The following is a 109,192-nucleotide window of genomic DNA, read 5'->3' as shown; positions in this document are numbered from 1 at the left end:
GCGTTCGTCCACCTCGACGCCGAGGCCGGGGGCGTCCGGGACGCGGGCCGTGCCGTCGGAGACCTCGACCGTCGGGCCCGCGTACGGCGACTCGATGAACTGGCGGCCGTTGAGGTCGACCGGGGTGTCGACGCCGTAGGCCGAGAAGAGGTGCAGGGACGCGGCGAGGCCGAGGTCGGAGTCGGTGAGTCCGGAGCCCATCAGCGCGACGCCGCAGTCCTCGGCGAGGGAGCACAGGCGGCGCGACAGGGTCAGGCCGCCGGTGCGCTGGACCTTCGCGATGGCGACGTCGACCGCGTCGAGGCGGACGAACGTCGCCAGGTCGGACGGGTGCCGGAGGCTCTCGTCGAGGGCGACGGGGATCGGGCAGGCGTCGCGGAGGCGGCGCAGGCCCGCGATGTCGTTGGCCGGGAGGGGCTGCTCGAACGCGGTCACGCCGAGGTCCTCCAGGCGGCGGGCCATCGCGAGGGCCGAGCGGACGGTATAGCCCTGGTTCGCGTCCACCCAGAGGGCCGCGTCGTCGCCCGCGTGGAGGCGGACGGCCTCCACCACCTCCGCGTCCGCTGGCCCCAGGCCCACCTTGACCTTGAAGGCGCGGTAGCCCAGGTCGCGGCCCTCGGCGACGCTGTCGGCCACCTCCTCGGGGGACCGGCCCGACACGATCCAGCCGAGGTCGATCGTCTCGCGGCGGCGCTGCCCCCACATGACCCCCAGCGGGACGCCGGCGGCGCGGCCGAGGAGGTCGTGGAGGGCGACGTCCACGGCCGACTTGGCCAGCGGCGCGCCGATGCTGAAGCCCCGGTTGACCGCGCGGTCGAAGGCGGTCGTCACGCCGTCGAGGTCCCAGGCGGGACGGCCGGTGATCGCCGGCGCGAGGTACCGGTCGACGGTGGTGACGATGGACTCGGCGGTCTCGTACGTCCAGGCCGGGATGGGGGTCGCCTCGCCCCAGCCGTGCGCGCCCTCCGCGCTGACCTTCACCAGGACGCGCAGGCTGGGCCGTCCGGCGACGGCGACCGCGCCGCCCGACACGCCGAACGAGCGCCGGGTGGGCAGGGCCACGCAGAACGTCTCGATCCGTTCGATCTTCATTCACGCCTCCGGATGCGGGGCGGCGCGCCCGCGGCGCCCCGGACGGTGGGACGGCGGGCGCGCCGCGGGTCAGGCGGGCACCGCCAGGCAGGCAGGCGCCGCGGGTCAGGCGGGCGGGGCCGTGCTGGCGCGCAGCACCACCTCGCCCGCGACCCGCTCGATGCGGCTGCGGCGCGCGGCGGGCTCGCGCAGGGCCAGGCCCATGACGCGCTCCCCCATCGCGTCCAGCGGCAGCGCGACGGTGGTGAGCGCCGGGGTCACGTCGCGGACCATCGAGATGTCGTCGAAACCGGCGAGCGACATCTCCCCCGGCACTAACACGCCGTTGTCGCGCAGCGCGGCGAGCGCGCCGATCGCCATGACGTCCGTGACGGCGAAGACGCAGGTCGGACGGTTCTCGCGGCGCAGCAGCTCGGTCGCCGCCCGGTAGCCGCCGTCGCGGGTGAAGGGAGCCTCGACGATGTGCTCGGGCGCGAGGCGCACGCCCGCGTCGGCGAGCGCGTCGGTGAACCCGCCGAGCCGGTCGTGGACGGTCGTCAGGGCCCGGGGGCCGGTCAGCACGCCGAAGCGGCGGTGGCCGAGGTCGAGCAGGGCGCGGGCCAGGGCGGCGGCGCCCTCCCGGTTCTGCGGCAGGACGGCGTCGACCTTGAGGCTGCGGTGCCGGCTGAGGACGGCGACGCGGCCGCCGGTGCGCTGGTAGGGGTCGAGCTCGGCGGCCATCGCGCGCTCCCAGTCGCGGTCCTCGAAGCCGGAGCCGATGAGCAGGATCGCGCGGGCCCGCTGGGCGCGCAGCATCGCCACGTACTCGATCTCGCGGGCCGGGTCGCGGAACGTGCTGGCGAGCATCACCAGCATTCCGTGCTCGGCCGCCGTGCGCATGACGCCCCGGGCCACGGCGGCGAAGTACGGGTCGCTGACGTCGTGGCAGATCACCCCGACGGACTTGCTGGAGGAACTGGCCAGGGCCTGCGCGTGCGCGTTCGGGGTGTAGCTCAGCTCGGCCGCCGCGGCGAGCACGCGTTCCCGCAGGTCGGCACGCACCTGCGCGGTCCCGTTCAGGACGCGGGACGCGGTGGCGAGCGAGACGCCGGCCTCCCGCGCGACGTCCTGCAGGGTCACGTACGCCCGGTCGCCGGTGCGCTCCTCCTCGGCCGCCTCCGTCATCACCGCTCCCTCGGCCGGCGCGGGGCCCTCGCGGCGGGTTCCTGGCGAAGACCCTCTTGACCGCGGCGCGCGCCGCTTCTTACGGTACATCAGAAAGCGCTTTCTGAACGCGCTTTCCGAACCACCCCGTCCGGAGGAACCCCATGGTGAGTCAGGGTACGACGGCCGCGCCGCCCTCGGCGGACGCGGCGGGCGTCGTGGAACGCGCCAGGCCCGGCGCCGGCGAACGGATCCGCGACGGCCTGGAACGGTCGTGGCGGCCGGTCGCCCTGCTGGTGGCCTGCTTCGCCGCATGGTGGGCGGTCAGCGCCTTCAAGCTGGTCGAGGCCTACCTCGTCCCGTCGCCCGGCGCGACGCTGCGGCTAATGAGCGACAAGTGGGGCTATATCTGGCAACACACGTGGGTCACCACGTACGAGACCCTGATCGGCTTCGCGCTCGCGGTGCTGATCGGCGTCGCGTCCGCGGTGGTCATGGTGTACTCGGCGACGGTCGAGCGCACCCTCTACCCGATCCTGCTGTTCGCGCAGGTCATCCCGAAGATCGCGATCGCCCCGCTGTTCGTGGTCTGGCTCGGCTTCGGCATCGGTCCCAAGATCGTCGTGGCGGTGCTGATCGCCTTCTTCCCGGTGGTGATCTCGATGGTCGCCGGGCTCAAGGCGGTGGACCCGGAGATGCTGCAACTGTCGGCCACGATGGGCGCGAGCCCGATGGCCACCTTCACCAAGATCCGGCTGCCGGCCTCGCTCCCGCACCTGTTCTCCGGCCTGAAGGTCGCGGTCACCCTCGCCGTCACCGGCGCCGTCGTCGGCGAGTTCGTCGGCGCGAACGAGGGCCTCGGCTACGTGATCCTGCAGGCCAACGGCAACCTCGACACCCCGATGCTGTTCGCCGGGCTGCTGGTCATGTCGGCCATCGGCGTCGTGCTGTTCGTCGTCGTCGAGGTCGCGGAGAAGCTGCTGCTGCCGTGGCACGCCAGCCGCCGCGGCGAGGCCGTCACCACCACGTACTGACGGCGCCGCCGTCCCCGACGGCGCCCCACGGGCCCCCCGCCACCCGAAACCGCCCGCCCGGAACCACCGGACGGGACGTCCCGACACCAACGGCCGAGACAACCCACCCCCCTACGGAGGGCCGTCCTATGAAACTCCGCAACCTCGCCATCGCCGTCCTGGCTCCGGCCGTGGCGCTCGCCGCCACCGCCTGCGGCGGTGACTCCGGAGAGACCACCAGCGCCTCGGGCAAGAAGCTGACCAAGGTCACGCTGACCCTGAACTGGTACCCCTACGGCGAGCACGCGCCGTTCTACTACGGCAAGAAGAAAGGCATCTTCGAAAAGCACGGCATCGACCTGGAGATCAAGGCGGGCCAGGGCTCGCAGAAGACCGTCCAGGCCACCGGCGCCGGGCAGACCGACTTCGGCTGGGCCGACACGCCCGCGCTGCTCGCCGCCGTCGACAAGGGGATGCCGGTCAAGAGCATCGGCGTCTTCCTGCAGACGACGCCCGCGTCCGTGCAGTCGTTCACCTCGGCCGGGATCAAGAAGCCCGCCGACCTGAAGGGCAAGAAGATCGCCGGGACGGCCGGGGACGCGCTGGCGCGCACCTTCCCGGTGTTCCTGCAGAAGAACGGGATGAGCGCGAGCGACGTCCCCGTCCAGAACACCGACCCGGCCGGGAAGATGGCCGCGGTGCTGTCCGGGAAGACCGCCGGGCTGATGGGCTTCGCCAACGACCAGGGCCCGACGATGGCCGCCAAGTCCGGCAAGGAGGTCTCGATCCTGCGGTACTCCGACTTCGGGCTGAACTTCTACTCCAACGGCCTGCTGGCCGGCGAGCGGAAGCTGAAGAGCGACGCCGAACTCGTCAAGGAGATGGTCGCGGCCACGAGCGAGTCGTGGACGGCCGCGGAGGCCGACCAGGCGGGCGCCATCGCGAGCATGGCGGGCGCGTCCGAGCAGCTCCCGCCGGAGAAGGTCCTCACCGAGCAGTTCAAGACCACGCTGACGCTGCTGCACACCCCCGCGACGCAGGGCAAGGCGCCCGGCGTGAACACCGAGGACGACTGGAAGCAGACGATCAGCACCTTCCAGCAGGCCGGGGTCATCGGGAAGGCGCAGGCGCCCTCGGAGTACTGGCAGTCGTCGGCCGCGCCGCAGACCTGACGGGACGAGCGATGAGGATCATGAGCAAGCAATCCACCGGCACTCCGGGCGCGGAGCGGAGCGCGGACCGGGAGACGGCCGTCAGCCTCGACGAGGTCGCCGTCCGGTTCCGCAGCCGCAAGCGCGACGTCACCGCCCTGCGCGAGGTCTCGCTGGACGTCCCCATGGGGGAGTTCGTCGCGATCGTCGGCCCGTCCGGCTGCGGCAAGTCCACGATGCTGAAGCTGGTCGCGGGGCTGCTGAAGCCCTCGACCGGGGACGTGCGGCTGCGCGGCGAGAAGGTCGCGGGCCCGCGCCACGACATCGGCTACGTGTTCCAGCGGGCCGCGCTGCTGGAGTGGCGCAGCGCCCGCAAGAACATCCTGCTCCAGGCGGAGATGCGCAAGATGCCGGCCGAGCAGGCGCGCAGGCGGACCGCCGAGCTGATCGAGATGACCGGCCTGAAGGGCTTCGAGGACGCGCTGCCGCACGAGCTGTCCGGCGGAATGCAGCAGCGGGTCGCGCTGTGCCGCGCCCTGCTGCACGAGCCGCGCGTCCTGCTGATGGACGAGCCGTTCGGCGCCCTCGACGCCCTCACCCGCGAGCAGCTCAACATCGAGATGAACCGGATCTGGCGGGAGACGGGCACGACCGTCCTGCTGGTCACGCACTCGATCGCGGAGGCGGCCTACCTGGCCAACCGCGTCGTGGTGATGACCGACCGGCCCGGCTCGATCGCCGAGATCATCGATGTCGACCTGCCCCCGGAGCGCGACTACGCCGCCACCATGGCCCGCCCGGAGTTCGCCCGCGTCACCAACCGCGTCCGGGGCCTCCTCGGCGCGGGCGCCGCGGCCGACTGACCGGGCCGGGCGCGGCGGACGGCCGACCGGGGCGGAGCCGCGGCCGGCCGACCGGGCGCGCGCCGAGCAAGGCGCACAGCACACGACACACGACAGGCTAGGAAGGAACGGGATGGCACGCAGGTCCATCGGGATCGTCATGAACGGCGTCACCGGCCGGATGGGGTACCGCCAGCATCTCCTCCGCTCGATCCTCGCGATCAGGGAGCAGGGCGGGGTGCGCACGGCCGAGGGCACCGTGCTGTGGCCCGAGCCCGTGCTGGTGGGACGCAGCGAAGCGAAGCTGCGCGAGCTGGCGGAGCGGCACGGGTTGACGGCGTGGACGACCGACCTGGCCGAGGCGCTGGCGCGTCCGGACACCGACGTCTACTTCGACGCCCAGGTCACCAGCGCGCGGGTCGACGCGATCCGCGCGGCGGTGGCGGCGGGCAAGCACATCTACACCGAGAAGCCCCTCGCCGAGGACCTGGAGACCGCGGTCGCGCTGGCCCGGCTCGCCGACGAGGCTGGGGTCAAGCACGGCGTCGTCCAGGACAAGCTGTTCCTGCCGGGGCTGCTCAAGCTCAAGCGGCTGGTGGACGGCGGGTTCTTCGGGCGGATTCTGTCGGTCCGCGGCGAGTTCGGCTACTGGGTCTTCGAGGGCGACTGGCAGGAGGCGCAGCGGCCGAGCTGGAACTACCGCGTCGAGGACGGCGGCGGGATCATCCTGGACATGTTCTGCCACTGGCGGTACGTGCTGGACGGGGTGATCGCGCCGGTGCGCTCGGTGCAGGCGCTCGGGGCCACCCACATCCCCGAGCGGGTGGACGAGCACGGCAAGCCCTACGAGGCCACCGCCGACGACGCCGCCTACGGGATCTTCGAGCTGGACGGCGGGATCGTCGCGCAGATCAACTCCTCCTGGGCGACGCGGGTGTTCCGCGACGAGCTGGTGGAGTTCCAGGTCGACGGCACCGAGGGCTCGGCGGTCGCGGGGCTGCGGCGCTGCCGCGTCCAGCACCGCTCGATGACGCCCAAGCCGGTGTGGAACCCCGACCTGCCCGCCACCGAGGACTTCCGCTCCCAGTGGCAGGAGATCCCCGACAACACCGAGTTCGACAACGGCTTCAAGGCCCAGTGGGAGATGTTCCTGCGGCACGTCGCCGACGACGGCCCCTTCCCCTGGGACTTCTACGCCGGGGCGCGCGGCGTCCAGCTCGCCGAACTCGGCCTCCGGGCGTGGCGGGAAGGCCGCCGGCTGGACGTCCCGGAGCTGACGCCATGAAGATCGATCTGCCCGGGGCGCCCGGCCACGCGATGAGCGAGCCGCGCACCTACAAGCCGCCCGCCGGGCCCAGCACGTCGCGCGTCGCGTACGCGGCCGCGCACGTGGTCGCGGGCGGCGAGTCGCTGGACTGGGACGCGACGCTCGCGTTCCGGCGGCACCTGTGGTCCTACGGGCTGGGCGTCGCCGAGGCGATGGACACCGCCCAGCGCGGCATGGGCCTGGACTGGACGACGACCCGCGAGCTCATCGTGCGGAGCGGTGAGGAAGCGCTTTCAGAAGGGGGCCGGATCGTCTGCGGCGCGGGCACCGACCAGCTGCCGCCGGGGCCCGCGTCCCTGGCGGAGATCGCCGCCGCCTACGAGGAGCAACTGGCCGTCATCGAGTCCGTGGCCGCGGTGCCGGTGCTGATGGCGAGCCGCCACCTGGCCGCCGCGGCGAACGGCCCGGAGGACTACGCCTCGGTGTACGGGCGGCTGCTCGCGCAGGTCGAGCGGCCGGTCGTGCTGCACTGGCTGGGCCCGATGTTCGACCCGGCGCTGGAGGGCTACTGGGGCTCGGACGACCTCGACGTCGCGGCCGGGGCGCTGCTCGCCCTGATCGGCGAGCACGCGTCCCGGATCGACGGCGTCAAGATCTCGCTGCTGGACGCGGGGCGCGAGGTCGACCTCCGCCGCCGGCTGCCGTCCGGCGTCCGGCTCTACACCGGGGACGACTTCAACTATCCGGAGCTGATCCGGGGCGATGCCGAGGGGCACAGCGACGCGCTGCTCGGAATCTTCGACCCGATCGCGCCCGCCGCCGCTGCGGCACTGCACGCGCTCGACGACGGCGACACCGCGTCCTACGAGGAGATCTTCGAGCCGACGGTGCCGCTGGCCCGGCACCTCTTCGAGACCCCCACCTACTACTACAAGACGGGGGTGGTGTTCCTGGCCTGGCTGACCGGCCACCAGCGGCACTTCCGGATGGTCGGCGGGCTGGAGACCGCGCGTTCCGTGCCGCACATGGTCCGCCTCTTCCAGCTCGCCGACGCCGCCGGCCTCTTCCCCGACCCCGGCCTCGCGGCGCACCGGATGCGCGCGTGGCTGACCGTCCAGGGAGCCGCGTGATGAGGGGAGGCGCCTGATGAGGTTCAGCCTCAACCAGTGGACGACCCGGTACTGGGCCCTGCCGGAGCTGGCCGCCGGCTGCGCGTCCGCCGGGGTGACGGGCGTCGGGCTCTGGCGGGAGCCCGTCGCCGAGTACGGCCTGGCCCGCACCGGCAAGCTCATGCGCGACCACGGGCTGGCGGTCACGTCCCTGTGCCGGGGCGGGTTCTTCCAGGAGCCGGACGCGCTGGAGAGCAACCGCCGCGCCGTCGAGGAGGCCGCCGAGCTGGGCGCGCCCGCCCTGTGCCTGGTCAGCGGCGGCCTGCCGGAGGGCTCCCGCGATCTGGACGGGGCGCGCTCGCGCGTCGCCGACGTCCTGGCCGAGCTCGCGCCCTTCGCGGGCGAGCACGGCGTCCAGCTCGCGATCGAGCCGCTGCACCCGATGTTCTGCTCGGACCGGTGCGTCGTCTCCACCCTCGGCCAGGCGCTCGACCTGGCGGCGCCCTTCCCGTCCGCCCAGGTCGGCGTCATGGTCGACACCTACCACCTGTGGTGGGACCCGGCTGCGTGGGACGGCATCGCCCGCGCGGGCGCCGAGGGCCGGATCTCGCTGTTCCAGGTCGCCGACTGGGTCACGCCGCTGCCCGAGGGCGCCCTCACCGGACGCGGCATGCTCGGTGACGGATGCGTCGAGCTGCGCCGGTTCCGCGAGGCCGTGGACGCCACCGGCTACACCGGCCCGATCGAGGTGGAGATCTTCAACGACGCGCTGTGGGCGATGCCGGGCCCCGAGGCCCTCGCCCTCACGCTGGCCCGCTTCGGGGAGCACGTCCTGAAGGAACCCGCCTTGAAGGAACACGGGGCGTGACGTCCGCTCCGGCGCGCCCGCGCACGTCCGGGGCCGGCGGCGGCCGGACGTGGCGGGCGGCGGCCGGGGCGTGGCTCGGCATCGGGACGGCGCCCGGCGCGCTCGTCCTCGGGGCGCAGATCGGCGGGCGGCACGGCGGTGCGCTGCCCGTCCCGGTCCTGGTGGTGGGCGGCGCCGTGATGGCGGCGCTGCTCGCCGCGCAGGGACGGCTCGGCCTGCGGGAGCCCGCCGGGGAGAACGCCGGGATGGCGGAGCTCGCGCCCCGCTACCTGCCCCCGGTCGCCGAGCGCGCCTTCACCGCGCTGCTCGCGGTCGCGATGGCCGGCTGGTTCGGCTTCAACGTCGGCCTCGGCGGGGCGGCCGCCGCGGCGCTCGGCGGCGTCCCGGACGCGGTGGGCGTCGCCGCGCTGACCGTCCCCACGGTCGCGGTGCTGGTCGCCGGCGGCGGCCGGTGGAACGCGGTCGCGGTCGTCACCACCCTGACCGCCGTCGCGCTGATCGGCATCGTCGCGGTGAAGCTCGCGCCGCCCGCGTCGCCGGTGTCGCTCGCCCGGGACGGACCGCCCGGCCTCCTCGCCGCGGACCTCGCCGGATACATCGGGTACGTGTCGGTGTTCGCCGTGCGGGCCCCCGACTTCACCGTGGGCCTGCGCGGCCGCGGCGACCTCGCGGCCTGCGTCGCGCTCCTCGTCGTCCCCGCGCTCGGGGCCTCCGTCGTCGGCGCCGGGGTCGCGGCGGCCAGCGGATCCACCGACGTGGTCGCCGTGCTCGCCGGACCGGACGGCCTGCCCGCGGCGAACCTGTTCGTCGCCGCGTCGGTCATCGCCCCGACGCTCGCCGCCGTCCACTCCGGCGCCCTCGCCGTCACCCGCTTCCTCCCCCACCCACCCGATCCCGCCCCGGCGCGGCGGGTGGAGGGGCGGCGGGTCGTGGCGGTGCTGGCGATCGCGGTGCCCGGGGCGGTGCTCGCGGCGCTCCGGGTCGACCGGATGCTGCTCGAATGGCTGACGGTGCTGGCGGCGGCGCTGCCGGCGCTCGTCCCGCCGATGGCGGCGGAGTTCGCGCGGCGGCGCGGGCGCGCGGGACGGCCCGTGGCGACGTGGATCTGGGCCCCCGGAGCCGCGGCGGCCGTGGCGCTGACCCTGGCGGGCCATGCGGCCGCCGCCCCGGTCGGTCTCGTCGTCTCCGCGGCCGCGACGGCGGTCCACGCGTGGTTCCACCGGGCTTCCCGCGGACGCGGTCATGACGCGATGTCCACATCCGGCTGGCCCGAAATTCGTCCTTGACGTGCGGGCGAGACCGGTCGTACGTTCTGGAAAGCGCTTCCAGAAAGCGCTTTCCTGCCACCGATCCCCACCCTAGGACGGCCGGAATGCGAAGAAAACTCAGCTGGTGTCTCCTCACGATCGCGGCGCTGCTGCTGCCGCTGCTCACCGTCCCCCCGGCGGCGCAGGCGCGCGACGACGCGCCGATCCTCGACCCGATCCCCGAAGACCCCGCCCCGTCCGGCCTCGGCCTCGTCCTCCAGGAGGTCGCGCAGCTGCCGAAGTCGACGCCGACGGGCACCCCCACCGACCCGCGGCTGCTGCGGTGGAACCGCATCAACTACGTCGGTGAGGTCCCCGACCACTCGGGCCGCCTGTACGTGCCCGACCTGAACGGCAACCTGTACCTGCTCGACAAGAAGACCCGCACCCCGCACGTCTACCTGGACGTCGCCGCCACGTTCGCGCCCGACTTCTTCTCCCAGGCCGGACTCGGACAGGGCTTCGGATTCGTCGCGTTCCACCCCGACTTCCGGAAGAACGGGAAGTTCTACACCGCGCACGTCGAGGCGGGCAACGCGCTCAAGACCAAGACGCCCGACCTCACCCCGCAGCCGAAGACCGGCTACCACGGCGTCATCGACGAGTGGACGGCGGACGACCCGAAGGCGGACACGTTCTCCGGGACGCACCGCGAACTCCTGCGCATCGGGTTCGCCGGCCGCATCCACAACCTCCAGCAGATCGACTTCAACCCCAACGCCCGTCCGGGCGACGCCGACTACGGCAAGCTCTACCTGTCGGTCGGCGACGGCGGCAACGGCAACGTCGGCGACAACGGCGGCGACCCGCAGAACCTCGCCGTCCCCCAGGGCAAGGTCCTGCGGATCGACCCGGCCGGGAACGACAGCGCGAACGGCAAGTACGGCATCCCCGCCGACAACCCCTACGCCGGGCAGCCCGGCAAGGTCGGCGAGATCTACGCCTACGGCATGCGCGACCCGCACCGGTTCAGCTGGGACACCGGCGGCACGCACCGGATGTTCCTCGCGCACATCGGCGAGCACGAGATCGAGTCGATCCACGAGCTCTACCCCGGCGCGAACATCGGGTGGAGCGAGCGGGAGGGCGCGTTCACGTTCCGCAAGGACGACCGCTGCCACCTGTACCCGCTGCCGGCCGACGACGACAAGTACGACTACGAGTACCCGCTCGCGGCCTACGACCACGACCCGCCCGCCGACTGGAACTGCAGCAGCGACGTGGGCCACGCCATCTCCGGCGGCTACGTGTACCGGGGCGCGCGACTGCCCGCGCTGCGCGGCAAGTACCTGTTCACCGACATCGTGGACGGCCGGCTCATGTACACCGAAGAGTCGGAGATGAAGCACGACGCGACCGGCAGGAACCGCGCGCAGATCTACGAGCTGGCGGCCTACGACACCTCCGGCAAGCCCGTCACGATGCGGGAGCTGGCCGGTGACCAGCGCGTCGACCTGCGGTACGGGTCGGACGCGCAGGGCGAGCCCTACCTGCTCGCCAAGGCCAACGGCAAGATCTGGAAGGTGGTCGGGACGAAGCGGGTCGCGGCCGGCGCGGCGGGCCCGGTCCGCATCGGGAACGCGATGGACGCCGAGAACTGGGCGCCCGTCACGCCGTCCAAGTGGGAGTTCCCCGGCGACCAGGTCATCCTCGCCGAGGAGGGCCAGCAGCGCCCCGGGCCGCGCCGCCCGTTCGAGTACGCGGTGCTCGACAAGGGGCCGGTGCTGACCTCGGCGCGGATCGACGCGAAGGTGCGGCTCGACACCCCGGTGTCGGTCAGCAACCGGGACGTGATCGTCGTCTTCGGCTACCAGGACGACACGCACTTCTACTACGCGCACCTGTCCAGCGACAACACCATCTACCCGCACAACGGGATCTTCCTGGTGAACGGCGCCGACCGGCTGCGCATCGACCAGCAGTGGAACGCCAACCGGTCGCACGGCGCCCCGCCGGCCATCACCGACGAGGCGTGGCACCGCGTCCGGGTGGACCGCCGGGCGGACACCGGTGAGATCGCCGTCTACGTGGACGGGTCGTCCAAGCCGGTCTTCACCGCCCTCGACAGGACCCTCGGCTCCGGCCGGGTGGGCTTCGGCTCGTTCGACAACATCGGCCGGCTCCGCGACCTGACGGTCCGCGGAACCCAGGCGAAGTAACGGCCTCCTCCGGGCGGGCGCCGGCTCGCGGCGCCCGCCCGGAGGACTCCAAGGAGTCGACATGATGATCCGCCGCGGCACCGCCGCACTCACCACCGCGCTGCTGGGCGCCTCGCTCTGCGTCGCAGCACCGGCCAGCGCCTCGACCGGCGGCGTCTTCCCGCCCCTGAAGAAGAACCTCGTCTCCTACTACGACTTCGAGCACCCCGTCCCGGGCGACCCGTCCCGCGAGGCCGACAGCGGACGGTCCGGCACCACGATCAACCTCATCAACGGCGGCGCGGACATGCGGGTCCGGGACGGCGCGCGGCGGCACGCCATCCAGCTCGGGCAGGTGAACCCGGCCGCGAAGGGCAACGACGACTGGAAGGCCGGGATCTACTCGGCGACCGGCGTCCCGTCCCTGCACGCGTTCAGCTCCGCCAAGGGCGCGACCCTCGCGGGCTGGTTCAAGATGACCGGCACGAACCCGAGCCCCAACACCGAGACGTCGAACCCGAGCGACGTCTACAACGCGGTCGGCCTGTCCGGCCTGCTCACAGGCGACTCCGACGGGCACGCCGTGCGCGCGCTGCTGGAGATCATCGAGGTCTCCGGCACCCTGCACGTCGTCGCGCTCGGCCGCCGCGTGGACGGTTCGAAGTCGCAGACGTTCGCCGCGAGCGAGGACTGGCGGAGCATCCTCCCGCAGAACACCTGGGTGCACCTCGCCGCGACGTTCGACTACGACACCGGCGAAATGGCGCTCTACAAGGACGGCAGGCCGCTGGAAGGCTTCTACACCACGGCCGGCGACCCGTGGGGCCTCGAAGGCGAGCCCGAGCCCGACGTCACGTCCGCCACGGACCCGCGCGGCATCAAGATCGGCGGCAGCTTCCCGCAGAACACCGCGGAGAAGAACCCCTGCAACTGCCGCATGGACGGCCTGATGTTCCTCGACCGCGCCATCACCGCGAAGGAGGCGGCCATCCAGTACAGGTTCGCGAAGCAGTGACAAGCCGCCGCCGGCGCCCTGCGCGCCGGCGGCTACCACTCGCCGACAGGGCCGGGCCCACCCCCCCGGCCCTGTTTCGTGTGCTCAGCGATTCCCGTGGGGGCGGGCGGTGTAGAGGGCGGTGTCGGTGGCCGCGAGGAGAGTGCCGTCCGGGGCCAGGGCCAGGTCGTTCGCGGGGGCCGGAAGCTTGACGCGGTGGGACGGGGCCGGCGCGGCGGTGTTCCAGGCGAAGAGGGTGTCGGGGGCGTCCCGGAGGACGGCGGCCACCAGGAGGTGACCGTCGACCAGGGCCGCGGCCGTCTGGTCGACGGGGGCGGGGACGGACAGGGACGCGATGCGGGCACCGTCCAGGCCGTGCACGCCCAGGTCATCCGGGGTCGGGCAGACGAGGACGAGGCCGTCCGGAGACGGGACGAGGGTCCCGGCGGCGGTCGGCACGGCGGCGATCTCCTCGCCGCGTTCCAGGTCGAGGAGGGTGGTCGCGGAGTCGCCGGTCAGGGCTACGAGGGGGCCCGTCGCGGGCGTCGCGTGCAGGAGGCGGCGGTCGACGGCGCTGCCGTGGCCGAGCCAGAGGTGGAAGCCGGCGAGCCGGTCGCCGGTGAGGGCGTCCCACACCGCCACCTCGGCGTCGCTGGCCGGGCCGAAGACCGCGACGACGGCGGCGCGGCCGTGGTGGACGGCGAGGCCGAGCAGGTCGGGGTGGGCGTCCAGGGTGACGTCGCGGCCCGTGCCGAGGTCGTGGACGTGGAGGCGGTCACGGTGCGTCCAGGCGACGGTCGGCGACCCGGCGGGGACGCCGAACGCCCAGTCGGCCCGGTCTGCGGGGAAGTCGGGGATGGGCGGCCCGAGCGGCGCGCCGGCCGCGAGGTCCCACGCCTGGCCGGTGTTCACGCCCTGCCCGACGCGGGACGTGAAGGCCAGCGGCGGTCGCTCCGCGGTGGCGGCGACGCCGTCGAAGGACCCGCGCGCCAACGGGCCCGCCAGCACGCTTTCCGGCATGCGTGGGAGCGTAGGCCACCCGGCGCAGATCGTTCCACGCAGTCGCGAAAACGGGCGGGTGAGGCCCGTGTTACCCGTCGGCCGCGCGTGTCACCCGATGGTGACGCCCGTCATCCGCCGGCGGCGCGCAGGCGGGCGGCGACGTCCTCCGGGGGGACGTCGTTGATCCAGGCGGCCATGCCCGACTCCGAGCCCGCCAGGTACTTGACCTTGTCGGCGGCACGGCGGATCGAGAACAGCTCCAGGTGCAGGCGGAGCAGGTCGCGGCCCTCGCCGACCGGCGCCTGGTGCCAGCCCGCGACGTACGGCAGCGGCGTGTCGTAGAGGGCGTCGCAGCGGCGCAGCAGGTCCCGGTAGAGGACGGCCAGCTCGTCGCGCTCCCCCGGGTCGAGGGCGGCCAGGTCGGGGACGTGGCGGTGCGGCGTCAGGTGCACCTCGACCGGCCAGCGGGCGGCGGCGGGGACGTAGGCCGTCCAGTGCTCGCCGGACAGCACGACGCGGCTGCCGGCGCGCTCGGCCTTCAGCAGGTCGCCGAACAGGTCCGGGTTCGCGGCGGCCGACGCCAGCATCCGCTCGGTGCGCGGGGTCACGAACGGGTAGGCGTAGATCTGGCCGTGCGGGTGGTGCAGGGTCACGCCGATCTCGACGCCGCGGTTCTCGAACGCGAAGACCTGCGCGACGCCGGGGATCGCCGACAGCTCGGCGGTGCGGTCGGCCCACGCGTCGATCACCGTCCGGACGCGGGAGACGGGCAGCAGCGACATCGACGCGGAGTGGTCGTCGGTGAAGCACACGACCTCGCAGCGCCCGGCGCCGCGGGACCGCTCCACCCCGTCGATCGAGGGCGGCACCGGCGGGGTGCGGACGTCGAAGGACGGGAAGCGGTTCTCGAACACGGCGACGTCGTAGGACGGGTCGGGGATCTCCGAGGCCGGGCCGCCGGGGCACAGGGGGCACTGGTCTGCGGGCGGCAGGAACGTCCGCGTGTTGCGGTGCGCGGTGATCGTGACGTGGTCGCCGGTCAGCGGGTCGCGGCGGACCTCGCACACCGGCTCGACCGGCGGGAGGCCGCGCGGGTCGGCGACGGGCACCCGGCCGGGCGACTCGTCGTAGTAGACGATCTCGCGGCCGTCCGAGAGCCGCGCCTTTGTCCGGTTCATCTCGACCGGCAGCCTACAGCGCCGGGGCGCCTGCGCGCGTCTCCTCCTCGTGCACCGACAGCAGGTACCTGACCAGCGTCGTCAGCACCTCCTTGCCGGACGTGCGCTCCCGGACGTCGCACAGCACGACCGGAGTGTTCTCATTGAGGTCGAGCGCCTCGCGGATCTCCGCGGGCGTGTAGTCGTAGCCGTCGTCGAAGCAGTTCACCGCGATGACGAACGGCAGGCCCCGGTTCTCGAAGTAGTCGACGGCGGGGAAGCAGTCGGCGAGGCGGCGGGTGTCGGCGAGCACGACGGCGCCGAGCGCCCCGAAGGACAGCTCGTCCCACATGAACCAGAACCGGTCCTGGCCGGGCGTGCCGAACAGGTACAGCACGAGGCCGTCGCGGATCGTGATGCGGCCGAAGTCCATGGCGACCGTGGTGGTCGTCTTCTGCTCGACGCCCTCGGTGTCGTCGACGCCGACGCCCCGGTCGGTGAGCAGCTCCTCGGTCTGGAGGGGGCGGATCTCGCTGACGGAGCCGACGAGCGTGGTCTTGCCGACGCCGAAGCCCCCGGCGACGAGGATCTTCACCGCGACGGGGGTCGCCGGGGCGGACCCCTCGTGGGGGGACGGCCCCGCGCTCCCTCCGGCGGCCGCGCCGGCGTTCTCAGAGGGCTTGGAGACCATGGAGCACTTCCCTCAGCAGACGTTCCTTGGAGAGCGTGCTCTCCTGTTGGGGACGGGTGGCGGTGATGAGCCGGTGGTGGAGCAGGTCGCCGAGCAGCACCCGCACGACGACCAGCGGCAGCCGCATCCGCGCCGCGATCTCCGCCACCGGCTGCGGTTGCAGGCACATCTCCAGGATGTCGAGATGCTCGGGGCCGATGCCGGGCGAGCCGGAGCGGGGCCGCGCCGCGGTCGAGACTATCGTGATCATGTCGAAGGCCTCACCGGTCGCGGGCCTGGCCCGCCCGCGGGTGAGCGCGTACGACCGGACGATCGGGCCGGCCTCGTCATCGAGCCATTCGTTGCCAGGACCGGTCATGGTCCGTCACGATTCCTCGGTGTCGAGGGACTCGGCGCGGCCGCGCCGGGTGCCCTGCTGGATGGACGACATCATCGACCGCAGCTGCTCGGGCGTCCGGTCGGCGCGGGCGGCCGGCGCCGGCTCGGCGGGCGCGGAGCGGTCCTCGCGCAGCTGGGAGGCCATGTTCTCCTGCCGGACGCGCTTCGGCAGCGAGGGCTTCTCGCCGGGCGACGCGCCGGGGGGACGGCGCCGGACCTCGCGGGGCGAGCGCGGCACGCTCGGCGGGGGCGGAGGCGGCGGCGACGCGGGTTCGGACGGCGGGTCGCCCCACGGCGAGGGCGCCGACCGGGGCGACGGCGCCGGGCCCTGCATCGGCTCCTCGAACACCGGGATGGGCCCGGTCAGCGCGTCCGGTTCCCCGTTCGACGCGGAGGACTGCATGGAGGACTGGATCGGCGACGGCGCCGAGTGCGGGGGCGCGGGGGCGGCCGGGGGGATGAAGGGGCGCGCGGGCTGGGCGAGCGGCTCCTGCGGCGGAGACTGCGGAGACGGCGCGGCGTGCCGCCCGGACGGCAGGTGCAGCACGGACCCGCCCTCGCCGCCGTCCAGCGCCGCCTGCGGGCCGCCGCGGCCGCCGCCCACGACCGTGCCGACGGGGACGAGCGCGTCCTCCGCGCGGCGGGTGGTGAGCGCGGGCGCGCCGCTCACCGTGTCGCCCTCGTCGGGGACGACGAGTTCCTCGGGCAGCAGCACGATCGCGGTCATGCCGCCGTAGGGGGACGTCCGCAGGGTGACCTTGATGCCGTGCCGGCGGGCCAGCCGCCCGACGACGAACAGGCCGAGCTGCGCGCTGTCGGACAGGTCGAACTCGGCGGCGGTGGCGAGCCGCTCGTTGGCGGCGGCGAGGCTGGGCTCGTCCATGCTGAGGCCGCGGTCCTCGACCTCCAGCGTGAAGCCGTGCGAGACGGCCTGCCCGTGCACCTGGACGGTCGTGTGCGGCGGCGAGAACGTGGCGGCGTTCTCGATCAGCTCGGCGAGCAGGTGGATGACGTCGGCGACGGCCGGGCCGACGATCGCGGCGCGGGTCATCGGGGCGACGTTGACCCGGGTGTAGTCCTCGACCTCGGAGGCGGCGGCGCGGGCGACGTCCACGATCGCGACGGGGCTGCGCCAGCCGCGGCCGGGCGCCTGCCCGGACAGGATGATCAGGCCTTCGGCGTGCCGGCGCATGCGAGTGGCGAGGTGGTCGACCCGGAACAGGTCCTCCAGGTCGTCGGGGGTCTCGATGCGCCGCTCCATCGAGTCCAGCAGCTTGAGCTGGCGGTGCAGCAGCGTCTGGCTGCGGCGGGCGAGGTTGACGAACACGTCGCTGACGTTGCGGCGGAGCGTCGCCTCCTCGACCGCGCTCTGGATCGCGGTGCGGCGCGCGGCGTTGAACGCGTCGCCCACCTGGTCGATCTCGCGGGTGCCGAACGACAGCGGCGGCGCCTCGGCGGCCACGTCGACCTCCTCGCCGCGGCGCAGCCGGCGGATCACGCCGGGCAGCCGGACGTCGGCCAGGTCGATCGCCTCGCGGCGCAGCCGGGCCAGCTCGCGGATGACCGACCGGGCGACCCAGATCGCGAGGACGAGGGTCGCGATGACCGCGACCACGCCGAGCGCGCCCGCGAGGACGACGCGGGTGATGATGCCCTCGGAGATCGGCTGGGCGCGCTCCTCGGCGCCCGCGGAGACCGCCAGTTCGAGGCCGCGCAGCCGGGTGAGGTTGGAGTCGGCGGTGGTCTTCCACAGCACGCCGGCCGTGCCGGCGGAGTTGACCAGCCGGGGCGAGGCGACGAAGTGGTCCTCCAGCGTCCGCAGCCGGCCGTACTCGGGCATCCCGACGATGCGCTGGTAGTAGGACTGGTCGGGCGAGCGCAGCTCGGCCGCGGTGTAGGTGTAGAGGGTGCGCTGCGTCCCGACGAGCTTGGTGTACTGGGCGTGCTCGTCGGGGGTGATCCTGCCGGCGGCGATCGCGCCCGCCAGCAGCGCGTCCTCCTGCGCGAGGGCCTCGCGGGCCCGGGTCAGCGACGCCTCGTTGCGGGCGTCCTTGGCGACCTCGGAGTTGTTCAGAGTGGCGAGTGAGCCCTGCAGGGCGCCGACGTCGCCGAGCAGGGTCGTGTAGTCGGCGAAGGCGCGCGCCCGGTTCAGGCGCCCGGCGTCGATGGCGCGGCGCCGGTCGTCCAGCCCGTCCAGCTCGGTGAGGATCTTGTTCGCGATGCGCCGGGCGTCCTGCGAGGCGGCGCCCTGGACGGCCTCGGATCTGGCGAGCCGGCGGAACAGCTCGGCCTGCCGGTCGGTGACCAGGCGGCCGGACTCCATGGCGGCGCGGTCGCCCTCCGCGCGGCCGCCGAGGTACACCATCGACAGGCGCCGCTCGGCCTGCAGGGCGCTGCCGAGCGCGCCCGACGGGTAGCCGTAGTGGTCCTGGACGGTCTTGACGTGGCGGAGGTTGAGCCCCTCGCCGAGGGCGATGCTCGCGGCGAACGCCCACAGCACGCCGAGGGAGACCACCGACACGGTGACCATCAGGACGACCTTGAAGCGGATGGACCGGAAACGCGCGGCCTTGGGAGCCCGCCGGTGACCGGCGGACGAGTCCGTGGTGCGGCCTCGATTTGGCACTGCGGCTGAACCTTCACTCGGGGCGGACGGGACGGGCAGGTGGCGGGTGGCGGGCGGGCGTCGACTGCGCGGAGCGGCTCGCGCGGAACGCAGGAGAGCCTAGGACGGTCAGCCGCTATGTGTCGACAGTTTCCAGATCATCACGTTTTGTGGCGACGGATGGCCCAAAATACCCCTACGATGCCTCAGCGTGATGGCTCGTACCCCAGAAGCGACGACGACCGTGCGCTCTCCGGCCCGTCCCCGCCGGGCCCTCCTCGCCGCGGGGGCACTGGTCGCGGCGGCGCTGACCGGCGCCTGCAGCGGCGACTCCGGCGGGACCGCCGCGCCGCCCGACGTCCCGATGCTGCAGGAACTCGGCACCCCGGAGGGCCGGCTCGACCTGGTCGCCTGGGCGGGGTACGCCGAGAACGGCACGAACGACCCGAAGGTCGACTGGGTCAAGCCGTTCACGAAGGCGACCGGCTGCAAGGTCTACACGAAGGTCGCCGACACCTCCGACTCGATGGTCGCGCTGATGAAGACCGGGCAGTACGACGGCGTGTCGGCGTCCGGCGACGCGAGCCTCCGGCTCATCTACGGCGGGACGGTCGCGCCCGTCAACACCGGCCTGGTCGCGAACTGGGAGGACGTCGCCAAGTACCTGAAGAACCAGCCGTACAACTCCGTCCGCGGGCAGATGTACGGCATTCCGCACGGCTACGGCGCCAACATGCTGATGTACCGGACGGACAAGATCACGCAGCGTCCGACGTCGTGGAACGTGGTGTGGGACAAGAACTCCCCCGCGGCCGGGCACGTCGTCGCCTACGACTCCCCCATCTACATCGCGGACGCGGCGCTCTACCTCAAGACGCACCGCCCCGACCTGAAGATCACCGACGTGTACGAGCTGGACGAGAAGCAGTTCGACGCGGCGGTCGACCTGCTGAAGCAGCAGCGTCCGAACGTCAACCAGTACTGGGCGAACTACCTGGACGAACTCCAGTCGTTCAAGAGCGGCTACAACTACGCCGGCACCGCCTGGCAGGTGACCGCGAACCTGGCCATGACGGACAAGGCACCGGTCGCCACGACGATCCCGACCGAGGGCGCGACCGGCTGGTCCGACACCTGGATGATCTCCTCGAAGGCCCAGCACCCGACCTGCATGTACAAGTGGATGAGCTGGATCACCACGCCGAAGGTGCAGGCGGAGGTGGCCCAGTGGTTCGGCGAGGCGCCCGCCAACCCCAAGGCGTGCGGGTACACCGCCAAGGGCTTCTGCTCGACCTACCACGTCGGCGACCCGGAGTTCTACAAGCGCCTGGCGTTCTGGAAGACCCCGGTGAAGGACTGCGGCGACGACCGCGGCAGCAAGTGCGTGGACTACTCCCGCTGGGCCCAGGCCTGGACCCAGATCAAGGGCTGAGCCGCTCCGCTCCGGCACCGGCCCGCGGGTCGGGTCGCGGACGTCAGGGCCAGCGGTACTCCGCGCCCTCCGACGGGACGTGGTGGGGCAGGTAGCACTTCGTCGTGACGTGCTCGTCCTTGCAGTCGAGGCACAGGTAGGTGCGGTGGCCGCGCAGCCCGCGGCCCCGCCTGTCGCAGGGCGGGCAGACGCACGGCGACCAGCCGACGATGACCCGGCCCGGGTGGAGCCTGTGCCCCGCCGGACACAGGAACGGGACGTGTTCGAGAGCCTGCACGCCTCGACCCTACTCGAACAAACGATCGATCGAGAAGCGGCCTTCCGCACGTGGCGGGAGTCAGTGGTCGCGGGTGGCGGTGTGGTGGGCGAGGGCGCGCAGTTCGGCGGCGGCGCAGGGGGCGGCGTCGGCGGCGTCCAGCTCGGCGAGGGCCTCGGCCAGGAGCTCGTCGGCGCGGGCGGCGGCCCAGGAGCGGCCGCCCGCCGCGTCGGCGAGGCCGGCGGCGCGGACCACCTCCTCGTCGGTGAGCGGCGTGTCGCGCAGGTAGAGCGCGGCGAGCTCGTCGCCGGCGGCGCCGCCCGAGGTGAGGGCCGCGACGAGGGGCAGCGACTTCTTGCGGCGGCGCAGGTCGGCGTGGACGGGCTTGCCGGTGACCGCCGGGTCGCCCCAGATGCCGAGCAGGTCGTCGGCGAGCTGGAAGGCGAGCCCGAGGCGCTCACCGAAGGCGCGCAGGCGCGCCACCTGCCCGGCGGTGCCGCCCCCGTACACGGCGCCGAGCGCGCAGGAGGCGCCGAGCAGCGCGCCGGTCTTGCCCGCGGCCATGGCCAGGCACTCGTCGAGCGTGACGTCCGCGCGCTCCTCGAACGCCAGGTCGGCGCGCTGGCCCTCGACCAGGTCGAGGACGGCGCGGGCGAGGATGCGGACGCCGCGCGCGACCACCGCGGACGGCTCCTCGGCGAGGAGCTCGTAGGCGGCGGCGAGGAGGGCGTCCCCGGTGAGGATCGCGGCGTTGGCGCCGAAGACGGCCCAGGCGGTGGGGCGGTGCCGGCGGGTGAGGTCGCCGTCCATCACGTCGTCGTGCATGAGGGAGAAGTTGTGCGCGAGCTCGACCGCCACGGCGGCCGGCAGGGCGGCCTGGACCGTCCCGCCGACCGCCTCCGCGGCCAGCAGCGTGAGCGCGGGCCGGATCGCCTTGCCGCCCGCCCCGGCGGCCGGGCGGCCGCGCTCGTCGCGCCAGCCGAAGTGGAAGCCCGCGGTGGAGCGCGACGCGTCCGGCATGGCCTCGACCACGTGCCGCAGCGCGGGGTCGAGCAGGCGGCGGCTCCAGGTCAGCACCTCCGCCGCGGCCCGGGGGCGGTGCCGCGGCTCCGTGCGGTGGTCGCAGCCGACCACGGCCGGGTCGTCTCTCCAGGCGGGCATGGCGTGTCCCCTCTCCTCAGCGGGCGATCTCGACGTTCTCCAGGACGCCGAGGGCGTCGGGGACCAGCACGGCGGCCGAGTGGTAGGCGCTGACCAGGTAGGTCAGCAGCCCCCGGTCGTCGATGCCGGTGAACCGGACCGACAGGCCCGGCCGGACCTCGCCCTCCAGCCCGGTGCGGTGCAGGCCGATGACGCCCTCGTCGTCCTCGCCGGTGCGCAGCGCGAGGATCGAGCTGGTCCCGGTCGGGGAGATGGGGATCTTGTCGGACGGGAGGATCGGGACGCCGCGCCAGGCGTGCGCGCGGCGTCCCTCGACCTCGACGGGTTCGGGGTACACGCCGCGGCGGGTGCACTCCCGGCCGATCGCGGCGATCGTCTTCGGGTGGGCGAGGAAGAACCGGGTCTTGCGGCGCCGCGCGAGCAGCTCGTCCATGTCGGCGGGGGTCGGGGGGCCGCCGAGGGTCTGGATGCGCTGGCGCAGGTCGGCGTTGTGCAGCAGGCCGAAGTCGGGGTTGTTGATCAGTTCGTGCTCCTGGCGCTCCCTGATCTCCTCGATGGTCAGCCTGAGCTGCTGCTCGACCTGGTCCATCGGCTCGCCGTAGAGGTCGGCGACCCGGGAGTGGACGCGCAGGACCGTCTGGGCGACGGCCAGCCCGTACTCGCGGGGCGAGGCCTCGTAGTCGACGAACGTGCCGGGCAGGACGGGTTCGCCGCCGTGCCCGGACGCCACCTCGATCGCCGCCTCGCCGTGCCTGGTCTGCGGCGGGACGGGCGCGGCCCGGTACTCCTCCAGGTGCGCGCGCAGCGGCGCGGACCGCTCGGTCAGCTCGTCGATCGCCCCGCGCGGCAGCGTCAGGACGATGACGGGGGTGAGCGCGCGGAACGTGTGCGCCCACTCCCCCGGCTCGCCGAGCAGCGCGTCGGCGCCGAAGAACCGGCCGTCGGCGAGGACCCCGACCCGGCTCTCGGCGTCGTAGGCGCCGGGCGCGGTCTCCTCGACCTTGCCGTGCGCGACGAGGTGGACCGCGTCGAGGGGCCCGCCCGACTCCGCGATCACCTCGCCGGGCCGGTACTCGCGCTGCTCGAAGCGCGCGGCGAGACCGTCCAGGACCGCGGGGTCGGGCAGGCCGCGCAGCGGCGGCAGCTCGGCCAGTTCGGGCGGGACGACGCGGACCGCCGCGCCGTCGTTGACGAACGTCACGAGGCCGTCGCCGAGCCGGTAGGTGAGCCGGCGGTTCACCCGGTAGGACCCGGCGTCCGCGCGCACCCACGGCAGCTGCGACAGCAGCCACCGCGGGGTGGTGCCCTGCGTCTGCGGGACGGACTTGGTCGTCGTGGCGAGGTTGCGCGCGGCCCGGGTGGAGAGGGCCGGCCGTTCCCGCGTCACGCGCCGGCACCGCCGTGCGCGACCTCGACCGACTCCAGCATGCCGAGCGCGTCGGGCACCAGGACGGCCGCCGAGTAGTACGTGCTGACCAGGTAGTTGATGAGCGCCCTCTCGTCGACGCCCATGTAGCGGACCGACAGGCCCGGCTGGTACTCGTCGGGCAGGCCGACCTGGTGCAGCCCGACGACGCCCTGCGCCGCCTCGCCGGTCCGCATCAGCAGGATCGAGCTGGTGAGCGTGCGGCTGATGGGGATCTTGTTGCACGGGAAGATGGGCACGCCGCGCCAGCCGGGCACCTTGTGGCCGCCGACGTCGACGCTGTCGGGGTAGACGCCGCGGGCGCTGCACTCGCGGCCGAACGCGGCGATCGCCTTCGGGTGGGCGAGGAAGAACGCCGGGTCCTTCCAGACGAGGGTGAGCAGCTCGTCCATGTCGTCGGGCGTGGGCGGGCCGGAGCGGGTGTGGACGCGCTGGGAGAGGTCGGTGTTGTACAGCAGGCCGAAGTCGCGGTTGTTGACGATCTCGTGCTCCTGCCGCTCGCGCAGCGCCTCTATGGTCAGCCTGAGCTGCTGCTCGATCTGGTCCATCGGCTGGTTGTAGAGGTCGGCGACGCGGGTGTGGACGCGCAGCACGGTCTGCGCGACGCTCAGCTCGTACTCGCGGGGCGAGGCCTCGTAGTCGACGAACGTGCTCGGCAGGACGGGCTCGCCGTCGTGCCCGGAGGCCACCTCGATCTCCGCCTCGCCGTGCGCGTTGTGGGCGCGCGGGGGGCTCGTCCGGTACTCCTCCAGGTGCGCCTGGAGGGAGGCGGACTGGCCGAGCGTCTCCTGGAAGTCGGCCCGGCTCATGCTGAGGATCGTGCAGGTGGTCACGGCCTTGACGGTGTGCTCCCAGGTCGGGGGCTCCTCGCCCGCCTGCGTCGCGACGAGGGCCTGCTCGCCGAAGAAGTCGCCGTCGGCGAGCGTGCCGAGGACCGCGTCGGAGCCGTACTCGCCGGCGCCGATCTTGCTGAGCTTGCCGTGCGCGACGAGGACGACGCGGTCGACGGGATGCCCGCGCTCGACGACGACGTCGCCGGGCGCGTACTCCTGCTGGGCGAAGCGCCCCGCGATGGCGCCCAGGGTCACCTCGTCGTCGTAGCCGCGCAGCGGGGCCAGTTCGCCGAGCTCGCGCGGGATCACGCGGATGTCGGCGCCGGTGGTGACGAACGTGACCCGGCCGTCGCCCAGCGTGTAGGTGAGCCGCCGGTTGACGCGGTAGGTGCCGCCGGAGGCCTGCACCCAGGGCAGCAGCTTCAGCAGCCACCGCGACGTGATGCCCTGCATCTGCGGGACGGACTTGGTCGTGGTCGCGAGGTTCCGCGCGGCGTCGGTGCCGAGGCTCAGCCGGTGGTCCTGTTGCTGCTGGTCCTGGAGCTGCTGTTCCGTCACGTCACACACCACCGATTCGTCGTGGGTCCGAGGGGATGGCGGCCTTTGGCCACCGGTGACGCTACAGACGGTAATGAGACGGTTGCAAGCAGCCATGGGCTCCACCTCTGATTCGCCCTCGGGCCACACAAGTCGCACCGGTACGCGACTTCCCCTGCAATATGCATTCTTAGGCATATACGCAGGCGGTTATGATGACGCCATGACATCCGCGTTCGCCGTGCTCGCCGAGCCGGCCCGCCGCCGCATCCTGGACCTGCTGCTGGAACGTCCGCGCCCGGTGGGCGAGCTCGTCGAGCGGCTGGGGCTCACGCAGCCGGGGACGTCCAAGCACCTGCGCGTGCTTCGCGACGCGGGTCTCGTCCAGGCGCGCCAGGACGCGCAGCGCCGCGTCTACGAGGTCCGCCTGGAACCCCTCGCCGAGGTGGACGCGTGGCTGGCCCCCTACAGGCGCGCCTGGGCGTCGCGCCTGGACGCCCTCGAAGAGCACCTCGACGCGGCGGAATGACATGGGACGCCGCCGTTACCGCAGGCTCCTGGTAGGCGCCGACACCTACCGGTGGGTGGTGGGGCACCAGCATGAGAGGGACGAGGAGGGCATCCACGGCTGCCGTGAGGTCCTGCTTCTCAGCAAGGACGGGCGTCCGGGGAACATCAACGTCGTCTTCCGTGAAGGGCCCGGCAGGATCGTCCCGGACGGCGGCCCCTACACGCACAGCGGAAGCGTGTGCCGCGCGGAGGACGAGTCCATGCTCAACCTGCACAAGCCGAGCGTCGTCCGCGCGCTGGTCGACGTCGTGGTGGAGCGCGGCGAGGACTTCGGCTCCCGCGTCGAGCTCGACGGCTGGACCGTCATCGACGCCGTCTACGCGCGCCTGCGGGCGGCGGAGCGCTGACCACCGGTCCCCACCTCACCCTCGCCGCGCCCCGGCGCCCACCGGTTCCGGGGCGTTCTCCTCCCCGGCCTGGTCGATCGGCACCCGGGCCGTCTCGGGGATCCTGAGGATCGGCAGCAGCGCGACCAGCGCGACGATCATCAGGTAGTAGGCCGGGACGTAGTTGGAGCCCGTGGCGTCGATCAGCGAGCCCACGAGCACGGCCGCCGTGCCGCCGAACAGCGACGTCGAGATGTTGTAGCCGATCGCAAAGGCCCCGTACCGCACCTTCGTCGGGAACATCGCCGGGAACGTCGCGCCGATCACCGCCAGCATGAGGACCAGCAGCCCGCCGATGATCGCGTAGCCGACCGCGACCCCCGCCGGGTCGTGCGTCTGCATCAGCGCGAACGCCGGCCAGGACAGCACCAGGAAGCCGGTCGCCGCGGCAACCAGCAGCGGCTTGCGGCCGACCCGGTCCGACAGCGCGCCCAGCGGCAGGATCACCGCCATCATCGCCGCCTCCACGCCGATCGTGGTGAGCTGCGATGTGGTGTCGTCCATGTCCAGGAAGTCGACGAGGTAGGACGGCATGAACGTCAGCAGCGTGTAGACGGCGACGTTCAGCAGGACCACGATCCCGATCAGCCTCAGGATGGTGCGCCAGTGGTGCTCCACGGTCTCCTTGAGCGGCGACCGGGCCTTCCTGCCCTCCGCCTCCATGTGCTGGAAGGTCGGGGTGTCCTCGATCCGCGTCCGGACGTAGAGCCCGACGGCGCCGAGCGGCAGCGCGATCAGGAACGGGATGCGCCAGCCCCACTCGTGCATCGCGCCCTCGCTGAGCGCGAGGTCGATCCCCAGCACGAGCCCGGCGCCCAGGATGTAGCCGCCGAGGGTGCCGAACTCCAGGAACGCGCCGTAGAACCCGCGCCGGTTCGTCGGCGCGTACTCGGCGATCATCGTGGCGGCGCCGCCGTACTCGCCGCCCGTCGAGAAGCCCTGGACGAGCCGCACGGCGAGCAGCAGCAGCGGCGCGGCCATCCCGATCGTGGAGTACCCGGGCAGCACGCCGATCACGAACGTGGAGCCCGACATCAGGATGATGGTGGCCGCCAGCACCCGCTTGCGGCCGAGCCTGTCGCCCATGGGCCCGAAGAACAGCCCACCGAACGGACGGGCGAGGAACGCCGCCGCGACCAGCGCGAACGAGCGCAGCGTGGCGCTGCCGCCCGCGTCCTCCGGGAAGAACACCGTGCCGATGATCGCGGTCATCACCCCGGCGCTGAACACGCCGAAGTCGAACCACTCGATGCAGTTGCCCATCGCCGAGGCGATCACCGCCTTGCGGACGGCGCCCTCGTGGGGCTCCGCGCCCTCCGGCGGGCCGGAGCCCTCGCCTCCGCGTCCCGGATCCGCTCCCTGCCGCGCGTTCGTCGACTCTTCCACGGCCGACCTTCTGCCCGAAGATCAGCGGAAGTAACACCGGAGTGAGGCTCCGCTGACGGTGCGGCAGAAGGCCCTGGTCACGCCTTCGCGGTCACGCCTTCCGGGACTTGCGCGGTGTGCGCGCGGTGTCCTCGTCGTCGTCCGCGGCGGTCCCGTTTCCCGCGTCGCCGGCGCCGCCGAGGAGGTCGTCCGGCAGCGACGGCAGGACGGTCGTGCGCTGCGGGTCGCCGCCCAGCGGATCATCGTTTCGCGCGCCGCCGCTGCGGGGCGGGGCCTCGCTCCGGGCGGACGGCTCGCCGGTGCTCCCCGGGTCGCCCGGCAGCTCGTCGGTGCGCTGCGGATCGCCGTCCAGCAGCTCGTCGAGGGTGGTGGTGGCCTGCGGGTCGGCCGGCTCGTCGAGCAGGTCGTCCTCGGGGATGGCGACGAGCGCCTGCGTCTCCTGCGCCTCCCGCGTGATCACCCCGCTGGCGAGGACGGTGTTGCGGTGCCGCAGCGCGCCGTTCTCGCGGAGCAGGTTGTCGTTGTCGGAGCGGGCGCGGGCGATGCGGCGGCTCAGCCGGACGTGCACGAGGAGGCCGCCGGCGGCGGCGCCGAGGACGAACCCGGCGACCGGGAGGCCGACGGCCGGGGGCGCGAGCGTGGCGACCAGCGCGACGACGACCAGCGCGACGACGACCGCAAGCGCGAGCAGGTGCTCTTCCACCCAGTCCAGGACGGTGTTGACGCGCTTGGGGATCCTCACTCGCCTTCTCCTCCACTCGGTTGGGAACCGGGGCGACGACCGGGCCGGGGCGCGGTGTTCCGGCGCCGTGGCTCCGCCGTTCCAGGGGACGCCGCCGGGCTCCGCGGCCGGGACGGCTCCGGGCTCGCGCCCCTTGCGCGCCGCCCTGTCGTTCGACGGGCTCCCGCGGATCGTGATCGGAGGGAGACCTTGCCGAAACCCTAACAGGATGTGACGGCCGCATCCGACCCGGCGCCCCCGCGCGCCGCCCCCGGACCGCCGCGCCGCCGTCCGGTGCGACCGCGCCGCGTGATGCCCCTCTCTGGTGCGCCCGCCGGGATGCGAGCACGTGGTCGCGGCGAATATCGTCCATTGATATGAGCGAACACTTTGACGTCGTGGTCCTGGGCGCGGGCCCGGGTGGTTATGTCGCCGCGATCCGGTCGGCACAGCTGGGGCTGAAGACGGCGATCATCGAGGAGAGGTACTGGGGCGGGGTGTGCCTCAACGTCGGCTGCATCCCCTCGAAGGCGCTGCTGCGCAACGCCGAGCTGGCGCACATCTTCACCCAGGAGCAGAAGACCTTCGGGATCAACGTCGAGGGCAGCGTGTCCTTCGACTACGGCGTCGCCTACCAGCGCAGCCGCCAGGTGTCGGACAAGCTCGTCAAGGGCGTCCAGTTCCTGATGAAGAAGAACAAGATCACGTCCTATGACGGGCGCGGCACGTTCACCGACCCGAACACCCTGCAGGTGGCCCGGCAGGACGGGTCGAGCGAGACGGTGACGTTCGACAACTGCATCATCGCGGCCGGCGCGCACACCAAGCTGCTGCCGGGCACGTCGCTGTCGGAGCGGGTCGTCACCTACGAGGAGCAGATCCTCAGCTCCGAGCTGCCGGGCAGCATCGTCATCGCGGGCGCGGGCGCCATCGGCGTCGAGTTCGCCTACGTGCTGCACAACTACGGGGTGAAGGTCACGATCGTCGAGTTCCTCGACCGGATGGTGCCGAACGAGGACGCCGAGGTGTCCAAGGAGCTGGCGAAGCGGTACCGCAAGCTCGGCGTGGACGTCCTCACCTCGACCCGGGTCGACGCGATCGACGACTCGGGCGAGAAGGTCAAGGTCACCGTCACCGGCAAGGACGGCGCGCAGCAGGTGCTGGAGGCCGACAAGGTGCTCCAGGCGATCGGGTTCCAGCCGAACGTGGAGGGCTACGGGCTGGAGAAGACCGGCGTCGCGCTGACCGAGCGCGGCGCGATCGACGTGGACGGCCGCTGCCGCACGTCCGTCCCGCACATCTACGCCATCGGCGACGTCACCGCGAAGCTGATGCTCGCGCACGCCGCCGAGGCCATGGGCATCGTCGCCGCCGAGACCATCGCCGACGCCGAGACCATGGAGCTCGACTACGTGATGATCCCGCGCGCCACCTACTGCCAGCCGCAGGTCGCCTCGTTCGGCTGGACGGAGGCGCAGGCGAAGGAGCAGGGCTTCGACGTCAAGACCGCGAAGTTCCCCTTCAGCGCCAACGGCAAGGCCCTCGGCCTCGGCGAGGGCGAGGGCTTCGTGAAGGTGATCAGCGACGCGAAGTACGGCGAGATCCTCGGCGCGCACATGATCGGCCCCGAGGTGACCGAGCTGCTGCCGGAGCTGACCCTGGCGCAGCAGTGGGACCTCACCGTCAACGAGGTCGCCCGCAACGTGCACGCCCACCCGTCCCTGGGCGAGGCCATGAAGGAGGCCGTGCACGGCCTGGCCGGGCACATGATCAACCTCTGATTCCGGCGCTCCGGCGCTACGGCGCGAGGCCGCCGCCACGGTTCGTCCGTGGCGGCGGCCTCGCCGTTTCTCCAGGGTTCTTCCGGGGGTCAGGGCCAGCGCTTCAGGGCCCGGTAGGCGGGCTGCCACTGCGTCTCGAACGCGGCGCGGGCCGGTTCGGGCAGGACGGCCAGCGAGGTCGCCACCGTCGCCTCGTCCGCTCCGTCGAGGATCCAGGGGAGCACGCGCGGGCCGTTCGGGCCGACGTGGCGGCCGTGGGCCTGGCCGAAGTTCTGGAACTGCTCCAGGGTCAGGGTGGCGTCGAGCAGCGGCAGGGCCTCCTTCTCCTCGTGCGCGAGGTGCGCGGTGAGGGCGGTGGCGAGGGCGTCGACGAGTTCGCCCACGGGTTCGGCGCCCGTGTCGATGGCCTCGATCAGAGGGTCGACGGCGGCGTGCTCCGCCTCCATCGCGTCCAGAAGGGCCAGGTCGTCGCCGCGGCCGTCGAGGGCCTTCCGGACAACGGGCCAGAGGGCCTCGTCCTCGGCGGTGTGGTGGGCGTGCAGGGCAGTCTTGAACAGCTCCCAGCCCGCCGCCGCGGCGAGGAGGCGGCGGGGGTCGTCGTCCTCGCGCGCGGTGACCTTGGCGAGGTGCTCCAGTTCCCTCCTCAACGCGTCGTGCATGGCGTACATCAGGGTCCAGTCGTATTCGCTCATCGTTCCTCCTTCACCGCATTGACGGAGCGGCCGGAGGAAAGGTGACGAACCGGAGAGGACTGGTCAGGACGTGTGCGTGGGCGCGGGTTTGGTGAGGCGGCTGAGGAGGCGCTGGCCCTGGCGGGAGCTGATGTCCAGCCGGCGGGCCAGTTCGGCGCCGGTGATGCCGGGTTCGGCGTCGAGGATGGCGAGGGCGCGGGCCTCGTTGTCGGTGGCGACGCCGCGCGGGGCCGGCCGGCGCGGGGGCTTCTCCGACGGGGCCCTGGCCGCCGGTTTCCTCGGTGCGGGCTCCTTCGGCGCGGGCTCCTTCGCGGGCGGGGCCTCGTCCACCGGTTCCGGCTGCGGCGCCGTCAGCTCGGTCACGCGGACGAGGGCCTGGTCGAGCATGACGCCGTCGCGGAGCATCCACACGACGTCGGCCGGGGCCCTGCTCTTCCACTTGCGGCCGTAGTGGGCGTCCAGGAGGGCCAGGGCGTGGCGGCGGCGCTGCTCGGCGGTCAGGGCGTGCGGGTAGGAGGTGATCTGCCACAGCACCATGCGGCGCCACAGCCGGAACGTCGAGAACGGCGCGAGCAGCCACCGCGCCAGGGGGATCCCTTCGCGGACGATCCCGGCGGCGATCCCGGCACGGCGGCGGATGGCGTGCCGGACGGCCTCGATGAACGTGATGAACAGCACCGGCATGGCGGCGTGCATCACCATGCCGGTCACGTCGCCGTGCGCGGCCGAGACGTTCAGCCAGACGGTCGCGGCGGTGAACGCGAACGCCATCCAGCGCAGCGCCGGCATCGGCATGGCCAGCCACTCCAGCAGGAGCGCGACCGACACCAGCGCGAGGATGCCGAGGTCCACGCCCGCCGGGACGATCCACGCCTGGCCGCCGAACCAGGGCTCGGCCACGTCGCGGACGGAGGCGAACGACCCGTAGCCGCCGAGCCCGGCCAGGCCGGCGAAGAACAGCCCGCCGACCCCGGCCAGGACCCGCTGGGCCCGGGTCAGCGGCACGGCGGCCGCGCGCGGCTCGTCCATCGGCGTCCCTCCGTCACGGGGTCGAGAGCACCCCGCGACGGTAGCGTGCCCGCGACGGCCGTCCGGACGAAAGCGCCATAACCCCCCAGAAGCCGCAGGTCGCCCGGGGGTCAGCGGAGCGGGTCGAACGGGTCCAGCTCGCGGGGGCGGCGGCCGGTCGCGATCATCTCCGCGAGGAGGCTCCCGGTGGCCGGGCCGAGCGTGATGCCCCACATGCCGTGGCCGCCCGCGGCGAAGACCCGCGGCGACCGGGTGGCGCCGATCAGCGGGAGGCCGTCGCGGGTGCAGGGGCGCGACCCGACCCACTCGTCCTGCCGGGCGTCCAGGTCGGCGCCGTGCAGCAGCGGGCGCGCGGCCTCGGTGATCGCCCTGATCCGGCGCGGGTCGAGCGGCGCCTCCGGGCGGCGGAACTCCATCATCCCGGCGACGCGGAGCCGGTCGCCGAGCGGCGTGCATGCGACCCGCTGCGCGGGGAAGTACACCGGGCCGTCCGGGACGCGCTCCATCGGCACGCTGAAGCTGTAGCCGCGGCCCGCCTGGACGAGCGCGCCGACGCCGAACCGCCGGGCGAGATCGCCGAGCCACACGCCGCTCGCGAGGACCACCGCGTCGAACGCCTCGAAGTCGCTGCCGCCCGTGCGGACGGCCACGCCGCCCGGCTCGTCGCGGACGTCGGCGACCTCCGCGCCCACGCGGATCTTGCCGCCGCGGTCGCGGACGGAGTCGGCGAGGGCGTGCACGAACACGCCCGGGTTGATGAAGCGCTGGCCGCGCAGCAGGATCGCGGCGCCGATCTCGTCCGACAGCGCGGGCTCCACACGCCGCGCCTCGTCGCCGGTCAGGACCTCGTACTCCAGTTCCTGGCCCGCCGCGCGGATGTGCTCGATCTCCTCCAGCAGGACGCGGCGCTCGTCCGCCGTCCGGTACGCGGCGAGGAAGGAGCCGGCATCGTTCGTCTCCGCGCGGACGCCGCCGTCCAGCAGGGCGTCGAAGCTCGGCAGCGCCCGGCCGTTGATCGGCACCAGCGCCTCCATCGCGCGCCGCCACCGGGCCGCCGTGCTGTTGCGGGCGAACCCGGCGAGGAACCGCAGCAGGCGCGGGTTCGCGCTCGGCGGGACGTAGACCGGCGACGACGGGCTGAGCACCGCGCGCACGCCGTAGGAGAGGACGGCCGGTTCGGGAAGCGGCGTCGCCAGGCCGGGGGTCAGCCACCCGGCGTTGCCCCAGGACGCTCCGGCCGCGACGTCCCGCCGGTCGAACACGGTGACGTCGTCGCCGTGCTCCTGCAGGAACCATGCGGTGGACAGACCGACCATGCCCGCCCCCACGACGGCGACTCGGCGCGCCATGACCTCTCCTCTCCTTCGTGAATCACGTCACTTCGATGGTGATGCGTCCGCCCGCCGATGCCCCTGTCGCATTCGGCCAATCTGGACGACGACCATGATGCGAAGCGCACAATGGAGGAAAGGGAGGAGAACGCATGATCAGCGTGACCGGCCTGGTCGACGCGCTGGGCCCGGGGCTGCTGCGCCTGGTCGCGCCCGGCCGGGACGCGCAGGTGCACGACGTCGTGCTGGCCGAACCGGGCGAGGCGGCCGGACGGCCGGGCGAGATCGTCCTCGGCGCGGGCGTCACGGACCCGGCGGGCGCCGTCGCGCTCCTGGAACGCGCCGACGCGGCGCGGGCGAGCGGCGTCGTGCTCAAGTCGCCCCTCGCCGGGGCCGCCGAGGTGGCGGCCGCGGCGCGCCGCCTGGAGCCGGCGCTCATGGAGCTCCAGCGGGACGCGTCCTGGACGCACGTCATCTGGCTGGCGCGCGGCGCCATCGACCGCGCCGCCGCACCGTTCCCGGGACCGTCCGGACCGCGGGACGACCTGTTCGCCCTGGCCGACACGGCGGCGGAGATCGCCGACGCCCCGGTGACGCTGGAGGACGCGCGCTCCCGCGTCCTCGCCTACTCGGGCCGCCAGGACAGCACCGACCCGGCCCGCGTCTCCACGATCGTCGGCCGCCGCGTCCCGCCGCAGGTCATCGCTCATCTGCGGGCCTCCGGCGTGTTCCGCAAGCTGGCCCGGTCGAGCGACCCCGTCCTCGTCCCCGCGGGGCCGGACGGCATGCTGCCCCGCCTCGTCATCCCGGTCCGCGCGGGCGGCGAATGGCTCGGCTCGATCTGGGTGGTGGCGCGCACGCCGATCCCCCCGGACCGCGTCCTGCGGCTGGCCGACCTGGCCTCCGTCCTGGCCCTGCACCTGCTCCGCCTCCGCGCCGAGGCCGGCGTCGCCCGCCGCGTCTCGGCGGACCAGTTGCGCGCCGCGCTCCAGGACGGCTCCCAGCCCGTCCCGGCCCCGCCGCCCTGGCGCGTGGCCGTCCTCGGCAACCAGGCCGAACCCGAGGACATCCGCCAGCGCCTCGACCTGTGGGACGCCCTGACCCGCCGCTACGGCTGGCACCGCCCGCTCCTCACCGACCTGGCCGGCACGGTCTTCGCGGTGGTGACGGAGCCCGGCCGCGACACCGCCGAGTCAGGCACGATGCCCTGGCTGCGCGACGTCCTTTCCCGCGCCCGCGCGCACGACCGCACCCTCTACGCGGCGGCGGGCGGCCTGGCCCGCTCCCCCGCCGACCTCCCCCGCTCCCGCACCGAGGCCACCGAACTCGCCGCGCTAGTCGCATCCGGTCGCCTCACCCCTGGAACGGCCCTCCTGGAGGACGCCTGGGAGGCCGTAGTCGTGGAACGCGCAAGAAAGGCCGTCGGCACCGACCTCCTGGGCGGCCCCCTACCGGCCTTGCGCGCCCACGACGAGAAGCACGGAACGTCCTACCTCCCGACCCTCGCCGCGTGGCTGGACCACTACGGCGACCCCAAGGGAACGGCCCAGGCTTTGGACGTCCACCCCAACACCCTCCGCCACCGCCTACGCCGCATGGCAGAGGTCACCCCCGTAGACCTGTCGACCCCCCAGAAACGCCTGGCCCTCCGCCTCCAACTGACCACCCTCGAATAGCCCGCAAGTCGGCTGGAACGGTCATTCGGGAGTGGGCGACGTTCCCGATGCGGGTGCGGGCGGCTGCGGCCGAGAGGCCTCGAAGGGGGTTCCGTCAGGCAGGAACTCGTGTTTCCACAGCAGTTCCCGATCGGATCGATCGGGTCCATAGCGCCGCGCACGCCAAAGTATTAGAGCGATCCCTAGCGTCTGGACCATGGCCGCGATGGCGATCCTGCGGATGGAGTAGCCATCCCACAGCATCAGCGACAACACGAACACCCCCCACAACAGCGGCAGGCGTACGGAGGCCCACTGGCTCAAGATGTCATCCCGGACCCACCAGCGATACTTGTACGGAACGCGCTTGCCCCGGAGACGGTAGGCAAGAAGGTGGCGCAGGGGAGGGCGCACGCGGTGTCGGGTGGCCAGCCCGCCGCGGATGACGGCCCATGATTCCCGCAGCGTGGGTGTGGAGCGTCCGGGTTCGGCGGCGTCCAGAAGCGTGCCCAGCAGTTCGGCACCGCGGATCTCGCGGTAGTGGCGCGGGTAGGCGCGCAGCAGAAGGCGGCAGCGGTTCTCGTACCGAGTGCTCATGCCAGCTCCGGGGAGATGCGGGGCAGGGAGAGGCGAGATCGGGCGCGGGCGGCCAACGCGGCGCGGCGCTCGGTCTCGGCTTCGACGGCTTGGCGGCCGGCTCCGGTGAGGGTGTAGTAGCGGCGGAACCGCCCGTCCACGACCTCCTCGCGGTGGACGTCGACCAGACCCTCGGTGCCGAGCCGGTCCAGGGCGGTGTACAGGGTGCCCGAGGCGAGTTTGATCCGCCCCTCCGACAACTCCCCGACCGCGCTGATGATGCCGTAGCCGTACAGAGGTTCAGGGGCGAGAGCGAGCAGGATCAGGTAGCTCTGCTCCCGCATCGGTCGACTCATACGGCATATATATCGCCTAACTACACATCTCGTCCAGCCAGGGTCTGAACGGTGGGCGGGTCCAGCAGGCCGGGTCACCGCCTGCGAGCCCGCGCGGGGACGCGTCGAAGCAGGCCCAGCCGTGGGCCGCTTGGCCGGTCTTTCGAATGTCAAGGCCCCCTGGGGCCATTTCGCAGCACACTGGCACGTGTTCACGAGATGGCTTTCTCATTTCTCGCCTATATTCCCCCATCCGTTCTTTGAGCATATTTTCGGTGAACCGCGAGTTAATTCGCGACCAATGGCGAGCAAGCGTCTCACGCGAGAGTGAACTGGCGACAGCAGGCTGCGATACGTCGTCGCGCACGGTCCGTTGACCTGGTTCGCAGCCTTCAGTCGGATGTAGAGCCGATAGTGCCGGGGAGCCCATTGATTAATGGTTCCGGAGGCCCTGGGGCGGGCGGATTCCGCTCTCGATAATCGACATGCCGTCGATCGCCCGTGCCCTCTGGGAAACGCGTGGCGATCACAGATACGTTCGAGGAGAACAAGCGTGTCGATGAAGAAGTTCGTGCCGCTCGCCGCTGCCGCGCTCACCACGGCGGGCCTGGTGGCGGCCGCTCCGGTGGCCTCCGCCTCCCCGTCCGGCGCCGGCGCGGGGACCGGAAAGGTCACCGTGGCCAAGGTCGGCAAGCCCAAGTACATCGCCTACACCAACTGCAAGGCGAAGGGGCGCTGGGGGAAGGGCTACATCAAAACCGACGGCAAGCCGACCAAGAAGCACCCGCTCGTCACGGTCGTCGAGTGGGGGTACGCCATCCAGAAGACCAAGGGCAACCACAAGAACTCGATGGTCAGGTCGCTGCTCGCCGTCCACGAGGGCACCGGCAAGTGGCGCCTGTCCGGCGGCCCCGGCTACACCGGGAGCAACGCCGTCGAGGACAGCAAGTGGCACAAGGGCAAGCTGGTCCAGTGGACCTCCATCGGCCGGGGCCGCATGGGCGAGAACGCCATCGAGTTCTGGTTCGACTTCGACAAGGGCACCGGCGGCCACTGCGACGCGCCGCTGATCCGCTACACGCAGCTCAAGCCCATCAGGTAACCGGACGCCGACGGCGGGGCCGGCACCTGCAAGCCGAGCCCCGCCCCCGGCCCTGCCGCATGGCGCGTTGCGCACTGGCACATCGCGCAGAAGGCCGCTGCTCGCCCAGCCACCTGACCACCATCAACCAGGCCATCCTCACCCTCGCCCCCACGCCAATGGAGGTTGGAGTCAGCTCATTGAAAATAGGCGAACCGAATCATTTGTATGCACCAGAAAGCCCCGTCGCCGCCGCAGGTCACATATCAAGAAGATGCTTGAGAAGCTCGACGGTGCGCTCCGGGGTCGCACTGTCGACGCACAGGCGTTCCATGGCCTGCAGGTAGCTGTCGACATCATTGGGTTTATCCAGGTACATTTCGCCGGTGAGGGTCTCAACGTAAACCACGTCCGGCAGTTTCTGCTCGGGTCGAAAAATCGTGAAGCCGCCTCCCTTGGCCTTGTGGCCTCCGACCCTGAACGGCATGATCTGGATGGTGACGTTGGGCAGTTTCGACATCTCGATGAGGTGCTCGAACTGGCCCCGCATCACTTCAGGTCCGCCGATGGGGCGCCGTAGCGCCCCCTCGTCCACCACGGCCCACAGGCGCGGCGCGTCCGGGCCCGTGAGGCGTTCCTGACGTTGCAACTGCAGTTCCACTCGCTGGTCGATCTCGTGTTCGGCAGCTCCGTTGCCGCTCAGGCGTATCACCGCACGCGCATACGCCTCCCACTGCAGTAGCCCTGGGACCAACTGCAGTTCATATGTGCGGATCAACCCTGCAGACTCCTCCAGACCCATGAGCGTCTGAGGTTCAATGGATAGGACGCCATCTGCGTTGCTACGGGAGGTTTCGAAGTGATCTAGAAGCTGTTCAAGATGCTGGCAACGACGTTCGGCCTCGGTGGCGCGGCGACGGGCGTGGTCCAGCTGGCTGGTGATGTCGATAATCTCAGCCTCGAGACGGTCACGCTCGGCTTGCATGGCAGCACGGTCTGCGTCCCACGCGACCTCCAGCCCATCGTGGCGGCGAATGCGTTCGGCAAGCTGCTCTTCCAGCTGCGTAGCATAGCGTTCAGCCGCACGCTGGCTTACGACTGCGATGTGTAGCTCGTCGCGGACCATCCGCACTCGGTACCCCTGCGGATGAGCAACTTGCAGTGCCTCCATTTGCAGCGCGGCCAGGTGGGCGCGAACTTCAGGGGATACCTTTTGATCCTTCTCAGCTTTGATAGCCAACAGACGATCTAGAAACGCTTGGTCTCCGGGAACGCGAGTACCACTGAGGTAGCGTGAAATAGTCCCCTTATCGAAGTGATAGGTGTGGGCAAAGCGATTCTGTGACATCCCCACCTGAAACCACAGCATGCGCAGCGCTTCGGCCCATACCCGTATCTCCGGGCTGAGCCTAGGGTCCAGGGGCTTCAACCTGCCCGAGGTTGACGGGTCAGATGCGTACCGGGAGACGATGTCGGCCATGCGTCCATCATCGGCGGCCGCACCTTCAGTGTTCCACTCGATTCACTAAGCCAACGTTGCCATCTTCCGCAACACCCCCTCGAAGTGGTCGTTGCGACATGGTGCAACAACCACCCGGGCTGGCTATCTGGATCTAGTCGCGCCACAGCGGCGCCGGGACCTGGACACAGCGAGGTGGCATGCAACATCCAGAACTCCCTCCCGACCGGCACAGGCTCTTCGACTGGTGGTACGGAAGCCCAACGACTTGTCGGCTCATCGTGCGGGTACTGCTGATGGTTAATGTGATGCTGAGTGGTGGCATCACGGGCATGGTCGCTGCCTTCGTGGTGTGGCGATGGGGCGGATCGTCTGCGGCGGGCGCTCTCATCATGGGAGCCTCGGTCTCTGTCGCCGTTACAGGAGCGGCCGCCGGGCTGATCTCCTTTATTCGGGCCAGATGAGGCCGGGCATAGCGTAAGGAAGGGAATGAGTACTGGCCTGCCCTGGACTCCAGCAGGGCCGGCGGACTGAGCGCATGGAGTCCGACAATCACCGCCTCGCACACGAGGATGGAGGTTGTGGCATGAAGGCCTATTGGACCGTTGCCGCCCGGCACGACTCCAAACTCCTGTTAGACGATCCAGAGCGGCGTCACTGTCGTGCTGCCCTCACACAGCTCAGGGAGGAGAGACATCCCACGACTCGGCTTCGGGCTGCGGTCTGTCAGGTGACGGTGGTCAGTGCGCGCAACTCTCGTGCCGCAGGCAGGGCACGCGCCCGCTCGGGGAGTGTGTGGAGGATCTGGGCGGTCATGCGTCGGCGGGCGGGGCTCACTGGCAGGTCCTGCAGGGTGGTGAGGGTCTGGGCGAGCCCTGCGTCGACCTCTCCGCTGTGGACGGCGCCCATTGCCTCGATGACGTCGAGGTTGGCGATCGGGCCGAGGGTTCCGGATGGGTAGAGGCTGCGGGCGTCGTCCACGGCTTGGCGGGCCTTGGCGTCCCCCATCAACGTGTAGATGTACGCCTCGTTCCAGCGGAAGCGCGCTTCGCTCCACCCGAAGGTGGCCGGGTCCTCCGTCACCGAGTCCGGCAGGTTCTCGAACAACTCCGAAAGGTCGTTCATCGTCTTGCGGGCGGCTTCCCTGTCTCCGTGCTCCGCGGCGACGCTGGCACGCACGGCGTAGGCCCTTGGCAGGCCGCCGCTGGGCCTTCCATCCGCGATCGCGATGGCCTCGGCTGTGCGGGCCCCTATCTCCTGCGGCGAGAGCCCGAACCAGAACGCCTCCTCGGCTTCGCGCGCCCGAATCCAGACCTGGAGGTCGCGGTCGCCGGAGGCGTCGGCGGCCCGGCGCGCCGTCCCCCACGTCAGGCGGGCACCCCTCCGGTTGCCTATGTCACCGAACTCGATCGCCAGCAGCGACGACAGCCCCGCGCTGATGCGCAGCAGGTCTGAACGCGGCGCGTTGCCGCGATTGAGGAGTTCGCCGATGCCGATGATGTCGGCGGTCAGGTCGTTGATCAGCGAGCCGACCGGCTGGCGGTTGATGAGAAAGCCGTACTCGCGGATCGCGCTCTCCCATTCCTCCAGGTCGACGGGCCGATCGAGGGCGCGGTCGATGCTGGAGAGGATCTGCTCCAGGGCGCCGGGAGGGATCGCCGTTCCGGCGCCCAGGGCGGCGAGTAATTGGAGTGCTGCGCGGCGTTTCACGTCGTCGGTCCGATCGTCGGGAGTGGCGCTCGGTTCTTTGGTACCCGTCGGACAAACGGGCGATTCCTGGCCGAAGAGGTCCTTCTCCTCAAGACCGAACGCAGTGGCGTAGGCGGAGCCCCAGTCGGACGGGAAGACCTCGCCTTTCTCGTGCCGGTTGATCTGCCGGGAGAGGTTCTTGACCTGGCTCGCGTCCGGGTGGTCGATCCCGGCGGCGGCGTAGAGGCGGCGGGCGGCTTTGAACGGGCCCCAGCCGCGTGCGCGGCGTTCGGCTTCCAGGCGTACGGCCCATGGCGGGCGCGGCTGTTCAGTCACGGGGGCACCCTTCGACCGGAGAGGCGCGAGCGGACTTGTGTCCCTCCTACGGCCCCATTGTCGCCTTTCTCGGTCCGTGTGCGCGCGGTTTCACTGAGTTACGCGGGACATTCGCGTCCCGCGCTCGGAAGCGGGACAACGGAGGTCGAGGCGCATGGACGGCCGTATCAGCACACTGCTGCGGCGGGGCGGCATCACGCGGGCGAGGCGGGCGCGGACGTATGTATGGGGGTTGTCCGATTGGGCGCCGGGGGCGGCGCGGCGGGCGGTGCGGGACGCGCTGGACGGGTGGGGCGTCGCCGAGGCCGACATCGATGTGGCGGTGCTGCTGACGTCCGAACTCGTCACGAACGCTGTCCGGCATGTGCGGGACGAGTTGCGGGCCGGCGGGGTGGTCAAGGTCCGGCTCCGGGTGATGGACGGGGTGCTGCGCGTGGACGTGACCGACCCCGAGCCGGGGCTGCCCCGGCTCATGGCGGCGTCCGACACCGACGAGGGGCATCGGGGCATGGCCATCGTCGCCGCGTCCGCCCGACCGGTGGGGGTGGCACCCCGGGGCGGACGGCGGCAAAACCGTGTGGTGGGCGCAGGTGCTGGAGGTGCGCGGGTCGGGGGCGGCGGGCCGGGGCCGAGGCCGCTGAGCTGCGCAACGAATCGTGCACGAAGAGCCGGAAGACGCAACGAAATACCAGGTCAGAGCAAGATTGGCGCATTGGATTGCGCGGCCTTCGTTCTTAGGCTTTCGCTGAGTCGATCCCCCCTTCGGACGTTCCTGGAGACACGTATGACCGTCATGCCGGCAATGGAGCCGACCGCCGTCCGGACCGCGCTGCGGAGGCACTACCTGATGTGCCGTCCGGAGCACTTCGCCGTCACCTACGCGATCAACCCGTGGATGGACCCGGCGGCCGGGGCCGAGGCGGCGAAGGCCGTGGCGCAGTGGGAGGAGCTGCGGGCGGCGTACCTCGCGCTCGGGCACGAGGTGAGCCTCATCGACCCCATCGAGGGGCTGCCCGACATGGTGTTCGCGGCCAACGGGGCGCTGGTGGTCGGCGGACGGGTGTACGGGGCGAAGTTCACGCACCCGGAGCGGCACGCCGAAGGGCCCGCGTACGCGAAGTGGCTGCTGGAGAACGGGTTCTCCGAGCTGCTGGAGCCGCAGCACACCAACGAGGGCGAGGGCGACTTCCTCACGCTCGACCACGTCATCCTGGCCGGGACGGGGTTCCGGACGGACATCGCGGCGCACCAGGAGGCGCAGGAGTTCCTCGGCCGCCCGGTGGTGACGCTCCGGCTCGTCGACCCGCGCTTCTACCACCTGGACACGGCGCTGTTCCCCCTCGGCGGCGACAACGTGGCCTACTACCCCGGCGCGTTCTCCCCCGGCAGCCGGGCGGTGCTGGAGCGGCTGTTCCCGAACGCGGTCCTCGCGAGCGAGGCGGACGCGGCGGTGCTCGGGCTCAACGCCGTGTGCGACGGGCGCAACGTCGTCATCAACGCCGAGGCGGTCGAGCTGATCGACACCCTGCGGGTCCACGGGTACGAGCCGCTCCCGGTCGACCTGTCCGAGCTGCGCAAGGCGGGCGGCGGCCCGAAGTGCTGCACGCTGGAGCTCCGCTCCTGAGTGTCGCTAGTCGGCTAGGGCGGGGTGGCGGCGGGCCAGGGTGCGGGTGCGCAGGACGCCCGTTACGCCGATCGCCCAGATGCCGATCTGGACGGTCCAGGCCGCCCGGAACGCTCCAGGTGTGAATTCGCCCCCGGGTGACAGGGCGTCCAGGACGAGCCCGATCAGCAGGATCGTGACGAGGGAGGCGACGAAGCCGCCGACGTTGACGATGCCGGTCGCGGTGCCCTGCCGCCCGGGCGGGTTGAACGTCCGGGCGTAGTCGAAGCCGATCATCGAGCCGGGGCCGCCGGGCGCGATGCACAGCACGAGGAGCACCAGCAGCCAGGACGGCGCGGGCGGCGGCACGGCGAGCACGGCCGCCCACGCCGTCGCGTTGAGCGCGACGATGCCGAGGACGAGCCACGAGCGGCGCAGCGGGTAGCGCGCGACGAGCCGTCCGATGAACGGCCCGGACACGACGTTGACCAGGACGAACAGCGTCAGCAGCGTCGAGGCGGTCGCGGGCCGCATGCCCTGCCCTGACACCAGGTACGGGTAGCCCCACATCAGCGCGAAGGTGTTGGACGAGAACTGCGTGACGAAGTGCGACCAGAGGCCGAGGCGCGTGCCGGGGTGCCGGAACGCCTCGGCCAGGTTGGTGCGGGTCTCGCGCAGGGACGGGACGTTCGCGCGGCCGGGGCCGTCCCGCAGCACGGCGACGGCGAGCACCGCCATGAGGGCGCCGAGCGCGGCGGCGGAGCCGAACGCGGTGCCCCAGCCGGGGCCGTGCAGAAGGGCGACCAGGGGGATCGCGCTGAGCACCTGGCCGAGCTGTCCGAGCTGCCCGGTGAGCTGCGTGACGACCGGGACGTAGCGTCCGGGGAACCAGGTCGCGACGATGCCGAGGACGCTGATGAACGTCATGGCGTCGCCGGCGCCGACCATCACGCGGGCGGCGACGGCCGTCCCGACGTCGGCGGAGACCGCCATGAGCGCCTGCCCGCCGGCCATGAGCAGAGCGCCGCCCGCGACCATCCAGCGCGGGCCGACGCGGTCGAGCAGCAGCCCCACGGGGATCTGGAGGCCCGCGTAGACGAGCAGTTGCAGGACGGTGAAGGACGCGAGGATCCCGGCGGACGCGTCGAACCGGTGGACGGCGTCCAGGCCGACGACGCCGAAGGACGTCCGGTGCAGTACCGCCACGGCGTAGGCGAGGACGCCGACGCTCCACAGGACCCACGCCATGGGGGCGGGCTTCCGACGGGCAGGGGCTTTCTGGGGGGTTTGGGCGGTCTGCACGGATATCAAATTTATGTCACGACTGCCGGTGACCTTGCTGGCGGGGTCGCGACGGGCGGGGTCAGGACTTGCGGGGTCTCGCGCGCAAGTGCATGCGCTCCCCCTGCGGCCCGAACAGGCTGAGCACCTCGACCGGCCCGCCCTCGCCGCCGAACGAGTGCGGCAGCCGGGTGTCGAACTCGGCCGCCTCCCCCGCCTCCAGCACCATCTCCCGGCCGGCGAGGTGCAGGCGCATGCGCCCGTTCAGCACGTACAGCCACTCGTAGCCCTCGTGCGTCCGCGGCTCGGGCAGCGGGACGCGCTCGGGCACGAACATCTTGAACGCCTGGACCCCGCCGGGACGCCTGGTCAGCGGCAGGACGGTCATGTCGTGCATGCGCAGCGGCCGCGGCCGGATCCGCGGGTCCCCGACGGCCGGGGCGCCGACCAGCTCGTCCAGCGGGACCTGGTGGGCCTGTGCGAGCGGGAGCAGCAGTTCCAGGCTCGGCCGCCGCTTGCCCGACTCCAGCCGCGACAGCGTGCTCACCGAGATGCCGGTCGCCTCGGCGAGCGCGGTCAGCGTGACGTTCCTCTCCTGACGCAGCCTCCTCAGCCTCGGCCCGACACCGGCGAGGACGTCCTCGGTGGTCTCCATGCCCTCATTGCAGGATCGGCAAAGAACTTTGTCAAATCCGGAAGGCGCGGCGCACCCTCGTGCCATGACCGAACGAGACATGACCGAACGGGACGTACTGATCATCGGTGGCGGACCGGCCGGGCTGAGCGGCGCCCTCGTCCTCGCCCGCGCCCGCCGCTCCGTCACCGTCGTCGACGCGGGCGAGCCGCGCAACGCCGGGGTCGACCACATGCACGGCTTCCTCACCCGGGACGGGATGCCGCCCGCCCGCCTGCTGGAGACCGGCCGCACGGAGGTGCGCGGCTACGGCGGCGAGATCCTGGAAGGGAGGGTCGCCCGCGCCGAAGAGGACCGCGGTGGCTTCGTGCTCACGCTCGCGGACGGCACCCGGCTGCGAGGGCGCCGCCTGCTCGTCACCACGGGTGTGACCGACGTCCTGCCGGACGTCCCCGGGCTTCAGGAGCGGTGGGGCCGCGAGGCGCAGATGTGCCCCTACTGCCACGGCTGGGAGGTCCGCGACAGGAGGATCGCCGTGCTGGGGACGTCCCCGGGCTCGGTCCACCAGGCGCTGCTGCTGCGCCAGTGGTCGCCGGACGTGACGTTCGTCGCGGACGCGCCGCCGGTGGGCGAGGACGCGGCACGCCTGGCCGCGCGCGGCATCCGCGTCGCATCGGCCGGCGTGCGCCGCGTGGTCGTCGAAGACGACAGGCTCACCGGCCTCGAACTCGCGGACGGCTCCGTGCTCGGCTGCGACGCCGTGTTCCTCGCGCCGACCTGGGTCCCCAAGGCCGGGCCGCTGACCGACCTCGGTTGCGAGACCGGCGACGACGGCCTCGTGAAGGTCGACCCGACCGGTCGGACCAGCGTGCCCGGCGTGTGGGCGGCGGGCAACGTCGTCGTCCCCTTCGGCCAGGTCGTCATGGCGACCGCGGCCGGGGCGATGGCGGCCGCGATGATCAACGGCGACCTGGTCGAGGAGGAGGTCGCACAGGGCCTCGCCGCCTAGGCTCGGCGTGTGGTGAGCGACGGGCTGTCGGCGGGCGAGGTGCGGTGGCGGCGGGAGCGGGCGGCGTTGAACGACGCCCGCGGTCCGCTCGGCGAGGTCGCGGACGGGCTGTACCCGGACGTGCCGCGCGTAGCGGAGACGCCGCTGCTCTGCCGGGACGCCTGGATCCCCGGCGCGCCGATCCCGCTGGAGGAGATCCGGCTGGAGTGGGAGGACCGTCCCGCCCCGCCCGCGGTCGCCGATCCGGCCGAAGGGCTGCCGGACGGGTACCGGACGTACGCGGAGGCCGTCGCCGCCCTTGCCCCGCCGAAGGTCTTCGAGGACCGTCCGAGCTACCGCCTCGTGGCGGCCGATCCGCCGGTGCTTCGGCTCGGCCCCGCCCGCTACTTCGACGCCGTCAACGTGGGCGAGTCGGTTGCGCACGAACTGGCGGCCGGGGTGGCGGGGCTGCCGCTGCGGGACCGGGTCGGCGACCCGTGCGACCTGGCCCGCCGGCCCGCGCTGCCCGCCGTCACGACGGTCACCGTGACGACGTCCGGACGGTACGTCCTGCATCGGCGCGACCCGGCGAAGGTCGCGCACGCCGGCGGGCTCTACCAGGTGATGCCGGTCGGGGTGTTCCAGCCGCTCGGCGGCGAGCCGCCCGACCTGTGGCAGTGCATGGTCCGCGAGTACTCCGAGGAGTTCCTCGGCGCGGACGAGGACTACGGCGACGGCTTCGTCCAGGAGGACTGGCCCTTCCACCGGGCGATGACCGCCGCCCGGCACGAGGGGCGCATCCGGGCGCACTTCCTGGGGCTCGGCGTCGACCCGCTGACGCTCGCGCTCGACCTGCTGACCGTCGTCGTCATCGAGGACGGGCTGTTCGGCGAGCTCTTCGGCGGTCTCGTCGCGGTCAACGACGAGGGCGAGGTGTCGATGGCGCCGTTCGGCGGGGCCGTCCCCCGGCCGATGCAGCCGGCGGGAGCCGCCGCGCTCGGTCTGGCGCGGCGGCACCGCAAAGCTCTCGGGCTGTGACGGCGGTCGGGCTCACTCGCGGCTGAGCGAGCGCAGCTCGTCCAGCGCGTCCACCAGGTGGTCGATGATCTCGGACGGGTCGGGGACGAGGTCGCGGCAGGCGACGATGCCGACGTCCACCTTCCCGTCGTAGGAGAACACCGTGATGTTGAGGCCGCCGCTGACGTCGGTGATGACCGAGATCGGGTAGTAGCCGAGCACCTTCGCCCCGCACAGGTAGAGCGGGAACTGCGGGCCCGGGACGTTCGAGATGACGAGGTTGACCGGGCGCAGCGACACCGCCGGCACGGCCTGCATCGCGAGCCGCGTGACCGCCGCGGCGAAGGGCGCCGGGAGCAGCCCGCTCATCTCCCGCACCCAGTCGCCCGACGACCCGGTGAAGCGCCGCTTCGCGACGTCCATGTCGCTCCGGACGGCGGCGTAGCGGTCGGCGGGGTCGGGGACGTGCGTGGCGAGCGGCGCCGTCATGATCGAGACTTGGTTGCCCGGCTGCGCGGCCGCGCTCGCGCCCCGCCGCATGGACACCGGGACCGCCGCGACCAGCGGGCGCTCGGGCAGCTCGCCGCGCTTGTCGAGCCACTGCCGCAGCGCCGTCGCGCACAGCGCCATGACGACGTCGTTGACGCTGCCGCCGAGGGCGCGCCGGATCTCCTTGATGTCGGCGAGCGGCAGCTCCCCGCACGCGACGGCGCGGCGCCGTCCGATCGGGTGGTTGAAGGGCGTCGGCGGCGCGGTCACCCGCGGCGCCTTCGGCAACTCCGGGCGGCGCAGCGCGCCCCGCGTCACCGACGACATGAGCCCGACACCGGGAATGGCCGAGATGCCCGGGACGTCGCCCAGGTAGGGGACGGTGCGCGCCGCCGAGATCGCCGAGCGCACCGGGTGCAGCGCGGTCCTCAGCAGTCCGGTGCCGAGCATGCTCGCCATCCCGGGCGCGCGGGCGGGGACGGTCTCGTCGGCGGGCAGGTCGCGGGGCTCGGGCGTCAGGTCGAGCAGCGCGGCGAGCGTCTCGGCGGCCATCACGCCGTCGATGGCCGCGTGGTGCACCTTCACGTAGACGGCCGTCCGGCCGCCGGCGAGGCCCTGGATGAGGACCATCTCCCACAGCGGGCGCGACCGGTCGAGCGGCTGCTCGTGCAGCATCGCGACCAGGTTGAACAGCTGCCGCTCGGAGCCGGGCTCCGGCAGCCCGAACTCGGAGATGTGCCGCTCGGGCTCGAAGTCGGGGTCGTCCTCCCAGTACGGGTGGTCCAGGCCGAGCGGCACCTGGACGAGGCGCTGCCGCAGCGGCCGGGCCGCGAGGTGCGCGCGGCTGCGGATCAGCTCGGCGACGTGCGGGACGGTCAGCCGGCCGCCGGGGCACGTCCCGGGATCGACGATGCCGAGCCCGGCGATGTGGGCGTGCGTGGTGGAGTTCTCGGCATGGAGGAAGGTGGCGTCCACGGTGGTCAGCTGGGTCATGCGTTCGTCCGTCCGCTCGTCCTGCGCCCGTCCTTACCTCTCTAGGAGTTATGCGCTCGACGGCCGTAGGTCAATGAAGGCCGCCATGAAGTAACAGCGACTTAACGGGACGTTTCACCCAGTTCATCGCCCACTTTCCGGTGCGCTGGAGAACATTTGCCCGCTACCCGACCTCATGTGGTCAGAAAACTTCACAATGAGGGCGGCGAGCGAAGCTCGTCAACTGAATGGCGGCGGGTGGGGGCTGGAGGACGGTCAAGGCGGCGAACTTTCACCGGGCCCCGGATCACTCAAGATCATCGCACTAGGGTGGTGCGCCATGACGGGACGACCACTCTCGGAGATCGTCGAAGCGGGCTGGGCGACCGCGCTGGACCCGGTCGCCGGGACGATCGCCGCCGCCGGCGACTGGCTGCGCGCCGAGGTCGCCGCCGGCCGGCGCTACCTCCCCGCCGGGAACCACATCCTGCGCGCCTTCACCCAGCCGTTCGACGACGTGCGCGTCCTCATCATGGGGCAGGACCCCTACCCGACGCCCGGCCACCCGGTCGGCCTCAGCTTCTCGGTCGCCCCGGACGTCCGGCCGCTGCCCGGCAGCCTGATCAACATCTTCCGCGAGTACTGCGACGACCTCGGCCACCCGCAGCCGTCCAACGGCGACCTCACCCCCTGGACGGAGCAGGGCGTCTGCCTGCTCAACAGGTCGCTGACCGTCATGCCGGGCAAGCCGGGCTCGCACCGCAACAAGGGCTGGGAGGAGGTCACCGAGCAGGCCATCCGCGCCCTCGCCGCCCGGAACCGCCCCCTCGTCGCCATCCTGTGGGGCCGGGACGCCCGCAACCTCAAGCCGCTGCTCGGCAACGTCCCCTGCATCGAGTCCGCCCACCCGAGCCCCATGTCAGCCGACCGGGGCTTCTTCGGCTCCCGCCCCTTCTCCCGAGCCAACCAACTCCTGGAACAACAGGGCGCACCCGCAGTTGATTGGAAGCTGTGCTAACCCAGGGGGGCGACCCCCTGGAACCCCCGTTACGAGCCGGGCGATCCTCACGCCACGGCTGAGGTCGTCGTGCCCGTGCGGGTTGTTGCGTGGCGCTGCGGTCGCCCGGCTCGGCGGGTCGTGCGGCCTCCAGGCGCCAGAGCGCCTTCCGGCCGCCCGACCCGCGCCCGTGGCTGAGGCTCGCTTCCAGAACAGGCACTATTCCTGGGGGAGTTTGCGGAGGAAGAGGGCGAATTCACCGGCGCCGCCTGCTGCGTCGGGGGAGAGGGGGGTGAGGCGGCGTTCGCCGTGGCTCCAGTAGACGCCGGGGGCGCAGGGGTCGTCGGCGGCGGCGTGCATCTCGCGGACGACGTCGGCGAAGACGGGCAGCACCTCGCGGACGGCCGTGGAGGTGATCGGGTACAGCAGCAGCGTGCTGTGGCAGGGGACCCCGACCAGGGCGCCGTGCTCGTTCGGCCACGGCACGAACTGGTGGACCTCGCTGAGCAGCGCCGACACGTAGCGGCTGCCGGGCTTGCCGACGACGCGGACGTTGCGGCCGGGCAGGAGCGGCTGGTCGTGGACGGACACGTCGGCCAGCTCGCGGTCGTGGGTGTTCGTCATCACGTAGCCGAGCTTGTGCAGGCCGAGCAGGCCCGCGCGGGCCTTGGTGAGGGGGCCGCCGTAGCGGGGGTGCTCGATCATCACCATGGCGTCGAAGTGGTCGCCGGCGGGGACGACGACGAGGCCCTCGCGGTCGCGGGGGTCGAGCTTCGGCACGATGCGCAGGCGCAGCAGCTCCCGGACGTCGCCGAACAGCTCCATCTCACCGACGGCGAGGAACGCGCGGTCGCCGACCTCGCGGACCCACTCGTCCACCACCTTCGGCCACGCCGAGCGCGGCTCGCGGGCGCAGCGCTCCAGCACCGTCCAGCTGGAGGCGCGCGCCTCCGACCGGCCCACGGGCAGCACCACCTCGGAGGTGCCGGGATCGAACCAGGCGCTGGGCGCCAGGGCGGGCAGCACGTCGCGGATGAGCGCGTGCACGTCCGCCGCCGCGTCCAACGGTTCCATGGGGCTCATCCTCCCTCAGCCTTCGGCGGATCACGTCGTACACCACCTTCTCAGAGTTGGGCCCGGTTGTGCGATGCATCCCGATCCCCGCCTCGCACTCGCTGATCAGGAGTTGCTCAAGTACGGTGCCTACATGCGCGAACTCGTTTACCCACCGGTCATCAAGACGGCTCTCGGCGTGTTCAAGGCCCTGAACATCAGAGTCCGTCTGGAGGGGACCGACCAGATCCCCAGCACCGGTGGGGCGGTGCTCGTCAGCAACCACGTCAGCTACCTCGACTTCATCTTCGCCGGCCTCGCCGCCCACCCCAAGGGCCGGCTGGTGCGGTTCATGGCGAAGAAGGAGATCTTCGACAACCGGATCGCCGGGCCGCTGATGCGCGGCATGCACCACATCCCGGTCGACCGCAACGCGGGCGCCTCCTCGTACGCGGCGGCGCTCAAGGCGCTGCGGAGCGGCGAGATCGTCGGGGTGTTCGCCGAGGCCACCATCAGCCGCTCGTTCACGGTGAAGGACATCAAGAGCGGCGCGGTGCGGATGGCGGTGGCGTCCAAGACCCCGCTCATCCCGGTCGCGCTCTGGGGCCCGCAGCGGATGTGGACCAAGGGCCGCAAGCGCCGGCTCCTCCAGCGCAACGTGCCGGTGACGATCCTCGTCGGCGAGCCGATGTACCCCAAGCGCGGCGACGACTACGAGCAGGTCACCCGGGATCTGCAGGCCCGGATGTCGGAGCTGCTGGAGCGGGCGCAGCGCGAGTACCCCGAGGTCCCGGGCTCGGACGAGACGTGGTGGCAGCCCGCCTACCTCGGCGGCACGGCGCCGACTCCGGAGGAGGCCGAGAAGCTCGACCTGGAGGAGGCCGAGGCGCGCAAGGCCGCCCGCGCGGAGCGCGAGGCCAAGGAGGGCGGCGACTCCTGAACCGCGCCGGTTCCTGACGTACGTCGACGCGGCGCGCCCGGCTAAATCGGTGGACGCGGCGCGCCGCCGGGCGTGATCATCGTTGCCATGACCATGTCGCAGGAGAGGCCGCAGGAGGTCCTGCATCTGATCGAGCCGCTGGAGGGCGCCGACGCGCCGGAGCCCGCGCTGCCCGTGGTCTTCAACCTGTCCGACAACAACTCGCCCGCCGACGTGATGGACGTGCTGTCGCTGCGCCCGTTCGCGTCCGGGGAGCAGCCGTGGTCGCGCTCGACGCGGCTGGAGAACGTCCGCGCGGAGGCGCCGCTGCGCCCGGACGACGCCAGGCTCGTGCGGGTCGCGCACGAGAAGGGCAAGGAGTCGGTGCTCGCCGAGGGCGACGGCTGGACGCTGCTCACCAACCGGTGGAAGAGCGGCGTCGCCTACGTCGCGGTGTCCGCCGTGACCGACGAGCTCGCCGAGACCGTCCTCGAGGCGTCGGTGAAGGACGCGACCGAGCCGCCGAAGGTCGACGAGACCAGCGTCGAGATGGGCTTCTGGCACATGGGGGCGCACGGCCCCGTGCGCAGCGAGCGCGCCATCACCGCCGACGCGTGGGAGGACATCCGGCGCAACTACACCGCGCCGGTCGCCGAGGCGCTCGACTCGGTGATGAAGCTCACCCGCGAGGAGGTCTCCGGACGGCTGCTGCTCCTGCACGGCCCGCCCGGCACCGGCAAGACCACCGCGCTGCGCGCCCTCGCCCGCGCCTGGAACGGCTGGTGCCAGTCCGACTGCGTCCTCGACCCCGAGGCGCTGTTCGGCACGCCCAGCTACCTGATGGAGGTCGCGGTCGGCGACGACGAGGACGAGAACCGCCGCTGGCGGCTGCTCATCCTGGAGGACTGCGACGAGCTGATCCGCGGCGAGGCCAAGCAGTCGACGGGCCAGGGCCTGTCGCGGCTGCTGAACCTCACCGACGGCATGCTCGGCCAGGGCCGGGACGTGCTGGTGGCCATCACCACCAACGAGGACCTCGCCATGCTGCACCCGGCGGTGGTCCGTCCCGGCCGCTGCCTCGCGCAGATCGAGGTGGGCCGGCTCACCCGCGCGGAGTCGCTCTCCTGGCTGGACGGCTCGGACGTCCCCGCCGCGGAGATCGGCGCCGACGGCGCGACGCTCGCGGAGCTCGCCGCGCTCCGCAAGGGCGAGAAGCGCCCCGAGGGTCAGGACGCTCCCGCCACCGACACGGGCTTCTACCTCTAGGCCGCCGTCCGGTCAGGCCGCCTTCCGAAGGGCCTGGTCGATGTCGGCCCAGAGGTCGCCCGGGTGTTCGAGGCCGACCGAGAGGCGCACCGTTCCCTCGCCGATGCCGGCCGCGGCGAGGGACGCGGCGTCGAGCTGCCGGTGCGACGTGCTGGCCGGGTGCATGACCAGGGTCGCGATGTCGCCGAGCGACGGCCCGAGCGAGACGAGCTCGACGGCCTCGGAGAACGTCCGGCCCGCGTCCCGGCCGCCGTGCAGCTCGAACGCGAGGACGCCGCCGGCGCCGTCCGGCAGCAGCCGCCGGGCGATGTCGTGCTGCGGGTGGTCCTCCAGCCCCGGGTAGTGGACGCGGGCGACGGACGGGTGGGCGGCCAGGCGCCGGGCGAGGTCGAGGGCGGACGCGCTCTGCCTGGCGACGCGCAGCGGCATCGTGGCGAGGCCCCGGACGGTCAGCCAGGAGGCGAACGGGTCGGGAGTGGAGCCCAGCTCGACGGCGTGCTCCCAGACGCGCTGGTGGACGGCCTTGTCCGCGAAGACGGCGGCGCCGCCGATGGTGTCGCCGTGGCCGCCGAGGTACTTCGTGGTCGAGTGGACGACGATGTCGACCCCGTGCTCGATGGGCCTGCACAGGAGCGGGACGAAGGTGTTGTCGACGACGGTCAGCACGCCCGTCCCGCGGACGGCCTCGGTGAACGCGGGCAGGTCCGTCACGTGGGTGGTGGGGTTGGCGACCGTCTCCAGGTAGAGGATCCTCGTCGTGTCGCGCAAGGCGTCGCGCACCTCGGCCGGGTCATCGCCGGAGACGAACGTCACCTCGACGCCCCACCGCGCGGCGAGGTCCTGGAGCAGCGCGTGGGTTCCGCCGTAGAGGGCGGCCTGCGCGATGACGTGGTCGCCGCTGCGCAGCAGCCCCATCAGGACGGCGTTGACCGCGCCCATTCCGGACGCGGTGGCGAGCGTGCCCGATCCGCCTTCCAGCTCGGTGAGGGCGTGTTCCAGCGCGCGGACGGTCGGGTTGCCCATGCGGGCGTAGAAGAACGCCTCGTCCGGGCCCTCGAACGCGGTCGCCAGCTCGTCGGAGGCGTCGAAGGAGAACAGGTGGCCCTGGTAGAGCGGCACGCCGAGCGGGCGGCTGCCCTCGGGGACGATCACGGGCGGGTGGACGGCTCGGGTCTGCGGATGGTGTCCGGTCATGTCCTCAAGCCTGCGCCGGGATCGGCGCGGCGGAAACGGCCAATCGCGACCAGTGGCCCGGACCGCGCCCCCGTTCCGAGCTCCCCGATCGCGCTCGCACGGAGCCGGACCACCGGCCCGGCCGAAGGCGCCGCGTCCCTCGCCGGCCGGTACGGTCCCGCCACCGGCCCGCCCACCCCGCGAGGGCGGACCGGTGGTCGGGGTCGTCCGGACGGGGAGCCGAGCCCCTCGGCCGGAGACCCGATCATCACCCGGCGGGGCCCCCTCCCACCATCCGTGGGATCACCGGTATTCCGGGGCCGGAACCCGTACCCGCCGCCCGCGCACTACGGGGTCGCCCGGGCGAACAGCCGCCGGTACACCTGCCGCAGACCGTGGAGATCACTGACAGGCTCCGCGAACGCGAGCCGCACGTCGACCGGCCCCCGCGCACTCGGCGGCGCGTCCGGCGGCGCCGCGCAGCGCAGCCACATGCCGTACCGGTCGAGCCCGAGCGGCCGGACCGGCCCGGACGGGGCCGACTCCGGCAGCAGCCGCGGCAGCTCGGCCCGGTGGGCGGAGTCCAGGTGCGTCAGTATGCCCGCCTCGACGGCGACGAACGGGTCCGGCGCGGCGGCCGCGTACTCCTCGGGCTCAAGGAGCGCACTCCCCCACGCGTCGGCGACCTCGACCTGGGCGACCTCCAGGGCGAGGACCGTCCACTCGCGCCGGCCGCCCCGCTCGGCGCCGAGGTCGAGCAGTTCGGGACGCGGATGCTCGTGCGAGAGGCGCAGCGCGGCGGCGCGCAGTTCGCCGCCGGGGACCTCGGTCAGCCAGCCGTGCAGCCAGGCCCGGCCCCGGACGCGGTCCGGCAGCGGCACCGGCGCGACGTCGGAGATCCGCAGCGTGGCGGGCACGTCGTCCTCGCCCGCCAGGGCCGCGAGGACCGGCGCGTCCGCCCGGACGAGAAGCAGCGGCCTGCCGTCCCGGTCGGTCGTGTGCGCCGGGACGGGCGCGCTGGGAACGCCCGGTGCGACGAGCACGCCGTCCGCGAGGCCGTAGGCGAGGGTCCGCGCGCGCTCCGCCGCCGTCGGGCCCTGCGTGCTCTGCATGGACTGGCTGGTCTGCGTGGACTCCGCTCGCGGCACCGTGTCTCCTTGACGTTGAAGTTAGGCTTGCCTAACTTAGGCTTACCTAACCATCAAGGAGCGTGATGAACAACCCCCGTCCCAAGGTGCGGCTCTCGCGGGCCCTCGGCATCCCGCTGACGCCGAAGAGCGTGAAGTACTTCGAGGCCCGCCCCTACCCGCCCGGCGTGCACGGCCGCGCCCGCAAGCAGGAGAGCGACTACAAGGTCCGGCTCCGCGAGAAGCAGCGGCTCCGCGCGCAGTACGACATCCGCGAGGCGCAGCTCCGCAACGCCTTCGACAAGGCCGCCCGGACGGGCGGCAAGACCGGCGAGGCCCTCCTCGCCGACCTCGAACGCCGGCTGGACGCGCTCGTCCTGCGCGCCGGCTTCGCCCGGACGATCTACCAGGCCCGCCAGTTCGTCGTGCACCGCCACGTGCTGGTGAACGGGCGCCGCGTGGACCGCCCGTCCTACCGGCTGCGGCCCGGCGACGTCATAACGGTCGCCGAGCGGAGCCGCGCGATGGCGCCCTTCCAGGTCGCGGCGGCCGGCGGGCACGCCGCCGAGGTCCCGCCCTACCTGGAGGTCCGGCACGACGCGCTCGCCGCCCGGCTCGTCCGGCTGCCCGAACGCGCCGAGATCCCCGTCATCTGCGACGAGCAGCTCGTCGTCGAGCACTACTCCCGCTAGCGCAGGTCGCCGAGTTCCTCGCGGGCGGTCGTGCGCAGTACGCGCAGGGCGTCCACGAGGACGCGGCGCTGCTCCTCGGCGAGCGGGCCCGCGAAGTGCCGGCGGAGCGTCTCGGCGTGCACGCCAAGGGCCTCGTCCAGCTTCGCCCGCCCGGCAGGGGTGAGGCCCACCAGCTGGCGGCGCCGGTCGCCGGGCGCCGGCTCGCGTCGGACGAGCCCGGCCGCCTCCATCCGGTCGATGATGCGGGTCATGCCGCCGCTGGTCAGGATCAGCTCGCCGGCCAGCCCGCCCATCGACACCGCGCCGTCCTCGCCCGCGCAGTCCCCGCCCGCGCCGGACAGCCGCAGCAGCACCTCGAAGACCGCGTGCCGGATGCCGCAGCGTCGCTCCAGCTCGCGGCCCGCGATCCGCTCCAGCACCGACGCCGCGCCCAGCAGCGCGCCGAACTCGTACACCAGCTCGTCCGGGACGGTCGTGCCCGGTCCGTCGTGCTCCGTCACGGTCGCCATGATTCCCCCGCCTCGCTCCCGCGGCCCCGTCATCCGCGGAACACCGTCATCGGCATAACGCGCGAGCGCCCCGCACGGCTTCCGTGCGGGGCGCCCCTGGGCGCACTGGTCGGACTCAGTTCTTCGGCTTGTCGCTCTTCTCCGCCTTCGGCGACTTCGACGCGCCGCCGCCCGGGACGGCCGGCAGCTGGTTCTGCTGCTGGTTCTTGTTCTCGTCGTTGACGCCCGACGGGTACTGCCGGGTGATCCGCCAGTTCCCGTCGATCTTGGCGAGGGCGAGCCGGAGCAGCGTCGCGGGCTGGTTGACCGCGCCGTCCTTGGTCTTCAGCGAGACGTCCATCATGATCACCGCCGTGGCGAACCGCTCGTCGACGCTGCCCACGAAGACCTGGTTGGTCTTGGAGGTCAGCACCACCGAGGGGTCGGCCTGGAAGGCGCCGGCCACGGTCGGCACCGTGTTCTTCTTGTACTCCTCCAGCAGGTCGCCGGCCAGCAGCTTCTGCGCCTTGGCGGTCATCGCCTGGTAGTTGGAGGCGTTGTAGTTGTAGGCGACGTCGCCGTAGGCGGAGGCGACCTTGCCCACGGCCTCCCTGTCGTCCTGCTTGGAGGACAGGGAACTGGCGCTCGTCCACTGCCAGATCGCCAGGCTCGCCAGCAGCGCGACCACGACGACCACCACGACCGCCTGCACCATGCCGAGGCCGAAGACCCCCGGCCGGTCCTCCGCGGACGCGGCGGAGCGCGGGCGGGCGGGGGCCTTCTTCGGCGCCTCCTCCTCCTCAGCCTCGTCCTCCGGAGGTTCGAGGCGGCTCGGACGCGGCTTGGGCTTGGCGGCGGGCTTGGCAGGTGCCTCGGCAGGGGCTTCGGCAGCGGCCTTGGCCGCCGGCTTGGCCGCCTTGGCCGGACGGGCCGGGGCCTCGTCCTCCGCCTCCTCGTCCTCGGCGTCGAGGGCCTCGAGGACCTCGTCGAGGTCCTCGTCGTCGATGACCTCGATGACCCGCACCCGGCGCTTGCGCCTGGCGGCGGGCTTCGCCGCCGGCTCCGCGGCCTCCGACCCGGCGGCGCCGCTCTCGGCGGCCGCCGTCCCGCGGGCCTCGGTCTCCTCGCGCGCCTCCTCGGCCGGGACCGCCTCGACCTCGTCGGCCCCGCCCTTTGTGGTCTTGGCTGTCACTTCGGATACTCCTCGGGGTCGGGATCAGTCCTTGCGCCGACGTAGTCGGGAAAGCCGGGACACCACGGGCACGGAGCCCATCATGACCCTGATCAGCACCAGCAGGGCGATGATCGGCGGAACGTACACCAGCCAGATCGGCGGTCCGCCCGAGGAGTCGCTGTTGTTCGCGGCCTTCCTCGCCTGCAGGTCCTTCTTCTCGTCGAGCGCGGGATCGTGGGTGGGGATCGTCTGGCCCGGGTCCTTGGCCTTGTAGGGCTTCTGCTTGGTCACCGCCGGGGTGCGGCCGCCGGGGCAGGTCGGGACCTGGTTCACCCGGGGCTGCGGGAGCGGGTACTTGTACTCCAGCGTGGCGGGCCGCTTCGTCGTGACCTGGAAGACGACGTTCAGGACGGGCTTGCCCTGGTCGATCCCGATCACGTTGTCCAGGACGACCTTCAGCCGCGGCGCCACCGCGAGCGTCTGGCGAAGATCGCTCAGGTAGTTGGGATCGTAGGTGCCGATGCCCAGGTTGCCGACCATGTCCACGGCGCAGCCGAAGTCGGGCTCGGTCTTGTCGAGCAGGTCGTTGACCGTGGCGAGCAGCCCTGGGCCCCGGTCGCGCAGCTCGGCGATCTGGCCCCGCACCTGGCTGAGCGCGGCGGTGAGCGCGGCCAGGTTGTCGATGCCCGAGCCGAGCGAACCGCGGTTCTCGTTCAGCACGTGGGTGATGCGACCCAGGTCGTTGGTCAGGCCGTCCAGCAGCTCGGTGTTCTGCGCGAACGTCTGGGTGAGGTCGTCGCCGCCGTTGATGATCTGGCGGAGCGAGTCCTCGCGTCCGGCCCAGCCGGCGGCCAGCTCCTGGGTGAGCACCTTGGCGTCGTCGGGGTTGATCGCCTTCAGGGTGTCGATCACGGCGCCGAACAGGTCGCCGTACTTCGGCGGGACCTTCGTCTGCGACACCGGGATGACGGTGCCCGGCTTCATCGGCGGGGCGTCGGCCTTGCCGGGGCCCGGGGTCAGCTCCACCACCGGCTCGCCCACCGCGGACTTGCGGGCCGCGGCGGCGGTGACCCCCTGCGGGATCTTGACGCCGCGCTCCATGTCCAGCCGGACGACGACCTTGTCCTTCGCCAGCCGCACGGAGTCGATCTTGCCGACCCGCAGGCCGAGGTAGTCGACCTCGAAGTTCGGGTGCAGGCCCGGCGAGGACTCGAACTCCACGGTGATGTGGTAGGGCCGGTCGATGAAGTCGAACCGGACGACGTTGTTGAACGCCCACACGACCATCACCGCGGCGAGCACGCCGAACGCCGCCAGGTTGATCGTCAGCCGTCTGTTCATCCGCGCGGCTCCAGGATCTTGTCGAGGTCCGGCAGGGCGCCCTGGAGCTGCTTCGGGATCTCGGGCGTGCGGGCGGTCTTCTGCTTCTTCGGGCTCGGGCTCTGCCCCTGGAAGATCGGCCTGCCGTCCGGCCAGGTGATCCGCAGGAGCGGGTAGAGCAGCAGCTGGCCGTCGTAGGTCGCCTTCGGGAGCTTGTCGCTGAACTCGACCAGGCCGTCCACCAGCGCCGTGAGCCGCTTGCGGTTGCTGCCGAGCTGCTCCAGGACCGGGTCGAGGTCGGCCAGCAGCGCGCGGAACCGCAGGATGCGGCCCTCCAGCACCTTGTCGTTCAGCTCGCGGGCCATCGTGGTGAGCTTGTCGACCATGTCGATGATCTTGTGCTTGTCCCGGTTCAGCATCCGGGTGGTGCGCTCGAGCTGCGCGGGGGTCTCGCCCAGGGCGTCGCTGCCGTTGGCGAGGGACCGGCCGAGCCGGGCGAACCGGTCCACCGACTCGCCGAGCTCGCGGCGCTGCTCGGCGAACATCCTGAGCAGCTCGCTCGCCTGCGCGATCGTCTTGTTCAGCTTCTGCCCGTTGCCGTCCAGGGCGGTGGCGCCCGCGTTCACGACGGTCGCGACGTCGTCCCCGGCGAGGGCCTGGATCAGCGGCCCGGCCTGCCCGACGACCTGCTCGAACGCCGGCTGGACGCTGGTGTCGGTGATCACCGCGCCGGTGGCGAGGAAGGGGCCGCGGTCCATGCTCGCGCCGGGCGGCATCTGCAGGTCCACGTAGTTCTCGCCGAGCAGCGAGGTCACCTTGATCTCCGCCCGGGTGCCCTGCGGGATCTTGACGTCGTCCTTGATGGACAGCGTCGCCTTCGACTTGTACCCGGCGAGCTCGACCTTCGTGACGGTGCCGATCGTGATGTCGGACATCTTCACGCTGTGCCCCGCGACGAGGCCCTGCGCGTCGTCGAACGTGGCGGTCAGCGTCAGGCCGCCCTTCGGCGCCCCCGCCGTCTTGTAGGAGCAGCCGGAGACGGCCAGGGCCGCGGCCACGACGAGCACCAGCAGCAGCCTGCCGCCGGCGGACGCGCGGCGCCGCGCGGTGTTGACGGACGCGCGCCGCGCGGTGTTGACGGGCCTGCCCATCAGTTGCCTCCGTTCTGCCAGGGACAGTTGGAGTTGGGTGCGGGCAGCGGGCATCCGACCTCGTCGGAGTTCATCAGCCCCTTGAGCCAGGTCCGCAGGAACGCGTCCGTGGCGAACCGGATCTGCAGCGACTTGTTCTTCGGGTTGTAGCCGTTGATGAGCGCGCCGCTGATTCCGGGCAGCACGCGGATGAGCTGGGCCAGCTGCTTGGCGTTGCCCTTGAGGATCAGGGCCGTCCGGGTGAGGACCGCCAGGTCGTACGGCAGGTTCCCCTTGTACTTCTGCAGCAGCTTGTCGCCGTTCTTCGCCAGCTCCAGGATGCCGCCGATCAGCTGCTGGAGCTCGCCGCGCTCGGAGCTCAGCACCTGGCTCGCGGTGCCGAAGTCGCGGATCATCGTGCCGAGGATCTGCTCGCGCCCGCGCACCACCCCGGCCAGCCGGTCGAGGTTCCGTGCGACCTCGATGAGCTCCTTGTCCTGCCCTGCGACGTTCTCGACGAGCCGGGCGCTCTGCTCCAGGGTGGCGTTGAACTCCCCGCCGTTGCCCTTCACCGTGTCGGCGGCCGTGCCGAGCGCGCTCTGCATCTTCGTCGGGTCGAGCGCGTTGGCCAGGTTGGTGAAGGAGCTGAGCGCGTCGTCCACCTCGACGGGCACGTGGGTGCGCTCGATCGGGATGACGTTCGAGGTCTCCTTCGGCTGCCCCGGCTTCCACGCCGGGTGCAGGACGAGGTTGCGCTCGCCGATCAGGTTCAGCGGGACGATCGAGGCCTGCACCCCCTCCGGCAGCGGCACGTTCCGCCGCAGGTGGAACGTGACCTTGACCCGGTCGCCCTGGTTCTCGACCTTGTCGACGAGCCCCACGTCGGCGCCCATCACCTTGACCTTCGACTCCTCGTAGAAGGAGCGGGCCTTCGGGACGTAGACGACCATGGTGCGGTCGCCGCTCGCGGACGGGGCGAGCGAGCAGCCGCCGAGCGAGGCGGTCATGGCGAGGCCGAGCGCGACGGCGACGCCTCTCACCCGGCCTCTCCTCCCGCCGCTGACCGAGCCCGCGGGGGGCCGTCCCCCCGTGCCGACGCCGCTCATCAGTTGCCTCCCTGCGGTCGCCGCGACGAGATGGGACCGGGCGGCTGCAGCGGGCCGAGCCCGGTGAGCAGGCCCTCGATGTACTGGCCGTTGCCCCTGAGGTTGGCGACCTGCTGGAACGTCGGGCCGAGCAGCGAGAAGTCGGTGTTCAGCGCGTCCATGTTGGGCGCGAGCCGCGTCGTCAGCAGGTGCAGGTTGGACAGCAGGCCGTCGAGCTCCTTCTGGTTCCTGGAGATCACGTTGGACAGCGTCCGGACGGTCCGGTTGCCCTGCCCGATCGCCGCGGCCAGCTCGTTGCGGCGGCGGACGAGCGACTGCAGCAGCACCTGGCTGGCGTCGATGATCTGCCGCAGCTCCTGGTCCTTGCCCGCCAGCGTGCCGGTGATCGTCTTGCTGTTCTCGATCAGCCGCTGGATCTGCGGGTAGGAGTCGTTCAGCGTCCGGGACACCTCCTGGATGTTGACCAGGATGCGGCGCAGCTTCACCGCGCCCGGCGACTTGATCTTGTTGACCTCGGTGAGCAGCTTGTCGACGCTGCGCTGGTCGAGCTTGCCGACGATGTTCTGCGCGCCCTCCAGGGCGTCCGGCACGGTGAACGGGACGCTGGTGCGCGACAGCGGGACCCGCCGCCGCGACTCCGGCACGTCCGCCATGTAGGGCTTGGAGACCGGGCCGGAGAGCCGCAGGTACCGGCCGCCGAGGAGCGTCGTCGTCTGGATCTCGGCCCTGGTCTTCGGGCCGAGGTCGATGCCGGCGTTCACGTGCCACCTGACGATGACCCTGCCGTGGGCGAAGTCGGGCTCCACGGAGGTGATCCGGCCGGACTTCACCCCGGCGACCCGCACGTCCTGGCCCTTCTTCAGCCCGGCGGTGTCGCTGAACTCCCCGCTCATCGTGTAGCCGCGGTCGAGCAGGTGCAGCTGGCCGATGGCGAACGCGAACACGCAGCCCGCGCCGAGCGCGGCCAGGGTGACGATGGCGACGACCTTCTGGTTGACGTCGCGCAGCGACTTCAGCGCCATCAGCCGCCACCTCCCATGAGCATCTTCTTGAGCTTGGTGAGGTCGTCCTTGCTGGGCTGGCCCGCGCCGGGCGATCTCGGAAGCTCCATCGGGAACGGGCAGGGGCCCTGCACGAGGTTCAGGCAGAGCGCGTTGGTGCGCAGGTAGTGGCCGCCGTTCGCGGAGGCGAACAGCTGCCGGAGCGTCAGCGGGAGCTGCTGCACCATCTTCTCCAGCTGGTCGACGTTCAGCCGGAACGTCTCGCTGAACCTGCCGAGGTTGGTGATGATGCGGGCGAGCTGCGCGTCGTTGCCGCCGAGCACCTGGTTGAGGTTGGTGGTGACGCCGGAGATCTCCACGACCGCGTTCTCCAGCAGCCGCCGGTTGTTCGCGAAGACCCTGGTCAGCGACTCCAGGTTGTCGACGCTCGCGGCGATCTGCCGGTCCCGGGTGGCGATCGCGTCGCTCACCGTCTCGTAGTCGTCGATCATCCCCTTGATCGTCTTCTTCCGGGCCGCGAACGTCTGGAGCAGCAGGTCCAGGTTCTGGGTCAGCAGCGAGATGCTCTGCTCGTTGCCGTCCAGCGCCTGGGAGAAGGCGAAGAGGATCTTGTTGAGCTGGTTCGGGTCCAGGTTGCGGGTGAGCGGGCCGAGGCTGTTGACGATGTCGCCGAGGTCCACCACCGACCTGGTGTGCGGGACGCGGTCGCCGTTGCCCAGCTTGGCCTGGCTCGACCCGGGCTCCAGGTAGACGACCCGCTGGCCCATCACGTTGCGCCAGCGGATCGCGGCGGTGGAGTCGGCGGGCAGCCGGACCTCCTTGTCGACGGCCATCTTGACCACGGCCTTGCCGCGCACGACCTTGATGCTCTCGACCTGGCCGACGGGCGTGCCCGCGACCTTCACGGCGTCGCCCTCCAGCAGGCCGGTGACGTCGTCGAACGTGGCGGACAGCCGGTAGCGGGACTTGAAGCTCGTGCCGAGGATCTGCTGGCCGATGTAGAAGGTGAGCAGCCCGGTCAGCACCACGAACACCCCGAACTTCAGGATCGTGGTGTACTCGGGCCCGCGCGCGGCCTTGCCGCGCATCCGCGGGCTCACGGCCGCGCCCCCGTCGCCGCGCCGCCCTGCCTGCCGCCCGCGCCGGGCAGCGGCACGTCGAACGCCGTCGCCTTCGGCGAGGCCGGGCAGACGTCGATGATGATCTGGCAGATGTCCAGCGGGAGGTCGTTGCGCGCCTGGGCGATCAGCGTGCCCTCCGGGCCGGGGATGCGGATGATCTGCGCCAGCAGGCCGAAGAACCCGGTCAGGCTGTCGATCATGACCGGAACGTTGCGGCGCTGCTCGTTGAACACGTGCACGACCTGGCCGCCCGAGTCGATGATCTTGCCGAGGTTGCGGCCGTGCTGCTCCAGGTTCGTGCCGACCGTCTGGCCGAGCCTGGCCGACTGGTCCAGCAGCTGGGTGACCTTGTCGGGACGCTCGTTGATGACCCGGGACAGCTGGTTGAAGTCCCCGGCGAACCTGGTGATCGTGTCGCCGCGCGCCGCGAACGTGCCGGACAGGCCGTTGATGTCGTTCAGCAGCGACTGGATCGCGGCCCGGTCCTTGTAGGTCGCGTCGACGACGATCGCGCCGTTGTCGATCGTCCGGCGGAGCGCGGGCCCCTGCCCGGAGAGCCCGGCGCCGAACGTGTGCAGGATCGTCGCCACGTCGTCGGGGTTGATCGCCCGTGTGAGCCGGTAGGTGGGCCAGGCCGTGTCCGACAGCTCCTGCGGGTCGTTGGTCTTCGCGATCCGGCCGCCGTCCTTCAGGTAGGGGCCGCTCAGCTCGTGCGCGCCGAGGTCGAGGGCGAGGTCCTTCGGGCCGAACACCGAGACCGGCTCGACGGTCGCGACCGCCGTGTCGGCGATCTTTATGCCCTTGTCGACCCGGAGCCGGACGGTGACCTTGCCGTTGCCGTCGAGCTCGATGCGATCGACGGCGCCGACCGCGATCCCGCGGACCTTCACATCGGACTTGCCGGGGTCGAGCCCCTGCCCGGCGCGGTCGAACGTCGCCTCGTAGTAGGTGGAGCCCGCGTGGGACGGCGTGGAGCCGACCGCGACGAACGCCGCGGCCGCCGCGATGACGCCGGCGCCGACCAGTCCGAAAGCCGTCCGGGAGCGGCTGGAGAGTGATTCGTCGCTCATCCGGTCAGCCTCACCGTGCCGCCGTTGCCCCAGAAGATGTACGACAGGACCAGGTTCATCAGGATCATCAGGATGGTCGACTCCCGGATGGCGCGGCCGGCGGCGACGCCGACGCCGACCGGGCCGCCCGCCGCGTAGTAGCCGCGGTAGCAGTGGATGAACATGATGATGAAGGCGAACACCGCGACCTTGATGACGCTGTAGAACACGTCGATCGGCGGCAGGTAGAGGTGGAAGTAGTAGTCGTAGATGCCGGGTGACAGGCCGAAGTACTGGATCGTGATGAACCTCGTGGCGAAGAACGCCATGAAGAGCGAGACCAGGTACAGCGGCACCAGCGCGATCACGCCGGCCGCGACCCTGGTGCACACCAGGTAGGCCAGCGAGTTGATGCCCATGACCTCCAGCGCGTCGATCTCCTCGGAGATCCGCATCGCGCCGATCTCGGCGGTGAACCCGGTGCCGACCTGCGCGACCAGCGCGACGCCCGCGATGATCGGGGTGACCTCGCGGACGTTGGAGTAGCTCGCGACCAGGCCGGTGAAGGCCTCGGCGCCGATGCGCTCCAGCCCCGGGTAGCCCTGCAGGCCGACCATCGCGCCGGTGGCGAGCGACATCGTCGCGATCACGAAGATCATGCCGCCGCCGATGACGAGCGCGCCGACGCCGACGGTGATGTCGCTGACCTGCTTGGCGAGGGTCTTGCCGTACTTGCGGCGGATGATGATGTCGAAGAACAGGTGGTACAGGACCCTGCCGAGGAAGACCGGCAGGTCGGCCGACGCGGCGAGGCCCGCGGTGCGGCCCCTGACGGCGCGGCCCAGCTTGCGGACGGGGGATATGGCGACCATCAGAACCTCGGGGGGAAGAGGACCTGGTAGATCATGGTGAGGATGTAGTTCGTCGCGAACACCACGATCGAGGTGACGACCACCGCCTTGTTGACCGCGCGGCCCACACCGACGGGCCCGAAGTCGCAGTTCATGCCCATGTAGCAGGCGACGGCGGCGGCGATGAACCCGAACACCCACGCCTTGAACAGGGTGATCATCAGGTCCGAGAACTGCAGCAGGGTCGTGGCTCCGTCGAAGAACGCGCCGGGGCTGACGCCCTGCTGGATGACGTTGAAGTAGTAGCCGCCGACGATGCCCGCCAGGATCACCACCGAGCACAGCAGCCCGGACACCATGCTCGCCGCCCACAGCCTGGGGGTGACCAGGCGGTGGATCGGGTTGATGCCCATGACCTCCATCGCCGCGAGTTCGTCGCGGATGTTGCGGGCGCCCATGTCGGCGGTGATGGCCGACCCGCCCACCCCGGAGACCAGCAGCGCGGCGGCCAGCGGCGCCACCTGCTGGATCATCGCCGCGGTGAGCAGCGCCCCGGTGCCCGACTGGGCGCCGAGCTGCCGGGCGATGTCGCCCACCTGCAGGGAGATCGTCGCGCCGAGCGGGACCGCGATGAGCATCACGGGAACGCTGGTGACGCGCGCGAGGAACCAGCACTGCTCGACGAACTCGCCCCACCACTGGCGCAGGTCCCAGGTGCGGCGCAGCCCTTCGAGAAGGGTCACGCACAGCAGTCCGGTCTCGTCGAGCGCTCGCCCGACGCGTCTGCGTGCCAGGTCCGGGGCCTTGTTCAGGCTCAGGGCCATCAGCCGGTGCCCTCCCCCGGGGCGGGGATGCGAAGGGTCACTCCAGCCTCCTTTGTGCTCGGACGTCGGCGCCCATCCGAAACACCGGATCCTGCCGTGCCACGGCGGCGCCCTCGTCTGTTCTGTCGTGCGCGCCACAGCGGTCTCGGCCGAGACCGGTTACCACACGCGGATCCGCGCACCGTCAAGAGCACACGGGCACCGCCTGTGATTTGAGGCACTCTATTGGAAGAAGGTCTAAGAAGCGAGTACTTACATCTGGTTTTGTCCGAAGCTACGATCAGCCGGTGCAGACCGAGGCGCGACGAGGCGTAGAAGAAGAGATGAACGACCGCGTGGACCCCCTGGTCATGGGCGTCCGCGACCGCTGGGAGGACCAGGGGCTGCTCGGCGATCCGTGGCCGTTCCTGGCGATCTGCTCGGTCGGGCGGCTCAACCAGTTGCTCAAGAAGGCGCTGGACGTCGAGCTGAAGCGGCTGGATCTCACCCAGACCGGATACTTCCTGCTGACCACGCTCGCCCTCACCGTCCACGGGCGTGCCCGGCTGAGCACGCTCGGCCGGATCCTGATGATGCATCCGACCACGGTGAAGCTCACCGTGGACCAGCTGGAGGCGGTCGGGCTCGTCCGCCGCACCCCGCACCCCCGCGACCGGCGCGCCACGCTCGTCGAGGTCACCGAGGCGGGACGGGAGCGGGCCAACGAGGTGAGCCTGGCGCTGGAGGCGCCCGGCAGCGCCCTCGCGGCGTTCGACGGGATGCACCGCGAGCTGTTCGAGGCGCTGCAGCCGGCGCGTCTCGCCGCCGGCGACGTGGAGCTGCTCAACCCCGGCGGGGAACGCGGCCGTGGACGCCGGGCCGGGTGAACCGGGTATCGTCCGGCCTGCGTACTTGCTCGTCGATGGCACGTAGCGGCTCATCGACGACACGACACCCGGGCGATAAGGCGGTCTTCTCCTATGCCACAGAGTCACGGCACGCGCAGACGTCCCGCCGAGGAAGCCGGAGCCGCTCGCCGAGGCGCGGGGGGCCGCCGCTCCTCCAGGAAGGCCGGCACCAGGCGCGCCACCCGCGTGCCGGAGCCGCGCAGGGCCCCTGACGGCCGCGACGCGGCGGACCCCTACGGGCCGGACCCGTTCGGCCCGGACGAGCCCCGCGACCCGTACGGCAAGCCCGATGCGCCCGGCGACGCCCCCGAAGGCGGCGGCCGCGTGCGCCGGATGCTCACCAGCAACGTCACCATCACCATCGCGGCGATCGCCGCGCTCGGCACCGCGCTGACGGTGGTCGACCTCGGCAGCTTCGTCGACGACGCCAGCGAGCCGCCGAAGGCCGCGAGCGCGGGCCTGTCGACGAACGACATGCTCGCGAGGCTGACCTCGGCGTCCGACATGGACAAGGTCGCGGCCGACGCGGTCGCCGTCGCCAAGGAGCGCGCCTACAAGGAGCACCAGCGCGAGCTGAAGCGGCTCAAGGAGAAGGCCAAGCGGGACGCGGCGGCGCGGGCGAAGCTCAAGGCCCAGCAGGAGCGCGAGCGGCTCGCCAAGTCGAACCCGAGCGCCGGGCAGAACAAGGCGTACGGCAAGAAGATGAACGAGCTCAAGGGGTGGGGCCGCTGCTGGCCGTCCCTGCTGACGCTGTGGAACCACGAGAGCGGCTGGAACGAGCGCGCCGAGAACCCCTCCAGCGGCGCCTACGGCATCCCGCAGGCGCTGCCCGGCTCCAAGCTGGCCAGCGCGGGCGCAGACTGGCGCACCAGCTCCCCCACCCAGATCGCGTGGGGGCTCGGCTACATCAAGGCGCGCTACAAGGACCCGTGCGGCGCCTGGTCCTGGTGGCAGGCGCACCACTGGTACTGAGCGCGATAGGGCGGGCCGGCGTCCCCCGAACTGGCACCATGGAGGGCATGCGGACGAGCAGGGCGCGCCGCGCCGGCGACGAGCGCGCGAACGGCACGGGTGAGGGCGCCGGAGGCGAGGGCGGCGGGGGCCGCCAGTGGGCCCGGGCCGACGCGACCCGGCAGGCGCTGCTGACCGCGGCGCTCCAGGTCTTCGCCGACCGCGGCTACGCCGACGCGGGCATCGCCGAGATCGTCGAGCGGTCCGGCATCAGCGTCGGCAGCCTCTACCACCACTACGGCGGCAAGGCCGGGCTGTACGTGGCGCTGTGGGAGGACCTCACCGCCGAGCAGGAGGCGAGCGCCGCGCAGGCGGTGTCCGCCGCCCGCAAGGAGGGCGAGTCCGACCCGATCGCGCTGTTCATCGCGGGCGCCCGCGCCTATCTCCGGGTGTGCTGGGAGCGGCGCGAGGCGGCCCGGCTGTTCCTCGCCGGCGAGGGCCCGTCCGGGTCGTCGCTGATGCGCCGCAGCCGCGCCCAGCACTGGATCGCGCAGAACACAAAGCTGCTGCGCGGCCGGTCCGGCGACGCGCCCGCCGGGCGTCCCGAGCAGGTGCTCAGCCTCGTGCTCACGACGGTGATCGGCGAGGCCGGGCGGGAGATCGCCACCGCCGAGAGCGAGGCGGAGGCCGCGGAGATCATCGACGAGGTCTGCCGCATCCTGATCCGCCTCGCCCGCTGAGCCCACGCGTTGCTTCCGGGCGGGAGAATGCACGCATGACTCTTGGGACGATCGTGCTGACGGGTGCCGCCGGACGGGTCGGCACCGCGCTGCGGGCACCGCTGCGCGACGAGGCGGAGCGGCTCGTGCTGGCCGATCTCGCGCCGCTGCGCGCCGAGGCGCCGAACGAGGTCGCGCACCGGACCGACCTGTCGGACGCGGCGCGGATCGTCGAGGGCGCCGACGCGGTCGTCCACCTGGCCGGCGTCCCGGACGAGGCGCCGTTCCCCGAGCTGGTCGAGGGCAACATCCTCGGCACCCACCGCGTGCTGGAGGCCGCCCGCGCCGCCGGGGTGCCGCGGGTCGTCCTCGCCAGCAGCAACCGGCTGACCGGCTGCTACCCGTCCACCGAGACCGTGTCGCCCGCCATGCCCCCGCGGCCCGACGGCCTGTACGGGGTCAGCAAGGCCGCGGTCGAGGCGCTCGGCCGGCTCTACGCCGACAAGTTCGGCATGGACGTGGTGTGCCTGCGCATCGGCAGCCTCGAACCGCGCCCGACGGAGCCGCGCCACCTCGCCACCTGGCTGAGCCACCGCGACTGCGCGGGGTTCGTCCTCGCGGCGCTGACCGTCCCGTCGCCGGGGTTCCTCGCCGCGTACGCGGTGTCGGCCAACGCGCGCCGGTTCTGGGAGCTCGACGAGCGGCTCGGCTACGTCCCGCAGGACGACGCCGCCTCCTACGGCGTGCCCGACACGTTCGTCGCGGACGGCGTCCCGCAGGGCGGCGACTTCGCGTCCGCCCAGTTCACGCTGCGGCACCTGGAGGGTTCGGCGGGACGTGCGTGACGTTCGGGTCACAGGGGGTGCGACGGACCGTTATCCTGACCTTCTGGTTACCGGTTCCTGACGGAAAGTCGAAGGGGTCCATGCCGACGTCGACCTGGTTCCGCCTCAACGTCGCCAAGCGCGAACGCGTCCTCGAAGTGGCGATGCGCGAGTTCGGGGAACACGGGTACTCGACCGGCAGCCTCAACACGATCGCGCGCGAGGCCGGCATCGCCAAGGGCTCGCTGTTCCAGTACTTCAGCGACAAGCTGGAGTTCTTCGCGTTCGTGTGCGACGAGGCGTCGCGCCGCATCCGCGAGGAGATGGAGCGCCGCATCGCGCGGATCGAGTTCGACCAGCCCTTCGACGAGTGGCTGGTCGACGTCCTGTGCGACTGGACCGAGTACATGGCCGACCACCCGCTGGAGCGCGGCGTCACCGCGGCCACGAACTTCGAGCTCGACAACAGCGTCCGGTCCGTCGTCCGCGACACCGCCAACCAGCACTACCTGCTCGTCATCCACCCGACGCTGGAGCTGTGGAAGGCGCAGGGCGCCATCCGCGAGGACGCCGACCTGGAGGTCCTCGCCACCTGGCTGATGACCATCCTGCCGTTCCTCGCGCTGGCCCCGTACTACGACGGCCTCGACCCGATCCACGACCTGCGCGGCCGCGCCCCCGCCGAGCAGCGCCCGGTGATCCGCCAGCTCGTCGCGGGCTTCAGCCCCATCTTCGCCCCCAGAAAGTGACCCGTCAGCACCACTCCTGGGGGGCGACCCCCAGACCCCCGGACGTGCAGCCTGACGGGCATCCTCGCTTCGCTGCGGTGCCCGTCAGGCCTCCAGGTCCGCCACCAACAGGTCCATACGGCGGGCCGCCATGCGGGCGGGGGGCGGGAGTTCGGCGGCGTCGGCGGCCGTCAGGACGCGCGGGTTCGCGAGCCGGCGGACGCGGCCGAGCCGCTCCACGCCGCCGCGCCCCTCGGCGAGCAGGTTGCGGACCCAGTCGGCGTCCCGCCCGTACGGCAGCCCGACGATGAGCCGGTCACCGCTGCGGAACGCGGTGACCGGCGTCCGGTACTCGCGGCCCGACCTGCGCCCGCGGTGGACGATCATCGCGAAGGGCGGGAGGTAGGGGGCGTAGACGCCCTGCACGCGGTTCGTGACGACCTTGTTGAACCGGGCGACCGATCTCGGCATCAGCGGTTTCACCATGCCTCCTCCCTAGCACGTCCTCAGCGGGTGAGGATGTACTCCTCCGGCTTCGCCTTGCGCGAGCCGGCCCAGAACTCGAATGTGTGGCCCGGCCAGAGGGTGCGGTTGACGCCCTGGTCGTCGAGGTACCAGCTGCTGCAGCCGCCCTCGTTCCAGACGGCGCGGCGCAGCCGCCGCTGCATGCGGTCGTTGAAGCGGCGCGCGGCGTCCGGCTTCGGCTCGATGGCGTCGGCGCCGGCCTCCTGCATCAGGCGCAGGCAGCTCAGCACGTGCTGGATCTGCACCTCGATCATGAAGACGACGGAGTTGTGGCCGAGCCCGGTGTTCGGGCCGAGCAGCATGAAGAAGTTCGGCATGCCGGGGATCGTGGTCCCGCGGTGCGCCTCGATGCCGTCCGCCCAGATCTCCTGGAGCTTGACGCCGTCCCGGCCGGTGACGCGCAGGTCGGTGAGGGCGTCGGTCACCTTGAAGCCGGTGCCGTAGATGATGCAGTCGACCTCGTACTCGCGGCCGTCCGCGGTGACGACCGAGTTCTCCCGCACCTCGGCGATCCCGGAGGTCTCCACCTCCACGTTGGGACGCGCGAGCGCCGGATAGTAGTCGTTGGACAGCAGGATCCGCTTGCAGCCGATCGTGTAGTCCGGCGTGACCTTCGCGCGCAGCTCCGGGTCGGAGACCTGGTTGGCGATGTGCCGGCGGGCGATCTTCTCCTGCGGGGTGGACAGCCGCGGGTCGATCGTGAAGCCGACCGCGCGGGCCTCCAGCGCCCAGTAGATGCCGCCGCGGAACGCGCGGGCGACGCCCGGCACCTTCCCGAACAGCGTGCGGACGGGCGCGGGGATGGGCACGTCCGGCTTCGGCTGGATCCACGGCGGCGTCCGCTGGAAGACGACGAGCTCGCTCGCCTGCTCGGCGACCTTCGGCACGAACTGGATCGCGGACGCGCCCGTCCCGACGACGGCGACGCGCTTGCCGGTGAGGTCGTAGGAGTGGTCCCACTCGGCGGAGTGGAACGCCGTCCCCTGGAACCGCTCGACGCCCGGCAGGTCGGGGTAGGACGGGACGTGCAGCGCGCCGATGCCGGACACGATGGCCTTCGGGGTGAGGACCGTCCCGTCGGCGAGCGCCACCTTCCAGCGGCGGGCGTCGTCGTCGTACTCCATGGAGTCGACCTCCGCGCCGAAGCGGATGTGCTCGCGCACCCGGTACTTGTCGGCGGTGCGCTCCATGTAGGCGCGGATCTCCGGCTGGGGCGCGAACATCCGCGTCCAGCCCGGGTTCAGCTCGAAGGAGAAGGAGTACATGTGCGACGGGACGTCGCACGCGCAGCCGGGGTAGGTGTTGTCGTGCCACGTCCCGCCCAGCGCCTCGCTCTTCTCCAGCACGACGAAGTCGTGGAAGCCGGACCGCTTGAGCCGGATCGCCATGCCGAGGCCGGCGAACCCTGAGCCGATGATGACGATCGCCGGGGCGCGCTCGCTCATGACCTCTCCTCTCGGATAACCTACTTCCGGTAAGTTACCGGGAGTAGGTTACTGACGGTAGGTCCAACAGAGGGGAATCTCCTGTGAGTGCCGCCACACCCCCTACCCGCAGGCGCCGCATGTCGCGCGCCGAGCGCGAGCAGCAGATGCTGGACGTGGCGGAGCGGGTGTTCGGCGAGCGCGGCTACCAGGCCGCCTCCATGGATGAGATCGCCGAGCGCTGCGGCGTCTCCAAGCCGATGCTCTACGAGTACTTCGGCTCGAAGGACGGCCTGCTCGTGGCGTGCGTGAGCCGCTCCAAGGCCGAGCTGTTCGAGGCCACCCAGAAGGCGATGGCGGGCGCCACCACCCCCGAGGACATCCTGTGGCGGGGGATGGTCGCCTACTTCCGGTTCATCGACGAGCACAGCAGGTCGTTCGCGATGCTGCTGCGCGAGCCGACGGCCGCCACCCCGGACGCCGTCCAGGCCGTCGACGAGACGCGGCGGCAGCAGAGCTCGCTCATCGCGGGGGTGCTCCGCACGTTCGCGCCGGCCGCGCCGGACGGGGTCGTCGAGGCGTACACGCAGATCATCATGGGCGCGAGCGAGCGGATGGCGCTGTGGCAGACGAGCCGCCCCGACGTGTCGGCGGAGGACGCGGCCCGGTACATGACGGACTTCTGCTGGAACGGCCTCAGTCCCTATCTCGCGCCCGCCGCCGGGGAAGCGCGTCCAGCGCCCCGATGAGCAGGTCGAGGCCGAACTCGAAGTCGGTCTCGGGGTCGACGTCGGCCAGCGCGGGGCCGTAGGCGAGCACGTGCGGGAACTCCTCCGGGTCGAGGCGGGTCCACGACTCGGCGCCGTTCTCGGCGAGGTGCCCCAGCATCTTCGCCATGCCGATCTCGCGCATCTGGGCGCCGAGCGCGTAGGCGATGAGCGCCCGCATGATGCGCACGGCCGTCTCGCCGTCGAACCCGGCCGCGTCGGCGAGCGCAAGGGCGCGCTCGGCCGGCCGCAGCCCGACCGGAGTGTCGACCTTGTGGGTCAGGACGATCGACATGCAGCGCGGATTGTCGTGGGCGACCTTCCGGAACGCCCGGACGAGGGCACGCGCGCGCTCCTGCCACCGCTCGGACGGGTCGTCGGGAAGTTCCAGGCCCGCGACCACGTGCTCGGCCACGCCCTCCAGCAGCGCCTCCTTGTTGGGGACGTGGTTGTAGAGCGACATCACGGCGACGTCCAGCTCGGCGGCGACCCGGCGCATCGACAGCGCGTCCGCGCCCTCGCGCTCGATCATCTCGACCGCCGCCTGCACGATGCGCGCCCGGGTCAGCCCCGGCCGCGGGGTGTCGGACGTCACACGCCTCGCCATCGCTCGCGCTCCTCCTCGCCGTTGACAGCGATAAGTGTCCCATGACACGGTACGTACACCGTACGTGAGACGTACACCGTACGTATCGGCTCCGTGAGCCGCGGCATCGTACGTATCGGCGCGCGGCCCGTGTCCGCGCTCGGGGAGGACGCCCATGTCGACCCACGACCTCTACACCGATCCCGTCCAGTCCGGCGCCTGGACCGTGCCGATGGCCGGCGACGCCAGGTTCACCTGGGAGTACGACGACGGCCGCGACCGCCTCCTCGCCCTCTACCAGAAGGGCAAGGACAAGCAGTGGGACTCGGTCAAGCGCATCGACTGGGACCTGGAGGTCGATCCGCACGACGTGCTCGGCGTGCCCGACCAGTCCCTCGCCATCTACGGGACGAAGTACTGGGACAGGCTGTCGGAGAAGGAGCGCGGCGAACTGCGGCAGCACTCCACGTCGTGGCAGTTCTCCCAGTTCATGCACGGCGAGCAGGGCGCGATGGTCACCGCCGCCCGGATCGTGGAGTCGGTGCCGGACCTCGACTCCAAGTTCTACTCCGCCACCCAGACGATGGACGAGGCCCGCCACGTCGAGCTGTTCGCGCGGTTCCTGCACGAGAAGGTCGGGATGGTCTACCCGATCAACACCAAGCTGCAGGACCTGCTGGACGAGACCCTCACCGACTCGCGCTGGGACATGCCCTACCTCGGCATGCAGGTGCTCATCGAGGGCCTGGCGCTCGCCGCGTTCGGCGTCATCCGCGACATCACCACCAAGCCGCTGCCCAAGCAGATCCTCGCCTACGTCATGCAGGACGAGGCGCGCCACGTCGCGTTCGGGCGGCTGGCTCTGCGCGACTACTACAAGCAGCTTTCGCCCGCGGAACTGCGCGAGCGCGAGGACTTCGTCATCGAGGGCTGCTACCTGATGCGCGACCGCATCCGCGGCCGGGAGATCTGGACCAACTTCGGCATCGACCCGAAGGAGGTCGACGAGATGGTCGAGAACTCCCCGTACATGCGGATGTTCCAGAGCCTGCTGTTCAGCCGCATCGTGCCGTGCGTGAAGGACATCGGGCTGTGGAGCGACCGCATCCGGCGCGCCTATGACGACATGGGCGTCCTGGACATGTCCAAGGCCGACCTCGACGCCCTCATGCACCAGGACGAGGAGATCGCCGAGAAGGTCGACGCCGAGCGGTTCGCCGCCGAGGAGGCCGTCCGCAAGGCCGAGGTGGACGGGGTCATCGCCGACGCGGCGGCGGGCTGAGTAAGTTCAGATCATTCGATCCGCCGCACACCTCGGAGGTCTGGATGCCCCTCGCGCACTTCGACGGAGCGCTCGCCGTCGTCACCGGAGCCGGCAGCGGCATCGGCCGGGCCGTCGCCCTCGCCCTGGCCGAGAACGGCGCCACCGTCGTCGCGGCGGACATCGACCTGCCCGCGGCCGAGCGCACGGTCTCCCTCGCCAAGACGCTCGGCGCGGGCGGCACCGCCTACCAGGTGGACGTGGCCGACGAAGCCGCGATGGAGGAGTTCGCCGCGCGGGTGAAGGAGACCCACCGCGTCCCCGACATCGTCGTCAACAACGCGGGCATCGCGGTCACCGGCCCCTTCCTCGACACCGGCGTCGAGGACTGGGAGCGCATCCTCGGCGTGAACCTGTGGGGCGTCGTCCACGGCTGCCGTCTGTTCGGCCGCCAGATGCGCGACCGCGTGCACGCCCTGCCCAACAAGCCCGACAAGCCGAACTTCGGCGGCCACATCGTCAACATCGCGTCCGCCGCCGCGTTCGCCCCGTGGCGCGCGATGCCCGCCTACTGCACGACCAAGGCCGCCGTCCTCATGCTCAGCGAATGCCTGCGCGCCGAACTGGCGGGCTCGCGCATCGGCGTGACGGCGGTCTGCCCCGGCTTCGTCAGCACCAGCATCGTCGACAACGCGATCCACCTGGAGGGCGACGCCGAGGCCCGCGCACGGCTGCGCAGCCGCGGCCAGCGGGCCATCAAGCTGCGCAACTACCCGCCGGAGAAGGTCGCCGAGCGGGTCGTCCACGCCATCATCAAGAACAAGCCCGTCGTGCCCGTCAACGCCGAGGGGCACCTCCTGCACGCCCTGTCCAGGGTCTCCCCCGCCTCCCTGCGCCTCCTGGCCAGGATTCCCGCCCGGGGTTAGCGTCCCCTCCGGGCGCGGCCCCCCGACTCTCCACGCGGTGAGAGGAGAAGGATCGATGCCCCCCGACGTCCTGTTGAGCGACGGCCGTCCCCGGAACTGGACGGCGCGGATCCGGTGCGGCGACGGCGACCACACGCTGGAGCTGACCCACCGGGAGGTGGTCGCCGAGCGGCTGCTGCGCGCGTCCCGCAAGCACTCCTTCGATCCGGACGTGGACGTCGACTGGGACGCCCCGCAGGACCCGGACATGTTCTACCTCCCGCCGCAGCTCACCTCGATCTACGAGACGCCGCTCTGGGACGGGCTGACGCACCGGCAGCGGGTGGAGCTGACCAAGCGGGAGATGTGCAGCATCGCCTCGTTCGGCATCTGGTCGGAGATGCTGCTGATGCAGTCGCTGGTGATGCACGCCTACCGGCACCGCTACGACAGCGACCACGTGGCGTACGCGCTGACGGAGATCGCCGACGAGTGCCGCCACTCGAAGATGTTCGGCCGGATGGTGCGCACCTGCGGGCTGCGCACCCACCGGCCCCGGGCGCTGGAGTTCCACCTCGCCAAGCTGTACGGGGCCGTGTACGACCCGATGCCGATGTTCGCCGGGACGCTGATCGTGGAGGAGTTCACCGACGCGTTCCAGCGGCTGACGTTCCCCGACGAGGAGATCCAGCCGGTGATCCGGCAGGTCACCCGGATCCACGTGGTCGAGGAGGCCCGGCACATCAGGTACGCGCGGGAGGAGCTGAAGCGGCTGGTCGCGGAGGTCCCCGCGGTCCGGCGGCGGATGGCGGCCTACGGGATGGCGCAGGCGACGCGGCTGATGACCACGCAGGTCATCCACCCGTCCTGCTACACGGCGGTGGGGCTGGACCCGCGGCTGGCGCGGCGCGTGGCCGCGCGCAGCCCGCACCGCCGCGCCACGATGGCGTGGGCGTTCCGCAAATGCACCGCGTTCTTGGACGAGGTCGGTTTCCTGGACGGCCGGGCGCGCGAAGTGTGGATCCGGGCGGGCCTCCTGGAGCGGTGAGCGGGACGCCGGGCGGCCATTTGTCTCATCGTCGAACCGAGTATTAGAAAATGGTTCACAAATGGCGGGGCATTGGTCCTTGTGCGGGCATGAAAAAGGGCCGCGGAGCGGGGACCACTCCGCGGCCCGTCGACGAATAAGGGCAGCTAGACCCGGGTATTGCGCACCCAGGACACTCCTAGCGATGGCATGGTCACGTCGTCGAACGCCTCCTCCCCGCGCATTGCGGCGCAACCGATCTTCGACTGGCGCGGGAGCTCGATCGGCACGCCCCTCCCCTTTACCGCCTCACCTTAGAAGGTGTTGACAGAAGCGATGCCATGATCGGCCGATTCAGGTCAGAAATGATTTAGTGCGGTGAGGACTTCGCGGGCGACGGCCGCGGCGGTGTCGAGGCAGGCCCGCTCGCGCGCGTCCCGCCGTCCGCCGCGCGGCGCCTGCTCGCTGTAGCTGACCGTGAAGACCGCGTTGCGGACGCGGGCCGTGACCTGCCCGACCACGGTCGGCTGCCCCTCGTCGGTCTTGAACCAGCGGTACGCCTCGTCTCCGATGCCCTGCTGGCGCTCCAGGGTGACGGTCCGCACGAGCGGGGCGTCGTGCGCCTGCGCCCACTGCGCGTCGTAGTAGCCCTCGGCGTCCTGGACGGGGGTGGCGGTGTCGCCCGGCGCGTACAGGTGCGCCTCGACGCGCAGCCAGCGGAACGCCGAGCCGGTCGAGGAGTAGGTGCACGTGGTGAGCGTCGAGTTCGCGCTCTGCCGCCGCGTCGCCTTCGGGACGGCCCGCTCGACCGTGCTCGCCGCGACCGTCCCGCACGGCGCCGGGAGCGCGCTGATCACCCGCTGCGCCGGGGCCGGCGACCCGCCGGCGCTGCCCGGCGGCGGCTGCGACCGGCCGTCCGGCGGCGTCCGCCGCGGGGCCGCCGCCTCGTCCCGCTGCCCGGACACGACCAGGACCACCGCGACCGCCGCCGCGGCGAGCGCCACCGCCGCCGCCAGCAGCGCGATCAGCCTGCGCGGCCGGCGCCCCGGCTGCGGCGGCTCCGGCCCCGAGTACGGCCGGTGGAACGGTTCGACCGGACGCCGAAGGCCCACGCCGCGCTCCTCACTCCGTCTCGTCGATCGGCCCGCATCCGCCAACGTAACCAGGGCCGCGGCGCCTGACCAGGGCCCCGGGCGGTGCCGACTGTCAGGCCCGGTGGTCACAATGAGGGGATGCTGATAGCGGACATCGCGCGGACCTCGGAGGCGGTCGCGGGCACCTCGGGCCGCAAGGCCAAGGTATCCGCGCTCGCGGAGTGCCTGCGCGCGGCCGATCCGGGCGAGGCCGCGACCGTGGTCGCCTACCTGTCCGGTGAGCTGCCGCAACGCCAGATCGGGGTGGGCTACGCCGCGCTGCGGGACGTGCCGCCGCCCGCCGCCGGGCCGTCCCTGACGGTGCCCGAGGTCGACGCGGCGTTCGGTGAGATCGGCGCCGTGTCCGGGCCCGGGTCCGTCGCGCGGCGGCGCGAGCTGCTCGCGGCGCTGTTCGGCCGCGCCACCGCCCCCGAGCAGGACTTCCTCATCAGGCTGCTGGCGGGCGAGCTGCGGCAGGGCGCGCTGGACGGGGTGATGGCCGAGGCGATCGCGTCGGCGGCCGGGGTGCCCTCCGCCGAGGTCCGGCGCGCGTTCATGCTGCGGGGCTCGCTCGGCCCGGTCGCGACGACCGCCCTGGCCGAGGGCGTGGAAGGGCTGCGCGGGTTCGCGCTGGAGGTCGGGCGGCCGGTCAAGCCGATGCTGGCCGCCGCCGCGCCGTCGGTCGACGAGGCGTTCGCCAAGCTCAAGGCCGAGGCGGCCGTGGAGTGGAAGCTCGACGGCATCCGCGCGCAGGTGCACGTGTCCGGCGGCGAGGTCCGGGTGTTCACCCGGACGCTGGACGAGATCACCTCACGGCTCCCCGAGGTCGTGGAGGCGGTGCGCGGGCTGCCCGTCCGGGCGGCGGTGTTCGACGGCGAGCTGATCGCCCTGCGCCCGGACGGCCGTCCCCACCCCTTCCAGGTCACCTCCGCCCGCACCGCGACCCGCACGGCGAAGGGCACCGAGCCCGTGCCGCTGGCCGTCTTCCTGTTCGACGTGCTGCACCTCGTGGAGGCCGAGGGCGACGCGCGCGGCGAGAACCTGCTCGACGCGCCCGGGGCCGAGCGGTACGAGGCGCTCGCCCGGGTCGTCCCCGAGGAGCTGCGGATGCCCCGGGTGGTCACCGGCGACCCCGCGCGGGCCAAGGAGGTCTTCGACGAGGCCGTCGCGCGCGGCCACGAGGGCGTCGTGGTCAAGGCCCTCGACACCCCGTACACGGCCGGGCGGCGCGGCGCCGGCTGGATCAAGGTGAAGCCCCGGCACACCCTCGACCTCGTCGTCCTCGCCGTCGAGTGGGGGCACGGCCGCCGCCAGGGCCTGCTGTCCAACCTGCACCTCGGCGCCCGCGACCCCGAGACCGGCGGCTTCGTCATGCTCGGCAAGACGTTCAAGGGGCTCACCGACGAGCTGCTCGCCTGGCAGACGAAGCGGCTCCGCGAGCTGGCCGTGCGCGAGGACTCGTGGACCGTGCACGTCCGGCCCGAACTGGTCGTCGAGATCGCGTTCGACGGCGTGCAGCACAGCCCCCGCTACCCCGGCGGCATCGCGCTGCGGTTCGCCCGCGTCCTGCGGTACCGGCCCGACAAGTCGGCCGCCGAGGCCGACACGATCGACACCGTCCGGGCCGTCGCCCCCGTCATGGACTGAGCGACCCCGTCAGGGGCGCAGCTCGGTCGTCTCCGCGGGCGGCGCCTCCCCAGCCGACGCTCCCCGCGACGGGGCTCCCCTTGACGGGGCTCCCCTGAAGGGCGTGCCCCTGGGCGGCTGTTCCTCTTCGCGGGCGCGGCCGCGGGCCCGCCGGGTGGACGCGGCGCGGTCACGGATCCGCGACCCGGTCCGTCCCCGCACACGCGGCAGAGCGCGGCGGCGAGCGCGGGCGGCGGCCTCCCGGCGCGCGCGGGCCACGGCGCCCCGCTCGGCGCGGGCGGCGGCCTCCTGCTCGGCCCGGACGGCCGCGCGGCGCGCCGACCTGCGCTCGGACCGGCGCGCCCGGCCGCGTTCGGCGCGGCGCTCGGCCCGGCGCTCGGCGCGCGCGGCGGCGCGGGCCATCCTGCGGCGGCGGGCCCGCTCGGCGACGTCGGCGCGGCGCTGCAGCAGCTCGGGCGGGATGAGGTCGTGCCGGCCCGCGATGAACTCCTGCACCCAGATCTTGGCCTGGATCAGCGGCCGCCTGAGCCGCTTCTCGCGCCGGACGGCCCGCTGGTAGCGGCGCGAGTCGGGGTCGTAGCGCCAGCGCGACCAGGGCGAGCCGGGCCGCGCCACCCGGATCGCGCCGAAGATCAGCAGCGCGGGCACGAACAGCCCGAGCAGGCCCGTCCAGATCTTGCCCTTGAGCAGCGTGATCACGGCGAGCACGAGGTTGACGGCCAGGGAGGCGACGTAGACGCGGGTGATCAGCCCGGTGCCCGGGTCGGGCGCGATGCCCTCGTAGCCGAGGGGGCGGATGCCGAGCAGGAGCAGCCCGGTCACCGCCATGGCGACGAACACGGCGTCGACGGACGCCCGGCCCTTCTCCGTCCAGTAGACGTCGCTGAGGTGCAGGATCAGCGCGAACTCGTCCAGGACGAGGGCGGAGCCCATCCCGAACACCACCGCCGCCGCGAGGTCGAGGCCGACGTAGGCGTCCGGGACGGCGAGGCTCGCCACCCCGCCCACCAGCATCAGCACGACGCCGAACACGACGTGGTGGATGTGCACGTCGCCGACGGCCACGTTCCGGAACCACCAGCGCACGTTGGCGCGGATCAGCCGGACGTTCACCCGCGTCAGCACGAAAGTGACCATGAACGCGACGAAGAAACCGAACAGCGGAAGCCGCCCGGTCGCCACGATGCGTTCGTCGAACATCTCGATCATCTGCCCCCCGCCATCTCAATGATGCACCCTGACATGCGCGGATATCGTGGGACCCTGCCGACGATCAAGAGGAGCACCGCCGTGAGCCGTATCGTGGACCGCTGCGATCCCGGGTACCGGGCGTGGATCGCCGAGGCGGTCCGGCTGGTGGAGGCCGACGCCAACCGCAGCGCCGACACGCACCTGCACGTCTTCCCGCTGCCCCCGGAGTGGGGCATCGACCTCTACCTGAAGGACGAGTCCGTCCACCCCACGGGTTCACTGAAGCACCGGCTCGCGCGTTCGCTGTTCCTGTACGGGCTGGCGAACGGCTGGATCCGCCAGGACACGACGATCATCGAGGCGTCCAGCGGGTCCACCGCCGTGTCGGAGGCGTACTTCGCGCGGCTGCTCGGCCTGCCCTTCGTCGCGGTCATGCCGGCCACCACCAGCCCGGAGAAGATCCAGCTCATCGAGTTCCACGGCGGCCGCTGCCACCTTGTGGACGACCCTTCGGCGATCTACGAGGAGTCGCGGCGGCTCGCGGCCGAGTGCGGCGGCCACTTCATGGACCAGTTCACCTTCGCCGAGCGGGCGACGGACTGGCGCGGCAACAACAACATCGCCGAGTCGATCTTCGAGCAGATGCGGCTGGAGCGCTTCCCCGAGCCGTCCTGGATCGTGGTCGGCGCGGGCACCGGCGGGACGTCCGCGACGATCGGCCGGTACGTCCGGTACCGGATGTTCCAGACGCGGCTCGCGGTCGTCGACCCGGAGGGGTCGGCGTTCTACGGCTCCTTCTGCGACGGGGACCCCGAGCGGACGGCGGCGGGCTCGCGGATCGAGGGCATCGGCCGCCCGCGCGTCGAGCCGTCGTTCCTGCCCACCGTGATCGACCGGATGATCCGGGTGCCGGACGCGGCGTCCGTCGCGGCGATGCGCTGGACCAGCGAGGTCGGCGGCCGCAGCGTCGGCGGCTCCACCGGCACGAACATGTGGGGCGCGGCGGAGCTGATCGCGCAGATGCGGGCGCGCGGGGAGCGCGGCAGCGTCGTCACGCTCCTGTGCGACGGCGGCGAGCGCTACGCCGGCACCTACGGGTCGGACGCGTGGCTCGCGGAGCGGGGCATCGACATCGCCCCCTACCGGGCCGCGCTGGACGGCTTCCTCAAGACCGGCACGATGCCGGACGTCACCCCGTGACGCGGATCGGGTTGAACAGGTCGGCGTAGATGAGCAGGCCGCCCATGATGATCAGGACGGCCGCCATCACGTACGTCACCGGCAGCGCCTTGGCGACGTCCACGTAGCCCGGGTCGGGGCGGCGGAAGATCCTGGCGAACGCCTTCTTGACCGCCTCCAGCAGGGCGCCTGCGATGTGCCCGCCGTCCAGCGGCAGCAGCGGGATGAGGTTGAACAGCCCGACCGCGAGGTTCAGCGAGCCGAGCAGCATCACGAAGAAGGAGACCTTCTGGGTGCCGGTGAGATCGTCGGACGCGGCGACCTCGCCGCCGATCCGGCTGACGCCGACGACGCCGATCGGGCCGTTCGGGTCGCGCTTCTCACCGCCGAAGGCGGCGTTCCACACGCCGACCATCTTCTGCGGCATCCGCACCAGCGCGCCCGCGGTCCGCGCGGTCAGGTCGCCCATCGTGCTCGCGACCGCCCCGGGCCCCTGCCGCTCGATCGCGCTGGTCGGCGTGATGCCGAGGAAGCCGACGTTGACGACCTTGTTCTCGTCCTCGAGGTCGTACATCTGGTTGCGGGTGATCGGGACGTTCAGCCGCACGTCCTGGCCGCCGCGCCGGACGGTCATCGGGACGGTCTTGCCGCCGTCGTCGCGGATCAGCCGCTGGAGCTCCCCGTAGTCGTCGACCTTCCTGCCGTCGAACGACACGATCCGGTCACCGGGCCGGAGCCCGACCTGCCGCGCGGGCGTCGGCGCCGCGCTCGCCGGGCACGCGGTGACGTTGGCGCTGGCCGGCACCATGCACTCGGCGACCTCCTTGATCACCGGCTGCGGCTGGTTGGTGCCGATGCCCATCAGCAGGATCGCGAAGAACAGCACCGACAGCAGCAGGTTCATCGCGGGCCCGCCGAACATGATGAGCAGCTTCTGCCACCACTTCTTGGCGTAGAACACGCGGTTCTCGTCGCCCGGCCCGACCTCCTCCAGCGCGGCGCCGCGCGCGGACTCGATCAGCCCCTGCCACGGCCCGGTGCTGATCCGCCGCACCTGCCCCGGGGCGTCGCCCTTGCGCGGCGGCAGCATGCCGATCATGCGGATGTAGCCGCCGAGCGGGATCCACTTGACGCCGTACTCGGTCTCGCCCTTGCGCTTCGACCACATCGTGGGCCCGAACCCGACCATGAACTGGGTGGTCCGCACCTTGAACAGCTTGGCGAACGAGAAGTGCCCGAGCTCGTGCAGCGCGATGGAGACCAGCAGCCCGAAGAAGAGGATCAAGGCTCCAGCCAGGTAGTAGACCATGCGGCGTGCCCCTCCGGGTCCGTGTTACCCCGTGCCCGGGGTTGATCTCCAGCGACCAATTCAGAGTACGTTACGGCCCCCGATCCGGTTGAAGCGAACGAAGAACCCGCACAACCCCGCTCCTTTGCGCCGAGGTGCTAACCCGCCCGCGCGGCATTGGCATGAGGATGCGTATCCGCAGGTACCGCCGACCCCGCATCATGGGCGCTCCCACCCCGGTCGACGGAGGTTCCCACCTTGAAGCGCGGTCATGTAGCGGTACTCGCCCTGGCCCTGGCCCTGCCCCTGGCCGGCTGCGGGGGCTCCGACGAGGGCGGCCAGGCAGCGGGCACGTCGAACTCCCCGGCCCCGACCGCCGCGTCCCCGGCTCCGTCCACCCCCGAGCAGGGAACGGGCAAGGAGGCCACGCCCCTCCCTCCGGCACAGTCGAAGGCGGTCAAGGCCTTCAACGACTGCATGCACAAGCAAGGCGTGGAGATGCCCACCCCCAACCCCACGAGATCCCCCGCCCCGGACGAACTCCAAAAGATCAAGGCCGCCCTCCAAACCTGCGTGAAGTCGATGTCGCCCCCACCCAGCACATCCCCCAACTGACACCGGCACGCAGGCCCCAGGACGTCCCGAGTGCACCCCCGGCAGCGCACTCGGGACACGCGTTTCCCCAGGCGCGGGCCCTGGGGAAACGCCAGGAACACTGCTAATCTCTTTCGACAGCTGATGATCCCGTGCGGGAGAGTCCCTTGCATCCGGCTTGGGACGCCGAAGGAGCAAATCCTCCCCGGAACCTCTCAGGCCCACGGACCGCACGGGCCAGGCGACCTCTGGAAAGCGGGGACCCCGGTCCCCCGCCGAAGGTGAAAGCCCGCCGCGCGGCGGGTGAAGCTCTCAGGCGCCGATGACAGAGGGGGAGGCACCGATACGCCCGGTGCGCGAGTGGGACGATGGACCACGCGCGCCCGTGACGAAGGAGCCGAACCCATGTCCGCCGACAAGACCGCGAAGAAGACGCCGCTGCACGACGTCCACGAGGACCTCGGCGCGAATCTCGTCGACTTCGCCGGCTATCTGATGCCGCTCCGCTATGCGAGCGAGACCGCCGAGCACCAGGCCGTCCGGACCGGTGCCGGGCTGTTCGACCTGTCGCACATGGGGGAGATCTTCCTCTCCGGTCCGGGCGCGGGCGCCGCGCTCGACTACGCGCTGGTCGGGAACCTGTCGCCGATGCCGGTGGGCAAGGCCCGCTACACGATGATCTGCGGGCAGGACGGCGGCGTCCTGGACGACCTGATCGTCTACCGGCTGGCGGACGAGACGTGGATGGTGGTCGCGAACGCGGCGAACGCCGCCGTCGTGCGGGACGCCCTCGTCGAGCGCGCCGCGGGCTTCGAGGCCGCGGTGGACGACCGCTCCGACTCCTACGCGCTGATCGCCCTGCAGGGGCCGCGCTCCCAGGGGATCCTCGAAGGGTTCACCGACGCGCCGCTGGACGGCCTGAAGTACTACGCGATCCTCGCGGGGCGGGTCGCCGGCGTGGACGCGCTCGTCGCACGCACCGGGTACACGGGCGAGGACGGGTTCGAGCTGTTCGTCGACGCGTCCGACGCCGTCCCGCTGTGGAAGGCGCTCGCGGCGGTGGACGGGGTGGTCCCGGCGGGGCTGTCGGCCCGCGACACCCTGCGCCTGGAGGCGGGGATGCCGCTGTACGGGAACGAGCTGACCGCCGAGACGACGCCGTTCGAGGCGGGCCTCGGCCGGGTGGTGAAGCTGGACAAGCCCGTTGATTTCGTGGGGAAGAGCGCCCTGGCGGCGCAGGCGCAGACCCCTCCGGGCCGTAGGCTCGTGGGACTGGTCGCGCGGGGGCGTCGCGCGCCCCGCAAGGGGTACCAGGTCGTCACGTCCGGCGGCACGCCGTGCGGGGTCGTGACGAGCGGCGCCCCGTCGCCCACACTGGGCACGCCGATCGCCATGGCGTACCTCGACAGCGGCGTCGAGGAGACGGGCCTCGCCGTGGACGTCCGAGGCCGGCACGAGCCGGTGGACGTGGTGGCCCTGCCGTTCTACAAGCGGTCCTGATCTGCAAGCGTTCCTGAACAAGTTGTCCGGCGGTGTGGGGCCCCGCCCCCACAGTGGAAAGAGAGAAGTGATCGTGAGCGTTCCGGAGGAGCTCCGCTACAGCGAGGAGCACGAGTGGGTGTCGGGCCTCGGTGGCGAGGACGGCATCGTCACGGTCGGCATCACCGCGCACGCCGCCGACGCCCTCGGCGAGATCGTCTACATCGAGCTGCAGCCCTCGGAGGGCGACACCGTCGAGGCGGGCGAGCCGTGCGGCGAGGTCGAGTCGACCAAGTCGGTCAGCGACATCTACTCCCCCGTCAGCGGCGAGATCACCGCGATCAACAGCGCGGTGGTGGACGAGCCGAAGGTCATCAACGACGACCCGTACGGCGAGGGCTGGATCTTCAAGGTCCGGATCTCGGAGGAGCCGGGCGACCTGCTCGACTCCGCCGCCTACGACAAGCTGATCGAGGAAGCATGAGCGGGCTGGAGGGGCGCGGCGGCGCCTGGACTGAGGAGCGAGGAACGAGCGACGAGGGAAGGCGCCGCCAAGTGGCGCCCCGGAAGCCCGCGGGGAGCACAGCATGAGTCTGTACGACTCCCTGGCGACGGCCGATCCGGAGGTCGCCGAGGCCGTCACGGCGGAGCTGCGGCGCCAGCAGGGCACCCTCGAGATGATCGCGTCGGAGAACTTCGCGCCCGTCTCGGTGCTGGAGGCGCAGGGGTCGGTCCTGACGAACAAGTACGCCGAGGGGTACCCGGGGCGCCGCTACTACGGCGGCTGCGAGTTCGTCGACATCACCGAGCAGCTCGCCATCGACCGGGCCAAGGCGCTGTTCGGCGCCGAGCACGCGAACGTCCAGCCGCACAGCGGGGCGCAGGCCAACACGGCGGTCTACTTCGCGCTGCTCCAGCCCGGCGACACGATCCTCGGGCTCGACCTCGCGCACGGCGGGCACCTCACGCACGGGATGCGGCTGAACTACTCCGGCAAGGTGCTGAACGTGGTGCCCTACCACGTCCGCGCCGAGGACGGCCTGGTCGACATGGAGGAGGTCGCCGCCCTCGCGGCCGAGCACCGCCCCAAGATGATCGTGGCGGGCTGGTCGGCGTATCCGCGGCAGCTCGACTTCGCGAAGTTCCGGGAGGTCGCCGACTCGGTCGGGGCGCTGCTCATGGTCGACATGGCGCACTTCGCCGGCCTGGTCGCGGCGGGGCTGCACCCCTCGCCCGTCCCGTACGCCGACATCGTGACGACCACGACGCACAAGACGCTCGGCGGTCCGCGCGGCGGGCTGATCCTCGCCCGCGAGGAGTACGGCAAGAAGATCAACTCTGCGGTGTTCCCCGGCATGCAGGGCGGCCCGCTGGAGCACGTGATCGCGGCCAAGGCCGTCGCCCTCAAGATCGCCGCGTCGGAGGAGTTCCGGGCCCGGCAGGCGGTCACCGTGGAGGGCGCGAAGCTGCTCGCCGAGCGCCTGCTCGCCGCGGACTCCGCGAAGGCCGGCGTCAAGGTGCTCACCGGCGGGACGGACGTCCACCTCGTGCTGGTCGACCTGGTGGACTCCGAGCTCACCGGCCGGGACGCCGAGGACCGCCTGCACGACATCGGCATCACGGTCAACCGCAACGCGGTGCCGAACGACCCGCGCCCGCCGATGGTCACCTCCGGCCTGCGGATCGGCACGCCCGCGCTCGCGACCCGCGGCTTCACCGCCGAGGACTTCGCCGAGGTCGCGGACGTGATCGCGCTGGCGCTGCAGCCGTCCTTCGACCGGGACCGGCTCGCGGAGCGGGTGAAGGCGCTCGCCGCCGAGCACCCCCTGTACCCGAACCTGTGACGTTCCGGCGCCCTCTCCTCTCCGGAGGAGGGGGCGCGGCTACAACGAGGTAGCTATGGCCATCAGCGTTTTCGACCTGTTCAAGATCGGTATCGGCCCGTCGTCGTCCCACACGGGCGGTCCGATGGCGGCCGCGCACCGGTTCGCCCGCGGCCTGGACCGCGACGGGCTGCTGGAGAAGACCGCGTCCGTCGCCGTCACCCTCTACGGCTCGCTCGGCCTCACCGGCAAGGGCCACGGCTCCGACAAGGCCGTCATCCTGGGTCTCGAAGGCGACAAGCCCGAACTCGTCGACGTGGACCGGGTGGACGAGCGCCTCGCGGCGATCCGCGAGCGCGGGGCCCTGCGCCTGTTCGGCGACCACGACGTCCCGTTCGTGGTGAACGAGCACCTGGTCTTCGAACGCAAGGAGTCGCTGCCCGGCCACCCCAACGGGATGCGGTTCACGGCCCTGGACGCCTCGGGCCAGGAGCTGCGCGCCAAGGTGTACTACTCGGTGGGCGGCGGCTTCATCGTGGACGAGAACGCCACCGGCGCCGACCGCATCAAGCCCGACGACACCGTCCTGCCGCTCCCCTTCGACACCGCCGCCGAGCTGCTCGACCGCTGCCGGGAGACGGGCCTGTCGATCTCCGCGCTCATGCTGGAGAACGAGCGGGCGTTCGGCCGCACCACCGCCGAGATCCACGACGGCCTGCTCGAACTCTGGCAGGTGATGCGCGCCTGCGTCGCCCGGGGCTGCATCCGCGAGGGCCTGCTGCCGGGCGGGCTCAAGGTGCGCCGCCGCGCTCCCCAGCTGCACCGCCAGCTCTCCGCCGAGAAGGCGTCCGACCCGCTCCACGCGATGGACTGGGTCACCCTGTTCGCCCTCGCCGTCAACGAGGAGAACGCGGCGGGCGGCCGCATCGTCACCGCCCCCACCAACGGCGCCGCGGGCATCATCCCGGCCGTCCTGCATTACTACGACCGGTTCGTCCCGGGGTGCGACGACGAGGGCGTCGTGCGGTTCCTGCTGACCGCGGGGGCGATGGGCGTGCTGTTCAAGCAGAACGCCTCCATCTCCGGCGCCGAGGTCGGCTGCCAGGGCGAGGTCGGCTCGGCCTGCTCGATGGCCGCCGCCGGGCTCACCGAGGTCCTCGGCGGCACCCCCGAGCAGGTGGAGAACGCCGCCGAGATCGGCATCGAGCACAACCTGGGCCTGACCTGCGACCCCGTCGGCGGCCTGGTCCAGGTGCCCTGCATCGAGCGCAACGCGGTCGGCGCCATCAAGGCCATCAGCGCCGCCCGCATCTCCCTGCGCGGCGACGGCCGCCACTTCGTCTCCCTCGACAAGGCCATCAAGACCATGCGCGACACCGGCCGCGACATGCTCGACAAGTACAAGGAGACCTCCCGCGGCGGCCTGGCCGTCAACGTCATCGAATGCTGACGGAGGGACGAGGCCGGCAAGCGGGCAGGAGAGGCCGTTCGTAAGTCACGGGAGCGGGAGGCCTCCGCCTCGCCCGGGACACAGATGCGCAAGACCGAAGGCCCGCGGCATCTGAGACCACGACCACTCGTCGCCCGAGGCAATTCTCCCGGCCCGCGGCGCGTTCGCCGGGGCGGCAGTGCTCCTCCCGGCCCTGAGCGTCCCGAGCCTGCTCGATCGAGTGGAGAGCAACACGGCGGAGTGAGATTCTCTCCGACTCGTGCGCCTCATCGTTCTTTTTGGAGATTAGGGCGAGAGGGGTGAATATCTTCAAATCCCGCACATCGGGCACCGAGTCCCGACCGGTCGACATGAATTGGATCACAGCGAAATTTAATATTGACCGGCATTGTCCAATTTTGCGGCATACCACCAGGTCCGATTTGACGTAAATTGTTCCATTGGCAACCGTTTTGTCAGGGCGGAATGTGCGGTGGCTGGAGGTTTGGCGAGCTCGATCTTTCTGCGGTAAGTTGCGCTGAACTCGCCGACTCGCTTGGCGCCACGGTTCGAGCAATGGCCGGCTCACCCGCACCCCTCGCGATGAGCCGGTCGCCTCTGGGGGTGCCCACATCAAACCCGTCCTTATTTTCAATTAGCCGAGAATCGGTATCGAACACCTCTCGGCTGGAGAAGAGGAACTCAACGAAGGTGAATACCCAAGGAGCAATTTCATACATTACCATCGCCGTTCTCACCGGGATGATAGTCGGCATCATCATCGGCCATATGAGGCCGGCCGGTAAGGCGACCCTTCGCGACAGGTTCCGCGAAGGTTTCATGGCCTTCTTTGCCAGCACGGCCCTGATCCTAACGATCATGGTCGCCTGTGGCGCTTTTTCCGGTGGCTCACGTAACACCACCGACAAGCGGTACGAGGCGAAAAGCTGCAAGGTGACGCAGGTCGACGCCGCGGGCAAGGCCGACGCCGCAGGCAAGCTCTACGCGGCAGAAAAGCAGTAGCACTCGCATGTGCCGGGCCTTTGGGGTGAGGCCCGGCCAACCGCACTCGCGGACTTCGGAGATTTCCGAGGGCGCCTCCTTTGACAAGCCGGTGCCGGGCCTTCAGAGGCCCGGCACCCGACCAGCGGTCAGCCGCGTCAACGCTACTGGAGCGGAATGTCCAGGCCATGCTCGGCAAGGGGGCGGGGGCCGTGGATTCGGCGGGCGGTTTCGGGGATCGCGATGTCGTTGATGCTCGCCTCGCGGCGGCGCATCAGGCCGTGCTCGTCGAACTCCCACAGCTCGTTGCCGTAGCTGCGCCACCACTGGCCGGCGGCGTCGTGCCACTCGTACTGGAACCGGACGGCCATGCGGTTCTCGCGGAACCCCCACAGGCTCTTGCGCAGCGCGTAGTCGAGCTCGCGCTCCCACTTCGCCGTCAGGAAGGCGATGATCTCCTCCCGTCCGGTGACGAACTGATCCCTGTTCCGCCACACCGAGTCGGGCGTGTAGGCGAGCGCCACCCGCCGCGGGTCGCGGGTGTTCCAGGCGTCCTCGGCCGCCTGGACCTTCTGCCTCGCGGTCTCCAGGGTGAACGGCGGGTAAGGCGGACGGTCTTCCGGCATTGAGGCCTCCTCATGTTGAGAACGGTCGTTCTCCATCATTGCCGCTAAGGTAGGGAACGACCGTTCTCAACGTCAAGCCAGGAGCGCCGATGCCGGCCGCGATCACCGAGGAGCAGCAGGAGCGCGACCGCGAGGCGCTGCTGGACGTCGCGGAGCGACTCTTCTACCGGCAGGGCGTCCAGGCGGTGGGCATGGACGAGCTGCGGACCGCGGCCGGCCTGCCCCTCAAGCGCATCTACCGGCTCTTCCCGACGAAGGAGGCCCTGGTCGTGGCGATGCTGGACCGCCGCGACCGCCGCTGGCGAGGCAGCCTGGCCGCGCACCTGGACGCGGTGCCCGACCCCCGGGAGCGGGTCCTCGCCCTGTTCGACTGGCTCGGGGAGTGGTTCGCCGAGCCCGGCTTCCGCGGCTGCGCGTGGGTCAACGCCCACGGGGAACTCGGCTCGTCGTCCCCGGCGATCGCGGACGCGGCGCGGGCCCACAAGCGGGCGTTCCACGAACAGGTCGTCGCCCTGGTCTCCCCCGTCGCCGCGCCGGCTGCCGAGGCCGTCTACCTGCTCGCCGAGGGCGCGATCGTGGTCGCCGGCGTCCACGGCGACCCCACCGCCGCCGCCCGCGCCCGGACCGGCGCCCGGCTCCTCCTGGACGGGGCCCAATAACTCCGCCGGGGTTGACCTTGCCGTTGGCGGCAGGGTTCCAGGGTGGGGGCATGGAGACGAAATCGCAGGACAGGGTCGTCCTGGTCACCGGGGCCGGGACCGGGATCGGACGCGCCACGGCGCGCATGTTCGCAGCCGAGGGCGCGCGGGTGGTGGCCGTGGGGCGGCGGGCCGAGCCGCTGGCCGAGACCGCGCAGGGCCATCCCGGCATCGAGCCGCTCGCCGCCGACATCACCGGTGAGGGCGCCGCCGAGGAGATCGTCCGCAGGGTGACGGACGCGCATGGGCGGCTCGACGTGCTGGTCAACAACGCGGCGATCGTCCGGAGCGGGACGCTGGAGGCCCTCACCCCGGAGACGATCGCGCCGCAGCTCGCGACGAACCTGGTCGCGCCCGTCCTGCTGACCCAGGCGGCGCTGCCGGCGCTGGACGGCGGCGGGGTGGTCGTCAACGTCAGCACGTCGATCGGGCAGCGGGGCTGGCCGGGCAACGCCTTCTACGCCGCGACGAAGTCGGCGCTGGAGACGCTCACGCGCAGCTGGGCGCTGGAGCTCGCGCCGCGCGGGATCCGGGTGGCCGCCGTGGCGCCGGGGGCGGTCGCCACCCCGATGGGCGAGCACCAGGGGCTGTCGGCCGAGCGCCTGGCCGCGCTGCGGCAGTGGCAGATCGAGCACACCCCGCTCGGACGCGTCGGGCGTCCCGAGGAGGTCGCGTGGGCGATCACGCGGCTGGCCTCGCCGGGCGCCTCGTTCGTCACCGGTGTCGTGCTCGCGGTGGACGGCGGCGCCGTGATCGCCTGAACCGGTGGCGGGCGCCCCGGCGCCTGGTAGGACTGGGGCCGGAGGTGGTGACGGTGCGGATCGGCGAGCTGGCGCGGATCACCGGGACGACGCCGCGCGCGCTGCGGCACTACGAGGAGGCGGGCCTGATCACGTCCCGCCGGGCGGGCAACGGCTACCGGGTCTACGACGAGGGCGCGGCCGTGCGGGTCCGCAACATCCGGGAGCTGCTCGCCGTCGGCCTCACCCTCGACGACGTGCGCGCGTTCTCGGTCTGCCTGGACGGCGACGTGGCGGCCTCGCCCCCGTCCGAGCGGGGCCTCCGGATCGCCATGGACCGCCTCGCCGTCCTCGACGCGCGCCTCGCGGCCCAGACCGAGGCCCGCGACCGCCTCGCGACCGCCCTGGCCCGGGCGACCGAGCGACGCCCCGCACCGGCCCGCTGACGCGCACCCGCCGCGGACAATCCGGTTCCGCCCGCTCCAGGGGCGTGTGATGATCGCGGTATGCCGGTCGACTCGCATCTGCTCGCGGTGTTCCTCGTGACCTCGATCATCGCCATGGTGATCCCCGGCCCCGACATGCTGTTCATCCTCGGATGCGGCATGCGGGGCGGGCCGCGGGCGGGGCTGCTCGCCACGGCGGGGGTCGCGACGAGCGAGGCGGTGCACGTCGCCGTGGCCGCGGCCGGGCTGGCCGCGCTCTTCGCGGCGGTGCCGGTCGCGTTCACGGTGGTCCGGGTGGTCGGGGCCGCCTACCTGATCTACCTGGGCGTCCAGACCCTGCGGCACCGCAGGGACGTGGACGTGGAACCGGCCGGGGTCTCGGGGCGGCGGGCCTACCTCAACGGGCTGCTGACCAATCTGCTGAACCCGAAGATGGTCACCTTCACCATCGCGTTCCTGCCCCAGTTCATCGACCCCGCGCTCGGGCACGTGTGGGCGCAGTTCGCGATCCTCGGCGCCGTCCTGATCGCGCTGGAGTTCCTCGTGGACGGCACGGTCGGCGTCCTCGCGGGACGCATCGGGGACTGGCTGCGCCGCCGGCACACCGCCCGCCGCAGGCTCAACGCCACGGTCGGGGCCCTCTTCATCGGCCTGGGCGTCCGCCTGGCCGCGGAGCGCTGACGCGCCGCCCGGACGGACGGACGGCGGGTCAGGCGCGGGCGCCCCGGCCGGTGGGCGAGTGGGCGCCCCGGCGGGCCTCGGTGCCGCAGTGGCGGCAGACGACCACGGGGGTGACCGTCTCGCCGCACGAGTGCCGCCAGCTGACGGGCGGGTCGTCCGGGTGCAGGTGCCGGTCGCCCCAGGCCATCAGCACGAGCAGGACGTCGCACAGCTCCCAGCCGGCGGGCGTGAGGTGGTACTCGTGGCGCACCGGGTGGTCGCTGTAGCGCTCGCGGCGGACGATGCCGTTCGCCTCCAGCTTGCGGAGGCGGGAGGTGAGGATGTCGCGGGACGCGCCGGTGTTGCGGACGATCTGGTCGAAGCGCCGCACCCCGTAGCTCAGCTCCCGGATCGCCAGCAGGCTCCAGCGCTCGCCGACCAGGTCCAGGGTGTCGGCGATGGAGCACTCGCGCGGGTCGGCGTCCTTCGGCATACCGGGAAGCCTAGCCGCCGGGTCCGGGCGCCCCGCCCCGTCAGAGCCGCTCGACGACGGTGGCGTTGGCCAGGCCGCCCGCCTCGCACATCGTCTGCAGGCCGAACCGGCCGCCGCGGTCCTCCAGGGCGTGCAGCAGCGTCGTCATGAGGCGGGCGCCGCTCGCGCCGAGCGGGTGGCCGATCGCGATCGCGCCGCCGCGCACGTTGACGCGCGCCAGGTCGGCGCCGGTCTCGCGGGCCCACGCGAGCACGACGGGGGCGAACGCCTCGTTCACCTCGAACAGGTCGATGTCGTCCAGCGTGAGGCCGGCGCGCTCCAGCACCTTCGCGGTCGCGGGGATGATCGCGGTGAGCATGAGCAGGGGGTCGTCGCCGGTCACGGCGAACGCGTGGAAGCGGGCGCGCGGGCGCAGGCCGAGCCGCTCGGCGACGTCGGCGCCCATGACCAGGACGGCGGCGGCGCCGTCGTTGACCGGCGAGGCGTTGCCGGCGGTGATCTTCCAGGCGATCTCGGGGAACCGCTCGGCCATGCGCTCGTCGTAGTAGGCGGGCTTCAGGCCGGCGAGGACCTCCGGCGACGTCCCCGGGCGGACGGTCTCGTCCCACTGGCCCGTCCAGGCGACCTCCCGGTCGAACTCGCCGTTCTTCCACGCCTCGGCGGCGCGGCGGTGGGACTCGTAGGCGTAGGCGTCGAGCTCCTCCCGCGGCAGGTCCCAGCGGGCGGCGATCAGCTCGGCGCTGATGCCCTGGCCGACGAGCCCGTCCGGGTAGCGCGCGTGGAGCCCCGGCCCGAACGGGTCGCTGCCCGGCAGGACGCTCGACCCCATCGGCACCCGCGACATCGACTCGACCCCGCACGCGATGGCGATGTCGTAGGCGCCGCTCTGCACGCCCTGCGCCGCGATGTGCAGGGCCTGCTGGGACGAGCCGCACTGCCGGTCGACCGTCATGGCGGGGACGCTCTCGGGGAACCCCGCGGCGAGGACCGCGGTCCGGGTGAGGTTGAGCGCCTGGTCGCCCGCCTGGGTGACGACGCCGCCGATCACGTCGTCCACGGTCGCCGGGTCGATGCCCGCCCGCTCGACGAGCGACCTCAGCGTCCGCGCCAGCAGGTCGGCCGGGTGCTCGCCGTGCAGGGCCCCGTTCGCCCTGCCCTTGCCCAGCGGAGTGCGCACCGCCTCCACGATCACCGCGTCCCGCATGATCCCCACCTCCGTTGTGTTTTCCAACTCACACCGCGAGTATCGGCTCGGCGGGCGGCCGGGCACAATCCACCCGCCCAGTGAGTTGGATTACACAACTAAGCAGACGGCACCAGTACGCAGAAAGAACCCGGGGGCCGCGGCGTACCGCGACCCCCGGGCCGTCGGGCCGCTCAGCGGGAGGGGCCCATGCCGTGGTCCGTCTGTACCCTCCATGCGTCGAAGAGTCCCTCGCCGGAGCCGCCCGAGTACCGTCGTTCGGACAAGCGCGCCTCCTCGATCTCCTCGACATCACGTTCACTTCGGACGTTAGCCCGGCAAGTCGACATAGCCCCCAAATGGGCGACCAAGGTGTCGTCAAGCATCGGAGCCGCCGTCCGGGACGTGACCGTCCAGCCCCGGCACATCCCGCGGGCCGCATCCCCCAACCTCACGGGGCACTTCGCTAGCCCTTGTACATCTCCCGCATCTTGCGCGCGGCATCGCCCGGTTTGCGCTTCGGCCCCTTGCCCGTGGTGGCCTCCTCGGCGCGACGCGGCCTCTTCTCGCGCTCCGGTTCGGTCTCCGCCTTGCCCGTGGGCTTACCGGGCCTGCCAGGCTTGTCGTTCACGACAACTCCCCCGATGTCGTTCCAACTGTCCTCTCATAGGTACCCCGTCTACAGGGGATAGAAGCGCACCTCGGGGCGACCGACCTGACCGTAGTGGGGACGGCGGTCGGCCAGCCCGTTCTCCGCCAGGTACTCCAGGTACCGGCGCGCGGTGACCCGGGAGACGCCGGTGAGGTCGGCGGCAGCGGCGGCGGACAGGCCCTCCGCGGCGGACGCCAGCACGTCGGTCACGGCCTGGAGCGTCTCCCCGCTCATCCCCTTGGGCAGCGCATGGTGGTCGGGGGTGCGCAGGGTGGCGAGCATCCCGTCCACGTCGGCCTGCCCGCTGACCTCCCCCGCGCCGACCGCCTGCTCCCGGAACCGCGCGTACCGGACGAGCTTGTCGCGCAGCGACGCGAACGTGAACGGCTTCAGCAGGTACTGGACGATGCCGACCGCCACGGCGGTGCGGATCACCGCGAGGTCGCGCGCGGAGGTCACGGCGATGACGTCCACGTCCCGCCCGCCGGCGCGCAGCGCGCGGCAGACGGTGAGGCCGTGCGTGTCGGGCAGGTAGAAGTCCAGGAGGACGACGTCGACCTGCGTGCGCTCGCAGAACCGCAGCGCGTCCGCGCCCGAGTGCACGACCCCGGCGACGGTGAACCCGGCGACCCGCTCGACATAGGTCCGGTGCGCCTCCGCGGCCACCGGGTCGTCCTCGACCACCAGCACTCTGATCACTGTCCACCGCCCCCCGGCCGGGCCTCGGCCGCCTGCTCCGGAAGGACTCTCCCATGGAGCGGCAGCCGGACGGTGAACACGGCGCCGTGGCCGGGGCCGGCGGCCCTCACCCGGATGTCGCCGCCGTTGCGGCGGACGGCCTGGCCGACCAGGGCGAGGCCGAGTCCGTGCCCGACCGGGCCGCCGGACGTCTTCGTCGTCCAGCCGCGCCGGAACATCGCGGGCACCGCGGACGGGTCCACGCCCGGCCCGCTGTCGGACACCTCGAGGACGAGCACCCCGTCCTCCTCGCGGACGCCGACGCCGACGCGCGGCGGCCGGTCTGCGGCGCCCTCGACGGCGGCGTCGACCGCGTTGTCGATCAGGTTGCCGAGGATCGTGACCAGGTCGCGCGGCTCCACCGCGCCCTCGATCGCGGTGTCCTCGCCGATCACGAACTCGACTCCGCGCTCGCCCGCCTCGGCGGACTTGCCGAGCAGCAGCGCGGCCAGCACCGGCTCCCCGACCGAGCCGACGACCCGGTCGGTCAGCCGCTGGGCGCTCGCCAGGTCGGCGGTCGCGAACTCAACGGCCTGGTCGGGGCGGCCCAGCTCCACCAGGGACACCACCGTGTGCAGGCGGTTGGCGGCCTCGTGCGCCTGCGAGCGCAGCGACTCGGCGAACCCGCGCACCGTGTCCAGCTCGCCCGTCAGCGCCTGCAGCTCGGTGTGGTCCCGCAGGGTGACGACGTTGCCCATCACCCGGTCCCGCGACCGGACGGGCGAGGTGTTCACCACGAGGACCCGCGTGTCGCCGACGTGGATCTCGTCCGAGCGCGGCTCCCCGGAGACCAGTGTGGCAACGAGCTCATCCGGCAGCCCCAGCTCCGCGACGTCCCGCCCCCGCAACTCCCCCACGACCGGCGCGCCGGTCTCGTGGAGCGCGGCATGCGGGGGCGGCCCACGATCCAGGTCCAGGAGGTCTCGTGCGGCGTCGTTGCAGAGGACGATGCGTCCGGCGCGGTCGAGGATGAGCAGGCCCTCGCGGACGGCGTGCAGGATGGCCTCGTAGTACTCGAACATGCCGCGCAGCTCGTCCGGGGCGACGCCGCGCGTCTGGCGCCGGAGGCGGGCGGAGACGAGGTAGCTCCCGGCCATCCCCACCGCGAGGACGGCCGCGGCCACGGCGCCGAGGGCCAGCAGCCGCTGGCGGAGTTCGGCCGAGATCGCCTTGACCGTGATACCGACCGCGACCAGCGCCACCACCCGGTGGTCGTCGTCGAAGACGGGCGCGACGGTCCGGACGGACGGCCCGAGCGTGCCGGTGTAGGTCTCGGTGAACGTCCGGCCGGCGAGCGCGGGCGCGGTGTTGCCGACGAACGTCCCGCCGATGCGGGACGGGTTCGGATGCGTGTAGCGGATCCCGGCCGGACTCATGATCGTGATGAAGTCCACGCCGGTGTCGTGCCGGACGCGCTCGGCGTACGGCTGCAGGAGCCGGCTCGGTGCGGGGTCGGCGAGCGCCGCCCGGACGGTCGGGGCGTCGGCGATGGTCGCCGCGACGGCCGAGACCGTCTGCGTCGCGCTGTCGTCGACAGCGCGGCCGGAGTCCATGAAGGCCAGCGCCGCGCCGGCCGCCACGAGCAGCCCGACGATCGCCGCCTGGAGCACCAGCAACTGCCGGGCCAGGCTCCAGCGGCCCGGCGCCGCCCATCGAGGACGCACCCCCCGCCCCCTCCCCGTCACACCGTGGCCGATCACGCCTCGGCGTCACCGCATCGCACCTTGTCGTGAACGAAATGTACACAAGGGTGACCGCCGTCACAGAACCGCGCATAGTCGCCTGTGGACAGACCCCCACCCCCTGCCTGACCTGCGAGCTCCCCTCCAGAGCGGCGCCCATGGTGTGCATGCTCCGGCTCCCGCCGGAGGATGGGCGCCGCCGCGGGGCGGTCGCCCGCCCGGAGCTCCCACCGGGCGGGCGCCGCCCCTCGCACCGAGGCCGGGGTCCTGAGCCGAGGAGATCCACCGTGTCCCCACCCGCCACCGAGCCCTCCCCTGCCCCCGCACCCGCCGGCCGTAAGCAGAACCGCGTCCACTACCTGTACCTCGCCGTCGTCGCCGCCGTCGTGGCGGGCGCGGTCGTGGGGCTGGTCGCGCCGGACTTCGCGCAGGAGCTGAAGCCGATCGGCACCGCGTTCGTCGACCTGATCAAGATGATGATCGCGCCGATCATCTTCTGCACGATCGTGCTCGGCATCGGCTCGGTCGCCCGGGCGGCCGAGGTCGGCAGGATCGGCCTGGTCACCATCGGCTACTTCCTGGTGATGTCGACGCTGGCCCTGACCATCGGGCTCATCGTCGGGAACCTGCTGCACCCCGGCTCCGGGCTGCACCTCGATCCGTCCTCGGTCGCCGAGGCGAAGTCGCAGGCCGAGGGCGGCGAGAGCACCACCGACTTCCTGCTCGGGATCATCCCGGACACGCTGGTGTCGGCGCTGACCGAGGGGCAGGTGCTCCAGGCGCTGCTGGTCGCGATGCTCACCGGGTTCGCGCTCCAGGGCCTCGGGCCGGCGGGCGCGCCGATCCTGCGGGGCATCGAGCACCTGCAGCGGCTCGTGTTCCGCATCCTCTGGATGATCATGTGGGCGGCGCCGGTGGGAGCGTTCGGCGCGATCGCCGCGGTGGTCGGGTCGAGCGGCTGGGACGCGCTCAAGAGCCTCGCGGTCATCATGCTGGGCTTCTACGCGACGTGCGCGGTGTTCGTGTTCGCGGTGCTCGGCGCGGTGCTGTGGGCGGTCAGCCGGATCAGCGTGTTTGCCCTGCTGCGCTACCTGGCCCGCGAGTTCCTGCTGATCCTGTCGACGTCGTCGTCGGAGTCGGCGCTGCCGCGGCTGATCGCGAAGATGGAGCACCTCGGGGTGAGCCGCCCGGTCGTCGGCATCACCGTGCCGACCGGGTACTCCTTCAACCTGGACGGCACCGCGATCTACCTGACGATGGCGACGCTGTTCATCGCGTCCGCGCAGGACCAGCCCCTGTCGGTGGGCGCGCAGATCCCGCTGCTGCTCTTCATGATCGTCGCGTCGAAGGGCGCGGCGGGCGTCACCGGCGCGGGCCTCGCCACCCTCGCGGGCGGCCTCCAGTCGCACAAGCCCGCACTGGTGGACGGGGTGGGCTTCATCGTCGGCATCGACCGGTTCATGTCCGAGGCCCGCGCGCTGACGAACTTCGCGGGCAACGCGGTCGCCACCGTGGTGATCGGCACGTGGACGAAGGAGTTCGACGCGGAGCGGGCCCGCCGCGTCCTCGCCGGGGAGGACCCCTTCAACGAGGACACCCTGCTGGACGACCACGGCCCCGCCGCCGAACCGTCCGGCACGCGGAAGGAGCCGGTCCCCGCGACCGGCGCCGCACCCGCCTAGACCCTGTCTCGAAGTGGCCTCGGCCACGCGCGCGAACGCGTGACCTGGCCGGTGCCGCGACGCCGGAGGCGAGCGGCACCGGCCAGATCGCGAAGCGATACCGCGTTCGCCCAGGCCCGGTCACGTAGCGAGCCGCCAGGCGAGCGAAGTGGGCCGGGACTGTGTAAACACAGCCCCGCTCCGGCACCGGGCGGCCGTTCACGCGGACTCGGGCTGCGGACGGCGGCGGCGCAGGCGCCTGCGCGGGCGCTCGACCGACGGCCGGAAGCGGATCACCACCGGAAGGTCGGGCATGCCGACCGCGCGGCGGTACCGCTCGACGGGACCCGCGCCCAGTTCCCCGTAGACCTCGCTCACGAGGGCGTCGCCCTCGCAGGACACCTTCAGCCGGAGGCGCGGCCTGTCGGCCGTGCCGGTGAGGCGGGCCCGGGCGCCGTGGACGCCGGGCAGGCCGCGCGCATCCCGGTTCAGGTGGTCGGCGGCGGCGCGGGCCCGCGAGCGGGTCTCGGCATCGATGTCGGGGAACCACTGGTGGACGACGGCGCGCCCCTGGACGACCAGCCACACCTGCCCGGCGAGCGCCAGCGCCTCGGCGACCCCCGCCGCCGCCGGCAGGAACCAGCGGGTGTCCTCCGTGAACCGCGCCAGTGCGGGGTCGAGCAGCGGGCGCTCCGACAGGGCGCCGAACGCGTCGAACGCGCCGAGCCCGAGGGCGAGTCCGGACGCGCCCGCCAGCAGCAGCACCGCCCCGGTCACCGCGATCGCGATCCTCATCGTCAGTCCTCCTGCCAGCACCGTCCGTCTTTCCCGCACCGTCAGTCCTTCCGCCAGCCGAGCCGCACGTCGACCGGCGGCCGGTGCATCGGCTCGATCCGGTCCAGCCGCGCGTCGACCGCCTCGTGGACGAGGTCGGCGAGGTTCGCCGGGTTGCGGTAGTGGGTGCCGGCCCGCACGACGATCCCCCGGCGGAAGACCCCGAGGCCCCGGACGCGGGCGCGCTCGATGCCCGGCACCTCCAGCGCCGCGGCGGCGAGCATCCGGCGCAGCGCGGCCCGGCCGATGACGCCCGCGAGCCGCGGATCGGCGCCCGCGAGCGGCACGCCGCGCAGCCGTCCGGGCAGCGCGGCTACAAGGAACGCCGCGCCGAGGGCGGCCACCGCCCCCGACGTCGCCAGGACGTCGGGGTCGTTCCACGCGTGGCGCCGCAGGAGTTCCACGACCGGGGCGACGCCCGGCACCGGATGGACGCCCGAGCCGAGCGCCCCGGCCATCAGCTCGATGGCGGCGACCCCGCCCACCCCGGTCACCAGCAGCGCAGCGGCGAACCCGGCGAGCGCGCGGCGGGCCCGCAGCTCCCGGACGGCGAGCCGGCGCGCCAGCCGCCTGCCCTGCGCCTCCTCGATCAGCTCCTTGACCAGCGTCTCGGCCATAGCCACCCCCGTAGCCGTCGGCACGTCCGACTTCGTCACCCATGGTGCGCGAAAGTTACGCGGAGTGAAACACGCCATGCCGACATCTCACGCGTTCGCCGGCCGGAAAAGCGCAGGTCAGCGGAAGACGACCGTGCGGTCGCCGTTGAGCAGCACGCGGTGCTCGGCGTGCCAGCGCACCGCGCGGGCGAGCGCGAGGCACTCCACGTCGCGGCCCACGGCGACCAGTTCCTCGGGGCTGTGGGTGTGGTCGACGCGCGCGACCTCCTGCTCGATGATCGGCCCCTCGTCCAGGTCGGCGGTGACGTAGTGCGCGGTCGCGCCGATCAGCTTGACGCCGCGCGCGTGCGCCTGGTGGTAGGGGCGGGCGCCCTTGAAGCTCGGCAGGAACGAGTGGTGGATGTTGATGATCGCGCCGGGCAGCTTGGCGCAGAAGTCGTCGGACAGGATCTGCATGTACCGGGCGAGGACGACGAGGTCGGCGCGGTAGTGCTCGACCAGCGTCAGGATCTCGGCCTCCTGCGCGGGCTTGCCGCCCGGCCCGACCGGCAGGTGGTGGTAGTCGATCCCGTACGACTGGGTGAGCGGCCGCAGGTCGGGGTGGTTGGACGCGACCGCGACGATGTCGATGTCGAGCAGCCCGGAGCGCGTCCGGTACAGCAGGTCGTTCAGGCAGTGCCCGCCCTTCGACACCATGATCAGCACGCGCGGGCGCTCGGCCAGCGGGTGCAGCCGCCACTCCAGCCCGAGCTCGGGCACCAGGGAGGCGAACGCGCCGCGCAGCTCGTCGGGATCGGTGTCGTCGAGCGCCGCGAACTGCACCCGCATGAAGAAGGTCCCGGACCCGCCGTCGCCGAACTGCTGGCTCTCGACGATGTTGCACCCGCGCTCGGCCAGCAGCCCGGAGACGGCGGCCACGATGCCGGGACGGTCGGGGCAGGACAGGGTCAGCACGTACTCGTTCGCGGCTTCGTTCACGGGTCTCACTCTTGCCTCGGCGCGGGAAGCGCCAGCTCAGGACGGTCAGGTCGCTGCCCAGCTTACGCAGCGGCACCCTGTCCCGCCGCCGTACCGGCCGGTCGGGCGGAAGGCGCGCGGCGAACGTCGCCGGGGCGGCGCCCGCGATGGCCGCCTTGCCCGCGACGCCCTGTCTACCGGTGAGTAGTTTGAAGGCTCCCCTTGGGGTTACCTTTGCCCCCATGCGGCGAATCGCGCTCGTGGCTCTGGCTGTCACCCTGGCCCTGGCGGGCTGCACCGACAAGACCGGTGAGAAGGGCGGCGAGGGCGGAAAGAAGGGCGGCCGTCCCGCGACGGTCGACGGCGTTCCGACGTCCGAGGGGACCCACAAGCAGAAGCTCGACGTGGGGACGGTCGGGCACCGCGAGTACCTGCTGCACGTCCCGGCCAAGGTCGCCGACGGCGACTGGAAGGACGGCAGGCCGGCCGACCGGCCCGCGCTGGTCATCGCCCTCCACGGCGGGCTGGCCAACATGTCGAAGATGCAGGACCTGACCGGGTTCGACAAGCTCTCGGACGAGCACGGCTTCCTCGTCGCCTACCCCGACGGGTTCATGACCACGTGGAACGCGGGCGACTGCTGCGGCGCCGCCAAGGTCGGGAACATCGACGACGTCGCCTTCCTCGGCAAGCTCATCGACAAGCTCGCCGGTGCCGGGCTGGCCGACCCGAAGCGCGTCTACGTCACCGGGTTCTCCAACGGCGCCGGAATGGCCTACCGGATGGCCTGCGAGAAGCCGGACAAGGTGGCGGCGATCGGAGTGGTCGAGGGCGCCCTCGTGACCGAGTGCGATCCGGGCCGGCCGGTGTCTGCGATGATCTTCCACGGGACGGCGGACGGGAACGTGCCCTTCAACGGCGGCGGGGACCGCGACTTCAACGACAAGCGCCCGTTCCCCCCGGTGTCGGACGCGGTCGAGTTCTGGCGGAAGGTCGGGGGGCTGCCCCAGCCGAGCAGGCGGGTGAAGGCGCTGAGCGGCGACACCCGGTGCGAGAGCACGGGCAAGGGGCGGCAGGGCGTCGCGGTGACCTTCTGCAAGATCGACGGCGGGCGGCACGCGTGGCCCAAGGAGGCGAGCCCGATGCTGTGGGACTTCTTCGCCTCCCATCCGCGCGCCGGTGCGTGAGGCGGTACCCGGTGCGCCCGCGGCGCAGAACGCGAAGGCGTACGTGAGACCTTTTCACATTTGCCCGGTAGAGTGGCAGCGTGACGAGCATGAACCTCCGGGACCGCTACGACGCCGCGACCGCCGGGCTTGAGGCGCCGTTCGCCGTCGTCGACCTCGCGGCCTTCCACGCCAACGCCGCCGACCTCGTCCGCCGCGCCGCGGGCAAGCCGATCCGCGTCGCCAGCAAGTCGGTGCGCTGCCGGGCGCTCCTGGAGGACGTCCTCGCGATGGACGGGTTCGCCGGGATCATGGCGTTCACCCTCCCCGAGGCGCTCTGGCTTGCCGCCGAGGGCGTGAGCGACGACATCCTCGTCGCCTACCCCACCGCCGACCGCACCGCGATCGCCGCGCTCGCCGAGGACTCCCGCGCCGCCCGCGCCGTCACGCTGATGGTCGACTCCCCCGAGCACCTCGACCTGATCGAGTCCGCCGCCGGCGACCGGCGGGTGCGGGTCTGCATCGACATCGACGCCTCCTTCCGCACCCTCGGCGGCCGGGTGCGGATCGGAGCGCTGCGCTCCCCGCTGCACACCGCCGCCGACGTCCGGGCGTTCGCCGAGCTGGTCCTCAAGCGGCCCTCGTTCGACCTCGTCGGGCTGATGGCCTACGAGTCGCAGATCGCGGGCGTCGGGGACGTCCCCCCGGGCCGCCCCGCGCGGGGCCGCGTCATCCGCGCCATGCAGCGGCAGTCCCGGGCGGAGCTGGCCCGGCGCCGCGCCGCGATCGTCCGGGCCGTCCGGGAGCTCACCGACCTGGAGTTCGTCAACGGCGGCGGCACCGGCAGCGTGGAGACGACCGCGGCCGAGCGCGCCGTCACCGAGGTCGCGGCAGGCTCCGGCCTCTACCAGCCGCACCTGTTCGACCAGTACTCCAACTTCTCCGGGCGCCCCGCCGCGCTCTTCGCGCTGCCGGTCGTGCGCCGTCCCGCGCCGGGCGTCGTGACGTGCCTCGGCGGCGGCTACCTCGCGTCCGGGCCGGCCGACACCGTCCGGCTCCCCCAGCCCTACCTGCCGACCGGCCTGTCCTACGACGGCAACGAGGGGGCGGGCGAGGTGCAGACGCCGCTGCTCGGCCGCGCGGCGGACCTGCTGTCGGTCGGCGACCGCGTCTGGTTCCGCCACACCAAGGCCGGCGAGCTGTGCGAGCGCTTCGACGCCCTGCACCTCATCGAGGACGGCCGGCACATCCGCACCGTCCCCACCTACCGGGGCGAGGGCCGCACGTTCCTGTGACGATCCGCCCGACCGTCTAGGTTGGGGGGATGAGCGACGCTCCAATGATCAGTGTCCGCGGCGAGGCGGTGCTGGAGGCCGAGCCGGAGATCGCGCGGCTGTCGGTGCACGTCGAGTCGCAGGAGTCCGACCGGCGCACGGCCCTCGACCGCCTCACCGAGCGCAACCAGCAGTGCCTCGACCTGGTCAAGTCCTACGGCGAGGCCGTGGAGAGGCTGGAGACCGGCGGCCTGTCGATCACGCCGCTGCTGAAGTACCGCAGGCGCGAGGGCGACATCCGCGCCTACCGCGGCACCGTCTGGATCAAGATCACGGTCAGCGACTTCGCGGTGCTGGGCGAACTGGTCACGCGGCTCGGCGACCTGGAGCGCACCTACGTCACCGGGCCGGAGTGGGAGCTGCGGCAGGACAGCGAGGTCTACCGGCGGGCCGCCCGGCAGGCGGCGCACGCGGCCGTCGAGCGGGCCCGCGGCTATGCCGAGGCGCTCGGGGCCCGGCTCACCGGCCTGGTGGAGCTGTCGGACGAGGGGCTCGGCCGCGACACGGACGCCGGCGGGCCCGTCGCGCTCGCCGCCGCCTACGGACGCGCGGGCGGGGGCGCCGCCGAGGAGCCCGAGCCGATCGACCTGGAACCCGAGACGCAGATCGTCCGCGCCACCGTCGAGGCCCGGTTCACCGCGACCGCTCCCGACCTCGGCTGAACCGCCCGGCCACCGGACGGCCCTGCCACTGAACGGCCCTGCCACTGAACCGCCGTGCCACTGAACAACAGGGGCGCCGCGCCCGTACTCAGGGTGTGGGAGGAACGGACTGCGGGGTGTACCGGATCGGCCTCGGCGTCTACGCCATCGGACGGCTGGCCGGCGCCGAGGCGGACGCGCTGGCGGCGCACCTGAGCGGCTGCCCGCCGTGCCGCGCCGAGCTCGCCCGGCTCCGCGACGTCGCCGACCTGCTCGCCCGCTCCGCCCGGCAGTGGGGCGGCGCCGTACCGCCGCACCCGGGCGCCGTCCCGCCGCATCCCGGCGGCGCCGGGAAACGCGGAAGCGCCGGCCGCGGACCGCGGACCGGCGCCTCCGGAACGGGGCTCAGCGGCGCCTGCGCCTACGGCGCCGCAGGACCAGGGCGGTCACGATGACCGCCGCGCCGACGCCGGCGAGCACGAGCCGCTTGTCGATCTGACCGCCCTCGCCCTCCTCGTCGTCGTCGGAGGGGCGCACCATCGCGCCGATGGCCTTGACGACGTGGTCGGCCTCGTCCTTCAGCCGCTCCGCGCCCCGCTGCGCGACGTTCTTGGGGTTCACCCGGTCGGCGATCTCGTCGACGGCGCGGGCCAGTTGCTGGCGGCTGCGCTCTATCTCCCGTTCCAGCGCCTCCGGGTCGCGGCTCTTGTCAGCCATGCCGTGTCCTTATCCTGTCGGGCGTACTCGCGCGGGCGAGAACCGTGGCGAGCCGAGCGTGGTCCGCACGGACTCGGCCGAGCGTGATCCGGACAGTCTTGCAGGTCTTCCCGGCGGATGCCCGCCGCACCCCAGCCGGTACCGTTGGAGCCACCATCCGAGCGAAAGGCGGGACAGGGTGTCCGAGCGGTTGCAGCCGGGCGACGTCGCCCCAGAGTTCGAGCTTCCCGACGCCGACGAGACCGCGGTGTCGCTGGCCTCGCTGCGCGGCAGGCGCGTGATCCTCTACTTCTACCCGGCGGCCATGACCCCCGGTTGCACCAAGGAGTCGGTCGACTTCGAGAGCAGCCTCCCCGAGCTGGAGGCCGCCGGCGTGACCGTCGTCGGGGTGTCCCCCGACAAGCCGGCCAAGCTCGCCAAGTTCCGGGAGAAGGAGGGGCTCACGTTCCCGCTCCTGTCCGACCCCGACGCGCAGGTCCTGCAGGCCTACGGCGCCTACGGGGAGAAGAAGCTGTACGGCAAGGTCGTCGTCGGCGTCATCCGGTCCACCTTCGTCATCGACCCCGAGGGGAAGATCGAGAAGGCGTACTACAACGTGAAGGCGACGGGGCACGTGGAGCGCCTCCGCCGCGAACTCGGCGTCTAGCCGGCGCCCGTCCGGACGCGGGAAGCACCGCGGCCCGCGCTCAGCGCGGGCCGGGTGCGGGCGGGGGGATTCGAACCCCCACGGTGTCGCCACCAACAGGACCTAAACCTGCCGCGTATACCTGATTTCGCCACGCCCGCCCGTGCCGCCCGGGCGTCCGTGCTACCGGCCGGGGGCCGGGTTCAGCTTAGCGTCCTGATCGGCGGGCGCGGCAACGGATTCCGCGTCCTCCCGGCGGGGCGCCCGGTACAGGACCGCGACGACGACGGCGGCGACGGCGAGCGCGACCGAGGCGGTGAGGAACGCCGACTGGAGGCCGTCGCTGAAGGCCGCCCGCGCCCGGTCGGCCGCCTCCGGGCCGAGCCGCATCGCCATCGCGAGGGACGTCTTCGCCTGCTCGGCGGCCGGGCCCGGCACGTTCCCGAGGTCGAGGTTCGCGCGGTAGGCCGACTGGAGCAGGCTGCCGAGGACGGCGATGCCGAGCGCCCCGCCGAGCTCGCGGGCCAGGTCGTTCATCGCCGAGCCCACGCCCTGCTTCTCGGCGGGCAGCGCGTCGGTGATCGAGGCGGTGGACGGGGTCATCGCGAGGCCCATCCCCGCGCCGAACGGGACGAGGCCCGCGAGCAGCAGCCAGTAGGTGCTGTCCTCGTCCAGCAGCGAGAAGACCAGCATCGCGACGCCGACGAGCAGCAGCCCCGCCGTGATGACGCGGCGCGGGCCGACCCTGGCGGCCAGCCTCGGCGCGACGCCCCGGGCGAACGGCATCATCGTGAGCGCCATGGGCAGCAGGCTGAGCGCGCCCACGAGCGCGCTGTCGCCCTTCACCAGCTGCAGGTACTGCAGGACGATGAAGACGAAGCCGAAGAAGGCGAAGAACTGCAGGGTGATCGTGAGGGCGCCCGCGGAGAACGCCCGGATGCGGAACAGCCGCGGGTCGAGCAGCGGGTTCGGCCGCTTCAGCTCCCACAGGACGAACCCGGCGAGGACGACCACGGCGGCGGCGAGGCCGAGCAGCGTCCGCGCGGACGACCAGCCGTGCGTCGGCGCCTCGATGATGGAGTAGACGCCGGCGCCGAGCCCGATCACGGTGATCAGCGCGCCGGTCAGGTCGAGCCGCGGGGCCTCCGGGTCGGCGGACTCGGGGACGACCGCGAGCGTGGCCGCCAGCGCGACCACCGCGAGGACGACGTTCATCCAGAACACCGACCGCCACGACCAGAACTCCAGCAGCGTGCCCGACACCAGCAGCCCGAAGATGCCGCTGGCCCCGGCGACGCCCGCCCAGGCGCCGACCGCGCGGGTGCGCTGCTCGGCCGGGAACGTCGAGGTGATGGTGGACAGCGTGGCCGGCATCACCAGCGCCGCACCGACGCCGAGGACGCCGCGCATCGCGATCAGGTGGTCCGGGTCGCTCGCCAGCGCCGCCGCGGCCGAGCCCGCGCCGAACACGACGAGCCCCGCGGCGAGCGCGCGGCGCCGCCCGTAGCGGTCGCCGACCGCGCCGCCGAGCAGCAGCAGCGCCGCGAAGACCAGCGCGTAGGCGTCGATGATCCACGACAGCTCGGTCAGGCCGGCGCGGGTGTCGCGGGCGATGGACGGCACCGCGGTGTTGAGGGAGGCCACGGCCGACACCACCGTGGCGAGGGACAGCATCACGGCCGGCAGCACCGCTCGGTGGACGGCGCCCGGCCCCTGCTTCGTGGTGTTCATGCCTCGAATGTCGTCCCCGCCCGGGCTATATTTCAACTGTGATGAATAAATCCGGGAACGGGCGCGGGCGGCGTCCCGGCAGCCCCGACACCCGGGAGGCGATCCTCGCGGTGGCCCGCCGCCGCTTCCTGGCCGACGGCTACGGGCCCGTCACGATGCGCTCCATCGCGGCCGAGGCCGGGGTGGACGCCGCACTGATCAGCTACTTCTTCGGCTCGAAGAAGGGGCTGTTCGGCGCCGTGCTCGGGCTGGTCGCCAACCCGCCCGAGGTGCTCGCGGGCGCGCTGCCCGGCGACCCCGCCACGCTGCCGGAACGCGTCCTGCGCGCGATGGTCGCCGCCTGGGACGACCCGGAGCGCGGCGCGCCGCTGCTGATGATGGTGCGCGCGGCCGTCCAGGACCCGGAGCTGGCCCGGCTGGTGCGCGACATCCTGGAACGTGAGATGATCAACCGGATCGCCGAGCGGCTGGGCGGCCCCGACGCCACCGCGCGGGCCGCGGCGTTCGGCACCCAGCTCGCCGGGCTGATCTTCGCGCGCTACGTCCTCGCCGTGGAACCCGTCGCCTCCATGGGACCCGATGAATTAATCCGGTACCTCGCCCCCGGGCTCCGCGCCGCCGTCCACGGCCCGCCCCGCAGACCCCGGATGCGGTGACCCGCACGCCTGGCCGGGGCCGCGCCGCCACCGCGAAGCGGCGCCCTCCGCCGGCCCACCGCCAGGGGGCCGGAAGCGGCCGGACTATTCGGGTGAAAGTTCGCGGCATACCGGAGGCGGGCGTTCTAGGCTGGTCGGGTCCGTTCGCCGTGCGCAGTGGGTGACATCGTGATCACACACCTGGCGGGACCGCCGTGAGCGCCGGCCCCGCGAGTGCCGACCCCGCGGGCGGCGGCTTCACGCACCGCCTGCTGCCCTTCTCCGGGGTGGAGGAGTACCTCGGCGGCGCCGTGCCGTTCCTGCGCGCCGGCCTCGACGCGGGCGACCGCGTCCTCGCGGTGTGCGGGACCGGCCGCGAGATGCTGCTGCGCGACGCCCTCGGGCCCGCCGCGGCCGGGGTCGAGTTCACCGAGCCCGCCGCCTGGTACGCGCACCCGTCCCGCACGCTCGCGGACTGCCTCGGCGACGCCCGCGAGACCGCGCGGCGGGGCCGGCGGCTGCGCCTGCTCGGCGAGCCGGTCTGGGCGACGCGGCCGGCGCTGGAGGTCGTCGAGTGGCAGCGGACCGAGGCCGTGCTGAACGACGCGTTCCGCGGCACCGGCGCCGCGATCATGTGCCCCTACGCGGCGACGCTGCCCGCGTCCGTCGTCGCGGCCGGGCGCCGGACCCACCCCGAGACCGTGCGCGGCGCGCGGGCCCTGCCCAACCCCGGCTTCGTGAGTCCCACGGCGTACTGCGCCCGGTGCGACGGCGAGCCGCTCCCTCCGCCGCCGGACGGCGCCGACACCCTGGTGATCGAGCGTCCCGACCTGTACTGGCTCCGCGCCTGGGTCGCCGACTGCGCGCGGCGCACGCCGCTGCCCGGCGGCGACCGGCAGCGCCTCCTGGTCGCGGTGACCGAGGTCGTGACGAACGCGTTCCGGCACGGGGAGCCGCCCGTCGCCGTGCGCCTGTGGACCGACGCCTCGCCCGGCACGGCCGCGCTCGTCTGCGAGGTCACCGACAAGGGGCGGTGGGAGCAGGACGCCGGGTTCGGGCTCGTCCCGCCGCGCCCGGACGGCGGGACGCCCGGCGGCCGGTTCGGACTGTGGGCGGTGCGGCTGCTGTGCTCCCTCGTCCAGATCCGGACAGGCGAGGACGGCACCGCCGTGCGGCTGAGGCTCGCCCTGCCCGTCGACGCGGCCATGGCGGGCCCTCGGCGCGGTCCGGCCGCGGGGCCCGGCGGCTCGAACGGAGCGTGAGGAACTCCCTGCGTTGGGCTTCCAACGGCACGGGACCGGCGTACGCTGAACGAATCCGCCTCACAGTGATGGGGAGGCCATGGAGACATCATGGTTCGCCGAGCGCTCAGTCAGCGCCGTCCGCCCCGGAGACCACGGCTGGCTGGCCTACAGCAGCCGGGAGGAACGCGACCGGGTCATAGGTCCATTCGTCCGGGAGGGCTTGGAGACCGACGAGAAGGTCGTGTACGTCACCGACGTCCCGGCCGAACTGCTTCCCGGCCTCGGGCCCGGGCAGCCGATCGACGTGGAGGCCCGTGTCAGGTCGGGCCAGCTGCGGGTCATCCCGCGGCGGGAGGCCTGCCTCGACCGCGGCGGCGCCTTCGAGCCGGCCCGGATGGCCGACACCATCGGCCGCGAGGTCGGCGCCGCGTTCGGCCAGGGCTTCCGCGCGGTGCGCGTCACCACCGACTACACCTGCCTGCTGAACGGTCCCGGCCGGTCCGACCTCGGCCGGATGCTGGGCTGCGAGCACCGGGTCGGCGACGCCGTCTCGCCGAGCACCATGGCGATGGCGATCTGCCAGGTCGACCGGCACGCCTGCCGGCCCGCCGAGCTCACCGCCCTCCGCGACACACACGAGGTCCTCGTGGAAGTGAACCCCGAGTTCGACGACGGGATCCTGAAGATCGTGCGCACGTTCGAGCCCGAGGGCCTGCGCGTCGAGGGCGAGCTGGACGCCGCGCGGCACGCCGTGTTCGCCGAGCAGCTCGCCCAGGTGCGGCCCGGCGGCAGCGTCCACCTCGACATGTCCCGCCTCGGGTTCATCGACCTCGGCGCGCTGCACCTGCTGGCCAGGCACGCCATCCGGCTGCCCGCCGACGCCGCGCTGGTCCTCGACCACCTCTCGCCCGACGTCGAGAGCGTCATCGACATGGTCGGCTGGCACCGGCTGCCCGGCCTCGCCCGGGGGCGGCGGCTGCCGGACACGGAGGGCATCGCCTGATGGCACTGGAGCACAAGGCGTTCATGTACCGGGGCACCGACGAGTTCCTGTCCGTCACCGTGCCCTATCTCGAATCGGGCCTGGAGCGCGGCCAGGTCGTGATCGCCGTCGCCCGCGAGCCCAACCTGACCGCCCTGCGCGACTCGCTCGGCGCCCGCGGCGACACGGTCGCCTTCCTCGACTCGGCCACGTTCTACCAGCATCCCGTCCGCACCCTGCGCGACTACCAGAGCATCGTGAAGGGCAGCGCCCCGCGCACCGTCTGCGCCCTCGCCGAACCGCTCTGGACCGGATGGGACGAGCGCCAGACGCTCGAATGGGTCCGCTACGAGTCCCTCATCAACGTGGTCTTCGGCGACTCGGGGGCGCGCGCCCTGTGCCCCTACGACGCCGGGGAGCTGCCGCAGCGCGTCCTCGACGAGGCCCGCCGCACCCATCCGCTGCTGCTCGCCCCGGGCCACGACGGCCAGAACGCCGACTACGTCGACCCGGTGGAGTTCGGGTCCGGCTGCGACGGCCGGTTCCGCTCCGACCGCCCTGCCGGCGCGGAGTACCTGCCCATCGACGGCGACGACCTGCACGCGCTGCGCGTGTTCGTCGGCGAGCGCGCCCGCCGGCACGGCCTGGCCAAGCAGCAGGCGCAGAACCTCGTCACCGCCGCCAACGAGGTCGCCGCGAACGCCCTCCAGCACGGCACGCCGCCGATCGGGCTGTGGGTGTGGCAGGACGGCGCCGACCTGGTCTGCGAGGTCGGCGACAACGGCTTCTGGTCCCCCGGGCCCGACTCCCTGACCGGCTTCGTCCCGCCCGACTCCGCCCTCCAGCGCGGCTTCGGGCTGTGGACCGTCCGCCTGCTGGTCGACCTCATGGAGCTCCGCGCCGGATGGGACGGCACCTTCGTCCGGCTGCGCTGCAGATGACGCGGTGCGGCTGACACGGGCGCGGCTGACACGGGCGCGGCTGACACGGGCGCGGCTGACACGGGCGCGGCTGACACGGGCGCGGCTGACACGGGCGCGGCTGACACGGGCGCGGC

Annotated in this window: 107 protein-coding genes, 1 tRNA gene, 1 pseudogene and 2 riboswitches (1 of these 111 only partly in view); of the genes and pseudogenes, 55 read left to right on the top strand and 54 right to left on the bottom strand. The window is 72.2% G+C overall.

Annotated elements, in window-relative coordinates:
* A protein-coding gene (locus ABWI07_RS02285) for a mandelate racemase/muconate lactonizing enzyme family protein (protein ID WP_353817430.1) crosses the window boundary here: on the bottom strand, positions 1–1,092 show its 5' portion. It extends 33 nt beyond the left edge of the window; the window shows 1,092 of its 1,125 coding nt (coding positions 1–1,092); it begins with the start codon at positions 1,090–1,092; its stop codon lies beyond the left edge, outside the window.
* A 105-nt stretch (positions 1,093–1,197) separates the two neighbouring features.
* Entirely contained in the window at positions 1,198–2,256 is a 1,059-nt protein-coding gene (locus tag ABWI07_RS02280; protein WP_149262477.1) for a LacI family DNA-binding transcriptional regulator, read from the bottom strand.
* A gap of 143 nt (positions 2,257–2,399) precedes the next feature.
* On the opposite strand from ABWI07_RS02280, the gene ABWI07_RS02275 reads away from it, so the two are divergent.
* The 9 genes from ABWI07_RS02275 to ABWI07_RS02235 all read left to right on the top strand — a co-directional run bounded on the left by ABWI07_RS02275 (position 2,400) and on the right by ABWI07_RS02235 (position 12,945).
* Entirely contained in the window at positions 2,400–3,269 is an 870-nt protein-coding gene (locus ABWI07_RS02275; protein ID WP_149262476.1) for an ABC transporter permease, read from the top strand.
* Between the two features lie 128 nt (positions 3,270–3,397).
* Positions 3,398–4,420: an ABC transporter substrate-binding protein gene (locus ABWI07_RS02270; protein WP_149262475.1), complete on the top strand. Its 1,023-nt coding sequence runs from the start codon at positions 3,398–3,400 to the stop codon at positions 4,418–4,420.
* A 20-nt stretch (positions 4,421–4,440) separates the two neighbouring features.
* Complete coding sequence (locus ABWI07_RS02265) at positions 4,441–5,262, top strand: ABC transporter ATP-binding protein (RefSeq protein ID WP_235037172.1); 822 nt, start codon at positions 4,441–4,443, stop codon at positions 5,260–5,262.
* Positions 5,263–5,374: 112 nt separating this feature from the next.
* Positions 5,375–6,526, top strand: a complete 1,152-nt coding sequence (locus ABWI07_RS02260; protein ID WP_149262473.1) for a Gfo/Idh/MocA family protein — start codon at positions 5,375–5,377, stop codon at positions 6,524–6,526.
* The gene (locus ABWI07_RS02255) at positions 6,523–7,638 is read left to right on the top strand and encodes a dihydrodipicolinate synthase family protein (RefSeq protein WP_149262472.1); all 1,116 of its coding nucleotides are present in this window, start codon (positions 6,523–6,525) and stop codon (positions 7,636–7,638) included. The genes ABWI07_RS02260 and ABWI07_RS02255 overlap by 4 nt, the downstream gene beginning before the upstream one ends.
* A gap of 16 nt (positions 7,639–7,654) precedes the next feature.
* The gene (locus tag ABWI07_RS02250; protein WP_149262471.1) at positions 7,655–8,485 is read left to right on the top strand and encodes a sugar phosphate isomerase/epimerase family protein; all 831 of its coding nucleotides are present in this window, start codon (positions 7,655–7,657) and stop codon (positions 8,483–8,485) included.
* Positions 8,482–9,771, top strand: coding sequence for a purine-cytosine permease family protein (locus ABWI07_RS02245; RefSeq protein WP_149262470.1), 1,290 nt, complete (start codon positions 8,482–8,484; stop codon positions 9,769–9,771). The genes ABWI07_RS02250 and ABWI07_RS02245 overlap by 4 nt, the downstream gene beginning before the upstream one ends.
* Before the next feature lie 86 nt (positions 9,772–9,857).
* Entirely contained in the window at positions 9,858–11,951 is a 2,094-nt protein-coding gene (locus ABWI07_RS02240; RefSeq protein WP_149262469.1) for a PQQ-dependent sugar dehydrogenase, read from the top strand.
* Positions 11,952–12,012: 61 nt separating this feature from the next.
* Positions 12,013–12,945: a LamG-like jellyroll fold domain-containing protein gene (locus ABWI07_RS02235; protein WP_235037171.1), complete on the top strand. Its 933-nt coding sequence runs from the start codon at positions 12,013–12,015 to the stop codon at positions 12,943–12,945.
* Positions 12,946–13,029: 84 nt separating this feature from the next.
* Here the strand turns inward: ABWI07_RS02235 and ABWI07_RS02230 are convergent, their stop codons facing one another.
* The 5 genes from ABWI07_RS02230 to ABWI07_RS02210 all read right to left on the bottom strand — a co-directional run bounded on the left by ABWI07_RS02230 (position 13,030) and on the right by ABWI07_RS02210 (position 18,682).
* Positions 13,030–13,944, bottom strand: coding sequence for a WD40 repeat domain-containing protein (locus ABWI07_RS02230; protein ID WP_353817428.1), 915 nt, complete (start codon positions 13,942–13,944; stop codon positions 13,030–13,032).
* Positions 13,945–14,054: 110 nt separating this feature from the next.
* Complete coding sequence (gene galT / locus ABWI07_RS02225) at positions 14,055–15,104, bottom strand: galactose-1-phosphate uridylyltransferase (RefSeq protein WP_353817427.1); 1,050 nt, start codon at positions 15,102–15,104, stop codon at positions 14,055–14,057.
* A 13-nt stretch (positions 15,105–15,117) separates the two neighbouring features.
* Positions 15,118–15,774 carry a GTP-binding protein gene (locus ABWI07_RS02220; RefSeq protein ID WP_149262466.1) on the bottom strand — a complete coding sequence of 219 codons (657 nt, stop codon included), beginning with the start codon at positions 15,772–15,774 and terminating at the stop codon, positions 15,118–15,120.
* Complete coding sequence (locus ABWI07_RS02215; RefSeq protein WP_149262465.1) at positions 15,755–16,132, bottom strand: DUF742 domain-containing protein; 378 nt, start codon at positions 16,130–16,132, stop codon at positions 15,755–15,757. The genes ABWI07_RS02220 and ABWI07_RS02215 overlap by 20 nt, the downstream gene beginning before the upstream one ends.
* Positions 16,133–16,138: 6 nt before the next feature.
* Positions 16,139–18,682 carry a sensor histidine kinase gene (locus tag ABWI07_RS02210; RefSeq protein WP_353817425.1) on the bottom strand — a complete coding sequence of 848 codons (2,544 nt, stop codon included), beginning with the start codon at positions 18,680–18,682 and terminating at the stop codon, positions 16,139–16,141.
* 289 nt (positions 18,683–18,971) lie between these two features.
* Between ABWI07_RS02210 and ABWI07_RS02205 the strand changes: the two genes are divergently transcribed.
* On the top strand, positions 18,972–20,189 hold the full coding sequence (locus tag ABWI07_RS02205) for an ABC transporter substrate-binding protein (protein ID WP_149262675.1): 1,218 nt from the start codon (positions 18,972–18,974) through the stop codon (positions 20,187–20,189).
* A 43-nt stretch (positions 20,190–20,232) separates the two neighbouring features.
* Here the strand turns inward: ABWI07_RS02205 and ABWI07_RS02200 are convergent, their stop codons facing one another.
* From ABWI07_RS02200 to ABWI07_RS02185, 4 genes are read right to left on the bottom strand one after another with little or no spacing between them, the layout of a single operon-like run.
* Positions 20,233–20,466, bottom strand: a complete 234-nt coding sequence (locus ABWI07_RS02200) for a hypothetical protein (RefSeq protein ID WP_149262463.1) — start codon at positions 20,464–20,466, stop codon at positions 20,233–20,235.
* 60 nt (positions 20,467–20,526) lie between these two features.
* A complete protein-coding gene (locus ABWI07_RS02195) occupies positions 20,527–21,606 on the bottom strand; it encodes a family 2 encapsulin nanocompartment cargo protein polyprenyl transferase (protein WP_353817424.1) in 1,080 nt (359 codons plus the stop codon).
* Positions 21,607–21,622: 16 nt separating this feature from the next.
* Positions 21,623–22,993, bottom strand: a complete 1,371-nt coding sequence (locus ABWI07_RS02190; protein ID WP_353817423.1) for a family 2B encapsulin nanocompartment shell protein — start codon at positions 22,991–22,993, stop codon at positions 21,623–21,625.
* Positions 22,990–24,423 carry a family 2B encapsulin nanocompartment shell protein gene (locus ABWI07_RS02185; RefSeq protein WP_353817422.1) on the bottom strand — a complete coding sequence of 478 codons (1,434 nt, stop codon included), beginning with the start codon at positions 24,421–24,423 and terminating at the stop codon, positions 22,990–22,992. Before ABWI07_RS02185 ends, ABWI07_RS02190 begins: the two co-directional genes overlap by 4 nt.
* Positions 24,424–24,625: 202 nt before the next feature.
* Here ABWI07_RS02185 and ABWI07_RS02180 point away from each other — a divergent pair, with 202 nt between their 5' ends.
* A complete protein-coding gene (locus ABWI07_RS02180; RefSeq protein ID WP_149262459.1) occupies positions 24,626–24,931 on the top strand; it encodes an ArsR/SmtB family transcription factor in 306 nt (101 codons plus the stop codon).
* Position 24,932: 1 nt separating this feature from the next.
* Positions 24,933–25,319, top strand: a complete 387-nt coding sequence (locus ABWI07_RS02175; RefSeq protein WP_353817421.1) for a hypothetical protein — start codon at positions 24,933–24,935, stop codon at positions 25,317–25,319.
* 15 nt (positions 25,320–25,334) lie between these two features.
* Here ABWI07_RS02175 and ABWI07_RS02170 read toward each other — a convergent pair whose 3' ends face one another.
* Both ABWI07_RS02170 and ABWI07_RS02165 read right to left on the bottom strand, forming a co-directional pair.
* Positions 25,335–26,744 carry an MFS transporter gene (locus ABWI07_RS02170; protein WP_353817420.1) on the bottom strand — a complete coding sequence of 470 codons (1,410 nt, stop codon included), beginning with the start codon at positions 26,742–26,744 and terminating at the stop codon, positions 25,335–25,337.
* 91 nt (positions 26,745–26,835) lie between these two features.
* Positions 26,836–27,486, bottom strand: coding sequence for an ElyC/SanA/YdcF family protein (locus ABWI07_RS02165; protein WP_353817419.1), 651 nt, complete (start codon positions 27,484–27,486; stop codon positions 26,836–26,838).
* A 356-nt stretch (positions 27,487–27,842) separates the two neighbouring features.
* Here ABWI07_RS02165 and lpdA point away from each other — a divergent pair, with 356 nt between their 5' ends.
* A complete protein-coding gene (gene lpdA, locus ABWI07_RS02160) occupies positions 27,843–29,246 on the top strand; it encodes a dihydrolipoyl dehydrogenase (protein WP_149262456.1) in 1,404 nt (467 codons plus the stop codon).
* 89 nt (positions 29,247–29,335) lie between these two features.
* Here lpdA and ABWI07_RS02155 read toward each other — a convergent pair whose 3' ends face one another.
* The 3 genes from ABWI07_RS02155 to ABWI07_RS02145 form a co-directional block, all read right to left on the bottom strand.
* The gene (locus ABWI07_RS02155; RefSeq protein ID WP_149262455.1) at positions 29,336–29,938 is read right to left on the bottom strand and encodes a hemerythrin domain-containing protein; all 603 of its coding nucleotides are present in this window, start codon (positions 29,936–29,938) and stop codon (positions 29,336–29,338) included.
* 63 nt (positions 29,939–30,001) lie between these two features.
* Positions 30,002–30,967 carry a DUF2637 domain-containing protein gene (locus tag ABWI07_RS02150; protein WP_353817418.1) on the bottom strand — a complete coding sequence of 322 codons (966 nt, stop codon included), beginning with the start codon at positions 30,965–30,967 and terminating at the stop codon, positions 30,002–30,004.
* Between the two features lie 110 nt (positions 30,968–31,077).
* Positions 31,078–32,316, bottom strand: a complete 1,239-nt coding sequence (locus tag ABWI07_RS02145; protein WP_353817417.1) for an NAD(P)/FAD-dependent oxidoreductase — start codon at positions 32,314–32,316, stop codon at positions 31,078–31,080.
* A 134-nt stretch (positions 32,317–32,450) separates the two neighbouring features.
* Here ABWI07_RS02145 and ABWI07_RS02140 point away from each other — a divergent pair, with 134 nt between their 5' ends.
* Positions 32,451–33,974, top strand: a complete 1,524-nt coding sequence (locus tag ABWI07_RS02140; protein ID WP_353817416.1) for a PucR family transcriptional regulator — start codon at positions 32,451–32,453, stop codon at positions 33,972–33,974.
* Between the two features lie 21 nt (positions 33,975–33,995).
* On the opposite strand, the gene ABWI07_RS02135 is transcribed toward ABWI07_RS02140, so the two are convergent.
* Positions 33,996–34,550 carry a hypothetical protein gene (locus tag ABWI07_RS02135; protein ID WP_149262452.1) on the bottom strand — a complete coding sequence of 185 codons (555 nt, stop codon included), beginning with the start codon at positions 34,548–34,550 and terminating at the stop codon, positions 33,996–33,998.
* Entirely contained in the window at positions 34,547–34,885 is a 339-nt protein-coding gene (locus tag ABWI07_RS02130; RefSeq protein ID WP_149262451.1) for a PadR family transcriptional regulator, read from the bottom strand. Before ABWI07_RS02130 ends, ABWI07_RS02135 begins: the two co-directional genes overlap by 4 nt.
* 532 nt (positions 34,886–35,417) lie before the next feature.
* Here ABWI07_RS02130 and ABWI07_RS02125 point away from each other — a divergent pair.
* Positions 35,418–35,966 (top strand): hypothetical protein, encoded by a 549-nt coding sequence (locus tag ABWI07_RS02125; protein ID WP_353817415.1) that lies wholly within the window; start codon positions 35,418–35,420, stop codon positions 35,964–35,966.
* 238 nt (positions 35,967–36,204) lie between these two features.
* On the opposite strand, the gene ABWI07_RS02120 is transcribed toward ABWI07_RS02125, so the two are convergent.
* A complete protein-coding gene (locus tag ABWI07_RS02120; RefSeq protein WP_149262449.1) occupies positions 36,205–37,425 on the bottom strand; it encodes a DUF5753 domain-containing protein in 1,221 nt (406 codons plus the stop codon).
* A 705-nt stretch (positions 37,426–38,130) separates the two neighbouring features.
* On the bottom strand, positions 38,131–39,429 hold the full coding sequence (locus tag ABWI07_RS02115) for an XRE family transcriptional regulator (protein WP_353817414.1): 1,299 nt from the start codon (positions 39,427–39,429) through the stop codon (positions 38,131–38,133).
* A 154-nt stretch (positions 39,430–39,583) separates the two neighbouring features.
* On the opposite strand from ABWI07_RS02115, the pseudogene ABWI07_RS02110 reads away from it, so the two are divergent.
* Both ABWI07_RS02110 and ddaH read left to right on the top strand, forming a co-directional pair.
* Positions 39,584–39,964: pseudogene (locus ABWI07_RS02110) on the top strand (ATP-binding protein); the annotation flags it as partial.
* A 249-nt stretch (positions 39,965–40,213) separates the two neighbouring features.
* The gene (gene ddaH, locus ABWI07_RS02105) at positions 40,214–41,053 is read left to right on the top strand and encodes a dimethylargininase (protein ID WP_353817506.1); all 840 of its coding nucleotides are present in this window, start codon (positions 40,214–40,216) and stop codon (positions 41,051–41,053) included.
* 6 nt (positions 41,054–41,059) lie between these two features.
* Here ddaH and ABWI07_RS02100 read toward each other — a convergent pair whose 3' ends face one another.
* Together ABWI07_RS02100 and ABWI07_RS02095 are read right to left on the bottom strand one after the other, a co-directional pair.
* Positions 41,060–42,280: an MFS transporter gene (locus tag ABWI07_RS02100; RefSeq protein ID WP_353817413.1), complete on the bottom strand. Its 1,221-nt coding sequence runs from the start codon at positions 42,278–42,280 to the stop codon at positions 41,060–41,062.
* 115 nt (positions 42,281–42,395) lie between these two features.
* Entirely contained in the window at positions 42,396–42,968 is a 573-nt protein-coding gene (locus ABWI07_RS02095) for a helix-turn-helix domain-containing protein (protein ID WP_353817411.1), read from the bottom strand.
* A 64-nt stretch (positions 42,969–43,032) separates the two neighbouring features.
* Between ABWI07_RS02095 and ABWI07_RS02090 the strand changes: the two genes are divergently transcribed.
* Both ABWI07_RS02090 and ABWI07_RS02085 read left to right on the top strand, forming a co-directional pair.
* The gene (locus ABWI07_RS02090) at positions 43,033–43,956 is read left to right on the top strand and encodes an NAD(P)/FAD-dependent oxidoreductase (protein ID WP_353817410.1); all 924 of its coding nucleotides are present in this window, start codon (positions 43,033–43,035) and stop codon (positions 43,954–43,956) included.
* Between the two features lie 9 nt (positions 43,957–43,965).
* On the top strand, positions 43,966–44,973 hold the full coding sequence (locus ABWI07_RS02085; protein WP_353817409.1) for a hypothetical protein: 1,008 nt from the start codon (positions 43,966–43,968) through the stop codon (positions 44,971–44,973).
* A gap of 12 nt (positions 44,974–44,985) precedes the next feature.
* Here the strand turns inward: ABWI07_RS02085 and ABWI07_RS02080 are convergent, their stop codons facing one another.
* Positions 44,986–46,434 carry a WS/DGAT/MGAT family O-acyltransferase gene (locus ABWI07_RS02080; RefSeq protein ID WP_353817408.1) on the bottom strand — a complete coding sequence of 483 codons (1,449 nt, stop codon included), beginning with the start codon at positions 46,432–46,434 and terminating at the stop codon, positions 44,986–44,988.
* Positions 46,435–46,753: 319 nt separating this feature from the next.
* On the opposite strand from ABWI07_RS02080, the gene ABWI07_RS02075 reads away from it, so the two are divergent.
* Positions 46,754–47,431, top strand: a complete 678-nt coding sequence (locus ABWI07_RS02075; RefSeq protein WP_149259516.1) for a uracil-DNA glycosylase — start codon at positions 46,754–46,756, stop codon at positions 47,429–47,431.
* Positions 47,432–47,629: 198 nt separating this feature from the next.
* Here the strand turns inward: ABWI07_RS02075 and ABWI07_RS02070 are convergent, their stop codons facing one another.
* Positions 47,630–48,484: a hypothetical protein gene (locus ABWI07_RS02070; RefSeq protein WP_149259515.1), complete on the bottom strand. Its 855-nt coding sequence runs from the start codon at positions 48,482–48,484 to the stop codon at positions 47,630–47,632.
* Between the two features lie 133 nt (positions 48,485–48,617).
* On the opposite strand from ABWI07_RS02070, the gene ABWI07_RS02065 reads away from it, so the two are divergent.
* Positions 48,618–49,403: a lysophospholipid acyltransferase family protein gene (locus tag ABWI07_RS02065; protein WP_160160918.1), complete on the top strand. Its 786-nt coding sequence runs from the start codon at positions 48,618–48,620 to the stop codon at positions 49,401–49,403.
* 87 nt (positions 49,404–49,490) lie between these two features.
* Positions 49,491–50,648 (top strand): DUF5925 domain-containing protein, encoded by a 1,158-nt coding sequence (locus tag ABWI07_RS02060; RefSeq protein WP_308800793.1) that lies wholly within the window; start codon positions 49,491–49,493, stop codon positions 50,646–50,648.
* A 12-nt stretch (positions 50,649–50,660) separates the two neighbouring features.
* Here ABWI07_RS02060 and ABWI07_RS02055 read toward each other — a convergent pair whose 3' ends face one another.
* Positions 50,661–51,842, bottom strand: a complete 1,182-nt coding sequence (locus ABWI07_RS02055) for a trans-sulfuration enzyme family protein (RefSeq protein WP_353817407.1) — start codon at positions 51,840–51,842, stop codon at positions 50,661–50,663.
* Positions 51,843–52,168: 326 nt separating this feature from the next.
* A complete protein-coding gene (locus ABWI07_RS02050) occupies positions 52,169–52,969 on the bottom strand; it encodes a DUF2470 domain-containing protein (RefSeq protein WP_353817406.1) in 801 nt (266 codons plus the stop codon).
* A gap of 65 nt (positions 52,970–53,034) precedes the next feature.
* Here ABWI07_RS02050 and rpsD point away from each other — a divergent pair, with 65 nt between their 5' ends.
* Complete coding sequence (gene rpsD, locus ABWI07_RS02045; protein ID WP_149259512.1) at positions 53,035–53,640, top strand: 30S ribosomal protein S4; 606 nt, start codon at positions 53,035–53,037, stop codon at positions 53,638–53,640.
* Here rpsD and ABWI07_RS02040 read toward each other — a convergent pair.
* The 10 genes from ABWI07_RS02040 to ABWI07_RS01995 form a co-directional block, all read right to left on the bottom strand.
* Positions 53,637–54,149 (bottom strand): MarR family winged helix-turn-helix transcriptional regulator, encoded by a 513-nt coding sequence (locus ABWI07_RS02040; protein ID WP_149259511.1) that lies wholly within the window; start codon positions 54,147–54,149, stop codon positions 53,637–53,639. The two genes, rpsD and ABWI07_RS02040, sit on opposite strands and share 4 nt — an antisense overlap.
* Positions 54,150–54,264: 115 nt before the next feature.
* Positions 54,265–55,320, bottom strand: coding sequence for a hypothetical protein (locus ABWI07_RS02035; RefSeq protein ID WP_353817405.1), 1,056 nt, complete (start codon positions 55,318–55,320; stop codon positions 54,265–54,267).
* A 24-nt stretch (positions 55,321–55,344) separates the two neighbouring features.
* Positions 55,345–56,643, bottom strand: a complete 1,299-nt coding sequence (locus ABWI07_RS02030) for an MCE family protein (protein WP_149259509.1) — start codon at positions 56,641–56,643, stop codon at positions 55,345–55,347.
* Positions 56,640–57,773 carry an MCE family protein gene (locus tag ABWI07_RS02025; protein ID WP_149259508.1) on the bottom strand — a complete coding sequence of 378 codons (1,134 nt, stop codon included), beginning with the start codon at positions 57,771–57,773 and terminating at the stop codon, positions 56,640–56,642. The genes ABWI07_RS02030 and ABWI07_RS02025 overlap by 4 nt, the downstream gene beginning before the upstream one ends.
* Positions 57,773–58,792 carry an MCE family protein gene (locus tag ABWI07_RS02020; RefSeq protein ID WP_235036798.1) on the bottom strand — a complete coding sequence of 340 codons (1,020 nt, stop codon included), beginning with the start codon at positions 58,790–58,792 and terminating at the stop codon, positions 57,773–57,775. Before ABWI07_RS02020 ends, ABWI07_RS02025 begins: the two co-directional genes overlap by 1 nt.
* 65 nt (positions 58,793–58,857) lie before the next feature.
* Entirely contained in the window at positions 58,858–59,880 is a 1,023-nt protein-coding gene (locus tag ABWI07_RS02015) for an MCE family protein (protein WP_149259506.1), read from the bottom strand.
* Positions 59,880–60,959 carry an MlaD family protein gene (locus tag ABWI07_RS02010; RefSeq protein WP_235036797.1) on the bottom strand — a complete coding sequence of 360 codons (1,080 nt, stop codon included), beginning with the start codon at positions 60,957–60,959 and terminating at the stop codon, positions 59,880–59,882. The genes ABWI07_RS02015 and ABWI07_RS02010 overlap by 1 nt, the downstream gene beginning before the upstream one ends.
* On the bottom strand, positions 60,956–62,050 hold the full coding sequence (locus ABWI07_RS02005) for an MlaD family protein (RefSeq protein ID WP_353817404.1): 1,095 nt from the start codon (positions 62,048–62,050) through the stop codon (positions 60,956–60,958). Before ABWI07_RS02005 ends, ABWI07_RS02010 begins: the two co-directional genes overlap by 4 nt.
* Positions 62,047–62,901, bottom strand: a complete 855-nt coding sequence (locus tag ABWI07_RS02000; RefSeq protein WP_149259504.1) for an MlaE family ABC transporter permease — start codon at positions 62,899–62,901, stop codon at positions 62,047–62,049. The genes ABWI07_RS02005 and ABWI07_RS02000 overlap by 4 nt, the downstream gene beginning before the upstream one ends.
* Positions 62,901–63,704, bottom strand: a complete 804-nt coding sequence (locus ABWI07_RS01995) for an MlaE family ABC transporter permease (protein ID WP_149259503.1) — start codon at positions 63,702–63,704, stop codon at positions 62,901–62,903. Before ABWI07_RS01995 ends, ABWI07_RS02000 begins: the two co-directional genes overlap by 1 nt.
* A gap of 323 nt (positions 63,705–64,027) precedes the next feature.
* Here ABWI07_RS01995 and ABWI07_RS01990 point away from each other — a divergent pair, with 323 nt between their 5' ends.
* The 5 genes from ABWI07_RS01990 (at position 64,028) to ABWI07_RS01970 (ending at position 67,834) form a co-directional block, all read left to right on the top strand.
* A complete protein-coding gene (locus ABWI07_RS01990; protein ID WP_149259502.1) occupies positions 64,028–64,570 on the top strand; it encodes a MarR family winged helix-turn-helix transcriptional regulator in 543 nt (180 codons plus the stop codon).
* A gap of 207 nt (positions 64,571–64,777) precedes the next feature.
* Positions 64,778–65,563, top strand: a complete 786-nt coding sequence (locus tag ABWI07_RS01985; RefSeq protein ID WP_353817403.1) for an aggregation-promoting factor C-terminal-like domain-containing protein — start codon at positions 64,778–64,780, stop codon at positions 65,561–65,563.
* Positions 65,564–65,610: 47 nt separating this feature from the next.
* Positions 65,611–66,282 (top strand): TetR/AcrR family transcriptional regulator, encoded by a 672-nt coding sequence (locus tag ABWI07_RS01980; protein ID WP_149259500.1) that lies wholly within the window; start codon positions 65,611–65,613, stop codon positions 66,280–66,282.
* 35 nt (positions 66,283–66,317) lie between these two features.
* Positions 66,318–67,106, top strand: a complete 789-nt coding sequence (locus ABWI07_RS01975; protein WP_353817402.1) for an NAD-dependent epimerase/dehydratase family protein — start codon at positions 66,318–66,320, stop codon at positions 67,104–67,106.
* Between the two features lie 80 nt (positions 67,107–67,186).
* Positions 67,187–67,834, top strand: coding sequence for a TetR/AcrR family transcriptional regulator (locus ABWI07_RS01970; protein ID WP_149259499.1), 648 nt, complete (start codon positions 67,187–67,189; stop codon positions 67,832–67,834).
* An 84-nt stretch (positions 67,835–67,918) separates the two neighbouring features.
* Here ABWI07_RS01970 and ABWI07_RS01965 read toward each other — a convergent pair whose 3' ends face one another.
* Together ABWI07_RS01965 and ABWI07_RS01960 are read right to left on the bottom strand one after the other, a co-directional pair.
* A complete protein-coding gene (locus ABWI07_RS01965) occupies positions 67,919–68,299 on the bottom strand; it encodes a nitroreductase family deazaflavin-dependent oxidoreductase (protein WP_200841860.1) in 381 nt (126 codons plus the stop codon).
* 20 nt (positions 68,300–68,319) lie between these two features.
* Positions 68,320–69,783 carry a flavin-containing monooxygenase gene (locus ABWI07_RS01960; protein ID WP_149259498.1) on the bottom strand — a complete coding sequence of 488 codons (1,464 nt, stop codon included), beginning with the start codon at positions 69,781–69,783 and terminating at the stop codon, positions 68,320–68,322.
* Positions 69,784–69,902: 119 nt separating this feature from the next.
* On the opposite strand from ABWI07_RS01960, the gene ABWI07_RS01955 reads away from it, so the two are divergent.
* Complete coding sequence (locus ABWI07_RS01955) at positions 69,903–70,511, top strand: TetR/AcrR family transcriptional regulator (protein ID WP_149259497.1); 609 nt, start codon at positions 69,903–69,905, stop codon at positions 70,509–70,511.
* On the opposite strand, the gene ABWI07_RS01950 is transcribed toward ABWI07_RS01955, so the two are convergent.
* A complete protein-coding gene (locus ABWI07_RS01950; RefSeq protein WP_149259496.1) occupies positions 70,459–71,136 on the bottom strand; it encodes a TetR/AcrR family transcriptional regulator in 678 nt (225 codons plus the stop codon). The genes ABWI07_RS01955 and ABWI07_RS01950 overlap by 53 nt on opposite strands.
* A 154-nt stretch (positions 71,137–71,290) precedes the next feature.
* Here ABWI07_RS01950 and ABWI07_RS01945 point away from each other — a divergent pair, with 154 nt between their 5' ends.
* Genes ABWI07_RS01945 through ABWI07_RS01935 form a run of 3 tightly spaced genes read left to right on the top strand, consistent with a single transcriptional unit; the run spans position 71,291 to position 74,329 of the window.
* Positions 71,291–72,397: a ferritin-like domain-containing protein gene (locus tag ABWI07_RS01945; RefSeq protein ID WP_149259495.1), complete on the top strand. Its 1,107-nt coding sequence runs from the start codon at positions 71,291–71,293 to the stop codon at positions 72,395–72,397.
* Between the two features lie 44 nt (positions 72,398–72,441).
* Positions 72,442–73,302, top strand: a complete 861-nt coding sequence (locus tag ABWI07_RS01940) for an SDR family NAD(P)-dependent oxidoreductase (RefSeq protein ID WP_149259494.1) — start codon at positions 72,442–72,444, stop codon at positions 73,300–73,302.
* A gap of 55 nt (positions 73,303–73,357) precedes the next feature.
* Positions 73,358–74,329 carry an AurF N-oxygenase family protein gene (locus tag ABWI07_RS01935; RefSeq protein ID WP_149259493.1) on the top strand — a complete coding sequence of 324 codons (972 nt, stop codon included), beginning with the start codon at positions 73,358–73,360 and terminating at the stop codon, positions 74,327–74,329.
* Between the two features lie 338 nt (positions 74,330–74,667).
* On the opposite strand, the gene ABWI07_RS01930 is transcribed toward ABWI07_RS01935, so the two are convergent.
* Positions 74,668–75,420, bottom strand: coding sequence for a hypothetical protein (locus ABWI07_RS01930; RefSeq protein WP_353817400.1), 753 nt, complete (start codon positions 75,418–75,420; stop codon positions 74,668–74,670).
* Between the two features lie 120 nt (positions 75,421–75,540).
* On the opposite strand from ABWI07_RS01930, the gene ABWI07_RS01925 reads away from it, so the two are divergent.
* The gene (locus ABWI07_RS01925; protein ID WP_353817398.1) at positions 75,541–77,088 is read left to right on the top strand and encodes an ATP-dependent DNA ligase; all 1,548 of its coding nucleotides are present in this window, start codon (positions 75,541–75,543) and stop codon (positions 77,086–77,088) included.
* Positions 77,089–77,097: 9 nt separating this feature from the next.
* Here the strand turns inward: ABWI07_RS01925 and ABWI07_RS01920 are convergent, their stop codons facing one another.
* Positions 77,098–78,297, bottom strand: coding sequence for a hypothetical protein (locus ABWI07_RS01920; protein ID WP_353817397.1), 1,200 nt, complete (start codon positions 78,295–78,297; stop codon positions 77,098–77,100).
* 33 nt (positions 78,298–78,330) lie between these two features.
* Here ABWI07_RS01920 and cds1 point away from each other — a divergent pair, with 33 nt between their 5' ends.
* Positions 78,331–79,479 carry an L-cysteine desulfhydrase Cds1 gene (gene cds1, locus ABWI07_RS01915; RefSeq protein WP_502912774.1) on the top strand — a complete coding sequence of 383 codons (1,149 nt, stop codon included), beginning with the start codon at positions 78,331–78,333 and terminating at the stop codon, positions 79,477–79,479.
* On the opposite strand, the gene ABWI07_RS01910 is transcribed toward cds1, so the two are convergent.
* Positions 79,469–80,767 (bottom strand): M50 family metallopeptidase, encoded by a 1,299-nt coding sequence (locus tag ABWI07_RS01910; RefSeq protein WP_353817395.1) that lies wholly within the window; start codon positions 80,765–80,767, stop codon positions 79,469–79,471. The genes cds1 and ABWI07_RS01910 overlap by 11 nt on opposite strands.
* Before the next feature lie 237 nt (positions 80,768–81,004).
* Between ABWI07_RS01910 and ABWI07_RS01905 the strand changes: the two genes are divergently transcribed.
* The 6 genes from ABWI07_RS01905 to ABWI07_RS01880 all read left to right on the top strand — a co-directional run bounded on the left by ABWI07_RS01905 (position 81,005) and on the right by ABWI07_RS01880 (position 87,094).
* Entirely contained in the window at positions 81,005–81,361 is a 357-nt protein-coding gene (locus ABWI07_RS01905) for a hypothetical protein (protein WP_353817394.1), read from the top strand.
* Between the two features lie 124 nt (positions 81,362–81,485).
* Positions 81,486–81,581: riboswitch (glycine riboswitch) on the top strand.
* 4 nt (positions 81,582–81,585) lie between these two features.
* Positions 81,586–81,672: riboswitch (glycine riboswitch) on the top strand.
* Between the two features lie 73 nt (positions 81,673–81,745).
* Positions 81,746–82,840 carry a glycine cleavage system aminomethyltransferase GcvT gene (gcvT, locus tag ABWI07_RS01900; RefSeq protein WP_353817393.1) on the top strand — a complete coding sequence of 365 codons (1,095 nt, stop codon included), beginning with the start codon at positions 81,746–81,748 and terminating at the stop codon, positions 82,838–82,840.
* A gap of 73 nt (positions 82,841–82,913) precedes the next feature.
* A complete protein-coding gene (gene gcvH / locus ABWI07_RS01895) occupies positions 82,914–83,303 on the top strand; it encodes a glycine cleavage system protein GcvH (RefSeq protein ID WP_149259486.1) in 390 nt (129 codons plus the stop codon).
* Between the two features lie 103 nt (positions 83,304–83,406).
* Positions 83,407–84,663 carry a serine hydroxymethyltransferase gene (glyA, locus tag ABWI07_RS01890; RefSeq protein WP_353817392.1) on the top strand — a complete coding sequence of 419 codons (1,257 nt, stop codon included), beginning with the start codon at positions 83,407–83,409 and terminating at the stop codon, positions 84,661–84,663.
* A 55-nt stretch (positions 84,664–84,718) separates the two neighbouring features.
* Positions 84,719–86,092, top strand: a complete 1,374-nt coding sequence (locus tag ABWI07_RS01885) for an L-serine ammonia-lyase (protein WP_149259484.1) — start codon at positions 84,719–84,721, stop codon at positions 86,090–86,092.
* 690 nt (positions 86,093–86,782) lie between these two features.
* Positions 86,783–87,094 (top strand): hypothetical protein, encoded by a 312-nt coding sequence (locus ABWI07_RS01880; protein ID WP_149259483.1) that lies wholly within the window; start codon positions 86,783–86,785, stop codon positions 87,092–87,094.
* A 143-nt stretch (positions 87,095–87,237) separates the two neighbouring features.
* On the opposite strand, the gene ABWI07_RS01875 is transcribed toward ABWI07_RS01880, so the two are convergent.
* Positions 87,238–87,699: a nuclear transport factor 2 family protein gene (locus tag ABWI07_RS01875; RefSeq protein ID WP_149259482.1), complete on the bottom strand. Its 462-nt coding sequence runs from the start codon at positions 87,697–87,699 to the stop codon at positions 87,238–87,240.
* 89 nt (positions 87,700–87,788) lie between these two features.
* Here ABWI07_RS01875 and ABWI07_RS01870 point away from each other — a divergent pair, with 89 nt between their 5' ends.
* From ABWI07_RS01870 to ABWI07_RS01855, 4 genes are read left to right on the top strand one after another with little or no spacing between them, the layout of a single operon-like run.
* On the top strand, positions 87,789–88,358 hold the full coding sequence (locus ABWI07_RS01870) for a TetR/AcrR family transcriptional regulator (protein ID WP_149259481.1): 570 nt from the start codon (positions 87,789–87,791) through the stop codon (positions 88,356–88,358).
* 50 nt (positions 88,359–88,408) lie between these two features.
* Entirely contained in the window at positions 88,409–89,158 is a 750-nt protein-coding gene (locus ABWI07_RS01865; protein ID WP_149259480.1) for an SDR family NAD(P)-dependent oxidoreductase, read from the top strand.
* 53 nt (positions 89,159–89,211) lie between these two features.
* Positions 89,212–89,583, top strand: a complete 372-nt coding sequence (locus ABWI07_RS01860; RefSeq protein ID WP_149259479.1) for a MerR family transcriptional regulator — start codon at positions 89,212–89,214, stop codon at positions 89,581–89,583.
* Positions 89,584–89,643: 60 nt separating this feature from the next.
* Positions 89,644–90,264: a LysE family translocator gene (locus ABWI07_RS01855; RefSeq protein ID WP_149259478.1), complete on the top strand. Its 621-nt coding sequence runs from the start codon at positions 89,644–89,646 to the stop codon at positions 90,262–90,264.
* A 28-nt stretch (positions 90,265–90,292) separates the two neighbouring features.
* Here ABWI07_RS01855 and ABWI07_RS01850 read toward each other — a convergent pair whose 3' ends face one another.
* The 5 genes from ABWI07_RS01850 to ABWI07_RS01830 form a co-directional block, all read right to left on the bottom strand.
* Positions 90,293–90,736: a winged helix-turn-helix transcriptional regulator gene (locus ABWI07_RS01850; RefSeq protein ID WP_149259477.1), complete on the bottom strand. Its 444-nt coding sequence runs from the start codon at positions 90,734–90,736 to the stop codon at positions 90,293–90,295.
* Between the two features lie 40 nt (positions 90,737–90,776).
* Positions 90,777–91,940 carry a thiolase family protein gene (locus tag ABWI07_RS01845; protein ID WP_149259476.1) on the bottom strand — a complete coding sequence of 388 codons (1,164 nt, stop codon included), beginning with the start codon at positions 91,938–91,940 and terminating at the stop codon, positions 90,777–90,779.
* A 445-nt stretch (positions 91,941–92,385) separates the two neighbouring features.
* Complete coding sequence (locus tag ABWI07_RS01840; RefSeq protein ID WP_160160917.1) at positions 92,386–92,550, bottom strand: hypothetical protein; 165 nt, start codon at positions 92,548–92,550, stop codon at positions 92,386–92,388.
* A 48-nt stretch (positions 92,551–92,598) separates the two neighbouring features.
* Positions 92,599–93,270 carry a response regulator gene (locus ABWI07_RS01835; protein WP_149259475.1) on the bottom strand — a complete coding sequence of 224 codons (672 nt, stop codon included), beginning with the start codon at positions 93,268–93,270 and terminating at the stop codon, positions 92,599–92,601.
* On the bottom strand, positions 93,267–94,973 hold the full coding sequence (locus tag ABWI07_RS01830) for a sensor histidine kinase (protein WP_353817391.1): 1,707 nt from the start codon (positions 94,971–94,973) through the stop codon (positions 93,267–93,269). Before ABWI07_RS01830 ends, ABWI07_RS01835 begins: the two co-directional genes overlap by 4 nt.
* Before the next feature lie 305 nt (positions 94,974–95,278).
* On the opposite strand from ABWI07_RS01830, the gene ABWI07_RS01825 reads away from it, so the two are divergent.
* Positions 95,279–96,673 (top strand): cation:dicarboxylate symporter family transporter, encoded by a 1,395-nt coding sequence (locus tag ABWI07_RS01825; RefSeq protein WP_353817390.1) that lies wholly within the window; start codon positions 95,279–95,281, stop codon positions 96,671–96,673.
* A gap of 198 nt (positions 96,674–96,871) precedes the next feature.
* Here the strand turns inward: ABWI07_RS01825 and ABWI07_RS01820 are convergent, their stop codons facing one another.
* The 3 genes from ABWI07_RS01820 to purU all read right to left on the bottom strand — a co-directional run bounded on the left by ABWI07_RS01820 (position 96,872) and on the right by purU (position 99,081).
* Positions 96,872–97,447: a hypothetical protein gene (locus tag ABWI07_RS01820; RefSeq protein ID WP_149259473.1), complete on the bottom strand. Its 576-nt coding sequence runs from the start codon at positions 97,445–97,447 to the stop codon at positions 96,872–96,874.
* A 41-nt stretch (positions 97,448–97,488) separates the two neighbouring features.
* Entirely contained in the window at positions 97,489–98,103 is a 615-nt protein-coding gene (locus ABWI07_RS01815; protein WP_149259472.1) for a DUF6286 domain-containing protein, read from the bottom strand.
* Between the two features lie 117 nt (positions 98,104–98,220).
* On the bottom strand, positions 98,221–99,081 hold the full coding sequence (purU, locus tag ABWI07_RS01810) for a formyltetrahydrofolate deformylase (RefSeq protein ID WP_149259471.1): 861 nt from the start codon (positions 99,079–99,081) through the stop codon (positions 98,221–98,223).
* A gap of 221 nt (positions 99,082–99,302) precedes the next feature.
* Here purU and ABWI07_RS01805 point away from each other — a divergent pair, with 221 nt between their 5' ends.
* From ABWI07_RS01805 to ABWI07_RS01790, 4 genes are all read left to right on the top strand, one after another.
* Positions 99,303–100,247, top strand: coding sequence for a CE1 family esterase (locus ABWI07_RS01805; RefSeq protein ID WP_149259470.1), 945 nt, complete (start codon positions 99,303–99,305; stop codon positions 100,245–100,247).
* Positions 100,248–100,336: 89 nt separating this feature from the next.
* Positions 100,337–101,521, top strand: a complete 1,185-nt coding sequence (locus tag ABWI07_RS01800) for an amino acid deaminase/aldolase (protein WP_353817505.1) — start codon at positions 100,337–100,339, stop codon at positions 101,519–101,521.
* Positions 101,522–101,550: 29 nt separating this feature from the next.
* Positions 101,551–102,222 (top strand): SIMPL domain-containing protein, encoded by a 672-nt coding sequence (locus tag ABWI07_RS01795; protein ID WP_149259469.1) that lies wholly within the window; start codon positions 101,551–101,553, stop codon positions 102,220–102,222.
* Between the two features lie 95 nt (positions 102,223–102,317).
* Entirely contained in the window at positions 102,318–102,656 is a 339-nt protein-coding gene (locus tag ABWI07_RS01790; RefSeq protein ID WP_149259468.1) for a zf-HC2 domain-containing protein, read from the top strand.
* On the opposite strand, the gene ABWI07_RS01785 is transcribed toward ABWI07_RS01790, so the two are convergent.
* On the bottom strand, positions 102,607–102,918 hold the full coding sequence (locus ABWI07_RS01785) for a DUF3618 domain-containing protein (protein ID WP_353817389.1): 312 nt from the start codon (positions 102,916–102,918) through the stop codon (positions 102,607–102,609). The genes ABWI07_RS01790 and ABWI07_RS01785 overlap by 50 nt on opposite strands.
* Before the next feature lie 178 nt (positions 102,919–103,096).
* On the opposite strand from ABWI07_RS01785, the gene bcp reads away from it, so the two are divergent.
* Complete coding sequence (bcp, locus tag ABWI07_RS01780) at positions 103,097–103,564, top strand: thioredoxin-dependent thiol peroxidase (RefSeq protein WP_149259466.1); 468 nt, start codon at positions 103,097–103,099, stop codon at positions 103,562–103,564.
* Positions 103,565–103,619: 55 nt separating this feature from the next.
* On the opposite strand, the gene ABWI07_RS01775 is transcribed toward bcp, so the two are convergent.
* Positions 103,620–103,704: transfer RNA gene (locus tag ABWI07_RS01775), tRNA-Leu, on the bottom strand.
* Positions 103,705–103,726: 22 nt separating this feature from the next.
* Positions 103,727–105,274, bottom strand: coding sequence for an MFS transporter (locus ABWI07_RS01770; protein ID WP_353817388.1), 1,548 nt, complete (start codon positions 105,272–105,274; stop codon positions 103,727–103,729).
* A 41-nt stretch (positions 105,275–105,315) separates the two neighbouring features.
* On the opposite strand from ABWI07_RS01770, the gene ABWI07_RS01765 reads away from it, so the two are divergent.
* From ABWI07_RS01765 to ABWI07_RS01745, 5 genes are all read left to right on the top strand, one after another.
* Positions 105,316–105,930: a TetR/AcrR family transcriptional regulator gene (locus tag ABWI07_RS01765; protein ID WP_149259464.1), complete on the top strand. Its 615-nt coding sequence runs from the start codon at positions 105,316–105,318 to the stop codon at positions 105,928–105,930.
* A gap of 194 nt (positions 105,931–106,124) precedes the next feature.
* On the top strand, positions 106,125–107,171 hold the full coding sequence (locus tag ABWI07_RS01760; protein WP_353817387.1) for an anti-sigma factor RsbA family regulatory protein: 1,047 nt from the start codon (positions 106,125–106,127) through the stop codon (positions 107,169–107,171).
* Between the two features lie 79 nt (positions 107,172–107,250).
* On the top strand, positions 107,251–108,156 hold the full coding sequence (locus ABWI07_RS01755; RefSeq protein WP_149259462.1) for an MEDS and STAS domain-containing protein: 906 nt from the start codon (positions 107,251–107,253) through the stop codon (positions 108,154–108,156).
* A complete protein-coding gene (locus tag ABWI07_RS01750; RefSeq protein WP_353817386.1) occupies positions 108,156–109,076 on the top strand; it encodes an anti-sigma factor RsbA family regulatory protein in 921 nt (306 codons plus the stop codon). The genes ABWI07_RS01755 and ABWI07_RS01750 overlap by 1 nt, the downstream gene beginning before the upstream one ends.
* A gap of 4 nt (positions 109,077–109,080) precedes the next feature.
* Positions 109,081–109,192 (top strand): pentapeptide repeat-containing protein (locus tag ABWI07_RS01745; RefSeq protein ID WP_353817504.1); only part of this gene is annotated, 112 nt, incomplete at its 3' end.

This window comes from Actinomadura sp. NPDC000600 (genome assembly GCF_040492135.1).
GTDB lineage: Bacteria > Actinomycetota > Actinomycetes > Streptosporangiales > Streptosporangiaceae > Spirillospora.
The sequence above is the reverse complement of the archived record's forward strand: the minus strand, read 5'-3'. Positions and strand labels throughout refer to the sequence as shown.

What these genes read in the sequence shown, in the direction of transcription:
- ABWI07_RS01965 (WP_200841860.1), bottom strand. Translation starts at nt 68,299, where the DNA reads ATGGTGAAACCGCTGATGCCGAGATCGGTCGCCCGGTTCAACAAGGTC.
- ABWI07_RS01815 (WP_149259472.1), bottom strand. Translation starts at nt 98,103, where the DNA reads ATGGCCGAGACGCTGGTCAAGGAGCTGATCGAGGAGGCGCAGGGCAGG.
- ABWI07_RS02145 (WP_353817417.1), bottom strand. Translation starts at nt 32,316, where the DNA reads ATGGCGCGCCGAGTCGCCGTCGTGGGGGCGGGCATGGTCGGTCTGTCC.
- ABWI07_RS02095 (WP_353817411.1), bottom strand. Translation starts at nt 42,968, where the DNA reads ATGGAGACCACCGAGGACGTCCTCGCCGGTGTCGGGCCGAGGCTGAGG.
- ABWI07_RS02070 (WP_149259515.1), bottom strand. Translation starts at nt 48,484, where the DNA reads ATGGAACCGTTGGACGCGGCGGCGGACGTGCACGCGCTCATCCGCGAC.
- ABWI07_RS02175 (WP_353817421.1), top strand. Translation starts at nt 24,933, where the DNA reads ATGGGACGCCGCCGTTACCGCAGGCTCCTGGTAGGCGCCGACACCTAC.
- ABWI07_RS02275 (WP_149262476.1), top strand. Translation starts at nt 2,400, where the DNA reads ATGGTGAGTCAGGGTACGACGGCCGCGCCGCCCTCGGCGGACGCGGCG.
- ABWI07_RS01940 (WP_149259494.1), top strand. Translation starts at nt 72,442, where the DNA reads ATGCCCCTCGCGCACTTCGACGGAGCGCTCGCCGTCGTCACCGGAGCC.
- ABWI07_RS02235 (WP_235037171.1), top strand. Translation starts at nt 12,013, where the DNA reads ATGATGATCCGCCGCGGCACCGCCGCACTCACCACCGCGCTGCTGGGC.
- ABWI07_RS01935 (WP_149259493.1), top strand. Translation starts at nt 73,358, where the DNA reads ATGCCCCCCGACGTCCTGTTGAGCGACGGCCGTCCCCGGAACTGGACG.
- ABWI07_RS01875 (WP_149259482.1), bottom strand. Translation starts at nt 87,699, where the DNA reads ATGCCGGAAGACCGTCCGCCTTACCCGCCGTTCACCCTGGAGACCGCG.
- ABWI07_RS01870 (WP_149259481.1), top strand. Translation starts at nt 87,789, where the DNA reads ATGCCGGCCGCGATCACCGAGGAGCAGCAGGAGCGCGACCGCGAGGCG.
- ABWI07_RS01945 (WP_149259495.1), top strand. Translation starts at nt 71,291, where the DNA reads ATGTCGACCCACGACCTCTACACCGATCCCGTCCAGTCCGGCGCCTGG.
- ABWI07_RS01750 (WP_353817386.1), top strand. Translation starts at nt 108,156, where the DNA reads ATGGCACTGGAGCACAAGGCGTTCATGTACCGGGGCACCGACGAGTTC.
- ABWI07_RS01995 (WP_149259503.1), bottom strand. Translation starts at nt 63,704, where the DNA reads ATGGCCCTGAGCCTGAACAAGGCCCCGGACCTGGCACGCAGACGCGTC.
- ABWI07_RS02220 (WP_149262466.1), bottom strand. Translation starts at nt 15,774, where the DNA reads ATGGTCTCCAAGCCCTCTGAGAACGCCGGCGCGGCCGCCGGAGGGAGC.
- ABWI07_RS02260 (WP_149262473.1), top strand. Translation starts at nt 5,375, where the DNA reads ATGGCACGCAGGTCCATCGGGATCGTCATGAACGGCGTCACCGGCCGG.
- ABWI07_RS02040 (WP_149259511.1), bottom strand. Translation starts at nt 54,149, where the DNA reads ATGGCGACCGTGACGGAGCACGACGGACCGGGCACGACCGTCCCGGAC.
- ABWI07_RS02060 (WP_308800793.1), top strand. Translation starts at nt 49,491, where the DNA reads ATGACCATGTCGCAGGAGAGGCCGCAGGAGGTCCTGCATCTGATCGAG.
- ddaH (WP_353817506.1), top strand. Translation starts at nt 40,214, where the DNA reads ATGACCGTCATGCCGGCAATGGAGCCGACCGCCGTCCGGACCGCGCTG.
- ABWI07_RS01925 (WP_353817398.1), top strand. Translation starts at nt 75,541, where the DNA reads ATGCTGATAGCGGACATCGCGCGGACCTCGGAGGCGGTCGCGGGCACC.
- ABWI07_RS01885 (WP_149259484.1), top strand. Translation starts at nt 84,719, where the DNA reads ATGGCCATCAGCGTTTTCGACCTGTTCAAGATCGGTATCGGCCCGTCG.
- ABWI07_RS02100 (WP_353817413.1), bottom strand. Translation starts at nt 42,280, where the DNA reads ATGGCGTGGGTCCTGTGGAGCGTCGGCGTCCTCGCCTACGCCGTGGCG.
- ABWI07_RS01770 (WP_353817388.1), bottom strand. Translation starts at nt 105,274, where the DNA reads ATGAACACCACGAAGCAGGGGCCGGGCGCCGTCCACCGAGCGGTGCTG.
- ABWI07_RS01980 (WP_149259500.1), top strand. Translation starts at nt 65,611, where the DNA reads ATGCGGACGAGCAGGGCGCGCCGCGCCGGCGACGAGCGCGCGAACGGC.
- ABWI07_RS02005 (WP_353817404.1), bottom strand. Translation starts at nt 62,050, where the DNA reads ATGAGCGACGAATCACTCTCCAGCCGCTCCCGGACGGCTTTCGGACTG.
- ABWI07_RS01795 (WP_149259469.1), top strand. Translation starts at nt 101,551, where the DNA reads ATGAGCGACGCTCCAATGATCAGTGTCCGCGGCGAGGCGGTGCTGGAG.
- ABWI07_RS02130 (WP_149262451.1), bottom strand. Translation starts at nt 34,885, where the DNA reads ATGAGTCGACCGATGCGGGAGCAGAGCTACCTGATCCTGCTCGCTCTC.
- ABWI07_RS02015 (WP_149259506.1), bottom strand. Translation starts at nt 59,880, where the DNA reads ATGGCGCTGAAGTCGCTGCGCGACGTCAACCAGAAGGTCGTCGCCATC.
- ABWI07_RS01765 (WP_149259464.1), top strand. Translation starts at nt 105,316, where the DNA reads ATGAATAAATCCGGGAACGGGCGCGGGCGGCGTCCCGGCAGCCCCGAC.
- galT (WP_353817427.1), bottom strand. Translation starts at nt 15,104, where the DNA reads ATGAACCGGACAAAGGCGCGGCTCTCGGACGGCCGCGAGATCGTCTAC.
- ABWI07_RS02025 (WP_149259508.1), bottom strand. Translation starts at nt 57,773, where the DNA reads ATGGGCAGGCCCGTCAACACCGCGCGGCGCGCGTCCGTCAACACCGCG.
- ABWI07_RS02215 (WP_149262465.1), bottom strand. Translation starts at nt 16,132, where the DNA reads ATGACCGGTCCTGGCAACGAATGGCTCGATGACGAGGCCGGCCCGATC.
- ABWI07_RS02240 (WP_149262469.1), top strand. Translation starts at nt 9,858, where the DNA reads ATGCGAAGAAAACTCAGCTGGTGTCTCCTCACGATCGCGGCGCTGCTG.
- ABWI07_RS02090 (WP_353817410.1), top strand. Translation starts at nt 43,033, where the DNA reads ATGACCGAACGAGACATGACCGAACGGGACGTACTGATCATCGGTGGC.
- ABWI07_RS02205 (WP_149262675.1), top strand. Translation starts at nt 18,972, where the DNA reads ATGGCTCGTACCCCAGAAGCGACGACGACCGTGCGCTCTCCGGCCCGT.
- rpsD (WP_149259512.1), top strand. Translation starts at nt 53,035, where the DNA reads ATGAACAACCCCCGTCCCAAGGTGCGGCTCTCGCGGGCCCTCGGCATC.
- ABWI07_RS02180 (WP_149262459.1), top strand. Translation starts at nt 24,626, where the DNA reads ATGACATCCGCGTTCGCCGTGCTCGCCGAGCCGGCCCGCCGCCGCATC.
- ABWI07_RS01805 (WP_149259470.1), top strand. Translation starts at nt 99,303, where the DNA reads ATGCGGCGAATCGCGCTCGTGGCTCTGGCTGTCACCCTGGCCCTGGCG.
- ABWI07_RS02120 (WP_149262449.1), bottom strand. Translation starts at nt 37,425, where the DNA reads ATGGCCGACATCGTCTCCCGGTACGCATCTGACCCGTCAACCTCGGGC.
- ABWI07_RS02150 (WP_353817418.1), bottom strand. Translation starts at nt 30,967, where the DNA reads ATGGACGAGCCGCGCGCGGCCGCCGTGCCGCTGACCCGGGCCCAGCGG.
- ABWI07_RS01975 (WP_353817402.1), top strand. Translation starts at nt 66,318, where the DNA reads ATGACTCTTGGGACGATCGTGCTGACGGGTGCCGCCGGACGGGTCGGC.
- ABWI07_RS02195 (WP_353817424.1), bottom strand. Translation starts at nt 21,606, where the DNA reads ATGCCCGCCTGGAGAGACGACCCGGCCGTGGTCGGCTGCGACCACCGC.
- ABWI07_RS02065 (WP_160160918.1), top strand. Translation starts at nt 48,618, where the DNA reads ATGCGCGAACTCGTTTACCCACCGGTCATCAAGACGGCTCTCGGCGTG.
- ABWI07_RS01755 (WP_149259462.1), top strand. Translation starts at nt 107,251, where the DNA reads ATGGAGACATCATGGTTCGCCGAGCGCTCAGTCAGCGCCGTCCGCCCC.
- gcvT (WP_353817393.1), top strand. Translation starts at nt 81,746, where the DNA reads ATGTCCGCCGACAAGACCGCGAAGAAGACGCCGCTGCACGACGTCCAC.
- ABWI07_RS02265 (WP_235037172.1), top strand. Translation starts at nt 4,441, where the DNA reads ATGAGCAAGCAATCCACCGGCACTCCGGGCGCGGAGCGGAGCGCGGAC.
- ABWI07_RS01800 (WP_353817505.1), top strand. Translation starts at nt 100,337, where the DNA reads ATGAACCTCCGGGACCGCTACGACGCCGCGACCGCCGGGCTTGAGGCG.
- ABWI07_RS01950 (WP_149259496.1), bottom strand. Translation starts at nt 71,136, where the DNA reads ATGGCGAGGCGTGTGACGTCCGACACCCCGCGGCCGGGGCTGACCCGG.
- ABWI07_RS01820 (WP_149259473.1), bottom strand. Translation starts at nt 97,447, where the DNA reads ATGAGGATCGCGATCGCGGTGACCGGGGCGGTGCTGCTGCTGGCGGGC.
- ABWI07_RS01955 (WP_149259497.1), top strand. Translation starts at nt 69,903, where the DNA reads ATGTCGCGCGCCGAGCGCGAGCAGCAGATGCTGGACGTGGCGGAGCGG.
- cds1 (WP_502912774.1), top strand. Translation starts at nt 78,331, where the DNA reads ATGCGCGGATATCGTGGGACCCTGCCGACGATCAAGAGGAGCACCGCC.
- ABWI07_RS01920 (WP_353817397.1), bottom strand. Translation starts at nt 78,297, where the DNA reads ATGATCGAGATGTTCGACGAACGCATCGTGGCGACCGGGCGGCTTCCG.
- ABWI07_RS01785 (WP_353817389.1), bottom strand. Translation starts at nt 102,918, where the DNA reads ATGGCTGACAAGAGCCGCGACCCGGAGGCGCTGGAACGGGAGATAGAG.
- ABWI07_RS02255 (WP_149262472.1), top strand. Translation starts at nt 6,523, where the DNA reads ATGAAGATCGATCTGCCCGGGGCGCCCGGCCACGCGATGAGCGAGCCG.
- ABWI07_RS01865 (WP_149259480.1), top strand. Translation starts at nt 88,409, where the DNA reads ATGGAGACGAAATCGCAGGACAGGGTCGTCCTGGTCACCGGGGCCGGG.
- ABWI07_RS01850 (WP_149259477.1), bottom strand. Translation starts at nt 90,736, where the DNA reads ATGCCGAAGGACGCCGACCCGCGCGAGTGCTCCATCGCCGACACCCTG.
- ABWI07_RS02075 (WP_149259516.1), top strand. Translation starts at nt 46,754, where the DNA reads ATGACGGGACGACCACTCTCGGAGATCGTCGAAGCGGGCTGGGCGACC.
- ABWI07_RS02000 (WP_149259504.1), bottom strand. Translation starts at nt 62,901, where the DNA reads ATGGTCGCCATATCCCCCGTCCGCAAGCTGGGCCGCGCCGTCAGGGGC.
- glyA (WP_353817392.1), top strand. Translation starts at nt 83,407, where the DNA reads ATGAGTCTGTACGACTCCCTGGCGACGGCCGATCCGGAGGTCGCCGAG.
- ABWI07_RS02030 (WP_149259509.1), bottom strand. Translation starts at nt 56,643, where the DNA reads ATGAACAGACGGCTGACGATCAACCTGGCGGCGTTCGGCGTGCTCGCC.
- ABWI07_RS01855 (WP_149259478.1), top strand. Translation starts at nt 89,644, where the DNA reads ATGCCGGTCGACTCGCATCTGCTCGCGGTGTTCCTCGTGACCTCGATC.
- ABWI07_RS02140 (WP_353817416.1), top strand. Translation starts at nt 32,451, where the DNA reads ATGATCAGCGTGACCGGCCTGGTCGACGCGCTGGGCCCGGGGCTGCTG.
- ABWI07_RS01970 (WP_149259499.1), top strand. Translation starts at nt 67,187, where the DNA reads ATGCCGACGTCGACCTGGTTCCGCCTCAACGTCGCCAAGCGCGAACGC.
- ABWI07_RS02270 (WP_149262475.1), top strand. Translation starts at nt 3,398, where the DNA reads ATGAAACTCCGCAACCTCGCCATCGCCGTCCTGGCTCCGGCCGTGGCG.
- ABWI07_RS02055 (WP_353817407.1), bottom strand. Translation starts at nt 51,842, where the DNA reads ATGACCGGACACCATCCGCAGACCCGAGCCGTCCACCCGCCCGTGATC.
- ABWI07_RS02080 (WP_353817408.1), bottom strand. Translation starts at nt 46,434, where the DNA reads ATGACCCAGCTGACCACCGTGGACGCCACCTTCCTCCATGCCGAGAAC.
- ABWI07_RS02210 (WP_353817425.1), bottom strand. Translation starts at nt 18,682, where the DNA reads ATGGTCACCGTGTCGGTGGTCTCCCTCGGCGTGCTGTGGGCGTTCGCC.
- lpdA (WP_149262456.1), top strand. Translation starts at nt 27,843, where the DNA reads ATGAGCGAACACTTTGACGTCGTGGTCCTGGGCGCGGGCCCGGGTGGT.
- ABWI07_RS01845 (WP_149259476.1), bottom strand. Translation starts at nt 91,940, where the DNA reads ATGCGGGACGCGGTGATCGTGGAGGCGGTGCGCACTCCGCTGGGCAAG.
- ABWI07_RS02250 (WP_149262471.1), top strand. Translation starts at nt 7,655, where the DNA reads ATGAGGTTCAGCCTCAACCAGTGGACGACCCGGTACTGGGCCCTGCCG.
- ABWI07_RS02280 (WP_149262477.1), bottom strand. Translation starts at nt 2,256, where the DNA reads ATGACGGAGGCGGCCGAGGAGGAGCGCACCGGCGACCGGGCGTACGTG.
- ABWI07_RS02230 (WP_353817428.1), bottom strand. Translation starts at nt 13,944, where the DNA reads ATGCCGGAAAGCGTGCTGGCGGGCCCGTTGGCGCGCGGGTCCTTCGAC.
- ABWI07_RS01990 (WP_149259502.1), top strand. Translation starts at nt 64,028, where the DNA reads ATGAACGACCGCGTGGACCCCCTGGTCATGGGCGTCCGCGACCGCTGG.
- ABWI07_RS02155 (WP_149262455.1), bottom strand. Translation starts at nt 29,938, where the DNA reads ATGAGCGAATACGACTGGACCCTGATGTACGCCATGCACGACGCGTTG.
- ABWI07_RS01960 (WP_149259498.1), bottom strand. Translation starts at nt 69,783, where the DNA reads ATGAGCGAGCGCGCCCCGGCGATCGTCATCATCGGCTCAGGGTTCGCC.
- ABWI07_RS02135 (WP_149262452.1), bottom strand. Translation starts at nt 34,550, where the DNA reads ATGAGCACTCGGTACGAGAACCGCTGCCGCCTTCTGCTGCGCGCCTAC.
- ABWI07_RS01910 (WP_353817395.1), bottom strand. Translation starts at nt 80,767, where the DNA reads ATGGTCTACTACCTGGCTGGAGCCTTGATCCTCTTCTTCGGGCTGCTG.